Origin of the sequence: Alkalicaulis satelles (assembly GCF_008630495.1) — a bacterium.
In the GTDB taxonomy this organism is placed as follows: Bacteria; Pseudomonadota; Alphaproteobacteria; order Caulobacterales; family Maricaulaceae; genus Oceanicaulis; species Oceanicaulis satelles.
In genome coordinates this window covers 561,234-670,525 of record NZ_VWOJ01000001.1, presented here as the reverse complement: position 1 = coordinate 670,525, position 109,292 = coordinate 561,234, and the positions used below count along the sequence as shown (strand labels likewise).

The following is a 109,292-nucleotide window of genomic DNA, read 5'->3' as shown; positions in this document are numbered from 1 at the left end:
CAGGATGGCGGCCAGTGTAGCGGCAAGCAATGACTTTAGAGCGATCATATGAATTCCCCTTTCATATGGATGAGCGCATCAACACTGGCCTCATAGTTATCTGGATTGATAGAGATGGCAAGTCAGGAGCGGCCTCTCCCAAAAGCATGAAAAGGCCCGCCCCCTGGCGGGGGCGGGCCGGATCTTTCCTGTATTGCTCCATGTCCGGGGCGGAGAGCTGCTTTTCTAGCGCACGCTCACCTGCACCGCGCCGTCTGCCCCGTCACGGCTGCGCAGGAAGGCGCCCAGCCAGACCGCGTAGGTTCCCGGTTCGGGATCGCTGATCGCCAGTACGGCCTGGGTGCCCCGGCCGCTGTCATCATCGCAATACCAGGTTCCGTCCGGGGCGAGCACGGCCAGGGTGGTGTCGAAATCGCCTTCGGCGGTGAACACCAGATCGCCTTGCGCCCGCCCGCTGATCTCGGCAGTGAGATCGGGCGCCTGGCCCGAATGGCCGCGGCAGCGCCGGTCTCCGGCCTCGCCCACAGTGACGGAGGCCAGCTCAGAACCCAGCCCGTGGGTGGCGTTGATGCGCGTATTGATGGTGTGCGCCCGGGCGGCGAGATCATTGAAGCTGGCGCTCAGGGCGCCGCCGCGCGGCGGCAGGCTGGCGTCCAGCGCGGATTCGTCCTGCGCGTCATCGTACAGGCCGGACAGGGCGCGCATGATGTCACCGAAGGAGGAGGAATCGCCCGGCGCCTGTGCGTCGGGGTCATGCCAGCCGGAACCGAGGTCGTCTTCATCGGCCGTGGCGCCGATCTCGCTGATGGCCAGGGCCGCCTGACCGCTCTGCGACAACACGCGACGCCCGAACCAGATCTCGTAGGCGCCGCTCTGCGGATCGTCAAACACGAGCTGGGCGCCGGGCTCATCTGACGTGCCTTGCGCGCAGAACAACGCCCCGTCAGGCGCGCGCACCAGCAGGGCGGTGTTGAGATTGCCCACCGGGCTCAAGGTCAGGAAGAGCGGGAAGAAGCCGCTGGTCTCGTATTCCAGCCGCACGGTGGGTGTGTCCGTCACATGTCCGGTGAGGCAGCGCTGGGCCTCCTGGCCAGTGCGCGCCAACACGTCAGAGCCGGTCAGGCGCCGGGCGGTTCGCGAGCCGCCGGCCTCGGCTTCGATGACATGAGGGTCGGGCGTAAAGCCTTCGGTCAATTGGACGATCTGCGTTTCAGCCTGGTCCGGGCCAGACGCCGGCTCACCATTGCCACGGCTTGGCGGGCTCGGGCGGTTGCTTCCGGCGATCTGGCCGCGCAGCTCGCTCAGGGACAGCGTCGATTCACGCCCCCGATTGCTGCGTCCGAACACGCCGGCCCAGATTTCATACGTGCCTGTACGCGGGCTTTCGAGCACCAGCTGGGCGTCCAGGCCTTCGCCGCTGTCGTCATCGCAATACCAGGTCCCGTCCGGCCCGCGCACCACCAGCGTGGTGTCGAAGTCCGCGCGATGGGTGATGATAAGGGGCATTCTTCCGTGCGTCGTATAGTCCATGCGCACAGTGGGCGCCTGGCTGACGCTGCCCCGGCAATGGCCGTCGCCCGCATCGCCCATGCGCGCCCCGCCCACGCCGCGCGTGCGGCTGACCAGATCGGACGCGCTCATGGATCCGCCCGCGCTCACCGTGAGCCCCAGCGGATCGGGCATGAAGCCAGAGCGCAGGCTGATTTCGTGCTCTGTCTCCTGGGCGCCAACGCTGGCGGCTGCCAGAACAGCGCACGCGGCCCCTGCGGCGAAGACACGGATTTTCATGGCATTCTCCCCTTGCTGAAGGGGAGCCTGCCAAACCTGATCTCTGACATCAAGTCATGACAAGGCCGCGATTGCGGGGCAATGCGCGTGTATATTCCAGCTCAGACTGTGCGCAGGTTGAAATCCATACAGCTCGATTGTTCGAACACGCTGGAGGCGCAACAGGACATTTTTTTGGCGTTTCGCGCCTGCACCGCCCACTGACCAGTCGCGCCCTGCGTGCGCGGTAATCAATTTGCGCCCGTTAGGCGGGTGTTAACTCCCAGCGCCTAGCCATTGATCGTCTGCAGTGAAATAATTCACTTAACATGTTCAATAGGTGCTGGTCATGCTGATGGTCGCTGACAGGTCGCGCTTCGCCTTGAAGGAGCCTGCTGCTCTGGAGGCGTTGTTGCTCTATGATTGGCGCATGCGCGGCGTGCTGACCGATGATGAGGTGCTGAGCACCGCAGTCTCCCATCCTGTGACCACCAGCGTTTTGCGCCATTTGCAACGTCAGGGACTGATCCGCGCGCTTCATGGCGTACGCGCCCAGGGCGGACGGATGCGGCTGTGGCTGCTGGCTGATGTGCTGCGTCTTCAGGCCGCGCTGGATCTGCGCGCCGCCACCGGCCTGCCGGCCAGCGTGTGCGTTGCGGCTCTGATATCGGGCGGGGCGGATGTGGATGAGGCCATAATGGACTGGCGCAGCCATGTGGGCGCGGCGCCGTGCCCGGACCAGACCCTGGCCTGCAACGCCTCCGTGCTGAGCGACCGCGAGGCGCTGAGCCGCCTGGTTGTGATGTCGGTGCGCGCCTTTGTCGCGCGCCATCAGTTCGACACGGTGGCCCAGCCTGCTTTCCTGATCTGAGCTCGGATGCCGGCCGGGATTGGCCCAGCCGCTCCGGGTCATTGCTTTTGACCCCAAAACCGGGTCGCATGCCGCCTGATGCAGATCAGGAGGCAAGATCCCATGAAGCCAATCCGCTTTGACGGCCAGGTGGCCATTGTGACCGGCGCGGGCGCCGGGCTGGGCCGCAGCCATGCGCTGGAGCTGGCGCGGCGCGGCGCGAAAGTCGTGGTCAATGATCTGGGCGGCGCGGTGGATGGCACGGGCGGATCGATCAGCGCGGCCCAGGCGGTGGCCGACGAGATCATCGCAGCCGGCGGCGAGGCGATGGCGCATGGCGCCAATGTCACCAGCCCTGAAGATGTCGCCGACATGGTCGAGACGGCGCGCCAGCGCTGGGGCAAGATCGACATCCTGATCAATAATGCCGGCATCTTGCGCGACAAGAGCTTCTCCAAGATGTCGCTGGAGGATTTCCGCACGGTGGTGGAGGTCCATCTGATGGGCTCGGTCACCTGCACCAAGGCGGTCTGGGAGGGCATGAAGGAGGCCGGTTACGGCCGCATCGTCATGACCAGCTCGTCCTCAGGGATTTACGGCAATTTCGGCCAGTCCAATTATGGCGCGGCCAAGATGGCGCTGGTGGGGCTGATGAACGTGCTCCACCTGGAAGGGCGCAAATACAATATCCGCGTCAACACCTTGTCGCCCACCGCCTATACCCGCATGACCGAAGGCCTGATCCCGCCCGAGGCCGGCCAGCTGATGACGCCCGAAAGCGTCACGGCCGGGCTGATCGCGCTGGTGGGCGAGGACGCGCCCGAGCGCACCATCCTGGCCGCCGGCGCGGGCGGGTATGCCGCGGCGAAAATCTACGAGACGCCGGGCGTCTACCTGCCGCCCGAGCAGCAGACCGGCGAGCACGTGGCCGCCGCGCTGGCGCGCATCACCGATCCGGCCGGCCAGGAGGAATATGAGGAAGGCGGACGCCAGACCCTGAAATTCCTCGGCCACGCCGCGGCGCATTTCGGAATCAAGATGGGCTGACGCCTGAGGCTAGCGGGTTTTGCGGTAATGGATGACGCCCCAGGCCAGCAGGCCCTGGTCGGCGGCGTTGACCCAGTGGGCCAGCCCTTCGAGCATGCGCGCCACATAGGCGTCCGACACCTCGCCCTTCAGCGCATCGCGGCGGTCCAGAAGCTCGGCGCGCACGCGCGCATAGTGATTGCGCAACTGGCCGGTCATGTCCTGGCTGCCTGCATCCTCCAGCCCCAGCGCTTGCAGCTGGGCGCGGTAGAAGGCGAATGAGCCCAGGCTCGACAGGTGGATGCGCTCATAGACGGGCTTCAGCGCCGCCGGATCGGCGACCGTGTCGGCCTGCATGGGATCGGTGAAGATGAGCTCTCCGCCGGGCCTGACCACCCGCGCTGCGCCCGCCAGCACGCGCTTGCGGTCAGCCGAATGCAAAAAGGCGTCCTGGGACCAGACGATGTCGAAGCTGGCGTCCGGATAGGCGAGGTCTTCGAACGCGCCGTGATCTACGGTGATGCGGTCCTCAAGCCCCTGCTCGCGCGTGAGCGTGCGGTTGCGGGCGTTCTCCACCTCCGACAGGTTCAGGCAGGTCACCTGCGCACCGTGTTCGCGGGCCAGATAGCGCGCCGCCCCGCCATAGCCTGCGCCCAGATCGAGCACCCGCGCGCCAGGCGTGAGGCCGGACAGGCGCGAGGCCATGTGCGCCACGGTCCGGCGGCTGGCTGTGGCGATCGGCTCATCGGGATGCTCGTACAGCCCGACATGAATATCCTCGCCGCCCCAGATAATGGCGTAGAAGCTGTCGGCGTCATGGCTGTCATAATAAGCCTCGGCCGTTTCAACGGCTTTGGCGGCGGCCCGGGCTTCACCCGCCATAGGTCTTCTCCGCCACATGGATGAAGAAGTCGGGATCGTGGTCGTTATAGGTGTCCTGGAAATCGCCATAGGTGCGCACTTTCTGAAACCCGGTCTGGGTCATCAGATTGCGCACATAGTTCTTGCGCAGCGGGAACATGTTGAGGTGGTAGACCGAGTTGTCCGGGAATTCATAGCGGAAGCGCGCCAGCGTCTCGTCGACATATTCGGGCGCCGCCGTGACCTGGTCGCCGCAATAATAATATTTGTGCTGGCTGTCGAAGCCCACATCCAGAATGGCGTCGTAATTGCGCTGGTCCATGATCAGAATGCCGTCATGTTTCAGCGCGGCGTAGAATTCGGCCAGCGCCCGGCGCCGGTCGGCTTCATCGTGCAGATGGGTGAAGGAATTGCCCAGGCAGATCACGGCGTCATAGCGCCCGTGAATATCCCGGTTCAGCGCGCGCCAGTCGGCCAGCGCCGTGTGCAGGACCAGCCCGCGCTGGCGGGCGTTCTCGAAGGCCTTGCCCAGCATTTCGGCGGATCCGTCCACGCTGGTGACCTGAAAACCGGCCTTGAGCAGCTGGACGGAGTGGAAGCCGGTGCCGGTGGCGACGTCGAGCACATCGGTCTTGCCGCGCGCGCGCAGCATGTCGATGAAGAACTGACCCTCGCTCTCGGCGCGGGCGTCCCAGTCGATCAGCTCGTCCCACTTCTCCACAAAGCTTTTGACGTATTCCTGGCGGTATAGTCCCGATTCGCGCAATGCGGTCGGGTCATCCCCGTAGTCTTGGGCGGTGCTGGCAGGGCCTGCGTCCCTTTGGACGCACGTTTCAGCAGGGCCGGTCATGGACTGGCTCCTCGGCATGGCTGTGCCCCTCTTCGAAGATGAAGATCGCGCGAGGGGCGGAACGGTTGTTGAGCGCATGCAACATACGCAAAGCGGACCTGAGATGTAACCCCTCTCTTGGAAAAGCTTTGAACGCGCGGCCTCACGGTCTAAGACGGGGCAGCTGCCCGGCCAGCCGGTCCGGCGCATCATTTCAGGGAGATACCCCCATGCGTGACGCTCTTATCGTCTCCACCGCACGCACCCCGATCGGCAAGGCCTATCGCGGCGCGTTCAACGACACCCAGGCCCAGGCGCTGGGCGCCCATGCCATCAGCCATGCGGTGCAGCGCGCCGGAATCGATCCGGCCGAGATCGAGGACGTGGTGATCGGCGCGGCCATGCAGCAGGGTTCCACCTTCCAGAACGTGGCCCGCCAGGCCGCGATCCGGGCCGGGCTCCCGACGTCCGTCTCAGGCATGAGCGTGGACCGCCAGTGCGCCAGCGGCATGATGGCCATCGCCATCGCCGCCAAGCAGATCATCTCCGACGGCATGAAAGTGACCGTGGGCGGCGGGCTTGAGTCCATCTCGCTGGTCCAGAACGAGCACATGAACATCCACAAGGCGTTCGATCCCTGGATCAATGAGCACCGCCCGGACCTCTATATGAGCATGCTGGAGACCGCCGAGATCGTGGCCGAGCGCTATGGCGTCAGCCGCGACGTGCAGGACGCCTATGCCGTCCAGTCCCAGACGCGCACCGCCGAGGCCCAGGCCGCCGGGCGCTTTGACGCCGAGATCGTGCCCATGACCACGCAGATGCTGGTCAAGGACAAGGCCACCGGCGAAATCTCCAGCCAGGAAGTGACCCTGTCGAAAGACGAGGGCAACCGCCCGGGCACCACCATCGAGAATCTGCAGAGCCTCAACCCGGTCTTCGCAGGCGGCCAGAAGATCAAGGAAGGCAAGTTCATCACCGCGGGCAACGCCTCCCAGCTGTCGGACGGCGCCTCTGCGGCGGTGCTGATGGAAGGCAAGGAAGCCGAGCGCCGCGGCCTGACCCCGCTGGGGCGCTATGTGGGCATTGCGGTCGCAGGCCTCGATCCCGACGAGATGGGCATCGGGCCGGTCCACGCCGTGCCGAAACTGCTCAAGGCCAATGGCCTGAAAATGGATGATATCGGCCTGTGGGAGCTCAATGAGGCGTTCGCAGTGCAGGTGCTCTATTGCCGCGACAAGCTGGGCATTCCCGACGAGCTGCTCAATGTGAATGGCGGCGCCATCTCCATCGGCCACCCCTATGGCATGAGCGGCGCGCGCATGACCGGCCACGCCCTGATCGAGGGCAAGCGCCGCGGCGCGAAGTACGTCGTGTGCACCATGTGCGTCGGCGGCGGCATGGGCGCAGCGGGCTTGTTCGAGGTGCTGTAGGGTTGCGTCAGTTCCCCTGACGGGCGGGCCCTGATAAGGTCGGTCCGACCCCGTCAGTGGACGTGAGATGGCGACATGATGGCTCCGGTTCGACGCATCGAGGCTGCGCAAGCAGACCCGGTGCGCGGGATAGTGCGTTTTGACCTTTCCAAGGCGCTCTGGAACGGTGGGGCGATTGCGCTGGCCGCCGCCGCCCCGTTTGCGTTCAGCTGGACGGCGTTCATTCTGGCGGTTGTCCTGACCTATCTGACGATGCTGCTGGGCCACAGCATCGGCATGCACCGCATGATGATCCATCGCACCTTCCGGGCGCGCCCGTGGCTCGCCCGGGTGCTGATCTATCTCGGGGTGATCGTGGGCATGGGCGGGCCGAGCCGGATTATCGCCACGCATGACCTGCGCGATTGGGCTCAAAGGCAGCCGGCCTGCCATGACTTCTTCGCTCATCGCCGCGGCTATCTGATTGATATCGCCTGGCAGCTGTTTTGCCGGTTTGAATTCGAGCATCCTCCCAAACTGGTGATCGAGCCCGAGCTGCAAGACGATCCGTTCTATCGCTTCCTGGACCGGACATGGCGCTGGCATCAGATCCCGGTCGCGGCGCTGTTATTCCTCGCTGCAGGTTGGCCGGGCGTCGTCTGGGGGATCGGCGTGCGGCTGGCGATCAGCGTCATCGGTCACTGGACGATCACCTATGTCTGCCACAATCCCGGCCCGGCGCGCTGGCATGTTCGCGGCGCTGCGGTGCAGGCTTCAGACCTTCCGGGGATGGCATTTCTGACCCATGGCGAATGCTGGCACAGCAACCATCACGCATTCCCCGAATCGGCCCGGATCGGACTGGAGCCCGGGCAAATGGACCCGGCCTGGACGGTGATTTGCGGGTTCGAGCGATTGGGGTGGGTGTATGATGTGCAAGGCCCAAGGGCGCCCTTGGCGCGCGAGGACCTGTATGAGGCCCATTCCCAACCCGTCTCCCCGCTTGTCTCCAGGCGTTAAGCACCGGCGGGTTGAGCCCGCCCGCTTTTTCAAGTCTTCAGCTTAGAGGCTGTCTGGCTAGCCGATATAGAGACTCACCGCTTCGTCACCCTGCACATCAGCCTCGGTGAACAGGTCCTCCAGCACCTCGCCGGTGCGGGTGATGTCCTGGCCGACGCCCTGGATGGTGTTGCATGCCGGCAGGGCCAGCGCGGCGGCGAGAAGAAGGGCCGTAGCGAGCGGTTTCATGGCGGGCTCCCGGTGCGAATCAAGGCTGTGACAGAATACTGCGCGGGCGTGCTTGTGCGCAGCCGTTTTCGCTTCAGTCCAGCAGGCCCGCCAGCGGCGCGTACCAGTCTTCGGGCAGGTTGGCGCGGTCACGAGCGGGGATATTGAAGGGCGGTTTGAGCGCGCCGCGAAAATACTGGCGCACCAGGGTCTGGAAGCGGTCGCGCGGATCATGGCCCTCGGCCGCGACCACCGCATCGAACCAGCGCCGCCCGGCGGCCACATGGGCGACTTCCTCGGTATAGATGATCTCAAGGGCGTCTGCGCTCTCGTCGTCTCCGGCCGCGCGCAGGCGCTCGATCATCACCGGGGTGACGTCGAGACCGCGCGCTTCGAGCACCATGGGCGCGATGGCAAGGCGCGCAGGCAGATCGTCTTTGGTGGCTTCAGCTGCGCTCCACAGCCCGTCATGGGCGGGCAAATCGCCATAGGCGCCGCCCAGCGCGGCCAGGCGCTCGCCCAGAAGCCTGAAATGGCGCGCCTCGTCATCGCCGACGGTGATCCAGTCGGAGATGAAGTCCGCACGGTCCTCATCAGAAATGCGCGCATCCCCGCCAAAGCGCGCGACCATGTCGAAGGCCAGATCAATGGCGTTGAACTCGATATGAGCCACCGCATGCAGGAGGGCGAAGCGCCCGGCGCGCGAGCCGAGCTTGCGCTTGGGCACGCCGGAGGGCGGCGCCAGCACCGGGCGGTCAGGCCGGGCCGGGCGGCCCGGCGCCATCCCCGGCGCGCCGCGTTCAGGCAGGGCGAGGGCGCCCGCGCGCCAGTCCGCCGCCACGCGCCGGGCGCAGGCGGCCTTTTCGTCAGGTCCGGCGCTCATCAGCACGTCGAGCGCGGCGGTCTGGACGCTGAGGGCAGGGGCGGTGAGGGGAGCTGTCATGTCGCGGGGCATGCCATGGCGGCGGGCCGATGGGCAAGACCGGGCGCCGCGCGCCCTTTCCCTTCGGCCCCGCCCGGCCTATACGGCGCCCCGGAGCCGGACGGCGCAAAAGGAGACGGGCGATGGGATTCAAGTGCGGCATTGTGGGCCTGCCGAATGTGGGCAAATCCACCCTGTTCAACGCCCTGACCCAGACCGCTGCGGCGCAGGCGGCCAACTATCCCTTCTGCACCATCGAGCCCAATGTGGGCGAGGTGGCGGTGCCCGAGCCGCGCCTGGTGAAGCTGGCGCAGATCGCCGGTTCGGCCAATGTCATCCCCGCGCGCATGAGCTTTGTCGATATTGCGGGCCTGGTGAAGGGCGCCAGCCAGGGCGAGGGGCTGGGCAACCAGTTCCTGGCCAATATCCGCGAGGTGGACGCGGTGGTGTATGTGCTGCGCTGTTTTGAGGATGACGACGTCACCCACGTGGCCGGCAAGGTCGATCCCATGGCCGATTTCGAGACCGTGGAGACCGAGCTGATGCTCGCCGATCTCGACAGCCTGGAAAAGCGCCGCGCCAATCTGGAGAAGAAGGCCAAGACCGGCGACAAGGAGGCCAAGGAAAGCCTCGTCCTCATCGATCTGGCGTTGGCTGAGCTGCGCGAGGGCCGCCCGGCAAGAAAGGCCGAGGTGCCCGCCGACCAGATGCGCCCCTGGCGCATGCTGCAGCTTTTGACCTCCAAGCCGGTGCTGTTCGTGGCCAATGTGGATGAAGACAGCGCCGCCGCCGGCAACGCCCACTCGCGCGCGGTGGAAGCGCGCGCGGCGCAGGAGGGGGCGGCCTGTGTGGTGATCTCGGCGCGCATCGAGTCCGAACTGGCGATGCTGGACGCTGACGAGCGCGGCGAATATCTCGCCGAGCTGGGGCTGGAGGAGCCGGGGCTGAACCGTCTGATCCATGCCGGCTATCAGCTTCTGGATCTGCGCACCTATTTCACCGCCGGTCCGAAAGAGGCCCGCGCCTGGACCATCCGCTCAGGCTGGACCGCGCCGCGCGCGGCGGGCGTCATCCACGGCGATTTCGAGCGCGGCTTCATCCGGGCCGAGACCATCGCCTTTGACGATTATGTCGCCCATGGCGGCGAGAGCGGCGCGCGCGAGGCGGGCAAGCTGCGTCAGGAAGGCAAGGACTACGTCGTCCAGGACGGCGACGTGCTCTTGTTCAAGTTCAACGTCTAACCCGGGTCACGGCGCGCCTTCATAGACCCGCGCCGGGCGCAGGCCGAGGCCGGTGAGAAGCTCATAGGGCAGGGCGCCGGCCAGCTTAGCCGTCTCGGTGAGGTCTTCGCCCAGGAACACCGCCGGCGCGCCCGCGCGGGCCTCGGCCTCGCAATCGCTCACGTCCAGCACCACCAGATCCATGGAGACGCGCCCCAGAATGGGCGCGCGCCTGTCTGCTATGCGCGCAAAGCCCTTGCCGGACAGGGCGCGGGGCAGGCCGTCGCCATAGCCCACGGCGGCTGTGGCCACGGTCATGGGACGCCCGGCGGTGAAGCTGGCGCCATAGCCCACGCTATCGCCGGGCTGGAGCTGGCGCAGCTGCACCAGCGGCGCCTCCAGCCGCGCCACCGGCTCGAACGGGTGCGGTTCGGCTAGCGAGGCGCTGGCGCCATAGAGCCCGATGCCGGGGCGCGCGAGATCGAAGTGATACGCCTCGCCCAGCATCACCCCGCCGGTATTGGCCAGGCTCAAGCGCGCCTTGGGCAGGCGTCCGGCGAGGGCGGTGAAGCGCTCACGCTGGGCGGCGTTCATGGGGTTGGACGGCTCTTCCGAGCACGCCAAATGGCTCATGATCACGCGCAGATCGAGATCTTCCAGCACGCCCGGTGCGGCGATGAGGTCTTCAGTCTCCTGAGGCGAAAAGCCCAGCCGGTTCATCCCGGTGTCCAGATGCAGGGCGCACGGGCCGGCAGGTTCATCGGCGAAGTCCGCCAGCTCGCATGCCTGATTGAGCACCGCGCCCAGCCTTTGTTCCACATAGACGGCGCGCTGGGCGCGGTCATAGCCGTTGAGCACCCAGATATCGGCTTCGCCCCCGCCCAGCGACCGGCGCAGCTCGGCGCCTTCCTCGGGCGTGGCGGTGAAGAATGTCCGGCAGCCCTCGCGCGCCAGGCGCGGCGCCAGCGCGGCGGCGCCCAGCCCGTAGGCGTCAGCCTTGATGGAGGCGCCGGTCTCGGCGCCGCGGGCCATGGCCTGCAGGCGCTGGAAATTACGCGCCAGCGCGTCGCGGTCGATGATCAGGCGCGCGCTCAGGCCATGCGCCGCTGCGGGCGCATCGGGGTGGGTCTCGTCCATGAAGAATTACTCGAAATCACGCCGGCCGGTGGTGTCCAGATCGGAGAATTTAGTGCGGTCGGGATCGAAATGCACCTTCACCGAGCCGATCGGGCCGTGGCGCTGCTTGGCGATGATGACGTCGGCCTCGTTGCGCACTTGGCGCATCTCGTCTTCCCAGGCCAGATGCTGCTCGGTGCCCTCCTTGGGCTCCATGCGCTCCAGATAATAGGATTCACGATAGACGAACATGACCACGTCGGCGTCCTGCTCGATGGAGCCGGATTCGCGCAGGTCCGAGAGCTGGGGCTTCTTGTCGTCACGCTGCTCGACCTGGCGTGACAGCTGGGACAGGGCGATGACCGGCACGTTGAGCTCCTTGGCCAGCGCCTTGAGCGCCTGGGTCACTTCGGAGACCTCCTGCACCCGGTTGTCGCCGCGGCTGTTGGAGCCGGCCACCAGCTGGAGATAGTCGACGATGACGCAATCCAGCCCGATCTGGGGATTGCGCTTGAGGCGGCGCGCGCGGGCGGCCAGGGCGCCGATGGAGAGCCCGCCCGTATCGTCGATATAGAGCGGGATGGAATTGATGGCGGCCACCGCGTCGCGCAAATCCTCGAACTGGGCCGCGTCGATCTTGCCCTGACGGATATGATAGCCGGATATGCCGGTATAGTCGGCCAGCAGACGCGTGGCGAGCTGTTCGCTGGACATCTCCAGCGAGAAGAACGCCACCACCCCGCCTTCAGTGGTCTTGCGCACATTATCGCTGCCGGTCTCGGTGCGGTGGGCGCGCGACATGGAAAACGCGATATTGAGCGCCAGCGAGGATTTGCCCATGGAGGGCCGGCCCGCCAGGATGATCAGGTCGGAGCGGTGCATGCCGCCCAGCTTGGCGTCCAGCGTCTTCAGGCCGGAGGAAATCCCCGACAGCCCGCCGCCGCGCTGATAGGCGGCCTGGGCCATGGCCATGGACTGGGCCAGCGCCTCGGAGAAGGGTTGCAGGGTGCGCGAGGCGCCGCCGCTTTCGGCCAGGCGGAACAGGGATTGTTCGGCGGTTTCCAGAAGCGAGGTCGCTGACAGGCTTTCGCTGGGCCGGCTGGCGTCATAGGCCACCGTCGAGCCGAACTCGATCAGGGCGCGCCGGATCGCCAGATCATAGATCACGCGGGCGTATTCCGGCGCCGAGGCGGCGTCGGGCGCCTCGCTCATCAGCCGGGCGAGATAGCTCACCCCGCCCACCGAGGCCATGCCCGGATCACCCTCGAAATGGCTGCGCAGCGTGACCGCATCGGCCAGCGAACCGGCATTGATCATCTGGGCGGCGCGCCGGAAGACGGCGGCGTGAAGCGGATCATGGAAATGCTCCGCGCGCAGCCAGTCGCTGACCCGGTTATAGACCTCGTTGTCATAGAGCACCGCGCCCAGAAAGGCCTGCTCGGCCTCGATATTGCGCGGCGGACCGCTCGAGTCGGTCTCGGCAGGCAGGGCGTATGCGGGGGCGTCGGCGGCGTCAGCTGTCATGGGGGCATGCTAGCGGGGCGCAGCGCGTGCGTCATGGGCGGTTTGCGGATTTCAACGGTCTTGAGCCGCTTCTGTGGATAAGTCAGCGCATCAGGCGGCGCTGTTTCCCCCCCTTGATGGGGATGGTGGGCCGGGCCTTTCTTTCCTCCCCCGCTCGCGGGGGACGAAAGGTTATGGCGCGGCTTTGCCCTTTCCCATATGCCAAACAGCCAGCAGCAGAGTTCGCGGTCTTCCAGAGGCGCTCTTGTGCGGAAAAACGGCGCGCCGGATTGAACCCGATGGCGGCGCAGGCGCACCCTTCCCATACAATCGCGTTGCTGAAGAGGCGCATTTCATGGCCGTCACCCGGGCCGACCGCACACTGGACGCGTATCTGGCCGCCGCCGCGCGCGCCGGCGAGCCGCGCGCCCGTGACGCGCTGGCCCGGCGCTGGCAACCGCGCCTGATCGCCCACGCCTGGCGGCTGACGGGCGATCACGATCTGGCGCGCGAGGCGGTGCAGGACGCCTGGGTGGAGATCATCACCGGGCTTTACCGCCTGCGTGAGGACCGCGCCTTCGCGCTATGGGCCTGGCGCATCACCACGCGGCGCTGCGCGCGGCTGATTTCAGGCCGCCAGGCCCGGCGGCGCTTGCAGGCGAAAGCCCTGGCCGAGCCAGCCCCGGCGCCCGGACCTGACCCGGACCGCGGCGCGGACGCGGCGCGCATCGCCCAGGCGATGCAATCCCTGCCGCCGCCCCAGCGCGCGGCCATGTGGCTGTTTCACATCGAAGATCTGAGCGTTGCGGAGATCGCCGTGGCGCTGGACGTTCCCGCGGGCACGGTCAAGACCCGCCTCATGCACGCGCGGCGCACGCTGCGCGTCACGCTCACAGGAGAAGACGATGTCTGACATCGACCGTCTGATCAATGAAACACTGGACGATGAAGACCGTGTCCTTCGCGAGGCGCTGGGCAAGGAACCGGGCGTTCTTGGCGGCTTCTGGCCACTCTTGATCGGCCCGAGGGCTTGGGCCAACTGGGTCATGCTGGTCAGCCAGGGCGTGATGTTCTGTGTTGGCGTGTGGCTCGCCTGGGAGTTTTTCCGCGCTGAGGATGTGCTGGAGGCGTTGCGCTATGGTTTGCCTGCGGTGACCTTGTTTGTCATGGCGATCGTCATCAAGACGAGCATGACGGCCTATATCAGCGAGAACCGCCTGCTCATCGAGATCCGCAGGCTTGAGCTGCGGATCGAGCGGATGCGCCAGGAAAAAGGAGACGCCTGATGCGCATTCTCCTTGTCATTCTGGGCGTGATTGCATCGATAGGCGCAGCAGGCGATCTGCTTGTCAGCTTGCATGTTCACCTGTTCATGGAAGGCCGGCAGTTGAGCGTCGCGGGCTATCTGGCGGATGTGTCCTCGGGGCTTGAGTGGATAAGGCAGGCCATCATCCTCGTTGCGGGCGAAGAATTCACAGCCCCTTTCATGCAGTATCCGGCGGCCTGGTATTTTCCCGTGCGTGCGGGTTTGGCGCTTGTCATCGCCATCCTGCTATTTGCGGCGGCGCGCGCTATGGAGCAAAAGACCGAAACCCGGTGAGCGCCTTCATGTCGCCGGCCGCAGCTTGTGCTGGAAATCAGGCGCCTGGAGCTGCGGATCGAGCGGATGCGCCAGGCCGGTCAGGACTGAGCGTCGGACTGGATGCGCGCGACCATGGAGGCCAGGCCGTTGGAGCGCTGGGGCGAGAGGTGCTCGGACAGGCCGATGCGCGCCAGCACGTCCCGGGGGTCGATGGCGCGCGCTTCCTCAGGCGAGCGTCCGTCATAGAGCCGGGTCAGCAGCGCCACCAGGCCCTTGACGATATGGGCGTCTGAATCGCCGCGCAGGCGCAGCCGGCCGTCTGCACCGCGCTCCAGCACCAGCCAGACCTGGCTGACGCAGCCCTTCACCTTGGTCTGCTCATTGCGCTCATGGGGCGCCAGCGCGGGCAGGGCCTGGCCCAGCTCGATGAGATAGCGGTATCGCTCCTCCCAGTCCCCCAGGAAGTCGAATTCCTCGACCAGCGCCTCGATGTCTTCGGTCACGCTCATGGGATGGGATGTAGTCCATGGCGCCGTGATGGCGATAGGCCCGCGATGCAGCGGGGGGCGGTGAGAGTCCGGGTGAGATTTCCCGTGAGAATGAGCCAACAGTCACTCCTGCCACAGCCCTTCCACGCCGCGCCTTGCCGCTCTTGCGGGTCCTGTTGGCGCTTGAGGTCAGGGCTTGATGATGCGTCATGGCGCCTGAAGTTTATGCTCTCACAGGGCAGGAGCGGATAGGCGCTTCAAGCACTTTGCGTTTTCCCGGCGGACGCCGGGACCCAGAAACACCGGTGCAACTGGACCCCGGCTTGCGCCGGGGAAACGCGGGGTGAGGGGGCGAGAACGATCAAACCCACCACCCGAACAGGGGGGTGAACGCGATCGCGATCAGGCTTATCGTGCGGCCAGATTGTCTTTTGAGACCGGGAGTAAGCTGATGCGCATGACCATTTCCACCCGCCCGCACACGCTGCTTGCAAACGCGTTTCGTCAGGGGCGGTTTGGCCGGCGCCTCGCCATGGCGGGCGCTGCGCTGGCGGCGGCGTTTGGGCTGGCTGCTGGGACGGCCTTCGCCGACTGGACCGGAGATTCGGATTTCGATGCGGGCTGGGCCTGGACCCATGACAGGACCGGCGCGGCGACGCTGGAGCTTACGTGCGACGGGAGCCTGTGGCTTGGCGTGGAGACCGCGCGGGCGTGGGATGACACGATCGCGGCTTCTGGCGCCTTGCGTGTGGTGATCGACGGATCCGCCAACAGCCATGTCCATACTGTGCGCTTCCACCGCCTGGCCAGCACCGGGACCCTCGCGGCCCAGACCCTGATCACCGACCCCCAGATCACCGCTCTGGCCCAGGCCCTGGCCGGTGCGCGCGACACCATCTCGGTCAGCTTTCTGGACCAGAGCTTCATCTTCCCCGCAGCGCGCGCCGGACAGGCGCTGAACGATTACGTCCTGCCGTGCTGATGGGGTCTGCGCTATGATCGTGCAGTGCTCGCTGACGCTGCGGGCGGGCGTTCGCCCTTGCGGTCCTCCTGGGCCCCGTCTTTTGACGGGGAAACCCTGGGGGAGGGGGCTGAGTTCAGATGGCCGCCCGGCCCCGCGAAAAAACCCCGGCGCGTCGCCGCGCCGGGGTCTTTCAGTTTCAGCATTCAGAACGAAGACCTACGCCGCCTGCTTGGGGGCGAACCGGCCATAGAAGCTCTCGTTCTTGGCCGCCATGTCGCGCAGCAATTGCGGGACCTCGAACGGCTTGCCGTATTTGGCTTTGAGTTCATCGGCGCGCTTGACGAAGCGGGCGGCGCCCACCGTGTCGATGAAGGACAAAACGCCGCCGGTATAGGGCGCGAAGCCCCAGCCCAGGATCGAGCCCACATCGGCCTCGCGCGGGTCGGAGACGATGTTTTCCTCCATGGTGCGGGCCGCCTCCAGCGCCTGGGCGTAGAGGATGCGGTCCTTGATCTCGGCCACTGAGGGCTGCTGATCATCGGCGAGGAGCTTGCCGCCGGGCGCGAACTGGCCGAGCTCGTCCCACAGCCGCTTGGACTTGCCCTCATAGACATAGAAGCCCTTGGCGTTCTTGCGGCCATACCGGCCCAGCTCGTACATCTTTTCGATGACAGCGGCGTTGGGGGTGTCCTCGAAGGCGTCGCCCAGATCCTTCTTGGTCTGTTGCAGCACCTTGTAGCCCAGATCAATGGCCACCTCGTCCTGCAGCGAGAGCGGGCCGACCGGCATGCCGGCCATTTTCGCGCCGTTCTCGATCAGGGCCGGTTTCACGCCCTCGGTGAGCATGTACATGCCCTGCTCGATATAACGCATCACGCAGCGATTGGCGTAGAAGCCGCGCGTGTCGGCGACCACGATGGGAGTCTTCCTGATCTTGCCGACAAAATCGATGGCGCGCGACACGGCCGCGTCGCCGGTCTTCTCGCCCACGATCAGTTCGACCAGCATCATCTTCTCGACCGGCGAGAAGAAGTGGATGCCGATGAAGTTTTCCGGCCGGGCCGAGGCCTTGGCCAGCGAGGTGATCGGGATGGTGGAGGTGTTCGACCCGAAGATGGCGTCCTTGGGCAGGTGCTCTTCGGCCTTCTTGGTGATTTCGGCCTTGAGCTCGGAGTTCTCGAACACCGCCTCGACCACCAGGTCCACGTCTTTCAGGAGCGAATAATCGGTGGTCGCGGTGACCAGATCGCCCATGGCCTTGGCCTTGTCCTCGCTCAGCTTGCCGCGCTGGACGCCCTTGGCGAAGTGATCGAGCACGTGCTGCTTGCCCTTGTCGGCGCCTTCCTGGTCACGGTCGATCAGCACCACTTCAATACCGGCCTGGGCCGACACGGTGGCCACGCCCGCGCCCATGAAGCCCGCGCCGATCACCGCGATCTTGCGCACGTCGGATTTCGACTGGCCCGCCGGACGGCGTCCGCCCTTTTCCAGCGCCTGCTTGGACAGGAAGAGCGAGCGGATCATGTTGCGGCTCTCGGGGCGCATCAGCAGCTTGGTGAAATACCGGCTCTCGATGCGCAGGGCCGCGTCCATGGGCAGCTGAAGCCCTTCATAGACGCATGACAGGATATAGCGCTGGGCGGGATAATTGCCGTAGGTCTCTTTCAGCAGCATCGGCGAGGCGCCGCCGAAAATCTGCATGCCGGCGGGGTGGTAGGGGCCGCCGCCGGGGATTTTGAACTTGTCCTGGTCCCAGGGCTGTTTGGAGCCCAGCGGATTGGCCTTCACCAGGTCCTTGGCCTTGGCGACGATCTCGGCCACCGGCGCGATCTCGTGCACCACGCCTTGCGCCTTGGCGGTGTCGGCGTCGAACTGCTTGCCCTGCAGCATGATCGGAGCGGCGTTCATCACGCCGATCAGGCGCGGCAGGCGCTGGGTGCCGCCGCCGCCGGGCAGCACGCCCACCAGGCTTTCAGGCAGGCCCAGCTTGGCGCCGGTATCGCTGGCCATGACACGGTAATGGCACGCCAGCGTCACCTCGAACCCGCCGCCCAGCGCCAGGCCGTTGATCGCGGCGGCCACAGGCTTGCCGCAGGTCTCCAGCGCGCGCAGCGAGGCGTTGAGGCGGTAGGCGATGTCGAACAGTTTCTGCTTGGCCTCGTCCTCGGGCAGGCCCTTGAGATCGGCCATGCCGGAGCCCAGCTCGGACAGGTCCGCGCCCGCGCAGAAGGCTTTCTTGCCCGAGGTGATGACTGCGCCGGTGATGGCGTCCTCGCCCTGGAGGCGCTCGATGATCTGGCCCAGCTCGGCCATCACGCCGGCGGACAGAACGTTCATCGACACATTGGGGCTGTCGAAGGTGATCAGGGCGATCCCGTCGCCGTCGACCTCGAATTTGAAATGGGTGTAGCTCATTGTTTCGTCTCCTGGTCAGGCGCGCCGTCACCGGCTGCGCCGTCCTTGTGCTTGTTGGAAGCAGATTTCATGACCGATCCGAAGGCCGGAGCGAGCGCGATCCCGATGGCGATGCCGAACGCGATGCCCACGCCGGTATTGCCAAAGGCAGGCCCGAACGCCAGGCCGATCCCGGCGCCCAGCGCCATGGCGATGGGCAGGCCGGACAGAAAGCCGCCGCCTTCATCCTTGGCTTCATCGTTCTTGCGCTTGGTTTCCGGCGTCTCGCTCATGGCGTGATCAGATCCGCTCGATGATGGTGGCTGTGCCCATGCCGCCGCCAACGCAGAGCGTGGCCAGCGCCGTGCCCTTGCCGGTGCGCTCCAGCTCGTCGAGCAGGGTGCCCAGGATCATGGCCCCGGTGGCGCCCAGCGGGTGGCCCAGCGCAATGGCGCCGCCATTGACATTGACCTTGTCGTGGGGGACGCCGAGATCTTCCATGAAGCGCAGAACGACCGCGGCGAAGGCCTCGTTCATCTCGTAGAGATCGATGTCCTCGGGGCTCATGCCGGCCTTCTTCAGCGCCTTGCGCGCGGACGGGGCCGGGCCGGTGAGCATGATGGTGGGTTCAGACCCGACCGAGGCCATGGCGCGGATGCGCGCGCGGGGTTTCAGGCCCAGGCGCTCGCCCATCTCCTTGGTGCCTACCAGGATGGCCGAGGCGCCGTCCACGATGCCCGACGAATTGCCCGCATGGTGGACGAAATTGATCTTCTCCACGTCCGGGTATTTCTGGATCGCCACCTTGTCCAGGCCCACAAAGGCCGCCAGATCGGCGAAGGCGGGTTTCAGGCTGGCCAGCGACTGCATGTCGGTGCCCGGGCGCATGTATTCGTCATGGTCAAGCTGGGTCAGGCCCAGCTGGTTCTTCACCGGCACCACGCCCTTCTTGAAGCGGCCCTCTTTCCAGGCTTTTTCCGCGCGCTTCTGGCTCTCCACCGCGTAGGCGTCCACGTCATCGCGCGAATAGCCGTATTTGGACGCGATCAGGTCGGCCGATACGCCCTGGGGCACGAAATAATGGTCGAACGCCATTTCGGGATCGACCACCATGGCGCCGCCATCGGAACCCATGGGCACGCGGCTCATGGCTTCCACGCCGCCGCCAATGGCCAGATCGGCCTCGCCGGACATGACTTTCGCGGCGGCCAGATTGACCGCTTCCAGCCCCGAGGCGCAGAAGCGGTTGACCTGAAAGCCCGACGCCGTCTCGGCATAGCCCGCGTTCAGGGCCGCTGCGCGCGCGATATTGGCGCCCTGCTCGCCCACCGGCGACACGCAGCCCAGCACCACATCGTCCACCAGCGAGGTGTCGAGATTATTGCGCTGCGCGATCGCCTGAAGCTGCTGGGTGGCCAGCTGCAGCGCCGTGATCTCGTGCAGCGTGCCGTTCTTCTTGCCCTTGCCGCGCGGCGTGCGGCAGGCGTCATAGATATAAGCGTCGGTCATGAGGGGTGTCTCCCGTTGGAATTTTTCAATGCTGCGTCAGTTTTCCTCCCCCGTTTACGGGGGAGGTGTCCCGGAGCCTGCTCCGGGACGGAGGGGGGAAGCGCGGCGGTGATCGCATCCAGAACTCCATCCAGATTGTCGTAAACATCATTGTTCCAGACACGCAGTTCGTGAAAGCCGCGGGCACGAATGAAAGCCGAGCGCCGCCTGTCATGGGCGATCTCGGCGGCGCGCCAGTGGGTTTCACCATCGACTTCGATGGTGAGCCTGGCGGGCACGCAGGCGAAATCCGCCACATAGGGGCCAATCGGATGCTGGCGGCGGAAGCGCCATCCGTTGAGGCGGCCTGACTTGAGGCGCGACCAGAGGATGGTCTCGGCATTGGTCAGGCGTTGGCGCAATTGACGCGCAAACGGACGCGACCGGGCCTCTCCTTCACGCATGGCGCCCTCCGATCATAGGGTGCATCCCCCCTCCGTCCGCTGCGCGGCCACCTCCCCCGCAGGCGGGGGAGGAAAGAGGGGCGTTGAGATGCCAGCATCCACCACCATCAAAGCGTCCTCGCGATCAGCACTTTCATGATCTCGTTGGTGCCGCCATAGATGCGCTGGACGCGCGCGTCGCGCCACATGCGCGCGATAGGGTATTCGTTCATGAAGCCGTAGCCGCCATGGAGCTGGACGCATTCGTCGATCAGCTCGCACTGGATGTCGGTGACCCAGTATTTGGCCATGGAGGCCGTGGCCGCATCCAGCTTGCCCTGGATCAATAGGTCCGAGCAGTGCTGGCAGAACACCTCGGCGATGGTGGCCTTGGTTTTCAGCTCGGCGAGCTTGAACTGGGTGTTCTGGAAATCGATCACCGCCTTGCCGAAGGCCTTGCGCTCCTTGACGTATGTGATGGTCTCGGCCAGCGCGCGCTTCATCATGCCCACGCCCTGCACCGCGATCTGCAGGCGCTCCTGGGGCAGCTGGTCCATCAGCTGGAAGAAGCCCTTGCCCTCGTCCTGACCGAGCAAGGCCTCGGCGGGCACCCACATGTCCTCGAAGAACAGCTCGGCGGTGTCCTGGGCCTTCAGGCCCACCTTGTCGAGATTGCGACCGCGCCGGAAGCCTTCCAGCCCGTCGGTCTCGATGAGGAAAAGCGAGGTGCCCTTGGCGCCGGCCTTGGGGTCGGTCTTGGCCACCACCACGATCAGATTGGCCGTGCCGCCATTGGTGATGAAGGTCTTCGAGCCGTTGATGCGGTAGCCATTGCCGTCGCGCACCGCTGTGGTCTTGACCCCTTGCAGGTCCGAGCCCGCGCCCGGTTCGGTCATGGCGATGGCGCCGACATATTCGCCGGAGATCATCTTGGGCAGGATGCGCTTTTTCTGCTCCTCGCTGCCATAGTGCCAGACATAGGGCGCCACGATGGAGTTGTGCAGCGACGAGCCCCAGCCATCCACGCCCAGCTCGGCCACCGCCATGTGGAAGGCGTAGTCATGGCGCCAGTCGCCGCCCGCCCCGCCATACTCTTCCGGGCAGGACGGAACCAGCAGCCCGGCCTCGCCCGCCTTGGTCCAGACCTCGCGGTCGACCTGGCCTTCCTTTTCCCACCGGTCGCCATGGGGCAGGCATTCCTTCTCCAGGAAGGCGCGCACCGAGGCTTCGAACAGATTGACGTCTTCCTGGTCGAGCCAGGCGGGACGGGGGGTGTTGAGGATTTGCGCGGTCATGATCGTGTCTCCTGATTGGCCGGGCCTCAGAACGCCTCGGCGGACAGGGCCATCAGCGTGTCTGCGCCGCTCTCGATGCGCGCCAGATGGGCGTCCGCATCGGGCAGCCAGCGCTCGGCGAAGTATTGCGCGCTGACCAGCTTGGACTTGTAGATCGGATCGCTGTCGCCCGTGGCGATGCGGGCGGCGGCCACTTTGGCCATCTGCGCCCATTTCCAGGCGAAACAGGTCAGGCCGAACAGGTGGAGATAATCGGTCGAGGCCGCGCCGGCATTGTCGAAATTCTCCAGCCCCTTCTCCACCAGCCAGTTGGTGGCGCGCTTGAGTTTGGCGGTGACCGCTTCCAGCCCTTCCACGGACGGCGCGATGGTCTTGTCGGCCTTGTTGTCGGCCACGAAGGCGTCCAGCTCGGCGAAGAAGTTGTTGATCGGCGCCATGCCCTTCATGGCCAGCTTGCGGCCCACCAGGTCCAGCGCCTGGATGCCGTTGGTGCCTTCATAGATCAGGGTGATGCGCGCATCGCGCAGGAGCTGGGACATGCCCCACTCCTCGGTGAAGCCCGAACCGCCATGGATCTGCAGGCCCTTGGACACGCTGTCATAGCCCTTGTCGGTGAGATAGGCTTTGATCACCGGGGTGAGCAGGGCCATGTAGTCGCCCGCGCGCTCGCGGGTCTCCTCGTCCTGGCCCTTGTGCTCCAGATCGCCCTGCAGCGCGGTCCAGTAGGCGAGCGCGCGCGCACCCTCCACGAACACTTTCTGATCCATCAGCATGCGCCGCACGTCGGGATGCACGATGATCGGGTCAGCCGGGCCGTCGGCGTTTTTCGGACCCGTCAGGGCGCGGCCCTGGAGGCGGTCCTTGGCGAAGGCCAGCGAGAACTGATAGGCGGTCTCGGCCAGGCCCAGCCCCTGCAGGCCCACGCCCAGGCGCGCCTCGTTCATCATGACGAACATGATGCGCAGGCCCTTGTTCTCCTCGCCCACGAGCCAGCCGGTGGCCTCGTCGTAATTCATGACGCAGGTGGCGTTGCCGTGAATGCCCATCTTCTCTTCCAGCCCGCCGCACTGCAGCGTGTTGCGCTGGCCGGGCGCGCCGTTTTCATCGGGAATGAATTTGGGCACCACGAAGAGCGAGATGCCCTTGACGCCCGCGGGCGCGCCCTCGATGCGGGCCAGCACCAGGTGGACGATATTGTTCGACAGGTCATGCTCGCCCGCCGAGATCCAGATCTTCTGGCCGGTGATCTTGTAGCTGCCATCGCCATTGGGCACGGCCTTGGTGCGCAACAGGCCCAGATCGGTGCCGCAATGGGGCTCGGTCAGGTTCATGGTGCCCGACCATTCGCCGGAAATCATCTTGGGCAGGTAGAGCTGTTTCTGCTCGTCCGAACCGCCCACCACCAGCGCATGCACCGCCCCGCCGGTGAGGCCGGGATACATGCCGAACGCCATATTGGCGCTGGTCACCATCTCGTTGAAGGCGAGATTGAGATAATGGGGCAGGCCCTGGCCGCCATATTGCGGATCGGCCGACAGCGCCGTCCAGCCGCCCTCGGTCATCTGGGCATAGGCGTCCTTGAAGCCCTCGGGCGCGGTCACCTCGCCGTTTTTCAGCGTGCAGCCCTGCACGTCGCCGGTCTTGTTGAGCGGCGCCAGCACGTTCTCGCACAGCTTGGCGCCTTCCTCCAGGATGGCGTCGACAATGTCGGCGCTGGCGTCGCTGAAACCGTCGAGATCGCTGTATTGCTGGACGTTCAGAAGATCGTTGAGAACGAATTTCTGATCGCGGAGCGGGGCTTTGTACTGGGGCATGGATCGTCTCCGAAGGGCTGGCCGGGCAGAAAGCTCCGGCGAAGGGCGAGGGGGCGGCGCCGCCCCGTCAGATCAGGCGTCAGTCAGGCGGGCTGGCGGCCCACTGGGTCAGGCGCGCCGCGGCCAGCGCCTCGAAGGCGCGTGCGCGGCGTTTGATGTCTTCAGGCGGTTCGCGGTCGGCCAGGCGTTCCTCCAGCCAGCGGCAGCCGGCATGCAATTCCGACAGGGCTGAATCGATATCGTCTCGCTGGCGCTCCAGCACGCTGACGCGCTCGCGCATGCGCTCCAGCGCCAGCTCCATATGCGCGCGCGAGCCGTGATCGAGCTGTTCGATCTCCAGCATCTCACGGATGTCTTCCAGCGAAAAACCGACGCGGCGGCCGCGCAGGATCAGCTCCAGCCGGGCCCGGTCGGCGGCGGTGTACAGGCGCGTCGCGCCCCGGCGGGCGGGTTTGAGAAGCCCCTTCTGCTCATAGAAACGCAGCGTGCGCGCCGTCACGCCGAAGCGTTCGGCCAGCTCGCGGATCGAGCACAGATCATCTTTCGCCGGAATGGTCATGGAGCGGCACTCTCCACCAAGTTTACGTGCACGTCAACGTCAATTCATGCCCGGCCGCCGCCCTTCTGGTCCGCCCCTGCGACTCGGGGCACACAGACATCATGATCCGCATGTCCGCCCTTGCCCTGACCGGTCTGGCCGCCAGCCTTGTTGCGCCTGCCGAAGCCCAATTGCGCGACGTCATGGCGGCGGACCGCGACGGCGCGGCCCATCTCTGGCTGGCTTTCGGGACCCAGCCGCGCAGCGCCGTGCTTGAGGGCGGCGCGTTGCATGTGACAGGCGTCAGCGACGCCGCGCGCGCCATCACGCCTGCCGGGCCGGCGCCGTTCAGCGCCCTGTCCGTCACGCCTGACGCGGACGGGCTGCGCCTGGAGCTGTCCGGGGCGGGATGGATCCGCGCTGAAGTGCGCCAGGGCGGGGTGTGGGTGCAGCTGGATGCGCCAGCCGGCTACAGCGCGCCCGCGCCGCACCTGACCGCCCGCGCGCCCGATCCGGCGTCCGGCCCGTCGCCAGCTGAGCGGGAGGAAGCGCATGCGTCCATCCCCGATCCATCCGCCCGGACAGACCCGGCCCTGCCCGATCCCTCGGCCCAGCCCCCGGCGTCAACGCCAGCCGTCCCGCCGTCCCGCACAGCGCTGGCGGCTGCGACGGCCTGCGCGGCCAGTGCGCAGGCGCTGGAGGATGCGCCCTGGGACATGGATATGATGATCGCCCATGGCGCGTGTCTGGCCGAAGCCGGCGACGGATCTGGCGGGGCGGAATTGTTCGAGCGCGTGCTGGCCTTCGAGCCTGATCACGCCAGCGCGGCGCTGGGCCTGGCCCGGATCAAGGAGGCGCGCGGCGAGCATGCCCGCGCCGCCGAGCTGTATGAGGCCGCGGCGCGCGGGTCACGCACCGATGGCGAGGCGCTGGCCGCCATGGCCGCCGCCCAGCGCCTGCGCGAACGCGCCGGCGATTAGGCATCCTGTTTCAAGTCTCCGGCGTGAAGCGCGGCGCGCGCTTTTCGAGGAAGGCCCGGTAGCCCTCCTGGAAGTCCGCGCTCTGGAAGGCGTCCAGAAACAGCTGGCGGGTGGCGTCATCATCGCGGTCCTGACCGGCCTCGATGCGCGCGATGATTTGCTTGGTGATGCGCGCCGACTGGGCCGAGGTGCGTGACAGCGCCTGTGCGAACGCCTCGCCTTCGCCGGCCAGCGCCTCGCGCGCTGCCAGCCGGTCGATCAGCCCCAGGCGCAAGGCCTCGTCCGCCTCCAGAATCCGTCCGGTAAACAAGATGTCCTTGGCTGCGCTCATCCCCACTGCGTTGATCAGGCGGCGCGTGTCGTTGAGGGTGTAGGCCAGCCCCAGCTTGCCCGGCGTGATGCCGAATTTGGAGCCTTCCGCGGCAAAGCGCAGATCGCACGCCAGCGCCAGCCCGCAGCCCCCGCCCACGCACGCCCCGTCAATCAGCGCCAGGGTCGGCTTGGGGCTGTCCGCCAGCGCATCGAGGGCCTGTGCGATGGCGCGCGAATAGGCCGCCGCGCTGTCGGGCGTGGCGTAGACCTGTTCGAACTCGGAGATATCGGCGCCCGCCGCAAAGGCGCCGCCGGCGCCGCGCACCACGATCAGGCGCACGCCCGCGTCGGCTTCAGCCTCGGCCAGCAGGCCGGGTATGGCCGCCCACATGGCGCCATTGAGCGCATTGCGCTTGGCGGGCTGGTTCAGCACCAGATGGGCCGCCGCGCCCTGGCGCTCGAGATAGACCGGATCAAGGCTCATGCAGTTCATCCTTCCAGAAAGGCTGGGCGCAGGCTGATATCGCCTTATGATTTGTCCGGACCAATGCCGTCAACTCGGGCGGCGCATTCAATCATGATCCGCACCGGAGGTAAGCCCGTCATGAAACTGATCCGCTGGCGCATGCCGGTCCTGGCCCGTCACGCAGGCGAGTGGCGCGGCGTCTATTCCCATGTCAGCGCCGATGGCGAGCTGATCGACGAACACCGCTCGCATCTGATCTGCCTGTTCCCGGATGAAGGCGAGTGGGATTACCACCAGACCAATCGCTACAGCTGGGCGGACGGGCGTGAGGAAACCCATGTCTTCCCGGCCCGCTATGCCGAGGGGCGCATCTGGTGGGACACCGAGCGCATTGAAGGCTGCGCCTGGGAGATTGATCAACGCACGGTGTGCCTGACCTGGAGCCGCAAGGACATGCCCGGCGAGTATCTCTACGAGATGATCCAGATCAGCGCGTGCAATTCCAAGCGCGGGCGCACCTGGCACTGGTTCCGCGAAGACGAGCTCTATCAGCGCACCCTGATCAAGGAAGAGCGGGTGGGGTGAGGGGGCGCGTCCCCGTCTTTTCCGCCCTGGCAAAAGACTGCATCCATTCGCCATCTCAATGCGCGGGCAGGGGATGACTATCTGTCCCTCCAACAGGCGCGTGATTTTCACGCGCCGCCAAGCGACGATGGAGGCCGTCATGATTGACGTGAGACCGTTCGACAGCCTGGGCAAGGCTGACCACGGCTGGCTGAAGGCCAGCCACCATTTCTCCTTCGGGTCCTATTACGACCCCGCCCGCATGGGCTGGGGGGCCTTGAGGGTCTGGAACGATGACGCCATTGCGCCGCGTTCGGGCTTCCCGCCCCACCCCCATGCCGACATGGAGATCATCACCTATGTGCGCGATGGCGCGATCAGCCACGAGGACTCCCTTGGCAATAAGGGCCGCACCGTGGCGGGCGACGTGCAGGTTATGAGCGCCGGGTCGGGCATCCGTCACTCGGAGTTCAATCTGGAAAACGAGCCCACGCGCATCTTCCAGATATGGATCCTGCCGGACGAGAAAGGCGGCGAGCCGTACTGGAATGCGCGCGAGTTTCCCAAGGACACCCGCGACGGCCAGTTCGCCGTGCTGGCGTCAGGCCGCAAGGGTGATGACGCCCTGCCCATCCGCGCCGATGCGCGGGTGCTGGGCGCCACGCTGAGCCAGGGCGGGCGCGCGCGTTATGATCTGGAGCCGGGCCGTCACGCCTATCTGGCGCCGGCCAAGGGCCGCATCCGGGTCAATGGCGTGGACGTGAACCCGCGCGACGGCGCGGCCATCAGGGACGTGGCGCAGATCGAGGTCGAGGCGCTCGAAGACGCCGAGATCGTTCTGGTGGACAGCCGCTAACACGGCTTTCACATCTGTATGACGAGGATCAGGGGCGGCGCATGCAGTGCGCCGCCCCTGTTCATTTATTCAGTCAGAGACAGACCCATGCCGCGCATCATCCTGCTCGCCGCCGTGCTCGCCGCGCCGTGCCTGACGTCCGGATGCATCGCCATCGCCGCCGCTGATCTTGCCGCCGGGGCCGCCGTGGGCACGGTGCGCGTCGCAGGCGATGTGGCCGAAGGCGCCGTCAATCTGGTCACGCCCGATAGCGATGACGAGGATGAAGGCAAAGAGCGCGACCGCGAGCGCCGCCGCAACTAGGCCCGCCAGATCAGGCTGGAATCCCCGTAGGAGAAGAAGCGATAGCCCTGCGCGATGGCGTGGGCGTAAGCGATCTGCATCACATCCAGACCCGCCAGCGCGCTGACCAGCATGAACAGCGTGGATTTGGGCAGATGGAAATTGGTCATCAGCCCGTCCACCACCCGGAAGCGATAGCCCGGCGTGATGAAGATATCGGTCTCGCGCGATCCGGCCTGCACCGCGCCGTCAGGACCAGCCGCGCTTTCCAGCGTGCGCAGGGCCGTGGTGCCCACCGCGATGATGCGCGCGCCGTCAGTTTTCGCGGCGTTGATGGCGGCGGCGGCCTCTTCGCTCACCTCAAACCATTCGCCATGCATGCGGTGCTCGGCCACGTCTTCGGTTTTCACCGGCAGGAAAGTGCCTGCGCCCACATGCAGGGTCACATGGGTCCGGCGCACCCCGCGCGTGTCCAGCGCCGCGAACAGGCGCTCGGTGAAATGCAGCCCCGCCGTGGGCGCGGCCACCGATCCGGTCTTGTCCGGCGCGGCGTAGAGCGTCTGGTAATCGCTGCGGTCGGCCGCATCGGCGGCGCGTTTCGACGCGATATAGGGCGGCAAAGGCGGCGCGCCGGCGGCCTCGATGACCGCGTCCAGCGCTGCGCCGGAGCGGTCAAACTTCAGGCTCACCTCGCCGCCTGCGCCCTTGTGCGTCACCCCGGCGCTGAACCCGCCTTCGAAATCGAGCCGGTCGCCGGTGCGCAGCCGCTTGGCCGGGCGCACGAAGGCGCGCCACACATCGTCTCCCTCGCGGTGATGCAGATTGATCTCGATGCGCGCCGGCCCGCCGCCGCCATGCTCGCGCGCCGGGCGCGAGGCGGTGAGCGCGGCGGGCAGGACGCGGGTGTCGTTGAACACCATCAGATCGCCTGGCTGCAGCAGATCTGGAAGGTCCAGCACGCCGCGGTCCTCCAGCGCTCCGCCAGGCCGGACATGCAAAAGCCGCGCGCTGTCGCGCGGCCGCGCCGGACGCAGGGCGATGCGGTCCTCGGGCAGGTGGAAATCGAAGTCTGAGAGCTTCATGGGGGCGGTGTAGCGCCGCATGCAAAAATCGCAAGGCGGACCAGCGCTGACCCCGGGGTGGACAGAGGCGCTGGCCGCTATCCGGTCAGGCGCGCGGCGGTCTCGGCGGCGATATCGGCGTCGAGCCGGTCCAGGCAGTAGTCCAGCTCCGCCACTGGCGCGCCCTGGAACTGGGTGAACACCCGCTCCATCAGGCGCTGGCGGAAGCGGATCAGGTCTCGCGTTCCGTCCGGGCCGACCTCCAGCGAGTGCCAGGCCGACAGGGCGGCGCGCACGGCCGGCAGGATGCGTTCGGGCAGCCCGGCCTTCTTGAACACCGCGTCCAGCCCCAGCGGGCCGGCGTCATGGATCAAGACCCAGGCGCGGGCGTGTTCGACGCCGGCCAGTTCGGCCACGGCATGCTCGAAGAAGGTGATATGCCCGCGCAGCAGCGCGCGCAGCATGAGCGAGGGCGTCAGGCGCGCATTGAGCTGCAATTGCTGGACGAAGCGGCGCGGGTCGGAAGACAGGCCGGCCTGGTCGACCAGATCCACCGTGGCGCGTTCGCGCGCGCCCTCGGCCAGTTCCACCGCCAGCTGGGGCGGCAGGGCGTGGCGCGCCACCAGGCGCTGCAGCGCGGCGTCGGAGATGCGCGCCACCAGCTTTTCGGTCACCTCCAGCGGCAGGGAGGGGCGCTCGATAAAGCGCTCCAGAATGTGCGGGCTGTGGGCGAAGCGGTTGAAGACGCTGGCATAGGCTGCGGTATTGAACGCCGCGCCGGAATTGGCCGCCAGCACCGACACCGCCTCGCTCACGCCATGCTCGGCGATCTCGGCGGTGAGCGGTTCGGACAGGGTTTCGCGCGCCGCCACTGCGGTCTGGCGGCGTGGGCCGCCCGAGCGCACGATGGCGATCAGGTCTTCGTCTGAGAGCACAGGCGAGCCTGCAATAATGGGCAGGGCGATGGAATCAATATCGCCCATGAGCTGCCGGGCCACATCCTCAGGCAGATAGGGCGAGCGCTGGAGGGTGACCGAAAGCGCCCGGCGCACCAGCTCGGCGGCGTCCTGGGCCAGCACGCGCACGATTTCGGCGCCCAGCTCGCGCTCTTCATCAGTCAGGCCCGGCCCGGCATAGCGCGCGCAGACCTTGCGGGCGGCAAGGGCGCGTTCTTCCTCGTCGCTATGGGTGAGACGGGCGATGTCCTCGCGGGTCAGGCGGGCGCGCAGGGTATGAACACTCATGGCTCAGGCCTCCTGATGACCGGTCCAGCGTGCGCGCCAAATCTTAACGCGTCCTTGAAAGAGGGGGTAAACAGGCAACTTACCCTTTACGTTTGCGCCCGCGTGGCGCGTCCATGGAGGCCAGAAGCTCCACCAGGCCCGGGGTCAGCACGCCGCCCGCGCGTCCCATGGCGGCCAGGCCGCCAAACCCGCCGCGGGGGCGGTCATCGCCCACGCCCAGGGCGGACGCTGCGCGCGTCGCCGGGCTCTCGCCCGAGGCCGGGCGCGGCGCGGTGGAGCCGGTGCGCCAGGCGGCGGGCGCTTCGGCGCGGCTGTCTCCGGTCAGGCGCGACAGCACTTCGCTGACGCTGCGCGGGCGGCCCTTGTCGAAAAAGATCGGCCGGTTGGCCGCGGCCGCCTCGGGAAACACCTGGTCGGCGCGCTGGGCGGGATTGTCGGCGGCTGTCGCGATCAGCCGGGCCGCGCCGCCCGCGCCGAGGAAATGGGCGGCGTAAAGCTCCCCGCTGGTCGGCTCGCGGCCCGTGGCGGCGCGCAGGATGGAGGCGTTTTCCGCCGCCAGCTCGCCAGCCATCACGCTGGCCGCGCGCGCATCAAAGCGCAGGTTCAAGACCGCCTCGCGCCGGGCGGGATCATCGACCTGATAGCGGCCATTGGCGCCGCGGGTGACGGCCTGCGCCAGTTCGCCATAGCCGTGGCGCTCGCCATGGCGGGCCATCATGGACAGCCAGGTCTGCTCGATGAACTGGAACAGGCCCGCCGCGCTGGACGTGCGCGCGCGCGCCTCAGGGTCGAAATTGCTTTCGCGCTGGGCGGTGCGCACCAGAAAATCGAAATCGGCCCCGGTCTCGCGCGCAGCATCCGCGATCAGGCGCCGGGGCGAGGCGAGAAGATCACTCAGCGGGTTCAGCGGATCAGACATGGCGGCTCCGGCGAAAAACAGCGGCGAGGGGGCGAATCGCCCGTTTGCCCGCCAGTGTCCATTTGCGCGCGCTAAGCCTTGGTTAACCCTGAAGGCCGGGTCTCAGCGCGGTGAAGGGCGCAGCCCAGTCCGGCAGGGCGCCGCTATTGGCCAGAATGGCCGCCGCCTCGGCCATGGCCGGCGCCAGAAGCACGCCATTGCGATAGCCGCCGCCCAGTATGATCAGGCCCGGCGCGGCCTCGCCGATCACCGGCATGGCGTCTTTGGCGCGCGGCCTCAGCCCGGCCCAGGCTTCATCCGGCTTGCGCCCGCTGAGCGACGGGACCAGCGCGCCCGCCCGCGAGGCCAGGCCGGCCAGCGCGTCTGCATCGGTGTCCAGCGTGCTCACGCCCGCCTCGCTGGTGGCGCCGGCGATGATCCGCCCGTCCGGCTTGGCGGCGAGATAGATGTCGGGATGGCGCACCACATGGCGCAGGGCGCAGGGCGCAGGCGGTCCCCAGGCGATCATCTGGCCTTTCACCGGAACCATGTGCGCGGCCTCGGGCGCGCCTGCGATCCGGCCGGTTCCTGCCGCCAGCACGATCAGATCGGCCTCCACCCGGCGCCCGTCTTCGGTCACCAGCGCCATGGCCCGTCCGCCATGACAGGACAGCGCCGCCACCGGGGCTTCGGTTTCCAGCACCGCGCCTGCGGCCTGGGCCGCCGCGATCAGCACCGGGCCCAAAGCGCGATTGTCCAGCTGACCGTCGCCAGGGATCACCAGCGCGCCCTTCACATCGCCAAGCGCCGGTTCGGCGGCGCGCGCCGCGTCCGCGCCCAGCCGCGTCACGGCGATGTCCAGCGCATCAGCGCGCGCCAGCACGGCCTCAGCCCGGTCGAGATCGTGCTCACTGACCAGCGGGACCATGACGCCGGGGCGGGCATGGCCGATCGCGCGCGCCGACAGGGCCGGCGCCCATAGCCCCCACAAACGGGCCGAGCGGGCGGCCAGGGCCGCGAACGCGCCGGCCAGAGGGTGGGCCGGATCGGTTTCGAACAGGGTTTCAAAGCCTGGCGCCAGCATGCCGCCCGAGGCCCGGGCCGCGCCGCGCCCGGCCTCACCGGCCTCCATGACGCGCACCGACCAGCCCGCCCGCGCCAGCGTCAGGGCGCAAGCCAGCCCCGCCGCGCCCGCGCCCGCGATCACGGCGCGCGCTTTCGCGCCAGAGGGTGTGCGGGAGCGGGGTGTCATCTCGCCAAATCGCCTCAATCAGGCCAAACTGGACATGTAGTCAGGAATCACGGGCGCCTCAACGCGCCTCTACGGCTTCCTGCGGCCTTGCAAGGAGGGCACGCCATGTCCGCATCGCTTTATCTCACCGGCTTCACCGGCGCCCTGGCGGGCGCGCTGCTGGCGTTTGCGCCTGCAGCCCTGGCTGACGAGCCGCCGCCCGCGCAAGCCGGCGTCGCGCAAGAGGTTCTGGATGAGGATGACGATCTCGATCCGGCGCGCTGCGTGCGCATCCGCACCATCTCGGGCTATACCGTGATTGATGACCGCCACATGCTGATCCAGGGCGGGCCGAGCCGGCATTACCTGGTCACCACCCGCCAGCGCTGCTCCGGCCTGCGCTTCGGCTCGCGGGTGGGCGTCAGCTTTGGCGCCAATGAGCGCATCTGCCGCCCCTTCATGGAATACATTATCCCCGAGGACGGCTGGCGCTGCATGATCGACACGATTGAAGAGGTCGACAGCCCCGATCACGCCCGCGACCTCATCGCCCGCCGCGCCGAGCGGGGGTAGGGGGCGGCGCGCCGCAAAGGCGCGGCGGGGAGAGGCTGGCGAAAGGACATGAAGCGCCCCTCATGGCGCAGGCGTCTACGCATCGAACCAACCTCTGCCCTCCACAGTCTCCATGCGATGTTTTCGCTCTCAGCCGGGAGCCGTAGCCATGACGGTGCTTGTTATTGCCAGCGCGCTGACTTTGGCCTTTGCAGAACAAGATGATGCACGTGATCTGGAGCTCCAGCCCGGCGTGACCTCTTGGTATGAGCCATGCGGGCCGGTGTGCGGGCCGGAGCGCAACCCTGTTCTTACACCCAGCGAGGGGCGGAGAGTCCCGGTTCCGGGAACCCTGGTGAGCCTGATCAATGACTGTCACACCCTGATCACCCGCATGGCGGACGACGAGATCGCCGATATCGGCGACTACGACATTCATGTGATGGAATGGGGCGCTGATCAGCCCGCCACCCTTGGCTCGTCAGGCCGCCAGCCAGATGGAGCCGCCTATAAAATAGTGTTCATGCAGCGTATGATAGCCCGGCAATATCTGGACACAGGCAATCCCGACGGACCGTTCTATGTCGGTTTCGGCGGCAGCGGCGCTGGGGTGATGCTGATATGCCGGGCCGAGTGGGGCGATAACAGCTGGGTGATTTCCGACGCCCGCACCCAGAGAAGCAGTTTTTGGCCATCGCCCAATCTGGTCATTGAAGCGCCGCAGGAATAGCCCAGAGGGACCTATACTACCGTACGATTGCATCTGGGCCCCGGCTTTCGCCGGGGAAACGCGGGTTGCGAGGTGCAGGCGAGGTGATCGTCCGCGCCCCCTCACCTTTATCCTCTCCCCCATGTCCATGGGGGAGAGGGGGCTTCTGGCGCAGCGCTTTATCCTTTGGGCTTGGGACCTGGCATTTCCGAACAGAACGCAGCGTCAAAGCCCCCTCTCCCCTCCCAGAGGGGAGAGGGTAGGGTGAGGGGTGAGAGCGCCTTCGTCTGAAATTCCCCCTCCATCTGCCCATGCGTTTTCCCGGCGAAAGCCGGGACCCAGGGCGGCGGCGCATCTGGGCCCCGGCTTTCGCCGGGGAAACGCGGGGCGGGAAGGCTGGCGGGGCGATACGCCCGCCTCACGCTGCGGCGCGGGCGTGGCGGCGGGTGAGCCAGGTGAAGATCTGGGGCCAGAACACGCTGGCCATGGGCTCACGCAACAGGCCGTCATGGCCGATGCGGCCGCGGCCCAGATCGGCGCGGCGCACGATTTTCATGTCGCTGGGCGCGCGCTCATAGCGCTCCAGAAGCCAGCGCACGCCCTCGGGCGTGGCGATGGGGTCGTCATCAGGCGTCCAGGCGCGCACCGGGGCCGAGAAGGCGCGCCAGCGCGCGTCCAGCCCGTGCTCGGCGAACAGGTCGCGGAACCCGTCCCGGCTCACCCCGCACTGGCGCCAGTCGCGCCACACGCCTGGCGGCAGGGGCGCGCCCTTCCACATCGCGCCGCGCGGCACATAGCCCCGCACCGTCAGGGCCGCCGGGCCGTAAAACCGCCAGAAGCCCCATGTCAGCGCCCGCATGGACGGCGCATGCAGGCCCCAATAGGGCCCGGCGCTGGAGATCAGGGCCAGGGCGCGCACCCGGACCCGGGGGGCGATCAGTCCGGCGAACTGCCCGCCCGCCCCGTGGCCGGCCACATCCAGGGGCAGGCCGGGATGCAGGGCGCAGATATGGGCTGCGGCGGCGGGAATGTCATGGCGCGCCCAGTCGAGCATGCGGGCCGGATCGCGCGCAGGCGGCCGGTCCGCCGATCCGCCTTGGCCGCGATAATCATAGATCAGCGCCGCCCAGCCGCGCGCGGCGGCGGCCCGGGCGAAGGGGCGGTAGAAGCCTTGCGTGTAGCCCATGGCCGGGTTGATCACCATCACCGCATGGGGCGCGCGGGCGGACGTGAAGACATGGCCTGCGAGCGTGCGCCCGTCGCGGGTGCGGATCGCGGTTTTGCGTTCGGTGAGGGCTAGGCGGGCCATGCGCGCCCCGTCATCTGGCGCTGCCCGGCGGCTCCGGGCGCTTGCGTCATGACCATGCCGCGCAGGGGCGGGCGCTGCAACCCGTGCGATGATTGCAATACTGTCAGGAACCGGCCTAACTGGCCTGGCGCCAGCAGTGATCAGGAGATGCAAGACGTGAACGCCGTGGAATCCCGCCTCACCGCCCTGGGCCTGACCCTGCCTGAACCCGCCGCGCCCGTGGCCAATTACGTGCCCTTCGTGCGCTCGGGCGATCAGGTTCATATCTCCGGCCAGATCTCGCTGGGCCCGGACGGGCTGGTGGCCGGGCGCCTGGGCGCGGGACTGGATCTGGAGGCGGGACAGGCGGCGGCCCGGCTGTGCGCCATCAATCTCATCGCCCAGTTCAAGGCGGCCTGCGCCGGTGATCTCACCCGCCTGCGCCGGGTGGTGAAGCTGGGCGGTTTCGTCAACGCCGATCCGGGTTTCACTGACATCCCCAAAGTGATCAACGGCGCCTCGGACCTGATGGTGGCCGTGTTCGGCGAGGCCGGACGCCATGCCCGCTCGGCCGTCGGCGTCGCGGTGCTGCCGCTGGGCGCGGCGGTGGAGGTGGACGCCGTGATCGAGGTCAGCTGAGCCGGGTCGCACTTGTCGCGCGCGGCGCTATATCCTCCGCTTCAGGCCCCGCCCGGACGCAAACCCTTGTCATGACCGCCTTGCGCTTCTCCTTGATCGACGCCATGGCCAGCGTCCCCCCGGACGCCTGGGACGGGCTTTGCGCTGCGCACGCCCCTGGTCCTGAAGCGCCGGAAGGGGGCGAGGCCGCAGCGCAGAGCGGGGGAGGGCAGGCGGGAGCGGACCCCTTTCTGACATGGGGATTTCTTCAGGCGCTGGAGGCCGCCGGCTGTGTCGGGCCCGGCACGGGCTGGACGCCGCGACACCTCATCGCCGAGGACGAAGAGGGCCGGCTTGCGGGCGCCATGCCGCTGTATCTCAAGGACCATTCCTATGGCGAATATGTCTTCGACCATGCCTGGGCCCATGCGCTGGAAAGCGCCGGGGGGCGCTATTATCCCAAGCTGATCGGCGCCGTCCCGTTCACCCCGGTCACCGGGCCGCGCCTGCTAACCCATTGCCCTGAAACGAAAACCGGCCTGATGCGCGCGGCGTGTTCGGCCGCGGCCCAGCTGGGCGTCTCGTCCCTGCACGTCTTGTTTCCCCACGAGGCGGACCGCGCCGCGCTGGACGGGGAAGGCTTTCTGGCGCGCCAGGACATACAATTCATATTCACCTCAGAGGGTTATCGCGATTATGCCGATTTCCTCGACGCCCTGTCCTCACGCAAGCGCAAGGCGCTGAAAAAAGAGCGCGAGACCGCCCAAGCCGGCGTCTCCATTGAGCTTTTGACCGGATCAGACATCACCGAAGCCCATTGGGACGTATTCTATGCCTGCTATCTCGACACCGGCGCGCGCAAATGGGGCTCGCCCTATCTCAACCGCACCTTCTTCTCCCTGATCGGCGAACGCATGGCCGACAGATTGCTGCTGGTGATGGCGCGCACCGGTGATCGCTATATCGCCAGCGCCCTGAATTTCATCGGCGAAGAGGCGCTCTACGGGCGCTATTGGGGGGCGCTGGAAGGCCGCGACAGCCTGCATTTCGAGCTCTGCTACCATCAGGCCATCGACTATGCCCTGGCCCATGGCCTGACCCGGGTGGAAGCCGGCGCCCAGGGCGCCCACAAGCTGGCGCGCGGCTACCGGCCAAGACTCGTCCACTCCGCCCATCATATTGAACATGAAGGCCTTCGCGCCGCCGTCGCCCGCTTCCTGCGCGCCGAACGCCCCGCCGTCGCCGCCGAAGCCGAAGCGCTGGACCGGGAAGGGCCGTTCAAAGCCAGCGTCTGATCTGGCGTGACTGGATGGGGCTCGTTAGGTTTGGGCGATACTGGCTGACCGGAGACCGCCATGAGCCTGCACGGGTCCTATGATGACGAGAATATCTTCGCCAAGATCCTGCGCGGGGAGGCGCAGGCGGCCAGGGTTTATGAGGACGAGCATGTGCTTGCGATCATGGACCTGTTTCCTCAGAGCGAAGGCCATATGCTGGTCATCCCCAAGGCGCGGGCGCGCAATCTCCTGGACCTGCCCGCAGACGCGGCGGCCCGGGCGATCGAGCGTGTCCAGACTCTGACGCGTGCGGTGGAGGCGGTGCTGAAACCCGATGGCGTCATGGTCGCGCAATTCAATGGCGCACCCGCCGGCCAGACCGTGTTTCACATCCATTTTCACATCATTCCGCGCTGGGCAGACCGTAATATCGCGGGCCATGGCCAGGCCGGTCAGGCCGACCCGGACGCCCTCAAGGCGCTGGCGGCGCGTATCGCCGCGGCGATCGAGGCCTGACGCGGCCCGTCCTGGCGTTAAGCGTCCGGGGCGACAGTGAAGCAGGCTTCGCCGCGCGCCTGCAGCCGGGCGCAGGCGGCGCGGGCGGCGTCCACGTCCAGGCCGGCGAAGCGCGCCCGCCACAGCCGCGTGGCGCCGCGCTCCAGCGGCTCGGGCGCATAGCGGGCGCCGGAGATCAGATCCTCAAGCCCCATGGCGGACACGGTTTCCAGCCGTGCGCGCGCGGCGGCTTCCGAGCCATAGGCGCCCACCTGGATCGACCAGCCGCGCGGCAGGCTCAGAACAGAGATTTCAGGCGCCGGCGCGGCGGGTGCAGCCAGTGAATCGGCGTCCGCCAGCTCCACGCGCACCGGCGGCGCGCTGCGGGCCGAGCCCTGTTCGGTGCGCCCGGGCAGGCCGGCGAGCTCGGCGGTGAGCAATTCCTGTTCGCGGATCGGATTGAGGCGCGGCACGTCCAGTCTGGCCAGCAGGCGGCCCTGATCGCGCGCATCCAGCGTAGCGAAGGCCGCTTCCAGAAGCTCGCGCGCATGGGCGTCACGCACGGCCGGCGAGGCGCCGCCCATGATAATGGCCACCAGCCGGCGCTCATGGCGCCCGGCGGTCAGCGCCACATTGAAGCCGGACGCGCGGATATAGCCGGTCTTCAGCCCGTCCACCCCGCGCATATTGCCCACCAGCGTGTTGTGGCTGGGAATCGAGCGTCCGTTCCAGGCAAAGCGGGTCTCGGCGAAATAATGGTAGCGCTCGGGAAAATCGCGCTGCAGGGCATAGGCCAGCCGGGCCATGTCGCGCGCCGTTGTGCGTTGCAGCGGATCGGGCAGGCCCGAAGCGTTGCGGAAGGTGGTGGCGGTCAGGCCCAGGCGCCGGGCGCGCTCGGTCATGGCTTCGGCAAAGGCGGTTTCGGTCCCGCCCAGATGCTCGGCCACCACCACCGCCACATCATTGGCGCTGGCGATGATCAGGGCGCGCACCGCGTCCTCGGCGCGGATCTCGGCGCCTTCAGCAAGGCCCAGGCGCGAGGCCGGGCGCGAGGCGGCCTCGGCGGAGACCGGCAGCATGTCGTCCAGCGTGATGCGCCCGTCGCGTTCAGCCTCGAACAGCATATAAAGCGTCATCATCTTGGTCAGGGAGGCGGGAAAGCGCGGCGCGTCGGCCCGGCGCGCATGGAGCACCTCGCCGGTCTCCATGTCCGCCACAAAGACGGCGTAGCGCTCGGCCTGCGCCAAGGCGGTCCCGCTGGCGAAGGCCAGCGCGGTGAGGGCCAGAACAAGGATCGCAATGCGTGAAGCCGCCATGGCCGCGCATGCTGCCAGCGAGCTATTGCCGGGCCGTTAACCGCATGGGCCTGCGAAGTTTTTGTGCGGCGCAACATTTTTCTTGACTCCAGGGGCGGCTTTGGCGATATTTGCTGCATCTGCGAACAAGCAGAACGACACGTTTGAAGAGGATTGTCATGGCCAGCGAAACCGCCACCCCCGAACAGACCGCTGACAGCGCTCCGGCGCCGTCCGTGACGTCTGACGCGGAGACGGCGGCTGCCGGGCAATCTCCTGCCTCTAGCGCAGCCAAACCGGCGAAGCGCGCCAAACCGGCCGGCAAGACCGCCCGCAAGCCTTCGCCGCCCCGCAAGTTTACTGGAGAGACCAAGATGGCCGCCGCCAAAAAAGACCCCGCCAAGGAAGCCTTTGAAACCGTGACTCTGGCCTCCAACGAGGCGTTCAAGGAAGGCTTCGAGAAGTCCGTCGCCGCGATGAACGACTTCACCGCGTTCCACAAGGAAACCGTGGACGCCATGATCGCCTCGGCCACCACCACGGCCAAGTCGCTCGAAGACATAAACGCCGCCGCGGTCGCTTACGCGAAAAAGTCGATGGAAGACTCTGTTTCCGCCGCCAAGACGTTTGCCAGCGCCAAGTCGGTCCAGGAGCTGATCGAAGCCCAGGCCGATTACACCAAATCGGCCATGGACGCCTATCTGGCCGAAGTGAACAAGCAGGCCGACCTGATGTCGGCTCTGGTCAAGGACAGCTTCAAACCGCTCAACGACCGCGCTTCCGCGGCTGTCGAGCTGATGCAGTCCCAGCGCTAACAGCGCTTCAAGGAATTGGCGTGCGCGTCAACACCGCGCACGCCTCCGTATCCTCCCTGACTGGTCCGGCGTCACAAGCGCCGGACTTTTTTTGTCCACACTTCAGGGCTGTCTTATGATGCGATGGCTGAAGGGGGGGCTTTCCAGCCGCCCCGGGATTCATATCTAATCAGGACATGATGACTCACGCAGCGCTGAAAACAGGCATCGCGGCATGACCGAACGGCGCAAGGATGATGACGACGCCGGACGCGGCGCAGGCGTGGCGCTGGAGACGCGCACGCGCACCAAGCGCCCGTCCATGTACAAGGTGTTGCTTCTCAACGACGATTATACGCCGATGGAATTCGTCGTGGGCGTGCTCATGACGATTTTTCACAAGAACGCAGAGGAAGCGACTCGCATCATGCTCCATGTGCACCAACATGGAGTGGGTGTGTGCGGCGTGTTCACCTATGAGGTGGCCGAGACCAAGGTCGCCCAGGTGATGGACGCCGCACGCCGTTCGCAGCATCCTTTGCAGTGCACCATGGAAAAGGATTAGGCATTTGCCCTCTTTCTCGCCCGCCCTCGAGCACAGCCTGCACCGCGCCCTGGCCGCCGCCAATGAGCGCAAGCACGAATACGCGACGCTGGAGCACCTGCTCCTGTCGCTGTGCGAGGACGAAGACGCCAGCGCGGTGATGCGCGCGTGCGACGTGGATGTGGACGAGCTGCGCGAGGCGCTGCTGGACTATGTCGAGCGCGAGCTGGCCAGCCTCGTGGTGGAGAATGGAGAGGACGCCAAGCCCACCGCCGGCTTCCAGCGCGTCATCCAGCGCGCCGTCATCCATGTGCAGAATTCCGGCCGTGACGAGGTCACCGGCGCCAATGTGCTGGTGGCCCTGTTCGCCGAGCGCGAAAGCCATGCCGCCTATTTCCTCGCCGAGCGGGACATGACCCGCTATGACGCGGTCAACTTCATCTCCCACGGCATCGCCAAGCGTCCCGGCGCGGCGGAAATCCGCCCGGCGCGCGGCGCCGACGATGATGATGACGACGATACGCCTCCCCCTTCCGGCGAGGACAAGGACAAGGACGATGCGCTCGCCGCCTATTGCGTCGATCTCAACGCCAAGGCCCGCGCCGGCGATGTGGACCCGCTGATCGGGCGCGATCACGAGGTGGAGCGCTGCATCCAGGTGCTGTGCCGCCGGCGCAAGAACAATCCGCTGCTGGTGGGCGATCCGGGTGTGGGCAAGACCGCCATCGCTGAAGGCCTGGCGCGCAAGATCGTCGAGGGCGATGTGCCCGAAGTGCTCGATGAAGCGGTGATCTTCTCGCTGGACATGGGCGCGCTGCTGGCCGGCACGCGCTATCGCGGCGATTTCGAGGAGCGGGTCAAGCAGGTGGTCAAGGCGCTCGAACAACGCCCCCACGCCATCTTGTTCATCGACGAGATTCACACCGTGATCGGCGCCGGGGCCACGTCAGGCGGGGCGATGGATGCGTCCAACCTCTTGAAGCCCGCCCTGCAGTCAGGATCGCTGCGCTGCATGGGCTCGACCACCTACAAGGAATATCGCCAGCATTTCGAGAAGGACCGCGCCCTGGCGCGCCGCTTCCAGAAGATCGACGTGGTCGAGCCGTCCGTGCCGGACTCCATCAAGATCCTGCAGGGGCTCAAGCCCTATTTCGAGGATTTCCACGATATCCGCTTCACCAATGAGGCGCTCAAATCAGCCGTGGAGCTGTCCGACCGCTATATCGGCGACCGCAAATTGCCCGACAAGGCGATTGACGTGATCGACGAGGCGGGCGCCTCCATGCGCCTGCTGCCCCAGTCACGCCGCAAGAAGACCATCGGGGTCAAGGAAGTCGAGGCGGTGGTCGCCAAGATCGCGCGCATCCCGCCCAAATCGGTGTCCAAGTCCGACGAGACCGTGCTCAAGGATCTCGAAGGCACGCTCAAGCGCGTGGTGTTCGGCCAGGACGACGCCATCACCAAGCTGTCCAGCGCCATCAAGCTGGCGCGCGCCGGCCTGCGCGAGCCCAACAAGCCCATCGGCTGCTATCTGTTCTCCGGCCCCACAGGCGTGGGCAAGACCGAGGTGGCCCGCCAGCTCTCCGCCTCGCTGGGCGTGGAGCTGCTGCGCTTTGACATGAGCGAATACATGGAGCGCCACACGGTCAGCCGCCTTCTGGGCGCGCCTCCGGGCTATGTGGGCTATGACCAGGGCGGCCAGCTCACCGACGCCATCGACCAGCATCCCCATTCGGTGCTGCTGCTCGACGAGATCGAGAAAGCCCATCCGGACATCTTCAACATCCTGTTGCAGGTGATGGATAACGGCCAGCTCACCGACGCCAACGGCAAGAAGATCGATTGCCGCAATGTCATCCTGATCATGACCACCAATGCCGGCGCCTCGGACGCGGCCAAGGAATCCATCGGCTTCGGACGCGGCAAGCGCGAGGGCGAGGACATGGCCGCCATCGAGCGCCTGTTCACGCCGGAATTCCGCAACCGTCTGGACGCGGTGATCGCCTTCTCCGGCCTGAAGCCCGAAGTGGTGGGGCGCGTGGTGGAGAAATTCGTGCTCCAGCTGGAAGCCCAGCTCACCGAGCGCGGCGTCACGTTCGAGCTCACCGAGGCGGCCACGCTCTGGCTGGCGCGCAAGGGCTATGACGAGAATTTCGGCGCCCGCCCGCTGGGCCGCGTCATCCAGGAGCACATCAAGAAACCGCTCGCCGACGAGATCCTGTTCGGCCAGCTGCGCAAGGGCGGGGTGGTGAAGGTGGATGTGGACCCGGCCGACCAAGAGCGGCTGGACTTCGAGATCATCCCCGGCGACCGGCTCAAGCCCGCCCGCAAACGCGCGGCGAAACCGCAGCCTGAAGAGGCGCAGGTGGAGTGAGCAGGGGGGTCTCATGGCTTGTGGCTTGGGGGCTGTTCTGTCTTGCCTTCGCCCCGGCGTTAGCTGACGGCGCCGATGAGAACCCTTACCGGACGGACGCCCGGGCCCTTCTGGACCTGATTTCGCACAATTACGCCTATCTGGACCGCTTTGAGGGGGCCAACCCGGCGCTGACGGCGCAGGGCGTCAACCTGGATGAGGTCACAGACGCCGCTTCGCTGCTGGATTTTGCAGAGTGCGCCCTGTTTGCGCTCAAGGACCATCACGCCATCATGGGCGTGAACGCGGCCCGGTCCTATGGCCTGACGCCCAGCCATGCAGATCTGTGGGTCGAGGACATTGACGGGCGCCTGGTCATCACCGATGTCCGGCGCGGCTCGCCCGCAGCAGCAGCAGGCGTGCAGCCGGGCTCCGAATTGCTGGAGATTGAAGGCCTGCCGGCAGAAGACGCCATAGGGCGGCTTTGCGGCGGGCCGTATGCCACATCCCAGGACAGAGGCTTTGCAGCCCGGGTGCTGGCGGCCGGGCGGCGCGACCGCCCGCGCCAGCTGGTCATCCTGGATGCTCACGGCGTACAGGCCAGTGTGGAGCTGGCGCCTTTCAGCGCGCCGCAAGGACGCGAACCGATAGACGCATGGCGGGCCGGGACGGGGGCGCTGGTGCTCCGGTTCAATGACTCACTGGGCGCGGATGGCCTTGCCGGACACATTGATGACGCGCTTGAACACGCCGATGCGGCGGGCGTGATCCTTGACCTGCGCGACACGCCCGGGGGCGGCAATAGTCTTAACGCCCGCGCCTTGCTGGGCCGGTTCCTGTCAGAAACGCGGCCCTATCAGCGCCATGAACTGGTTCGCGAGGCGCGCGAGACCGGCATTGTCCGCCTCTGGGTGGAAGAGGCCGCTCCGCGCGCTCCGGCCCTCGCTCATGTGCCGGTTGTGGTGCTCGTGGGCCGCTGGACCGGGTCCATGGGGGAGGGGATCGCGATCGGGTTCGACCATGCGGCGGGCGCGCCAGTCATGGGGTCGCGCATGGCGGGTCTGAGGGGGGCTGTGTACGACTTCGTCCTGCCGCATACGGGCTGGGCCGTGAAACTGCCGGCCGAGCGCCTGAGCCATGTTGATGGCGCGCCGCGCGAGGCCTATGCGCCCTCAATACAGCTGGACACGTCTGAAACGCTGGACGGGCAGGGCGAAGACATCGCCCTCAACAGGGCGCTGGAGGTGCTGTCGGCCATGCAAGGCCGCGCGCCGTGAAGCGGCGCGATCAGCTGCGCTCGCCCACCAGGGCGACCACGCGCGCCTCCAGTTCCTCGGCCAGCGCCTTGCCGACAGGGTCCTTGTCATCGCGCACATTCTGGATGATCGCCGCCCTGATGGCGCCCACATGGGCGTCGATGAGCGCGAGCGGAGCGCTGGCGCGCTGTTCAGGCGTCTCGATCAGTTTGGACAGGGAGGCCGCCAGGCGGGTGATGATCGGAAACTCGTACGTGCTGCCCAAGCCGCGCAAATCGTGAGCGCAGGTGAACAGGGCCTCGCCCGCTTCGCCCTGCATCCCCTCGGTCTTCACCGTACGCATCAGGCCTTCCAGCTTGGTGACTTCCTCGCCCAGCCAGTCATTGAAATTCTGGCGCAGCCCGTCGAGCGCGGCTTCGGCGCGTTTCATCAGCGCGTCATCGGCCGCAGGCAGGGGACCGCCCAGCTTCGCTTTGAGCATGTTGGGCGGGTTGATGATTTCGATCGGGCGTTCGCGCTGGGCCATGGCGTGGCGTCTCCGCTAGAGGTTCAGGGCGTCAGGACAGGGGCGCGGCGTCGTCACGCCGCTCCGGCCCCTGATAACCGGTCGCCAGACGGCGGCGATCAGGGCCGAAAAACATTTTGGTGCGCACAAAGGGGCGCGGGCGATTCACGATAGTCTGCATGCGTTTGTACAAGTCTTCGGCGGCGAAGGGCTTGACCAGAAACTCGGTGACGCCCGCGTCTCGCGCTTCCTTGACCTTTGAGGGTTCGGCATAGGCGGTGAGCATGATGATGGGGATCAGGGGGCAGGGGCTTTTGTCCGGATCGCGCAGGGTGCGCACCAGGGTCAGCCCGTCCACAGGCTTCATTTTCCAATCGCAGATCAGCATATCGATACGTTCGGCACGCAAAATCTCCAGTGCGGAAGGCCCGTCAGCGGCTTCATAAACCGCCACAATCCCGAATGCCGATAGCACCGATCGCACAATGCCGCGCATGGCGGCGTTATCATCCACCACGGCGATGCGCAGCTTGGCGAGCCTTGAATCAGGCTGGTGGCTAGCGGTCATGTCATGCGCCCCCTGAACGCGCGACACCAAGTCGCGCCCATCATGGGCCGGATTTGCTTAATGGCGCGCTAAGCGGCTCAGTCGGATGCAAATTGTTCGGTCAGGATGCGCTCGCCCAACGCCATGCCCTCGTCGAACAGCAAGGTCAGCGTCAGCGAGCGCGCCTCGTTGACGGTGACGCTGAGCGCGTCGCGGAATTCCTTGTTGTCGGCCACCACCGAGACCGGGCGCTTCTCGGGGTCCAGAATGTCAAAGCGCACCTGGCTGCCATGGCGCAGCAGCGCGCCGCGCCAGCGCCGGGGCCGGAAGGCGCTGATGGGCGTCAGCGCCAGCAGCTGGGCGTCCAGCGGCAGGATGGGGCCATGGGCCGAGAGGTTATAGGCGGTCGAGCCGGCCGGGGTGGCCACCAATACGCCATCGGCGGCCAGCTCATCGAGACGCACGCGCCCGTCCACGCTGATGCGGATCTTGGCGGTCTGGCGGGTTTCGCGCAGCAGCGAGACCTCATTGATGGCGAGCGCCTCGAACGTGCCGCCATCGGCCTGGCGGCCAATGGCCCGCAAGGGATGGATCAGCGCGCGCTCGGCTGCGGCCAGGCGCTCGGGCAGGCCGTCTTCGCGCGGTTCGTTCATCAAAAAGCCGACCGACCCGAAATTCATGCCGTAGACAGGGATGGACCGGCCCATCACCGCGTGCAGCGCATCCAGCATGGCGCCGTCCCCGCCCAGAGCGATCAGGCAGTCAGCTTCTTCCAGCGCGACCTCGCCATAGCGTTCAGCCAGGCGCTGGCGTGCGGCCTGGGCGTCGGCGCGGTTGGCGGCGTGATAGGCAAAACGCATGGAATGTCCGATGTCAGACGAGAGCTAGTGGATTGAACCGCCCGCGCCCATCCGGTGCAAGGCCCGGCGCGCATCATCGCGCGAGAAGGCGGCGTAGATGTCGGCGCACGCGCGTGTCAGCGAATCGGGCTCCATCGCATGGGCGCGTCCCGATGCGGCCATGGCGCTGTAGAGATCGGCGGCCTGGCCTGGCGCCATGGCCATGGCCCTGGCGGCCAGAAGGCAAGCCCGGAGCGGCGAACGGCGCAGGGCCTGTCGCCAGTCGGCCGCCTCTATCCCGGTCAGGCGCGCAATGGCGTGGTCAGCAATCTCGGCGCGGCCATTGCGCGCGGCGCGCAGGACATCGGACGTGGACAGGGCCCGGTCCGACTGCAGCTGGCTGGCCACGGTCTCTGCATGGCGGTCGACGTCAGGATCAATCTCAAAGCCGGCGCCCTTGTCAGCCGGGAAGGCCAGATCGGCCAGATCGGGATATTGCCCGGCCAGCCTGGCGCGCACATGCGAGGCGGCGACGGCGTGGAGCGCGCGCACAAAGCCCTCGCTGAGATCGCCGCGCCCGGCCAGGGCTTCCTGCAAACTCTCATGGGCGCGGGCGATGGCGGCGAAATCGCCGGCCGAGGCTTCGCTGATCAGTGCGCCTTCATGGTTCGCCAGCGCCATCAGGCAGTCGCGTTCACGGTGGCGGGCCATGGCCAGAGTGACGGGCGCGCTCAAATGAATGCGCGCAATCAGCGCCATGCGATGGGCGTGGCTGAGATCGGCGAGCGCAATGAGATCGGTTTCATCCAGCACCATGGAGCGCTCGATCACCGGCCGGGCGATGTCCAGCGGTTCGAAAGCCAGCAGGCGCACCGCCTCGCGCGGCGCCCAGTCGCATCGCGCCAGCCGGGCCGCCGCCTGGGCGCGCACGCCCGCTTCGGCGCGCTGCAACAGCTCGGTCAAAACCGGATCCAGCTCGCAGATCACGCTTGGCGGCAGGGGGCGGATCGTGCACAGCTGTGTGAGCTGCACAGCCTTGCGGCCCGCCGCTTCAGGCGAGTGCGCAGTCAATGTCCGGCCCGGGGTCGGCGCCATGGCGAGCATCCGTCAGGTGTTTCTGGATGATCAGACTGCCTGCGCTAAAGTTAGGAATGCGTTAGCTTAATGGGGAGATCGGCTGTGGCGAAGGATATGGCCCAGAGCTCTGGCGAGACATTGCGCGCCCGGTACGAAGCGGTGCGCGCGCGCATCATGGCCCTGGCCGCGCCCCTGTCAGCGGAGGATTTGTGCGTCCAGGCCATGGAGGACGCCTCTCCGGGCAAATGGCATCTGGGCCATACCAGCTGGTTCTGGGAAACCTTTCTGCTCAAACCGCATCATCCCGGCTATCAAGCGTATGACGCCCGCTTCAACTTCCTGTTCAATTCCTATTACGAGGCCGTAGGCGCGCGGCAGGCGCGTCCCGAGCGCGGGCTGATCACCCGGCCGGGGCTGGAGGCGGTGCTGGCCTATCGCGCCCATGTGGACGCGGCCGTGAGCGCTTGGTTTGACCAGGCCGATGAGCGTCAGCTGGAAGCTTTGGGCCGGGTGATCGCGACCGGGCTGGCCCATGAGGAGCAGCATCAGGAATTATTCCTGACCGATTTGAAATATCTGTTTTCGCGCAGCGCCTTCGCCGAAGCGGCCTATCCCTCTCCACACGCTGCGCCCGCCCCGGCCAGCCCGCCGGCGCTGGACTGGATGGCGTTCGAGGGCGGGGTTTTTCCCTTCGGCCATGACGGCCAGGACTTCGCCTTTGACAATGAAGGCCCGGCGCATGAGGCCGTGCTGACGCCATTTGCGCTCGCTTCACGAGCGGTCACCAATGGCGAATATCTCGAATTCATCGAAGATGGCGGCTATCGCCAGCCAGGGCTTTGGCTGGCTGACGGGTGGGCCCTGGTGCAACAGGCAGAGCGCTCGGCGCCGCTCTACTGGCGCAAGACGGATGCGGGCTGGCGCGAATTCACCCTGCATGGCGAGCGCGCTCTCGATCCATCGGCCCCGGTTTGCCATATCGATTATTTCGAGGCTTCCGCTTACGCCGCCTGGGCCGGCGCCCGTCTTCCCGAAGAACGCGAATGGGAGCACGCCGCCCGCCATGACGGCCGGGACGATGCGCGCTGGATGGATCCCGATGGCTGGCTGCACCCCGCCGTTCAAGGCCAGGCCGGGATGTTCGGCGAGGTATGGCAATGGACGCGTTCAGCCTATGGCGCCTATCCCGGCTACCGCGCGCCGCAGGGCGCTATCGGCGAGTATAATGGCAAGTTCATGTGCGGGCAGTTCGTGCTCAAGGGCGGCTCGGCCTTGACCCCGCCGGAGCATGTGCGCGCCAGCTACCGCAATTTCTTCCCGCCCGCCGCACAGTGGCAGATGACCGGCTTGCGCCTGGCGAGGGACAGTTAGGCACTTCGCCATGATCACCGATATCGAGCACTATTTCACCAAAGGATGCGGGCGTTGCGAGCGGTTTGCGACGCCAGATTGCTCGACACGGCGATGGGCGGGCGGGCTGGATGCGCTGCGCAGCGTGTGCCGCGAGGCAGGTCTCACCGAAACGGTAAAATGGGGCCATCCCTGCTACATACATGCGGGCCGCAATATCGCGATTATCGGGGCGTTCCGGGGTGATTTCCGGCTGAGCTTCTTCAACGCGGCCCTGATGAAGGATCCCGAGGGCGTGCTGGAGAAGCAAGGGCAGAACACCCGTCATAACGACATGATCCGCTTTCGTGACAACGCGCAGGTTGAGCAGATGCAGCCGGTCATCCGGTCCTATCTGGCTGAAGCGATGGGCTATGCCGAGGCTGGGGTCAAACCGCCCAAGGAAGACCACGCGCTTGAACTGCCAGACGAGCTGGCCGAAGCGCTGGACCACGACCCTGAGCTCGCCGAAGCCTTCCACCAGCTCACGCCGGGGCGCCAGAAGAGCTATGTGATCAATATCGGCTCGGCGAAGGCGTCTGCGACCCGCTTTGCCCGCATCGAGAAATTCCGTCCGAAAATCCTCGCGGGCAAGGGCGCGCTGGATCGATAACATCCCGAGTTGATTTGACGCGGAGGCGTCGGGGCGCGATCCTTGATACAACGCTCAGCCAATAGCGTGCCCCAAGGCACCGTACGAAACGGGAGAGGCAATCATGGACGATCAGGCCAGTGTTTCGGTGAAGGATCAGGTCTCGGCCGAAGAGTGGAAGGCGCGCTGCGACCTTGCCGCGCTCTACCGGCTGATTTTCATGCATGGCTGGGATGATCTGTTCTTCACCCACATCTCCATGCGCGTGCCGGGGCCGGACGAGCATTTCCTGCTCAACCCGTTCGGGCTTTTGTTCGAGGATGTGACCGCCTCCAACCTGGTCAAGGTGGATATCGAGGGCAATGTGCTGCCGCCCAGCCAGTACGGCATCAATCCGGCCGGCTTCACCATCCACTCTGCCATTCATCACGCCCGGCCCGATGTGAAGGTGATCATGCACCTGCACACCGATCAGGGTGTGGCGGTCTCGGCCCAGAAGCGCGGCCTGCTGCCCATCTCCCAGAGCGCCATGACGGTGATGAAGGATGTGGTCTATCACGGCTATGAAGGCATCGCGCTGGAAGAGGACGAGAAAGAGCGCCTGGTCGCCGATCTCGGCGCGCACAATCTGATGATCCTGAATAATCACGGCACCCTGACCTGCGGGGATCATCCCTTCTCCTGCTACGTGCGCATGTACATGCTCGAGCGCGCCTGCAAGATGCAGGTCATGGCCCAGGGCGCCGAGCTGGTGGAATGGGACAAGGCCATGCAGGACCGGGTCTACGGCCAGGGCGAGCAGGCCTTCACCAATGAATTCTTCAAGGAAATCGGCTGGGCCGCCATCCGCTCGCGCGTCGACCGGCAATGCCCCGGCTATGATGTCTGATCGCGCCTGAGGCGAAAACGGTCTGGACTTCTCTCCTCTGGCGAGTCCTTAATGCGCGCTCCGGGAACGCGGAGGCGCGCACATGGCGCGATGGGCGGGCGTCATGGCCGGTCTGGCGGGTCTGGCTTCAGCGGGCGCAGCCGCGCCAGCCGAGGCAAGCGCTTGGACCCGTGCGCGCGGCGAAACGCTTCTGATATCCACCCAGACCTGGCAACGTCTGGACGGCGGGCCGGGCGGCGTCGTGCAATCCAAGACCGAGGGCGCGGTCTATGCCGAATATGGCTGGCGCGATCATATAACCCTTGTGGGCCGGGCCGCCGTGCAATCGATCGACCGCTCCTATCTTGAGCCCTGGCAGGGCATTGGCGGGGTTGAGGGCGGCGTGCGCCTGCGGCTTTACCGCCAGGGACCCTGGGCGGCCTCAACGCAATTCTCCGCCAGCGTGCGCACGCCGGGCGAGAACCGCTTCAACGCCGCGCTGGGCGAGGGGGGCGGCGATCTTGAACTGCGTGTGCTGGGCGGGCGCTCCATCGGGCGCAGCACTTTTATCGACGCCCAGGCCGCCTGGCGGCGCCGGCCCGGCGGCACGGCGGACGAACTGCGCTTCGACCTGACGGCGGGCACCCATATCTGGCGGGGATTGCGGGTGATGGGCCAGAGTTTTTCGGTCTGGTCGACGGGCGGGCCGGCGCATCAGAGAGCTTATGCCTGCCACCGCATGCAAGTCTCCGCCATCTGGCCGCTGAGCAGCCGCACGCGCATGCAGATCGGCGTTCTGGGCACGGTAAGCCGCCAGAATACAGGCATGGAGCGCAGCGCTTTTTTGTCCTTGTGGCGCAGGTTCTGAGCCCGGCTAACCAATTTGTGACCGCCAGCCGCTTTGATTTTATCGCAATACGGCGCATATCCCCTCGCATCCCGCTTGGAGTCCGCCATGAAGCGCGCCGCCTTTCTGATTGTTGTCGCCTGTGTTTTCGTCTTGATGGCAGGCGCTGTTCTGACCCGTGGGCTGCTCACAGGCAGCGCGGGACCAGAAGCCATGTCGCCGGGCCGGGCCATGCCGGTCGCCGTGACGGCCGCCGAGCCGCGTGAATTCGCCGAGGTGGTCGAGGCGCTGGGCACCGCCAATGCGAATGAATCGGTGGTCGTGACCGCTACGGTTTCCGACCGCATCTCCCGCATCGCGTTTGAATCGGGCGACCAGATGCGCGCGGGCTCCATTCTGGTTGAACTGGCTGACGCTGAAGCGGCAGCGGACCTGACCGAAGCGCGCGCGGCCCTGCGTGAAGCCAATCGCGAGCTGGAGCGCACCCGGGAGCTGGCCGAGCGGGGCATCGCGTCGCGCGCCCGGCTTGACGAACTGACCTCCTCCACCGAACGCGCCCGCGCCCGCGTCACGGCTCTGGAAGCGCGCGTGGCCGAGCGCATCATCCGCGCGCCCTTCGACGGCGTGGTGGGCTTGCGCAATGTCAGCCTGGGCCAGCTGGTGCGTCCGGGCGATGTGGTGGCCCAGCTGGACGATGTCAGCATCATCAAGCTGGATTTCACCCTGCCCGAGCGTTTCCTGTCCGTGATCGAAGCGGGCATGGAGGTGCATGCGCGCACCGCCGCCTTCTCCAGCGAGGTCTTTGCCGGGCGTATCGAACATATCAGCAGCCGGGTCGATCCGGTGGTGCGCACCGTGACGGTGCGCGCCAGCATCGATAATGCCGACAATCGTTTGCGGCCCGGCATGCTGATGACGGTGCAGCTGCGCCGCGATGTGCGCGAGCGCCTGGCTGCGCCCGAAACCGCCATCACCCGCACTGGCGATCGCGTCACCCTGTTTGTGGTTCAGGAAGCGGACGGGCGCGCCAGCGTGGCTCAGCGCACGGTTCAGCTGGGCCAGCGTCAGGCGGGATATTTTGAGATCCTGGACGGCCTTGAGCCGGGTGATCTGGTGGTGGTTCACGGTGTGCACAGACTGCGCGACGGCATGCCGGTGCGTATCCAGAATGGACCTGAAGCAGCCGGTCCGCGCGTGGCGGCGGCGGCACGGAGCGTTGCGTCATGACCCTTTCGGATATCGCCGTACGCCGTCCCATGATCGCCTTCGTGGCGAGCGCGCTGATCGTTGTGTTCGGGGTGCTGGGCCTGCGCGATCTGCCCTTGCGCGAATTGCCTGACGTGGACCGGCCCATTGTCTCCATCAGCGCGGATTTTCCCGGCGCCAACGCCGAGGTGGTCGAGAACCGCGTGACCGAACCGCTCGAGGCCCAGCTGTCGGGCATTGACGGCATTGAGGAGATCACCTCGCGCTCCCAGGACGGGCGTTCGCGCATTACCGTCACCTTCACGCTGGCGCGTGATCTGGAGGCCGCGGCCAATGATGTGCGCGATGCGGTCAGCCAGGCGCGCCGTTTCCTGCCGCCCGATGTGGAGGAAGTTCAGGTCAACAAGCAGGATTCCGACGCGCGGCCCTTCATGTGGTATAATCTCATGTCGGAGTCGATGACGGCGGAAGAGCTGACCGACTACGCCAACCGCTTCCTTCTGGACCGCCTGACCATTATTGACGGCGTCACCAATGTGCGCATTGGCGGCAATCGCCGCTATGCCATGCGCATCTGGCTCGACCCGCAGGCCATGGCCGCCCGCCAGGTCACCGCCGCCGACATCGAAAACGCCATCCGCGCCGAGAATGTGGAAGTGCCCGGCGGCTCGCTGGAGACATCCGGTTCCCAGATCGCCGTGCGTGTGGAGCGTCTGTTCTCTGATCCTGAAGGCTTTGCGCGCCTGCCGGTGCGCGTCACATCGGACGGTCAGGTGATCCGCCTGGCCGAAGTGGCCGATGTGGAGCTCTCCGCCGAGGAGCCGCGCGCCCTGTTCCGGGGCAATCAGCAGAACATGATCGGGCTCGGCTTCATCCGCCAGAGCCAGTCCAACGCGGTCGAGGTGGCCCAGTCCATCCATGACGAAATGGACCGCATCCGCGCCCAGCTGCCCGAGGGCATGGACCTGATCGTGGCCAATGACGAGACGGTGTTCATCCGCGAATCCATCCGGGAGGTCTGGCTGACGCTGGGCGTGGCGGCGACGCTTGTGGTTCTGGTCATCTATCTGTTTCTGGGCAGTTTCCGCTCGGCCATTGTCCCGGCCGCAGTGGTGCCGGTGTGTCTGATCGGCACGTTTGCGGTGCTGTCAGCCTTCGGCTTCTCGCTCAATATCCTCACGCTTCTGGCGCTGGTGCTGGCGATTGGCCTGGTGGTGGACGATTCCATCGTGGTGATCGAGAACATCCAGCGGCGGGTGGATCTGGGAGAACCGCGCATCACCGCGGCGCTCAATGGCGGACGCCAGGTCTTTTTCGCCGTGATCGCCACCACCGCAACGCTGGTGGCCGTGTTCGTGCCGCTGATCTTCCTGCCCGGACTGATCGGACGCATTTTCACAGAGCTTGCCGTGGCGATCGCCGGCGCGGTGATCCTGTCGAGCTTCGTGGCGCTGACCCTGTCGCCCATGATGGCCTCCAAGCTGGCCAAGCCGAGCGTCAATGCCCGCGGTCCCGCCCGCTGGGTCGATCAGGCGACAGCCAGGGCGCGCAAGAGCTATCTCGCCTCGCTGGAGCTGGTGTTGAAAGCGCCCTGGATCGTCGCGCCGCTGGTGGTGCTGGCGGTGGCCGGATCGGCCTTCATGTTCGACCGGTTGCCCAATGAGCTGACGCCGGACGAGGACCGGGGCAGTTTCTTTGGCCGTTTCTCCGCCCATGAGGGCGCCAGCTTCGAGTTCACCTCCGAGCAGGCTCTCAAGGCGGAAGAGACGCTGATGGATTATGTCGACGCTGGCGAGCTTCGCCGCCTGCTGGTGGTGGTGCCCGGCTTTGGCGGCGGGGGCGGCGATTTCGCCAGCGGCATGGTGGTGGGCACCATGGTTCCCCATGGCGAACGCCGCCCGGGCCAGGACATCGTCAACGAGATCAATGGCCGTCTTGGCGAGCTGACGGGCGTGCGCGCCTTCGTCACCATGCGCGGCGGTCTTGGCGGCGGGGGCGGCGGGGACGACGTGTCCTTTGTCATCCTGGGCCCGGAATTTGACCAGATCGACGCGGAGGCCGACGCCCTCATCGAGGCGATCCAGGCCGAGAACCCCAATCTCCAGCGTCCGCGCAAGAATTACGAGCCCAACGCCCCGCGTCTGGTGGTGGAGGTGGACCGCGAGCGCGCGGCTGCGCTCGGCGTGCCGGTGGCCGAAGTGGGCCGCACGCTCCAGACCCATCTGGGCGCGCGCCGGGTCGGTCAGTTCATCGACCGGGGCGAAACCTATAATGTAATCATGGAGAACCGGGCCGCCCAAAGGGCGGGCGGGGGCGATCTGGAAACCCTGTTCGTGCGCGCGCGCGGCGGCGATCTCGTGCCGCTGTCCAACCTGGTCTCCATGCGTGAAACCGGCGAAGCCTCCACCCGTAACCGGTTGAACCGCCAGCGCGCCATCACCATCTCGGCCACGCTTGCGGACGGGTACACATTGGGCCAGGCGGTGGAGTGGCTCGACAGCTACGCCTCGCGCAATCTGCCCCCTGACATGAGCACGCAGTATACCGGCTCGGCGCGGGACTTCCTGGAGTCCAGCACCGCGATCTATTTCGCCTTCGCCATGGCGCTGCTGATCGTGTTTCTGGTGCTGGCCGCCCAGTTCGAGAGCTTCATCCAGCCCACCGTGATCATGCTGACCGTGCCGCTGGCGGTGGCGGGCGGATTATTCGGCCTTTACATGGCCGGGTCCTCGCTCAATATCTACTCCCAGATCGGATTGATCATCCTCATTGGCCTGGCGGCCAAGAACGGCATTCTGATCGTGGAATTCGCCAATCAGGTCCGCGAAGAGGGCAAGGACGTGCTCGAAGCCACGCTCGAGGCTGCCGGCACGCGCTTCCGTCCGATCCTGATGACGGGGATCTCCACCGCCATCGGCGCCTTGCCGCTGGTGCTGGCCAGCGGGCCGGGCTCGGAGAACCGGGTCACCATCGGCGTGGTGATCTTCACCGGCGTGATGGTGGCGACCCTGTTCACCCTGTTCGTGGTGCCCGCGGTCTATGCCAGCGTCGGGCGCTTCACCAAAACCCCCAACTGGGTCTCGCGCCAGCTCGTCAAGGAACAGGACAAGGCCCTGGCCAAAGGCGCCGCCGCCCCGGCGGAGTGATCCGCCAGGGCGGGGCAGGCCATCTTATTCGGCGGCCTGTTGCTGAGCGTCCTTGCGGGCGCGGTGCTCGCTGGCGAAGACCGCGTTCATGACGTGGAACACGGCGGTGTTGTCGACATAATTGCCGTCCCAGCCATAGGGCTCGCCCCACAGCGTGGCGGCGAAGTCGTCATGGCGCTCGAACTGGGTGAACAGGTGGGAGCCTGCCCCCAGCGCCCAGAGCGGAACCAGATCATTGGTGTGATTGCCAGAGGCGAACTGGTGGCCCGGAATTTCGCCTGCGCCCCGGTCCTGCACCGCGCGAAATTCAACGAAACGGTCGCGTTCGGGATCAAACCGGGTCTGGTTGAGGATGTCCTGGTCGAGCGTGATCTGCTGGGGCAGGCCTGAAGCGGGCTCGAACGTGCCTTCGCCCCAGATGCCGCCGGTTTCATGGTCCGAAGTCACGATCAGCAGGGTTTCATCCCAGCTGGAGTGCGCTTCCACCCAGTCGATCACCGCCGCCACGGCGGCGTTGAAATCCATCTGCTCTTCGATGAAGCGCGGCATGTTGTTGGCGTGGCCCATCCAGTCCACGGCGCCGCCCTCGATCATGATGAAGAAGCCGTCGGGGTTCTGATTGAGCACGTTGAGCGAGGCCAGGCTCATGGTGGCCAGATCCGGCACATCGGGGTTGAAGGCCATGCCTGACGGATTGGACGGGTCTTCGGGATAGTCCATGCGCAGCGCCTGGGTGGCGGCGTTGGAGCGCACAATGCCGACCAGGCTTCCGGGCAGTTCGCCGCGGCCCTCGGCCAGCGCCTCGAACTCCTCGCGCGCCTCGATATAGGCGTAGCCGTTCAGGCCAGTCTCTCCAGTGAGCGCCTCCCAGGTCTGGCGCCCGCCCACAAAGCGGAAATCGCGGTCTTCAGGCTCGGCGACGGGGCGCCCGCCGCCGTCAAAGAAGGGATGGCCTGCGCCCATCATGACATCCAGGCGGCCATCGGCCATTTGCCGGAAAATCTCGGCATACATCCCGCGATGCTCAACTTGCGCCCAGGTGGAGGCGGGGGTGGCGTGGGAGACCTGCACCGTGGCGATGGCGCCGGTGGCGCGGCCCTGCTCATGGGCGATATGGGCGATGGTTTCCAGCGTCTGCGCGCCGTCCCAGTTCATGTTCAGCCGCCCGGGCGAGGTCTTGCGCCCTGAATGCAGCGCCGTGCCGGCCGCGCCGGAGTCGGTGTAGGAGGTGTAGGCGATCGAGACATCGCCGAAATCATTGTAGAAAGCGCCCTCCAGCCGGGTCCAGCGGTCGCGCGGATCGTAATATTGCTCCTCCACGCCGCGCGCAGCATCGATCTGGTCATTGGCCAGCACCGCGCCGTCGCCATCGATCAGGCGCAGCGCATAATGGGCCGAGGCGCCGATATAGGGCGCCGTGCCGTCGGGGCGGGTCACCTGATAGGGCTGGGCGCCGGCGCGGCCTTCGTAATAATCGGCGGCGAGCCAGCCATTAAAGCCGATCCCGTCAGAGATCATCAGGATCACATTGCGCGCCTGGGGCGCCTCGGCGGCCAGCGCCGGAGCCGGCGCCAGCGCCAGGGCGGCGATAAAGGTGAGCATACGATACCGGGACATGGCGCCGGTCTCCTTCGTGTCTGCGAAACAACGTGTTTGATGCCTGCAGGCTAGCGGGGTTTTGTCTCGTGTCCATGACATGTCCGGCGCCCCTTGGCTTGCCCGCCAGGGCCAAGCTGGTCCACGCTGGCGCTGTGAAACAAGAGCGGGGGCAAGGCGTATGGCGCGTGAAGAAGGCCTGATCCGGCAGATCACGCCCTGGGGCATCTGGGTGCTGGCGGTCAATGGCATGATCGGGGCGGGCATTTTCGCCGTTCCGGCGGGCGCGGCGGCGGCCATGGGCGGCTGGAGCCCGCTGATCTATCTGGTCTGCGCAGCGCTTCTGGGCGTCATCATCGCCTGCTTCGCCGAGATCGCGACCCGCTTTCGCGAGACCGGCGGACCGGTGCTCTATGTCAGCACCGCCTTTGGCCGGTTCGCCGGCTATCAGACCGGCATGGCGGTCTACGCCACCCGGGTGACCGCGTTTGGCGCCAATGTGAACCTGCTGGTCGCCACGTTCGGTTTTTTCTGGGCGGACGCCGCCGAGGGGCCGGTGCGCATCGTGCTGATCGCACTGGTGGTCGGCGCGCTGGCGCTTCTGAACATCTCCGGCGCCCGCCCGGCCATGCAGGCCATGGGCGCGCTGACCTTGCTGAAATTCCTGCCTTTGCTGGCGCTGGCGGGCGTGGGGCTATTCTTCATCGATCCGGGCCTGTTCCCGCAGGCGGGCGACCAGTTCGCCCTGCCGGCCTTCAGCGCCTGGGGCGCGGCGGCCCTTCTGGTGATCTACGCGTTTGTGGGCTGGGAATCGGCCCTGATCCCGGCGGGCGAGACCAAAAATCCCGCCCGCGCCATGCCTTTGGGCCTGTTCTGGGCGCTGGGCGTGGTGGCGGTCCTCTATGTGGTGATCCAGACCGTGGCGGTGGGCGTGCTGCCCGATCTGGCCACATCGGAGCGCGCGCTGGTGGATGTGGCCGCCGTGCTGTTCGGTCCGGTTGGCGCGCTGTTCCTGACCGCAGGCGTGATCGTGTCGGTGGGCGGCAATATCGCCGGCACCATGGTGACCGCGCCGCGCCTGACCTACGCCATGGCGCGCGAGCAGACCCTGCCGGCCTGGTTCGGCAAGGTGGATGAAAAGCGCCACACGCCGTCCCATTCCATCGTGTTCTTCGCAGGTCTGGGCTTTGTGCTGGCGGTGTTCGGCTCGTTTGTCTGGCTGGCCATGATCAGCGCGTTTGTGCGGGTGCTGGTGTATCTGGCCTGCATCGCGGCCATGCCGCGCCTGCGCCGGATCGCGCCCCAGGCCGAGGGCGGTTTTGTCGTGCCCTGGGGCTGGACCATTCCGCTGCTGGCGGTGGGCGGCTCGCTGGTCCTGCTCAGCCAGGTCGGCTGGCAGTCCATCGCCTATACCGGACTGTATCTCGCAGGCGCTGCAGCGCTGTACGCCATGATGGGCTGGCTCAAGGCGCGTTAGGCGGTTTCTTCTTCGGCTTCGGGTTTGGGCTCGACCAGCTTCACCGCCAGGATGGACAGGCCATAGAGCCCGAACATGGCCGCGCCCAGGAAGATCTGGCTGATCGGGTCGGGCGGGGTGACGAAGGCGGCGAAGGCGGCGATGCCCACCACCGCGTATTTCCACGACTTGATCAGGGTCTGGCTGGTGATCAGCCCGGCCTTGCCCAGAAGCGAGAGCAGCACCGGCAGCTGGAAGCTGATCCCGAAAGCCAGCGTCAGCGTTGTGACCAGATTGAGGTATTCCGACACCCGGGTGAGCAGCTGGATGCTGGCGCGCCCGTCGCTGGGCGCCTGTTCCTGACCCAGGGCGAAGCTCATCACGAAGGGCAGGATGAAATAATAGACCAGCGCCATCCCGGCCACGAACAATACCGGCGCGGCCACCAGGAAAGGCGCAAATGCCAGGCGCTCATTCTTGTAGAGGCCTGGGCGCACGAAGGCCCAGACCTGATAGGCCAGGATCGGGAAGGTTACAATCACCGCCCCGAACAGGGCCAGCTTCAGCTTGACGAAGAAAAATTCCAGCGGCGCGGTGAAGATCAGCTGCAGCTGCAAATCCTCGCCGCGCACCTGGCGGGCGGCGGTCTCGAACGGGACCAGCAGGAAATTATAGATCGCCTCGGCGGCGAGAAAGCAGAGCACAAAACCGGCCGCCAGCGCGCCCAGCGTCACGATCAGGCGCGAGCGCAGCTCCTCGAGATGCGCCATCAGCGGCGCGCGCGAGGCTTCGACCTCGTCTTCCTCTTTGCGCGGCCCGCCCATCGCGTCAGTCCGTCTGCCGGGGTTCAGGCGTGCTGGCCGAAGCGCCGCGCGCGCGGCCGGCCAGGCGCGGATGCTCGCGGATTTCGGCCGGGCGCGGCTCGGCCTCGCCGGGCTCTTCAGCCATGGCTTCGGCCTCGGCCTTTTTCAGCTCGGCGCGCACTTCATCGACGGGATTGGCTTTTTTCAGCGCATTGATCTCCTGGCGCAGCTCGTCCAGCTCCGCCTGGCGGCCCAGATCGTCAAAGCTGCGCTGGAAGTCGCGGGCCATGGCGCGCATTTTGCCCATGAAGCGTCCGGCCTTGCGCACCATCAGGGGCAGGTCCTTGGGACCCACCACCACAAGGGCGATGATGACAAGGATCAGCAGCTCAGGCGCGCCGATGCCCGGGTTCATGGCCTAGCTCCCGGCGCGCTCGTCCTCGCGGCGCGGTTCGGACGGCGCCGCGCCGTCAGACCCGATGGCGCCGGACGCGCCGGAATCCTTGCCGGAGCCGTCCTCGTCCTTGCCGTCATCCTTGAGGCCCTTGCGGAAGGCCGTAATGCCCTTGGCCATATCGCCCATCAGGGCGGAAATCTTGCCGCGCCCTCCGAACAGGACGAGCAGCAAGAGCGCCACGATCAGAATGCCGGTCCAGTGCGGACTCATTGGGACGCCTCCATCACCTGATCCGCGCGCCTGCCGCGCGCGCCCTCATCCCTAGAGGATAATCGCCATCCGGTCCAATGGCGCGGGCGCCGTTCAGGCGTTGCGTGCAGCCCCGTCAGCACCGATGCTGGGTCTGATATTCCCTTCCATCAAGGACCGCCCATGACCTGGACCAGCTTCGCCGTGACGCAAGACGGCCCCATCGCCCGCCTGACCCTCAACCGCCCGGACAAGCGCAACACCATGACGCCCGCCTTCTGGCGCGAATTGCCGCAGGCGGTCATGGCGCTGTCGGATGCGGGCGCCACGCGCGTGCTGATCTTGGACGCCGAAGGCCCGGTGTTCAGCGCAGGCATGGACATCTCGGTGTTCACCGATCCGGGCGCGCTGAACACGGCGTCGCCCGATGCGCGCGAAGCCTTCATGACCGCCGCGACCGCGCTGCAGGAGGCGTTCACCGCGTTCGAGCGTGCCCGCTTCCCGGTGATCGCGGCGGTGCAGGGGCCGTGCGTGGGCGGGGCGGTGGACATGATCACCGCCTGCGATCTGCGCTACGGAACGCATGAGGCCTGGCTGCGCATCGAGGAGACCAATATCGCCATGTTCGCCGATGTGGGCACGCTCCAGCGCCTGCCCCGGTTGATCCCGGAGGGCGTGGCGCGCGAGCTGGCCTATACCGGCGCGCGCCTGGAGGCGGACCGCGCCGAGCGGCTGGGCCTCTATAACGGCGTGCTCGACAGCCCCGAGGCCCTGCGCGCCCATGTGGACGCCGTGGCGGCCGAGATCGCGTCCAAGGCGCCGCTGACCATCAGCGGCACCAAGCGCTCCTTCCTCTACGCCCGCGACCATGGGGTGGAGGACGCGCTCGCCCACGCCATGGTGCTGCAGGCGAGCCTGTGGAATCCCGATGACATCATGGAGGCCATCACCGCGCGCGGCGAAAAACGTCCGGGCGATTTCAAACCGCTGGCGCGGGTGCGGCGCATGGGCGGGGGGTCCTAGCGCCGCCTCAGCTCGTCGGACAATCCTCGGTCGGCTCGGGCGGGGCGCCAGTGTCGGCGTCGCCGGGCAGGGGGATCCATTCGCTTTCGCCCGGCGGCAGGGCAAAGGGCGTGTCCCTGAAACCGCCGGCGATGCTGGCGCGCCAGTCGGCGCGGGCCTGTTCCAGCCTGGCCTTGCTGGAGGCGACGAAATTCCAGTCCAGATAGCGCTCGCCGATATTGGCGCCGCCCAGGATCATGATGCGGCTGTCGGCGCGCACGCGCAGCACGGGCGCCTCGCCGGTGGCGAACACGGCCATATGGCCGGAGCTCACCGGCTCGCCATCGGCCTCGATGGCGCCGGAAACCACATAGGCGGCCAGCTCGCCATGCCCGCGCGGCAGATCAATGGCCGCGCCCGCGGGCGCCTCGGCGTGGATATAGACGATGGGCGAATAGGCTTTGACCGGCGAGCGGTGCTCATAGGCCGTGCCCAGGATCAGGCGCAGGCGCGCCCCGCCGCGTTCAAATTCGGGCAGCTCGCCGGCTGCGTGATGATGGAAGGCCGGCTCGATCTCTTCAGCGTCGCCAGGCAGGGCGATCCAGATCTGGATGCCGTGCAGGTGCTGGCCGGCTTTGCGGGCGGCGGGGCCGGTGCGCTCTGAATGGGTGATGCCGCGCCCGGCGGTCATCAGATTGACCTCGCCCGGGCGGATGGTCTGGTGCACGCCCAGGGAATCGGCGTGGTCCATTTCGCCCTCAAACAGATAGGTGACCGTGGCCAGGCACACATGGGGGTGCGGGCGCACGTCAATGCCCTTGCCCGGCGCGAAGTCCGCCGGCCCCATCTCGTCGAAAAACACGAACGGCCCCACCCGGCGGCGCTTGGCCACCGGCAGGATGCGGGCTACGGCAAACCCGCCCAGATCCTTCTTGCGGCCGGGAATGATGAGATCGATCTGGGACATGGCTGGCTTCCTTCGAGGGTGTCAGGCGGGGTGAAGTATATGGTGGCGGCGCGTGGTTTTGACGATGGAGTAGCCGCGCCCGCGCGCCAGGCCGACAGCGTCCGGACCCTGTGCATCAGGGCGAAGCGCGCGTCTCAGGATCAGCAGTTCAGGCCAGCGCGCCGCGCCGGTTTCAGCGAAAAACGCGCCGAGCACGGCCGCTTCCGCGCCGCCTGAGTCCAGCCGCAGGGCGTGAACCCTGTCCACGCGCATGGCGTCCATCAGGCCGGGCAGGGTGGTGACGCGCACCGCTTCCCCGCCTGTACTGGGCGCGCCGGTCACAATGCGCTGGACGCGCTCGCCCTCGTAATCGGCCAGGGCAAGGCCCGTGATCTCGATGCGTGACAACGCGTTCTGGAGGGCATTGAAGGCCAGGCGCTGGCGGTGTTCCCGGCGCGGCTCCACCGCGATCACCCGGCAGGCCGGCCCGCCCGCCCTGGCCGCCACCAGGGCATACAGCCCGGCTTCGGCGCCTGCATCGATGAAGGTCTTGCCAGCACCCATCACCTCGCGCAGCGCATCCAGCTCATGGGGATCAAAGCATTGCGGGGTCAGGAAGGCGCGCTTTTCGCTGAGGCTGGCGCGCGGATAGAGCCGCAGGGCGAGGCCGAAGGCCTGCACATCCACCGCCTGATCCTTGTGAGCGGCCAGCGCTGCAGGCGCCAGCGCGCCCGCCAGGCGCAGACCCGCCTCGCCCTGGGGCAGGGCGCGCGCAACGGAGCGTGCGGTGCGCGTCACCCAGCCGGGCGCAAAACGGCCATAGCCCGGCTCGCGCTCGCCGGGAACCGGCGCCTGGCGCTGGCGCGCATGGCGGACCCGCGGCCCGGGCGGTGCAGGGTCTGGCAGGGCGGGGGGCGCGCCTTCATCAGGATTCAGGGCGTCAGGGGGCGTGTCGGTCATGGCGCGGTTATAACCCGCGCCGCACAGCCCGCCTACCGGGCTTGGGTTTGCACGGCCGCGCCAAGCGCCTAGCATGGCGTAAGCACAATCAGGGGAGTGAGCATGATGCGTCTGGCGGTAGCGGCGGCGGCGGCCGTGTTGGCGGGTTCGGGGGTTCAGGCGCAGGAGCTGAGCGAGGATGCGCGCGCCCATGCGCGTTCTCTGGCCGATGTGGCGCTGGAGAGCGATCTGGCCTACCGGCTGACCGAATCGCTGACCACCGAGATCGGCCCGCGCCTGGCGGGCACGCCCCAGGAAGCGCGCGCACGCGACTGGGCGGTGGAGATGTTCACCGAGCTCGGCTTTGAGAATGTGCGCGTGGAATACTTCCCCATGGATTTGTGGACGCGCGGCCATTCCATTTTCGAGGAAGTGGCCATCACCCATCCCTATCCCCAGGAGCTCTACGCCACCTCGCTGGGTGGCGCGGCGGCCACGCCCGAAGGCGGGCTGGAGGCCGAGATCGTCTTCTTCGACAGCTTTGATGACCTCCTGGAGTTTGACGGCGCGGAGGACGCGCTGGAAGGCAAGCTGGTCTTCGTCAATGACCGCATGACCGCCACGCGCACCGGCGAGGGTTATGGCTGGGCCAATCGCAAGCGCACCCAAGGCTGGGTGCAGGCGGAAAACCGCGGCGCGGCCGGGCTGCTGATCCGGTCTGTGGGCACCTCGTCCCACCGCTTCGCCCATACCGGCATGATGAGCTTTCCCGCCCAGCGCCTGCCGGACATTCCTGCGCTGGCGGTCTCCGCCCCGGACGCCGACCAGATCGAGCGCATCCATGCGTCGGGCGAGACCATGCGCGTGGCGCTGCGCACCTATGCCGGCTGGCGCGGCGAGGTGGCCAGCGGCAATGTGATCGCCGAAATCACCGGCGCCGGGGCGCCTGAGGAAATCGTCATCATCGGGGCGCACCTGGACAGCTGGGACACCGGCACCGGCGCGCTGGACGACGGGGCGGGCGTGGGCATCGTCACGGCGGCGGCGCGCCTGATCATGGAGGCGGGCGTGCGCCCGCGCCGCACCATCCGCGTGGTGCTGTTCGGGGCCGAGGAAGTCGGCCTTGTCGGCGCGCGCGCCTATGCCTCGGCGCGTCAGGAAGACGGCACGCTGGACCAGCACATCATCGGCTCGGAATCCGATTTCGGCGCGCGCAAGGTGTGGCGGCTGTCTTCGGGCGTGGGCGAGCATGCCGTGGGCTTTTTCGACGCCATGCAGGAGGAGATGGAATTCCTTGGCATCGAGCGCGGCGGCAATAGTTCGGGCGGCGGACCGGACATGATCCCGCTGGCCGCCATGGGCGTGCCCATGGCGCGCCTGGACCAGGACGGGACGGACTATTTCGAGTTCCACCATACGCCCAATGACACGTTCGACAAGATCGTGCCCGAGGAGCTGGCCCAGAACGTGGCGGCCTGGGCGATGTTCACCTGGTTCCTGGCCGACACCGATGTGGACTTCCGCGCCCGCCCGGAGACGGAGGCGGAAGACGCCGCAGAGGGCGAACCGGCGCGATAGTTTCCAACTTGGAAATCCGGTCGTTCGCAAAGCCTTCCTTATTGGCGGGCGCAGCGCCCCCATCTCTCGCCCTGACCGGCCCCGACCGGGCCAGACAGGGAGAGCTTAGAGATGGTCAAAATTCTGCATGTCGCCTCCAGCGCGCGCCTTGAAGATTCTGTCAGCCGCGAGCTGGGCGGGCGCCTGGCCGCTGCGCTGGCGGGGGCTGAGGGCGAGATTGTTCTGCGCGATCTGGCGCGGGATCCGGCCGGCGTTGTGGACAGCGCCTGGGTGGCGGCCAATTTCACCGCGCCCGAAGCGCGTACCGACAGCCACGCCGCATTGCTGGCGGGTTCCGACGTGCTGGTGGCCGAGCTCAAGCACGCCGATCACATCGTCATTGGCGCGCCCATGTATAATTTCTCCATCCCCGCTCCGCTGAAAGCCTGGATCGACCAGGTGGCGCGCGCCAGAGAGACCTTCCGCTATAGCGAGGCCGGGCCGGAGGGGCTGTTGAAAGGCAAGACGGCCTGGCTGGTGGTGGCCAGCGGCGGCGTGCCTGTGGACGGGGAGGCGGACTTTGTCACGCCTTACTTGCGTCATGTGCTGGGCTTTATGGGCATTAACGATGTGCGCGTGATCGACGCCTCGCGCTGGATGTTCCGCACCGAAGCCGAGCGCGCGCAAGTGCTGGACAGCGCGGGCGCCGTGGGCGCGCGCGCGGCGGCTTGAGGCCGGCTCAGGCGGGGCCGGGCCGCCGGTCCCGCTGCGCCAGCGCATCGCGAAGCGCGGTGCGCGTGGTGTCCCAGGCGATGAGTTCGAGGGCGTCTTCGTACGGGACGAAGCGCGCGTCCAGCGCATCATCGCCCGCGCGCGGCGCGCCGCTGATCCAGCGCGCGGCGTAGTCGACCATGACATAGTGCCAGTCAGCCCCAAGGGATTCATACACGCCGATCAGCCCGGTCAGGGCGATCTCCACCCCGGTCTCCTCGCGCACCTCGCGTATCAGGGCCTCCTCCAGCCGTTCGCCGAACTCCACCTTGCCGCCGGGTATGGACCACTCGCCCTGGAAGGGCGGCTTGCCGCGCCGGATCAGCAGCACCTCGCCGCCGCGCCAGATAATGGCGCCGGTGCTGACCACAGGGCGCGCCTTGACGCTCATGTGCGGCGGGCTTTCAGTGCGGGGGCGAGGGAGAGCGCGATGTGCGGGCGGTATGTCATCACCCTGACTGTGGACCAGTTGCGCGCTTTGTTCGAGTGCCAAGACCGGCCCAATCTGCAGCCCAGCTGGAACGCCGCCCCGACCCAGGACCTGCCCGTGGTGCGCCGGGGCGCCGGCGGCCGGGCGCGCCTGACCTGCATACGCTGGGGGCTCGTGCCGCACTGGTCCAGGACCGGGCCGGCGGGCGCCAGGCCCCTGATCAATGCGCGCAGCGAGACCGCAGCGGACAAGCCCACATTCCGCGCCGCGCTCAAACGGCGCCGGGCGCTGATCCCGGCGGACGGGTTTTACGAATGGCGCAGCCTGCCCGGCGGCAAGCAGCCCTGGTACATCACCCGCACCGACGGCGCGCCCCTGGTGTTCGCCGGGCTCTGGGAACGCTGGGGCGAGGGGGCGGACCGCATCGACAGCTTCGCCATCCTGACCCGCCAGGCCGGGCCGGACACCGCCTGGCTGCATGACCGGGTTCCGGTGATGCTGGCGCCCGACGCGTTCCAAACCTGGCTGGATCCGGACACGGACCCCGAACCCTTCTTCGCCCCGCTGGACGAGGGCGCCCTGAGCGCCCGTCCGGTGAGCCGGCGGGTCAATGCGGTGCGCGCCAATGATGCCGGGCTGATCGAGGCCGGGGGCGAAGGGGACGAGTGAGAGTTTTTCGATAACGGGCCGGCATCGAGTCTTATCATCATTATCACCATCCCCCTCCCGGCGCGGCCCGGGCCGCTTTCGGGCCGCCGGATGCTTGCGGGACGGGATGCGCGATGAGCCATGGCGAGGGGCAGTGTACGCGCTGGGATCGCAGGGGCGGATAAGGGGGGCGGGCGATCACCTGAACTCACCCCCACTCCTTGCGCCGGGGAAACGCTAGGGGGAGATGATGCAGATAAACCTTCAAACGCCGCTCACCCCTCACCCTACCCTCTCCCCTCAGGGAGGGGAGAGGAGGCTTGGACGCCGAGTTCTATTCGGAAAGTGCTTGATCCCTGGCTCAAAGGATAAAGCGCGGCGCCAGAAGCCCCCTCTCCCCCATGACCATGGGGGCTGAGCTCACAAAGATTGATCCGGGGGATCAATCGACTGTGCGAAGGATAAAGGTGAGGGGGCGCGGGTCAGTCCGGGCTCGCCTGTTCCCACTGAAACGCCCGAATGCGCGTCAGGGCGGTCTCGATGATCTGGTCGGCGGCCATCAGCGGCGCCTCGTCCAGGGTCAGGTTCCAGAAGCGCATGACCTGCCAGCCGTTCGCTTCCAGAACCGCGGTGCGCCGGGCGTCGGCGGCTTGCTGATCGGCGTGCTGGCCGCCATCGAGCTCAATGATCAGGCGCGCCTCCACACAAGCGAAGTCGGCGATGAAGCCGCAGGCGGGATGCTGGCGGCGAAATTTAAGTCCCTCGGGCCGCTGGCGCAGGAGCGACCACAAGCGCCGCTCGAACCGGGTCATGTCGCGCCGCAGGCGGCGGGCGTTGGCGATGGGCTTGGGGCGGGCCATAAGGCCAGTGTGGCATTGTCTCCTGTGCGGAGAAACACCCCTCACCTCACCTCTCCCCTCTGAAGAGGGGAGAGGAGGCTTCGACGCCGGGTTCTATTCGGAAAAAGCTTGCCCCCTGGCTCTAAGGTGAGGGGGCGCGGGCGATCCCCTGAACTCACCCCCACTCCTTGCGTTTCCCCGGCGTAAGCCGGGGTCTAGGAGAACCGCGGGTCTGGATCCCGACTTGCGCCGGGAAAACGCTGGGGGGATGATGGAGATAAACCTTCAGACGCTGGCGCTCTCACCCCTCACCCTATCCTCTCCCCTCAGGGAGGGGAGAGGGGGCTTGGGCGTTGAGTTTATTTCGAAAATGCAAGCGCCTGGCCCAACCGGATAATGTGCAGCGCCTGAAGCCTCCTCTCCCCCATTCATGGGGGAGAGGTAAGGTGAGGGGGGCGGTCCGTCCGGGCGCCGCCTTCGCCCGTCACGGCGCCGGCTGCACTTCCGGCGCGGTTTCGATCACGTCGGAGGCGTCGGTGGTGAGGTCTTCGAGGACTTCGCCGGTGCGGGTGACGTCGCGGCCGATCCCCTGGATGGTGTTGCAGGCGCTCAGCGCCAGGAACGAACCGGCCAGCAGCGTGGCGGCGGCGATGCGTAAAGCGCAGGTCATGGCGTGTCTTTTCCGTGTTGAATGATTCCCGCCTGGCACAGTAGCGCGAGGCGGTGACGGTTTCATCCGTAATGCGGCGCTTCAGTCGCGATAGTCCTCAGGCGCGCGCAGGTCGAACACCGGCTGGTCATTGAAGAACGCGGCGTCTTCAGCCTCGTGGCAGGACTGGCAGCTGTAATGGGCGCGTTCGAAACCCGCCCAGGCGCTGGCCAGCGTGCGCTCTTCAAGCAGCTCGCGCACTTCGCCATGCTCTGAATCCAGGAACATCGCCCGGGCGTTGGCGGCGCGGCCGGGGCGGCGCTCGATCCCGCGCGCGGTGGCGTCGCCAATCTTGTCCCAGTGATAGAGCGCCAGCTCGAAATTCTCCCGGCTGATGGCCTCGTGCATGCGCTCATAGCGCTCGCCCACCTCCCACATGGACTGGCTGAAGCCGCCAAGCTGGGACTGCAGGCGCGCGAAGCGTTCGGTGTCGCCAGCCTGATTGTGCAGCCAGTCATTCGGGCCGGTTTCGGCCGGCGGCTCGGTTCCAGTCTCGTTGCAGGCGGCGATGAGCAAGAGGCTGGCGGTGAGGGCGGTCAGGCGCAAATGGGTCATGAAGATCTCTGGATGGCTGGGTGACAAGGGTTTGATTTCAAGGCGTCCAGCCTAGCGTGTTCGCCGCCCCGAATGCAAAAAGGCCCGGCGCAGGGGCCGGGCCTTCTCACCGTGTTCAGGCGATCGGTCTACCAGATGCGCACGCGCTGGTCGCTGGGGATGTAGAGCTCGTGCTCCTCGGTGATGCCGAACGCGTCGTACCAGGCGTCCAGATTGCGCACCACGCCATTGACCCGGTACATGCCCGGCGAGTGCGGCCCGCGGGCCAGCTGGGCGCGCAGGGCGTCCTCGCGGAACAGGGTGCGCCACACCTGCGCCCAAGCCAGGAAGAAGCGCTGATCGCCGGTAAAGCCGTTGATCACCGGCGGCTCGCCATCGGGATAATTGGCGGCGGCGTAGTTGCGATAGGCCTCATAGGCCATCTGCATGCCGCCCAGATCGCCGATATTCTCGCCCAGGGCCACCCGGCCGTTCACGCAGGCGTCCTCGAACGGGCAGAACTCATTATACTGCTCCACCAGGCGGTCCGAGCGCTCCACGAAGCGCTCATTGGTCTCTGCCGTCCACCAGTCGCGGATGCGCCCCTCGGCGTCGAAGCGGCGGCCATTATCGTCAAAGCCGTGGCCGATCTCGTGGCCGATCACCGCGCCGATGGCGCCGTAATTCATCGCCGCATCGGCATGCATGTCGAAGAAGGGCGCCTGCAGGATGCCGGCGGGGAAGGTGATCTGGTTCATCAACGGGCTATAGCTGGCGTTGACGATTTGCGGCGGCCATCCCCAGCGGCGCCGGTCCACCGGATCGGGGAAGCGGCGCAGCTGTTCGTCCCAGGCGAAATCGCTCATGCGCATGCGATTGCCGAAATAGTCGCCCGCGCGCAGCTCCAGCCCGTCAAATTCGTTCCAGACTTCGGGATAGCCGATGCGCGGCTCGAAGGCGGACAGCTTGGTCAGCGCTTCTTCGCGGGTCTCGTCATCCATCCAGTCCAGACGCTCGAGACGGCCGCGGAAGCCCTCGGTCAGATTGGTGATGAGCTCGTCCATCTGGCGGCTGGCTTCGGGCGGATAATAGCGCTCCACATAGACCTGGCCGACCAGATGGCCGAGCGCGCCATTGACCAGCTGCACGCCGCGCAGCTCGCGCTCGCGCTGCTCTTCCACGCCCGACAGGGTGCGCGAGAAGAAGTCGAAATTGGCCTGGTCGAATGCGGCGGGGAGCCAGCTGGCGCGGTCTGACAGGAAGTGGAAGCTCAGCCAGGCTTTGAGCGTTTCCACATCGGTGCTGGCGATCACCTCGCCTGCGCCGGTGATGGCGCTGGGCTGGGCGACGATGATCTCGCCGTCCGCCGGCAGGCCGCGCGCCTCCAGCGCCCGGTCCAGATGGAGGCCCGGCGCCAGTTCGAAGAACTCCGCCGTGCTCATGCGGTTATTGGTCAGCGAGACGTCGCGCGAATCCTCGCGGGTCCAGTGCGCCTCGGCCAGTGCGGTCTCCAGCGCCAGGATGGCCTGGGCCATGTCCGGCCCGCCGGGCAGGCCGGCCAGTTCGAAAATCTGTCCGATATAGGCCAGATAGGCCTCGCGGTAATCGGGGAAGCGGCCGGTGTCGAGCAGGTAATAGTCGCGGGTGGGCAGGCCCAGCCCGGACTGGCCCGAGCGCATGATATAACGGCTGGGATCTTCCGGGTCGGCGCTGATGAAGACCGAGTAGGGCGCATGGTATGGCCGCTGGGCCATCAGGGCGGCGGCGTCCTCATGGCTGGAGATCGCCGCAATCGCGTTGAGATAGGGCAGGGCGGGGGCCAGGCCCGCCTCTTCGATCGCTTCGGCATCCATCCAGCTGGCGAACAGATCGGCGATCATCTGCTCGTTGGAGCCCTCCGGCCCGCCATGCTCGGCGGCGTCCAGGATGATGGAGCGCACCTGCTGCTCGACTTCCAGCGAGAGCATGTCGAACACGCCATAGCGCGCCCGGTCGGACGGGATTTCGGTGCGTTCGTCCCAGGCGCCGTTGGCGAAGGCGTAGAAATCGTCACCCGGATGCACCGACCGGTCCATGCCGGTCTCGTCAAAACCGAAATCGCCAAATCGCGGCGCGTCGGCGAAGGCCGCGCTGCTGGCGCCCAGCGCCAGACCGGCGGCGCCGGCCATAAGCCACTTGATCATATCGTCCTCCCATCGAGCGCGCGCCGGCTGGCGCTTGCAAAGTCTGACAGCGTGACGCTACAGCGCGGGTCTCGCGGGCGGAACCGGCTGCAGCGATCACGGATGCGTCATTCGGCGGGCTGTGGCGCGGTATCGCCGCCGGGACGCTGGCGCGCGCCAGCCTCACCGGGACCGCCGGCCACATCAATACCCTGTGCATCCAGACCGTCCCAGTCCGAGCCGATGCCCGGCACCCGCTCACCGCGCCAAAGGCTCAGCACGCCGCGCTTGATGTCCACGCCCATGGCGTAGAGCGCGGGCACGAAGAACAGGGTCAGGAACAGGGCGAAGACAACGCCGAACCCGATCGCCACCACCATGGGCTTGAGGAACTGGGCCTGGGTGGAGCGCTCGGCCATCATGGGCAGAATGCCCAGGAAGGTGGTCAGCGTGGTCAGAAGGATCGGGCGGAAGCGCTGCACGCCGGTTTCCACCAGCGACTGGAAGGCGCCCACGCCGCGCTCCCTGAGCCGGTTCACGAAGTCGACCATGACCAGATTATTGTTGATCACCACGCCCGCCGCAGCGCCCACCCCGAAGAAGGAGAACAGGGCGATGGGCATGTTGAAGGCCAGGTGTCCGAACACCGCCCCGGCGAAGGCGAAGGGTATCGCCGTCATGATCAGCAGGGGCTGGGCGTAAGAGCGGAAGGCGATGGCCAGCAGCACATACATGGAGCCCATCACCAGGATCTGCAGGATCAGGATTTCCTGCATGAACTGGGCCTGGCCCTCCACATCGCCCAGCGCGCCTTCGGTGACGCCAGGGTGGCGCTCCTTCCATTCGGGGAAGAAATTCTCCCGCAGGTCGCGGCGGATATCGCCTGCTGCGTCCGGATCGGACAGCTGGGCGCTGACGGTGACGGTGCGCTGGCGTTCACGCCGGTTGATGCGGCTGATGCCGGGGGCGAACTCCACCTCGGCCACCGAGGCCAGCGGGATTTCGCGTCCATCGGGGGTGCGGATGCGCAGATCGCGCACCGCATCCAGGCTGTCGCGCAGCTCGCGCGGATAGCGCACCATGACGCGCACATCCTCGCCTCCGCGCGGCAGGCGCTGGACCTCGACGCCATAGAAGGCCTGGCGCACCTGACTGGTCACGTCCGCCAGCGTCAGTCCCAGCGCCCGGGCGTCGGGGCGCAGGCTGAAGCGCATTTCCTCGGCCGAGGTCTGCAGATTGTCCACGATGTCATAGGTGGCCGAATAGGTGTGCAGATGCGCCTTCAGGTCGGCCGCCGCCTCGCGCAGCACGTCCAGATCAGGATGATTGACCGCGAACTGGACGCCGGTGATGTTTTCCGAAATCGTGAAGTCGAAATCGATTTCCTCGGCGTCCGGCACGGGCCCCATGGCTTCGCGCAGGGTCTGGGCGATCTCGGACATGGGGATGGGCTGGGGCCGGTCCTCCGGACTGGTTATCTGGATCCAGGCGCGCACCGAAGACTGGTTGGCGATCACCGCGGCGCCCTGCACCATGTCAAAGCCCGGGAAACGCTCGGCGTAATGGTCATTGAGCTGAACGGCGGCGCGCTCCAGCTGGGTGCGCACGTCCTCAAGCCGGCTCCAGGGCGCGCCTTCGGGCAGGGTGATGTTCACCTGCACCAGCTCGTTCTCCACTTCGGGCATGAAGCGGAAGGGCACATAGCCGGTATTCATCAGCATGATGGCCAGGGTGAACATCATGACGAAGGCCAGCACGGTGAAGTATCGCATCCGGATGGCCAGCGCCAGCACCGGGGCGTAGACCCGGCGCGCAAAGGTCACCAGTCCCTCCGAAATGGCGCGCTGCGTGCGCAGCAGCGGGCCGAAAGCGCCGTCCAGGCGCTGCGGTTTCAGGTGTGACAGGTGAGAGGGCAGGATCAGCAGAGCCTCGATCAGGGAGAAGGTCAGCGCCGCAATCACCACCAGCGAGATCTGGCGGGTGAACTGCACTTCGGGACCGCTCAGCAGCATCCAGGGCGCAAACGCCATCATGGTGGTGATGACCGCGAACAGGACGGGCTTGGCCACCATCTGCACGCCCACCACGGCCGCGGTCAGGCCGCGCTCGCCGCGTTCAACCCGGGTATGGATATTCTCCCCCACGATAATCGCGTCATCGACCACCACCCCGATCACGATCAGGAAGGCGAACAGGGAGAGCATGTTCAGCGTCACGCCCAGCATGGGCAGCAGGAGCAGCCCGCCGGCGAAGGCTGTGGCGATGCCCACCGTGACCCAGAAAGCCACGATGGGGCGCAGGAACAGCACCAGCACGATCAGCACCAGGGTCAGGCCGATCATCGCCGAGTTGGAGATGGAGTCCATGCGCGAGTGGTAGGCATCGGACATGTCGAACCAGTTCGACAGGGTCACGCTGGACGGCAGTTCGCCGCGCTTGCGCTCGACATAGCGCTCCATCTGGGCGGACAGCCGCACCACATCGATCTCGCCGGTGGTGCGCACATCGATCAGCACCATGGTCTGGCCGTTGAACGTGCCGGAGAAATCCACATCCACCAGCCCGTCCGTCACCCGCGCCACGTCGCGCACCCGGATGGTCGAGCCGTCGGGCGTCTGGCGGATGATGATATCGCCGAACTGCTCGGCGGTGTCGGCCAGCTGGCGCGAGGTGAGCTGGATGCGCCCCTGGGCCGTGCGCACCGCTCCGGCCGAGGCGTTGAGCGAGGAGGCGCGGATCGCCTGGGCGACCTCGGAGAAGGTCAGGCCATAGCGGCGCAGGGCGTCTTCAGACACCTCGATGGCCACTTCCTCGGGCAGATAGGCCATGGTGTTGACGATCGAGGCCTCGCCCACCTGGGAGCCGATCTCGTCGCGGATTTCGCGCGCCAGGCGCTGAAGTTCGCGCCGGTCCACATCGCCGTGCAGGGCGACCATGTACATTTGCTGCTGGCTCTCCCAGCGCTGCACCACCGGCCTGAACGCGTCTGCGGGCAGGTTGTTGATGGAGTCCACGCGCAGCTTGATCTCGTTGACGAACTCGTTGGCGTCGAGATTGCGCCGGCCCTCGATATTGACGACGCCGCGGCCTTCAAAAGCGGTGGCGGTGATGCGGTTTACGCCCGGCAGATTGGCCACCGCCTCCTCGATGCGCAGGATGATCTGCTCCTCGACCTCCTGGGGCGCGGCGCCGGGCCAGGCCACGGAAACCGAAGCGCCGTTGAACACGCCGGAGGGGAAGACCTCGCGCTGCAGCTGGAGGAAGCCGATAATCCCGCCCACGAAGGCGATGATCATCAGAAGATTGGCGGCGACCGAATTGCGCGCCCACCAGGCCAGTATGCCTTTATGAACGCTCTCGCCGGGACGTTGCACCATGATCTGTCTCCTTCGCGTTCGCGCGTTACTGGCCGGCGGCGGCCACGGGGGACGCCTCTTCATTCGCCGGCGGGGCGGCGTCTGGCTCATCGGCGGGCAAGGGCTCGCCATCGGGGTCCAGAGCGGTCACCGCCATGCCCTGGGAGGCGGCGCGCACGGTGGATGTGATAACCCGGTCTCCAGACTCGATGCCGGAGGCCACCACAACGCGTTCCGGTGTGGAATCGATGACCTGGACGGTGCGGATATCCAGCGTGCCGTCACGCTCGGCCACGAAAATCTGATTGTTTCCACGCAGCGCGCTGCGCGGCAGCACGATCGCATCAGCGATCTCGCGGCCGCGGATCATCGCGTCCACGAACATGCCCACCGCCAGCGGCGCGCCTGCGGCTTCAGCGGCGGCGCCGTAAGGATCGCGCACCTCGACAAAGACGCCCAGCGTGCGGGTCTGGGGATTGATCGCCGCATCGGTGCGCACCACCTGGCCGCGCCATTCGCGCATCACCCCGCCGGACTGGGCGGTGAGCGTCACCTCCGGCGCCGGGCTGGACTCGCTGGCCTGGAAGGCGGTGGGCATGTTCAGCAGGGCGATCTCGCGGTCGCTCAGGGGCAGGCGCACCTGAACGGCGTCGGTTGCGAACACCCGGCCCAGGCGCGCGCCCGGCCCCACGAACTGGCCCAGATCGACCATTTTCTCGCGCACCCGGCCGGCGAAGGGCGCGGAAATGCGCGTGCGCGACAGGTTCAGGCGCGCTTCGGCCAGGCTCGCCTCGGCGGCGGCCAGCTGGGCGCGCGCATCGGCCAGTTGCGGCTCGCGCAAGGTCAGCGGCGTGGCTTCGCCCCGGCCGATGGCCTCCCATTCCTGGCGGGCCAGTTCGGATTCGGCCTGCTCGCGGATCAGGGCCTGGCGGCGCTGGGCCACCTGGGCCTCGGCGCGGGTGACGGCCAGGCGGTAATCCTGGTCTTCGAGCCGCACCAGCACCTCGCCGGCCTCGAAGAAGCCGCCCTGGATGAAGTTGGGGTTCACATACTCCACCCGCCCGCTCACCTGGGCGGTCAGGTCGATCTCGATCAGCGCGGCCACTTCGCCTTGCGTGCGCACATTCAGATTGACCGCGCGGGCTTCGGCCTCGGTGACGAACACCGCAGCCGGGCGCACGTCCTGTTCGGCGCGCTCCGCGCGCGGCGCAAGCATGATCAGCATGGTGAACACGAACAGGGAAATCACGATCAGCAAAATGATCGGAACCCCGAACAGTATGAAACGTCCAACGACCTTACTCATGACCAACCTCGTTTTTTTCGTTTGGACGCGAGCGTCCCCCTGGCCTCTGTCGCGGGCCTGTCTTGCGTATCTACAGTTCGCCCGCCTGGCCGCCCTGTGCGGCGAAGCCGCCGGCTGTGGCCAGATACAGGGCGATGCGGTTATCGACCCGCTCGCGGCGGGCTGTGATCAGCTGACCCTGGGCCTGGGTGGCCCGGGTCTGGGCGTCAATCAGTTCAAAGATCGTGGCCACGCCAGAGGCATACTGGCGCTCCACCAGCTCCAGCGCGGCGTCGGCCTCGGCGGACGCCGCAGCCAGCGCTTCCACGCGCCGCGCCAGGCGCCCATCGGCGCTGAGGGCGTTTTCCACTTCGCGCAGGGCCGTCAGCACGGTTTCGACAAGCCGTGCGGAGGCCTGTTCGGCCAGGGCGGCCTGGCGGTCGCGCTCGGCGCGCAGCTGGCCGCCGCGGAAGACCGGCGCGAGAACGCTGGCCGAGACGATGCGCGTGAGGTTCTGCGCATCGAAGATATCTCCCGGCGAGGCGCCGGTATCGCGCAGTTCCGCCCGCAGGGTCAGACCCGGATAGAGCGCCTTGCGCGCCGCGTCCGCCGAGAAGCCGGCCGCCTGCATGCGCGCTTCGGCGGCGACGATGTCGGGCCGGCGCTGCAACAGGGCTTCGGGCGAACCGGGATCGCCCACAGCGCCCAGCGCCGGCAATCCGCCGTCAATCGCCAGCGCATTGGCCGGGTAGCGGCCCAGCTGGATTTCCAGCGCCCGGGCGGCGGTGTCCACCGCGCGCTCGCGCAGGGCCAACACCGCCTCGCTGGAGGCCAGGGCCGAGCGCGCCGTGCGCAGATCGGACGAGCGCGCCACGCCGCGCTGGAAGCGGCGCTCGACGATATCGGTCTGGCGGGTGCGCGTTTCCACATCCGCCAGGGCCAGGTCGCGCTGCTCGCGCGCCTCGATCAGGCCATACCAGGCTTGCGCGACCCCCGCGGCCACGCTGAGCCGCGCGCCGCGCCAGTCGGCATGCACGGCTTCAGCGGTCAAGGCGCTGGCGCGGGCCTGATCGCTGAGCCGGCCCCACACATCTGCGGTCCAGCTCGCCTCCAGGCCGAGGGAATAGCTCGTGCCGGACTGAGCCGGCGCATCCTGGTCGGTGACCCCGATACGGCCGTCCAGCGAGGGCAGGCGCGCTCCGCCGGCGCCGCGCGCTGCGGCGCGGGCTGCGATCACCCCGGCCCGGGCCGCCGACAGCGAGGGATTGGCCTGCATGGCTTCGTCCACCAGCGCGCTCAGCACCGGGTCCTCGAAGGCGGCGATCCAGTCCTGGGGCGCAGCCGTCACCGTTTCGGGCAGGGCCGCGAAGCGTCCGGGCGCGCCGTCAGGCAGCGCAGCGGCGCCCATGGGCTGGCTGGCGCAAGCCGTTACGGTCAGGGCGGCAAGAAGGGGGGTGGTGCAGCGGATCAAGGTGCAAGGCTCACATCAATGGATTTCAAACCGATGGAGCCTTCCTACCGGCCCCCTCATGAAAGTCAATCAAAATTTATCGAAAAACGAGCAAAATTACTCGAATTACGAAAAATTCATGCCGGTGACAGGCCGGGTTCATTTTGGCGGCCCGCGCCATCCGCCATGATCGGTCATGGCGGTGTTTCGCACCCGTCACACAGGCATGATACCAATTGGCATGGTTGAAGAGCGCACGAATCGCAGACCCTTGAAGTCGCCCGACCGTCCGCGGCGGCGCGATATCGCGCTGACTGCGGGGCTGGGTGTTTTCATCATGGCGGTGCTGGCCCTGTCGGGCGAGATGGAGGCCGGGGTGTTCCTGGCCGGCTCGCTGGCCCTGGCCGGTCTGGCGGCAGTCTACTATCTCACCGCCCTGACCGCTGCCGAGCCCAGCGCGCGCCCGGCCGAGGCCGGCGCCTCATTGCGGCCTGTGGAGATCGATGCCTGCGAGGCGATGCTGGAGCGTTTACCGATCCCGGTTTTGCTGATCGGGCCGGGCGGGCGGATCGAGCGGGCCAATCCGTCTGCGCGCGCCTTTCTGGGGCTGGGGGCGGAGCGGGGGCTGTTGTCCACCGCCCTGCGCCAGCCGCGCGTGCTCGAAGCGGTGAGCGCGGCGCTGCGCGGCGAACGCGGCGCGGCGGTGGAATATTCCACCCTGGCGCCGCTGGAGAGCCATGTGCGCGCCTTTGTGGAGCCGATCCGGCTGGACGTGCCCGGCCCCATGCCGTTCCGGGCCATGCTGGTGCTGGCCGACGACACCTCGTCCAAGCGCGCCGAGCGCATGCGGGCCGACTTCCTGGCCAATGCCAGCCATGAGCTGCGCACGCCGCTGGCCTCGCTCTCGGGCTTTCTCGAGACGCTGCAGGGCCCGGCCCATGACGACGAGGAGGCGCGCGACCGCTTCCTGGCGATCATGAAGGAGCAGACCGAGCGCATGCGCCGCCTCATCGACGACCTGTTGTCGCTCAGCCGGGTGGAGATGAACGAGCATGTGGCGCCCACCGGATCGGTGGAGCTCAATGATCTGGCGCGCGATGTGACCGAGGCGCTGCGCCTGGTGGCCGAGCGCCGGGCGATCACGCTGGAGCTGACGCTGGCCGATACGCCCGCGCAGGTGCGCGGCGATCACGATCAGATCTACGAGGTGGTGGAGAATCTGGTGGAGAACGCCATCAAGTATTCTCCCGACGGCTCGCAGGTGCGGATATGGGTTGAGGCCCCGCGCACGCGCGACGGCGCCGAGCACATGCCCGAGCGCATGGATCCCCAGTCCGGGCGGCTGACGCTGAGCGCCCCGCCGCTGGACCCGGATGCGCGCTTCGCCGTGGTGCGGGTGCGTGATAACGGGCCGGGCATAGAGCGGCGCTATCTGCCGCGCCTGGCCGAGCGGTTTTTCCGGGTGGACGGCCAGAAGAGCGGCCCCACCGCGGGCACGGGTCTGGGCCTGGCCATCGTCAAGCATATCGTCAGCCGTCATCGCGGCGGCTTCACGGTGGAGAGCGCCCCGGGCGCGGGATCGGTGTTTTCCGCCTTCTTCATGCTGGCGCCGGCCCAGGCCACGGCGCCGCCCGCGCCCCCTTCCGGGACCGGTCCTGTGGAACAAACCGCTGGCGCTGTCACAAAAGTGTAGTGCGAGTGTCATAATCGGGTGACCGAGACCGCGCATGGTCCGCCGCTAATGGCGGCAAGGGCGCCGGGCGGGCTGGCCGGGACAGGCTGGCGGCCCCGGCGCCGGAAAAGATCATGCAGATTTCTGTCCTTGTGGCGCTGACGCTTCTTGTGCTGATCGCCTTCGGTTTCCTGACCGGGCGGCGCCGGGCCCTGTCCGTGCGCGCCCAGGGCGGGCCGCGCCTGCATTCGCTGCCCAATTATTACGGGTATTACATCGCCCTGTGGACCGGCGGGCCGGCGCTGGTGCTGCTGGCGGCCTATGGCGCGTTCGGGTCAGGCCTGGTCAACACGCTGGCCATGAGCCAGCTGGAGCGCGAGGCCGCGCCCCTGATCGCCGAGTTTGAGCGCCAGCTGGATGCGGACGCGCAGATTATCGCGCTGCTCGAAGAAGCCGCCGAGGCGGATGCGGACGCCATGGAGGCGCGCGAGGCGATCACCCGCGCGCGCGATTCCGGGCTGGATCCGCAAGCCTTTCAGGGCGCGCTGGCCGGACACACCACCCGCCTGACCGAGATCGGCGCGCGCCTGGACCAGCGCCGCGGCGAGATCGCCCGCTCGGTCGCCGCCCGCGCCCCGTCCAGTGATGCAGGCATCCGCGCGCGCTCAGGGTTCGAGTTCTGGAACAGTCCGCGCGAGCGCCGCGAGCTGTTCCTGGCCGATGCGCGCGCCATTGCGTTCGGGGAAGGGCTGGCCAGCCGCAACACGCCCGAACTGCGCGCCGCCGCACTGGCGATGCGCCCGGTGGAGGATATTTTCCGCTGGTCGGTGGCCGCCCTGGTGCTGTCCATGGCCGTGGGCGGGCTGGCCTGGGGGCGGTCACGGGTGAAAGCCTCGTTCCGTGCCCGCAACCGGGTGGAGGCGGCGATCAGCGGGCTTTTGATGTTCGCCTCGATCATCGCCATCCTGACCACGCTGGGCATCGTGTTCTCGCTTTTGTTTGAATCGCTGCGTTTCTTCGCCTCCATCGGCTGGCGGGTGGGCGATTTCCTGTTCGGCCTGCAGTGGAGCCCGCAAATCGCCATCCGCGCCGACCAGATCGGCCAGTCGGGCGCGTTCGGCGCGGCGCCGCTGTTCGCCGGCACGGCGCTGATCACGGTCATCGCCATGTCGGTGGCGGTGCCGGTGGGGCTGTTTTCCGCCATCTACATGTCCGAATACGCCAGCAAGCGCGTGCGCGCGGTGGCCAAGCCGATCCTGGAAGTGCTCGCCGGCGTGCCCACCGTGGTCTACGGCTTCTTCGCGCTGCTCACAGTGGGCCCGTTCCTGCGCGATTTCGCCCTGTTCCTGGGCTATGAGGACGCGGTCACCCAGAGCGCCCTGTCGGCGGGCCTGGTGATGGGGGTGATGATCATCCCCTTCGTGTCGTCTTTGTCGGACGATGTGATCAACGCCGTGCCCCAGTCCCTGCGCGACGGCGCCTACGCCATGGGGGCCACCAAGTCCGAAACCATCCGCCATGTGGTGCTGCCCGCCGCCCTGCCAGGGATTGTCGGCGCGGTGCTGCTGGGCGTGTCGCGCGCCATTGGCGAGACCATGATCGTGGTGATGGCCGCCGGGCAGGGCGCCAATCTCACCGCCAACCCGCTGGAATCGGTGACCACCATCACCGTGCAGATCGTCACCCTGCTCACCGGCGACCAGGAGTTCGACAGCTCCAAGACGCTGGCCGCCTTCGCGCTGGGTCTGGTGCTGTTCGTCCTCACCCTCATGCTCAACATCATCGCGCTGCGCGTGGTGCAACGGTTCCGGGAACGCTATGAATAGACCGGCATCCATCCGCACCGCCGTGGAGGCGCGCCTGGCGCGCCGGCACCGGGCCGAGCGCCGCTTCCAGTTCTATGGCGCCGCTGCGATCTGCCTGGCGGTGGCGTTCCTGGCGCTTCTGATCGGCTCGATCCTGATCCAGTCGGTTCCGGCCATGACCACCTGGCGCATGACGCTTCAGGTGGAGCTGGACCGCGCCGCCATCGATCCGCGCGGGGATATGAGCGAGGCCTCGCTGCGCCGGGGCGGGTACAATGCCGCCATCCAGCAGGCCCTGCGCGACCAGTTCCCGGACGTGGAGGACCGCGCCGAGCTGCGCGAGCTGTTCGGTCTGTATTCCTCGGTCAATGCTGCGCGCCTGCTCAACCGGGTGGTCCAGGACCCGTCCCTGGTGGGCGGGACCGTGAGCTTCACCTTCCCCATCGATGATGACGCCGATCTTTATCTCAAGGGCGTGTCGGTGCGTGAAAGCCGCGCGCCCGGCCCGGCGCCGGTGCGCATCCAGGCGGGCGAGGGGCGGGCGGTCACCTTGAGCGCTGAGGCGCGGGTGTTCGACGCCTTCGTCGATGATGTGCGCGAGGCGGCGCGCGAGCGCGCCCGCATCCTGGAGCAACGCGCCGAGCGGGCCGAGGCTGCGCTCGCCGACGCCATCGACCGCGATATCCGCGCCATTTACGAGGCCGAGGCCCGGCGCGCGCGCGCCCAGGCCGAGCGCCTGCGCGACCGGCTGGACGAGGGCGCGCCGGTGGTGATCGGCCCGCAAATCCCCAGCCTGCTGGTGCAGGTCGATGGCGCGGTGATCCGCGTCAGCGATGTCAGCGCCGACCGGCGCAGCGCCCGGGGCGAAATGGTGATCAGCGCGCCGCTGGGCGAAGCCGCCCATTCAGACTGGACGTTGTGGACCATCGAGACGCCCCAGGCCGGACGCCTGATCAGCGACCGCCAGATCGCCTGGGTTGATGCGCTGCGCGAGCGCGGCATGACCCGCAGCGGCTTCAATACCGAGCTGTTCACCTATGCCGACAGCCGCGAGCCGGAGCTGGCGGGTGTTCTGGGCGCGCTGATCGGCTCGGTGCTGACCATGTTCGTGACCATGCTGCTGGCGGTGCCCATCGGGGTGGGGGCGGCGATCTATCTGGAAGAGTTTGCGCCGAAAAACCGCATCACCCAGCTGATCGAGGTCAATATCAATAATCTGGCCGCCGTGCCCTCCATCGTGTTCGGCCTTCTGGGCCTGGCGGTGTTCATCAACACGTTCGGCCTGCCGCGATCGGCGCCGCTGGTGGGCGGCATCGTGCTGGCGCTGATGACCCTGCCCACCGTGATCATTTCGTCGCGCGCCGCGCTGAAGGCCGTGCCGCCCTCCATCCGCGAGGCGGCGCTGGGCGTGGGCGCTTCAAAAACCCAGGCGGTGTTCCATCATGTCCTGCCGCTGGCCGCGCCGGGCATTCTGACCGGCTCCATCATCGGCCTGGCCCAGGCGCTGGGCGAGACCGCGCCGCTTTTGATGATCGGCATGGTGGCCTTCATCGCCGATGCGCCGTCGCTGGGCCTGGCCGGCTTTACCGAGCCGTCCACCGTGATGCCGGTGCAGATCTTCCTCTGGTCGTCTGCGGCCGAACGCGCCTTCGAGGCGCGCACCGCGGCGGCGATCCTTGTCCTGCTTACCTTGATGGTGAGCCTCAATGCGGCTGCGATCTATCTGCGCCGCCGGTTTGAACGCAGGTGGTGACCATGGCCTATGACGCCCAACCCGCACCGGCCACGGTGTATCATCCCGCCCCTGCGGGCATGAATATCAAGGTCGCCGCCAGCGATCTGTCGGTGCGCTATGGCGGCGCGCTGGCGCTGGACCGTGTCGCGATGGACATCCCCGACCGGTCGGTGACCGCCTGCATCGGCCCGTCGGGTTGCGGCAAGTCCACCTTCCTGCGCTGCATCAACCGGATGAACGACACCATCGAAACGGCGCGCGTGTCCGGCTCCATCAGGATTGACGGAGAGGAGGTCAATGACCGCTCCATCGATCCGGTGCTGCTGCGCGCGCGGGTGGGCATGGTGTTCCAGAAGCCCAACCCGTTCCCCAAATCCATCTATGAAAACGTGGCTTACGGTCCGCGCATCCACGGCCTGGCCGCCAGCAAGGACGAGCTGGACGCCATTGTGGAGACCAGCCTGACCAAGGCGGGGCTGTGGAAAGAGGTGGCCGACCGGCTGCACCAGCCGGGCACCTCGCTCTCGGGCGGCCAGCAGCAGCGCCTGGTCATCGCGCGCGCCATTGCGGTCAATCCCGAAGTCATCCTGATGGACGAGCCGTGCTCGGCGCTGGACCCCATCGCCACGGCGCGCATCGAGGAGCTGATCGACGAGCTGCGCGAGAACTACGCCCTGATCATCGTCACCCACTCCATGGCCCAGGCCGCGCGGGTGTCGCAGATGACCGCCTTCTTCCATCTCGGCGCGCTCGTGGAATACGGGCCGACCGAGGAGATATTCACCAATCCGCGCGACCAGCGCACCCAGGATTACATCACCGGGCGCTTCGGCTAGGCCGTTCGAAGCGCAGCTAACCGGTCACCGCCGGCCGTTTGAAAGGCACCGCTCATGACCAATCAGGTCAAGGCGCCGCATATCGTCAAAGCGTTTTCCGAAGAGCTCGAGCAGCTCTCAGCGGACGTGGCCGCCATGGGCGGTCTGGCCGAGAGTCTGGTCAGCGACGCGCTGGAAGCGGCCGCCACCCGGGACGGCGATCTGGCCGCCGGGGTGGTGGCGCGCGACGCCCAGGTCGACGCCATGCAGCGCGATATCGAAAAGAAGATCATCCGGCTTCTGGCCCTGCGCCATCCCATCGCCCAGGATCTGCGCGTGTGCATCGCGGCGCTGAAGATCGTCACCGATCTGGAACGCGTGGGCGATCTGGCCAAGTCCATCGCCCGGCGCGTGCCCGCCCTCAATGACAGCGAACCCACCGCCTTCGCCGCCTCGGTGGACCGGATGGGCAAGCTGGTGCTCAGCCATATGCATGAAGTGCTCGACGCCTATGTCACCGGCGAGACGGCCCGCGCCGTCGCGGTATGGGAGCGTGATGACGATGTGGACGAGCATTACAATGCGCTGTTCCGCGAGCTGGTGCGCGCCATGCGCGATGATCACGTCATGATCGGTCCGGGCGCGCATTTGCTGTTCATCGCCAAGAATCTGGAGCGTATCGGCGATCACGCCACCAATATCGCCGAGGTGATCCACTATCTGGTGACAGGCCGGGAGCTGGCGTCCGAGCGCCCGCGCGGGCCGCGTCCCGAACAGTCAGCCTGAGGGGGCCTGATATGCAGCCGCATGTTCTGATCGTCGAGGATGAGGACGCCCTGTCCGAGCTTCTCCAGTACAATCTGAAAAAAGAAGGCTTCCGCGTCTCGGTCGCCGCCGATGGCGAGGAGGCGCTGATGCTGGTGGAGGAACGCCAGCCCGACGTGGTGCTGCTGGACTGGATGCTGCCGAAAATCTCCGGCATCGAGGTGTGCCGGCGCCTGCGCGGGCGTCAGGAAAGCCGCAATCTGCCGATCATCATGCTCACCGCGCGCGGCGAGGAAGCCGACCGCATCCGGGGGCTCGACACCGGCGCGGATGATTACATCGTCAAGCCCTTCCTGATGAAGGAGCTGTTTGCGCGGGTGCGCGCGGTGCTGCGCCGCATCCGTCCGGGCCTGGCCGAGGACACCGTGCAGTCTGGCGACATCGTCATGGACCGCGTGGCCCACAAGGTGGTGCGGGGCGGTCAGGAGATCCATCTGGGCCCCACCGAATTCCGCCTGCTCGATTACTTCATGCAGCATCCCGGACGGGTGTTCTCGCGCGAGCAATTGCTCGACGCGGTCTGGGGTTCGGACGTGTATGTGGAGACCCGCACCGTGGACGTGCATATCGGCCGGCTGCGCAAGGCGCTCAACAAGGTGGGCGGGACCGATCCCATCCGCACGGTGCGCTCGGCAGGCTATGCGCTCAATCCTGAGGGCTGACACGGCGCGCCCGGGGTGATACCCGCTTGTCCTGAAAGGCCGCGCCGCACGCGGCCTGCAGGAGAACCGCCTTGGACGCTGACGCCGCCTTTCTGACCGGCCTTTGGTATTTCGCCATGCCCGCCCGCGAGCTCAAGCGCGGCGCCATGGTCACGCGCCAGATTGCAGGCCATCCGGTGGTGTTCTGGCGCGACGAGACAGGCCGGGCCTGCGCCATTCGCGATCTGTGCCCGCATCGCGGCGTGCCGCTGTCATGCGGGCGCCTGGAAGGCGGCGGGCGCGAGGTGGAGTGCCCCTATCATGGCTGGCGCTTCGGCGCCGACGGGGCGTGCACCGCCATTCCCTCCCTGACCGAAGACCAGACAGTCGATACCGGCAAGATCCGCGTGCGCCGCTATCCGGTGGCCGAACAGCAGGGCCTGATCTGGCTGTGGCTGTCGGATGCGCCTGTCGAGGGCCCGGCGCTGAACCCGGACGAGACCCCGGCGTTCGAGGCGCCGCTGGCGCCGGCCGCCGCGCCGGACGCCCGGCCCAGACTGGTTTTCTCCATGGATTTCGACTGCCATGTCGATCACGCCGTGATCGGTCTGATGGACCCGGCGCACGGGCCGTATGTGCATGGCTCGTGGTGGTGGCGCACGCGCAAATCCATGCACGAGAAGGCCAAGCGCTTCGGCCCGGTGGAGCGCGGCTTCTCCATGCTGGAGCATGCGCCTTCGAAGAATTCGTCCATCTACCGCCTGCTGGGCGGCCAGCCCACCACCGAGATCACCTTCACCCTGCCGGGCATCCGCACCGAGCTGATCCGCATCGGCGAGCGCCATGTGTGCGGCCTGACCGCCGTCACCCCCATGGACGCCAACACCACGCGCGTGACCCAGATCTTCTGGTGGGACTTGCCGGTGATGAGCGTGCTCAAGCCGTTCCTCATGCCCTTTGCGCGCGCCTTCCTCAAGCAGGACCGCGACATGGTCGAGCTGCAGCGCGAGGGACTCAAACACAATCCGCGCCTGATGCTGATCAATGACTCCGACACCCAGGCCAAATGGTATTTCCGCCTCAAACAGGCCTGGGCCGAGCAGGGCGCGGGTGGGCAATTCCGCCATCCGCTGACCAAGGAAGTCACGCTGCGCTGGCGCAGTTGAGCGGTTGCGTTGCACGCGCCCGGCTGGAAGGCTGGGGCGCATGACCCGTATTCTGCATATCAGCGATTTGCATTTCGGGGCGGAAGACCCGGCCCTGACCGATGCGCTGCTGGAAATCGCCGCGCACCTGAAGCCCGACGTCACAGCCGCGGCCGGTGACTTCACTCAATACGGCCGCCGGCGCGAGTTCGCCGCCGCAGCGGCGTTTTTCGACGCGCTGCCGGGCCCTGTGGTGGCCGCGCCGGGCAATCATGACACGCCCTATCTCGATGTGGTGGCGCGCGCCGTGCGGCCCTGGCGGCGCTTTGAAGCGGCGCTGGGCGGCGCGGTCCAGCCGGGCTGGCGCAATGAGGGCGTGGGGCTGGAGGCGCTGCACACCGCGCGCGGGCTGCAGGCGCGGCTGGACTGGTCGCTGGGCAAGGCCCGCACCAGCCATGTGCGTGAAGCGGCGCGCCGGCTCACCGATGTGGACGGGGTGCGCGTGGTGGCCTGTCACCATCCGCTGATTGCGCCCGGCGGCCCCAAGGGCCGCGCGCGCACCACAGGCGGCGCACGCGCTGCGCATCTGCTGGCTGAAAGCGGGGTGGATCTGGTGCTCACCGGCCATCTCCATCAGGTTTTCGCCTTGCCGCTGGAGCGTGAGGATGGCCGAGTCAGCTGGTTCATCGGCGCAGGCACGGCCCTGTCGCGCCGGGTGCGCGGCGAGCCTGCGGGATTCAACGTCATCGATATCGATCAGGACCGCGCCGTAATGCGCGCCTACGCGGCCGAGGGCGGCCGGTTCATTGAGAGCGACGTGCGCGAGCTCGGCTTCAGCCTTGCAGATACTCGGCCTTGAGATCGACGCTGGAGCGCTTTCCCACCGCATCAGAGCACTGATTGAGCCAGTGCGAGGCCGTCTCCCGGCCCAGATCGCGCAGCCGGGTGAGAAAGGACCAGCTGGTGTCGTATTTGGTCGAGGCCGGCCAGGCCTTGAGCGCCTCGTCAGCCTTGATGGAATGCACATTGATGGCCCGCAGGCGTTTGCGCTGCTCGCCGGTCACCGCCCCGGTTCCCAGCAGCTCCTGCACGAAGGCGATGGCGCGCAGCTCGGCCAGCAGGCTGGTGTTGAAGGTGATCTCGTTGACCCGGTCCATGATCTCTTCGGCCGAGCGCGGTGTGCCGGGCCGGTCCAGCGGATTGATATGGACGATCAGCAGATCGGCGGGCGTATCCTGGTAGAACAGCGGCCACAGGGCCGGATTGCCGGTGAAGCCGCCATCCCAGTAGGGCGCGCCGTCAATCTCCACTGCATGATGCAGGAAGGGCAGGGCGGCCGAGGCGCGCACCGCGTCCAGCGTGACCTCATCGCCTGAAAACACCCGCGCACGGCCCGTGATGACGCAAGTGGCGCACAGATAGAGCTTCAGGTCCGGGCAGGCGCGCACCGCCTCGAAATCGATCTGGCGTTTGAGGATATCGCCCAGCGGGTCATAGCCGAACGGGTTGAGATCATAGGGGCTGGTCAGCCGGGTGAAGGCGTCGATCCAGGGAAAGAAGCGGCCCCAGCCTGGCGCGCGGAACGGCGCTCCGGCGCGGCTGACCGCGTCCCAGAAACGCTCCAGCGCCTGGCGCGCGCCGTCCGCGCCGCCTTGCGTGCGGCCCATGGCCAAAGCGCAGGCATTCATGGCGCCGGCGCTGGTGGCGGTGATGGCGCGCGGCTCGATGCGCCCGTCTTCCAGCAGCCGGTCCAGAACGCCCCAGGTGAAGGCGCCATGGGCGCCGCCGCCCTGCAGGGCCAGCGACACCGGACGGGGAGCGGGAGAGGGTGAGGTCATGGCGCTATTTCGCCAGCCAGCCGCCTTCGACGGAGATGGAGGTGCCATTGGCGTTGGCGCCGTCATCGGAGACCAGATAGAGCAGCGCGCCCAGAAGCTGGTTGTATTCCACGAATTTCTTGGTGGGCTGGGCGTGGAGCATGACGTCGCGCACCACCTCCTCCTCGCTCATGCCGCGCTCGCGGGCGGTGTCGGCGATCTGGCTTTCCACCAGCGGGGTGCGCACATAGCCCGGATTGATGGCGTTGCAGGTCACGCCGTGCTCGGCGGTTTCCAGCGCGATGGTCTTGGTCAGGCCGATCACGCCGTGCTTGGCGGCCACATAGGCCGATTTATACGGCGAGGCGGCCAGCCCGTGGGCCGAGGCGATATTGACGATGCGCCCGCGCCCCTGCGCCTTCATCAGCGGCACGGCGTGGCGGCAGGCGTGGAACACGCTTGAAAGATTGATCGCCAGGATCGCGTCCCATTTCTCCGCCGGGAAATCCTCGATTTTCGCCACATGCTGGATGCCGGCATTGTTCACGAGGATGTCGAGGCGGCCCAGCTCGCGGTGCGCAAAGGCGATCAGATCGGCGATCTCGCCGGGCTTGAGCATGTTGGCGGAGTGGTAGAGCGCGCGCACATTGTAAGTGCTCTCAAGGCGTTTGCGCAGCGCCTCGATCTCGCTTGGCTTACCCAGCCCGTTGAGCACGATGTCGCAGCCATTGGCCGCCAGGCCTTCAGCCAGCGCTGCGCCGATTCCCGAGCTCGAGCCGGTGATGACGGCGGCCTGGCCGCTCAGATCAACGCGCACGGACGTCATGAAGGAGTCCTTCGGGAGCTGGATGGGATTGCTGCACTGCAAGACCATGCGGCGGCTGCAAGGTCAAGACCGGGCGCCGCCAGGCCGGCACAAACAGCGGGCGGCCCCATGGGAGCCGCCCGCCATTGTCTGCGATCCGGTCAGAAGGGCGGGCAGGGCTTACGCCTTGTCCGCGTCCTCGTCTTCGCTGGCCGGTTCGGCCTCCGGCCGGTCATCGTCCTGACCTTCCACACCCGATTCCAGAAGGGCGGCGGCCTGGGCTTCAGCCAGGGCGCGGTCCTCTTCGGCGGCCGCGGCGATCACGTCCTCACCCTTGGCCTGACGCTCGGCCTCGTCCTCGGTGCGCGCCACGTTGATGGTGACGCTCACGGTGACTTCGGCGTGCAGGACCAGACGCACATCGTGCAGGCCCAGCGTCTTGATCGGGGTGTTCAGGTCCACCATGCCGCGCGTCACGGTCAGCGCCTCGGACGAGACCGCATCGGCGATGTCGCGGGTGGAGACCGAGCCGTAGAGCTGGCCGCTCTCGGACGCCTGGCGGATCAGCACAAAGCTGGCGCCGTCCAGGTGAGAGCCGCTTTCGCGGGCCTTTTCGGCGCGCTCGGCGTTGAGTTTCTCCAGCACTTCGCGCTCACGCTCGAAGCGCTCCAGATTGGCGGCGGTGGCGCGCAGCGCCTTGCCCTGGGGCAGGAGGAAATTGCGCGCAAAGCCCGGCTTCACGGCGACCACGTCACCGATGGCGCCCAGCTTTTCAACACGCTCGAGAAGAACGACTTGCATGATCCTCGCCCTCCCTTAATCGACAGCGTAGGGCAGCAGGGCCAGCACGCGGGCGCGCTTGATCGCCCGGGCCAGTTCACGCTGCTTCTTGGCGGATACGGCGGTGATGCGCGCAGGCACGATCTTGCCGCGCTCGGACATGTAGCGCTGAAGCAGCTTCACGTCCTTGTAGTCTATCTTCGGCGCCGCTTCGCCGGAGAACGGGCACACCTTGCGGCGGCGCTGGAAGGCGCGGCGCGCAGGCACGTTGGAAACGGTCATGTCGGTCATGTCTGGTCCTCCTAGCGCCGGTCGCCGCGGTCACTGCGCTCGCCGCGCCCGCCGCCGTCACGGTCGCGGCGCTTGCGGTCATCGCCCTTGCGCAGAACGGCGCTGGGCTCGGCGTTGAGCTCGTCGACCTTCACGGTCATGTGGCGCATCACGTCGTCGGCATAGCGCTGGCGGTAATCGAGGGCTTCAAGCACCTCATTGCCCGCTTCCATGTCCAGATAGCCGTAATGACCCTTGCGGTTCTTGTTCAGGCGGTAGGCCAGCGTGCGCAGGCCCCAGTACTCGGTCTTGTTGACCTTGCCGCCCTTTTCCTCGACCAGGGCCTTGAGCTCCTCGATCGCGGATTCCACCTGCGCCGGCGACACGTCCGGACGCGCGATGAACACGTGTTCGTATTTCTGCATAAGACTTTCGTCCCTTCTGATGGGCTGCGGCGCGAGCGCGGTCCGAAGGGCCGGACCGTCCCGCGTCGGCTCCCGCTGACCCCGCCTCGCCACAAAGGGCAAGCCGGGCCATGGTCAGGGGACCGCAGCCGGTGAAGCGGGGCGTATACGGGAAAGCGGGTTGGGGAGCAAGCGGGAAAGGCGTCAGCGCCGCGTGTTCAGGCCAGCCCGATCTGCTCAGGGCTTGCCGGTTTTTTCACGGATCTGGGCGAACACCTCTTCATGACTAAAGGTTCGCCCCGCTTCAAAGTCGGCGATGCCGCGATCAATTTTGGCGCGCAGGCGTGCGAAAAACTCTTCCCCATCGACCACATTACCTTGCCGGACGTCTTCTTCGGCCTGTCTGATCTTGTCGCGCAGGAGCGCATCGTAAGCTCCAGCAGGAAGGTTCTGGGACGGGCCATTCGATGACATGAACATCCTCGCAATATCCGGCTGGCCTATCTCATAAGCCCATTCTAACACGCCCTGCGCCCCCCGCCCATCACTGACCCGCCTTGCCAGCGTCACGCCGCCCGGTCTATGCCGCTGGCTAACCATAATGCTGCAAGGGAGGACGCCGCTGATGGCGCTTGCATTCATATTTCCAGGACAGGGCAGCCAGGCTGTGGGCATGGGCCAGGCGCTCAGGGACGCCTTCCCGGCCGCCCGCGCCGTGTTCGAGGCGGTGGACGAGGCGCTGGGCCAGAACCTGTCCGGGCTGATGGCCGAAGGGCCGATGGAGACGCTGACCCTGACCGAGAACGCCCAGCCGGCGATCATGGCGGTGTCGGTGGCGGCCATGCGCGCCCTGAAGGCGGAGTTCGGCGTGGATGTCAGCGCGGCGCGCTTCGTGGCCGGTCACAGCCTGGGCGAATACTCCGCCCTGTGCGCAGCGGGCGCCCTGTCGCTGGAGGACGCGGCGCGGCTGCTCAAACTGCGCGGCCAGGCGATGCAGAAGGCCGTGCCGGTGGGCGAGGGGGCCATGGCCGCCCTCCTGGGCGCTGAACACGCCCAGGCCGAAGCTGCGGTCGCGGCGGGCGCTGCGGCGGGCGTGGTGACCATCGCCAATGACAACGCGCCCGGCCAGATCGTGATCTCCGGCGCCAAGGCGGCGGTGGAGGCCGCTCTTGAGGCGGCCAAGGCCGAGGGCGTGCGCAAGGCGATGCTGCTGCCGGTGTCGGCGCCGTTCCACTGCCCCCTGATGCAGCCCGCGGCCGATGCTATGGCCGAGGCGCTGAAGGACGCGCGCATCGCCGCGCCGTCGGTTCCGGTGGTGACCAATGTGTCGGCCGGACCGGTCAGCGATCCTGAAACCATCCGCGCCCAGCTGGTCGAGCAGGTCACCGGGCGGGTGCGCTGGCGCGAGAGCGTGGATGTCATGCATGGCCAGGGCGTCACGCGCTTTGCTGAAGCGGGCGCCAAGGTGCTGGTCACCATGCTGCGCCGTCACATAGCCGAGGCCGAGGGCGCCGCCCTGACCGGCCCGGCCGAGCTGGAGGCCTTCGCCGCCTCCCTGAAAGGATAGGCTGATGTTTGATCTCACAGGCAAGAACGCGCTGGTCACCGGCGCCACCGGCGGGCTGGGCTCTGAAATCGCCCGCGCCCTGCATGGCGCCGGCGCTGTAGTGACCCTGTCGGGCACGCGCGAAGAGAAATTGCAGGACCTGGCCGCCGAACTGGGTGAGCGCGTGCATGTGCAGGCGTGCAATCTCTCCGACGCCGAGGCGGTGGACGCCCTGCCCAAGCAGGCCGGCGAGGCCATGGGCTCGCTCGATATCCTGGTCTCCAACGCCGGGGTGACCCGCGACCAGCTGCTGATGCGCATGAAGGACGAGGACTGGGATACGGTCATCAAGGTCAATCTGGAGGCCCATTTCCGCCTGTGCCGCGCGGCGCTGCGGGGCATGATGAAACAGCGCTGGGGCCGCATTATCGGCATCACCTCGGTGGTGGGCGTGACCGGCAATGCCGGCCAGACCAATTACGCCGCCTCCAAGGCGGGCATGATCGGCTTCACCAAATCGCTGGCCATGGAAGTCGCCTCGCGCGGCGTGACGGCCAATTGCGTGGCGCCGGGCTTCATCGAATCGCCGATGACCGATGCGCTCACCGACGCCCAGAAAGAGGCGATCCTGACCACCATTCCCGCCGGCCAGCTGGGCAAGGGCGCCGATATCGCGGCGGCGTGCGTCTATCTCGCCAGCGCCCAAGCGGCCTATGTCACAGGCCAGACGCTGCATGTGAACGGCGGCATGGCGATGATCTGACGCCTGTTGGCGGGGCGCACGGGCGGCTTGCCATCGCGCCCCCCTCTGGCGTAGGTCAGATGAGGCGTGCTATGGCCACGCCTCTGCCGGACGGTCCCGACACCGGGTCCGGTCCGGCGCAAGGCATCACTTGGTGCGGGACCCGCCGGGTCGCCCGCAGGATTACAAAAAGGGTCCGACATGTCTGACGTTTTTGAACGCGTTAAGAAAATCGTGGTCGAGCATCTCGACGTTGAAGAAGACAAGGTCGTTGAGAAAGCGGCCTTCATCGATGATCTTGGCGCGGACTCTCTCGACAATGTCGAGCTCGTGATGGCGTTCGAGGAAGAGTTCGACGTGGAGATTCCCGACGACGCCGCCGAAACCATCCAGACGGTGGGCGACGCGGTGAAGTTCATCTCCGAAAAGCTCGGCAAATAGGCCGGACCGGCTCTCGCGAATGTCCAGGCGCCGCGTTGTCGTCACAGGTCTCGGCCTCGTAACTCCTCTGGGTTGCGGGGTCGGGCATGTCTGGTCCCGGCTGACAGCCGGGCATTCGGGCCTGGCCCGGATCGGGCACTTTGACGTGTCCGATCTGTCCAGCCAGGTGGCCGGGATCGTGCCGCGCGCCGATGGCCGTGCGGGCGGATCGCCGGACATGGCCGGCGTGTTTGATCCCGATGCGGTGCTGCCCGCCCGCGAACAGAAGCGCATTGACGACTTCATCCTCTACGGCATCGCCGCAGCGGACGAAGCGCTCAAATCCTCCGGCTGGGAGCCCGCCGATGACGCCGCGCGCGAACGCGCTGGCGTGCTGATCGGGTCGGGAATTGGCGGTCTGGAGACCATTTACGAGGCCTCCATCACCCTGCACGAGCGCGGGCCGCGCAAGCTCTCGCCGTTCGTGATCCCGGCCATGCTGATCAATCTGGTCTCCGGCCATGTCTCGATCCGCAACGGCCTCAAAGGCCCCAACCATGCCGTGGTCACCGCCTGCTCCACCGGCGCCCACGCCATTGGCGACGCGGCCCGGCTGATCGCCTATGGCGATGCGGACATGATGGTGGCCGGCGGCGCCGAAAGCGCGATCACGCGCCTGGGTTATGCCGGTTTCGGCGCGGCGCGCGCCCTGTCCACCGGCTTCAACGACACGCCCCAGAAAGCGTCCCGTCCCTGGGACAAGGACCGCGACGGCTTCGTCATGGGCGAAGGCGCCGGGGTGGTCGTCCTGGAAGAATACGAGGCGGCCAAGGCCCGCGGCGCGACGATCTACGCCGAAGTGGCCGGCTATGGCCTGTCGGGCGACGCCTATCACATCACCGCCCCGTCCGAGGACGGCGATGGCGGTTTCCGCGCCATGCGCGCGGCGCTGGCCAGCGCCGGCATGGCGCCGGGTGATATCGGCTATGTGAACGCCCACGGCACCTCCACGCCCAAGGGCGACGAGATCGAGCTGGGCGCGGTGGAGCGCCTGTTCGGCCCGGCCGCCAGTGATCTGGTGATGAGCTCGACCAAATCGTCGGTGGGGCACCTGCTGGGCGCGGCGGGCGCGGTGGAGGCGATCTTCTCCATCCTGGCCATGCGTGACGGGATTTGCCCGCCCACGCTCAATCTCGACAATCCTTCGGTGGACAGCGTGATCAATCTCGCCCCCCACAAGGCGGTCAGCAAATCGCTCGACGCCGTGCTGTCCAATTCCTTTGGGTTTGGCGGCACCAACGCCTCGGTCGTGTTCAAGCGGGCCTGACGGCTCCTGGAGGCCGGCTCATGGGCAAGGCGCCCACACGTTCAGACAAGCCCCGGTCCGGCCTTGTGGCGCGCCTGCTGCTATGGCTCGCCGCCGGGCTTGTGGCCGCCGCCCTGATCGCGGCGGGGGCGGGCTATGCCGGCTGGGTCTGGCTCAATCAGCAATTCACCGCCGCCGGACCCGCCGCCGAGGACACGGTGGTGATGCTGCCGCGCGGTTCGGGCCTGATCGCCATCGCCAGCCAGCTGGAACGCGAGGGCGTGATCGAGGATGCGCGCCTGTTCCGCGTCATGGTGCAGATCGACCAGGGCGAGCGGTCCTTGCGGGCGGGCGAGTACCGCATCCCGCAGGCCGCCTCCATGCAGGACATCTACGCCCTCTTGCGCTCGGGCCGCACGCTCATGCACGCCGTCACCGCCGCTGAAGGGCTGACCACCGCCATGATCGTGCGCGTGGTGGAGGCCTCTGACGTGCTCACCGGCGAGATCACCCGCATTCCGGCTGAAGGCGCGCTTCTGCCCGAGACCTATATGGTTGACCGGGGCACGCCGCGTCAGGAGGTCATCGACCGGATGGAGGCCGCCCAGCGCAGCTTGCTGGAACAGGCCTGGCCCAACCGGGCGGACGATCTGCCGTTCTCCACGCCGGAAGAAGCGATCATCATCGCCTCCATCGTGGAGAAGGAGACCGGTGTGGCCGAGGAGCGCCCGCTGGTGGCCTCGGTGTTCGTCAACCGGCTGCGCCGGGGCATGCGCCTGCAGAGCGATCCCACGATCATTTACGGGATCACCCAGGGCGAACCGCTGGGCCGGGGCATCAGGCGGTCCGAGCTCGATAACGCCAACAACCCGTACAACACCTATCAGATCAACGGGCTGACCCCGACGCCCATCGCCAATCCGGGCCGCGCGTCCATCCTGGCCGTGCTCAATCCGCCCGACACCAATTATCTGTTCTTCGTGGCTGACGGCACGGGCGGGCACGCCTTCTCGGCCACCTATGCCGAGCACAACCGCCATGTGGCGGTATGGCGGCGCATCGAGCGCGAGCGCGCCCAGGGCGGACGGCGATGAGCGCGAAACCCCTGTCGGGCATGACCGGCTTTGGCCGCGGCGCCAGTGAAGGCGTTTTCGGATCGGTCATCGCCGAGGCGCGCTCGGTCAATGGCAAGGGGCTGGATGTCCGCCTGCGCCTGCCGGCGGGACTGGATGCGCTGGAAATCCCCTTGCGCGAGGCGGTCCGGGCGCGCTTCCAGCGCGGCTCGGTGACGTTGACCCTGACCTGGAACCGCGAGGCGGCTGAAGCCGCCGTGCGCATCGATGAAGCGCGCCTTGACGCCTATGCCCGCGCCGCCCGCGTGCTGAGCGATCAGGGCCTGGCCGCTCAGGCCAGCGCCGGCGAGCTGATGGCGCTCAAGGGCGTGATCCTGTCTGACGACGCCGAGACCGTGTCTGACGAGACGCTTGAAGCGCTCAATGCGGCGGCGCTGGCCGCCGCTGACGCGGCGCTCGCCGCTCTGCAGGGCGCGCGTGAAGCCGAGGGCGCCGCCATGGGCGCGGTGCTGAGCGGCCATCTCGACGAGATCGGGACACTCACCCGGGACGCCGCCGGGCTGGACGCCGCCTCGCCTGAAGCGATCAAGGCGCGCCTGGAAGCCAAGTTCAACGAGCTTCTGCCCTCCGGCCTCGAGCCCGAGCGCCTGGCCCAGGAAGCGGCGATGATGGCGGTGAAGGCCGATATCCGCGAGGAGCTGGACCGGCTGGCCGCCCATGTGACCGAGGCGCGCACGCTCCTCAAAGCGGGCAGCCCGTGCGGGCGCAAGCTCGATTTCCTGTCCCAGGAGTTCAACCGCGAAGCCAATACGCTGTGCTCTAAATCGTCAGATCCGGCGCTGACGCGCATCGGGCTGGCGCTCAAGGCCGCCGTGGACCGCCTGCGCGAGCAGGTGCAGAATGTGGAGTAGGCCATGAGCGGCGATCACCTGTCCGGACCGGCCTTCCGCGGCCAGCGGCGCGGGCTGATGCTGGTCTTGTCCAGCCCCTCGGGCGCGGGCAAGACCACGCTGTCCCAGCGCCTGATCGCCCAGAACCCCGATCTGGTGCTGTCAGTCTCGGCCACCACCCGCACGCCCCGCCCCGGCGAGCAGGACGGGCGCGATTACTTCTTCACCCAAGAAGAGCGCTTTCTCGAACAGGCCTTCGACGGCCAGTTCTATGAGTGGGCCAAGGTGTTCGACCATTATTACGGCACCCCCAAGGGGCCGGTGGAAGAAGCCCTGGACGAGGGCCGCGACGTGGTCTTCGACATTGACTGGCAGGGCGCGCGCAAGCTCACCGAGCAGGCGCCCGACGACGTGGTGCGCGTGTTCATCCTGCCGCCCTCGCTCAAGCTCTTGCGCGACCGGCTGAAAAAGCGCGCCCAGGACACTGACGAGATCATCAATGGCCGCATGGAGCGCGCCAAATCGGAAATCGCTCACTGGGGCGAGTACGATTATGTGGTGGTCAATGACGACTTCGCCCTGGCGCTGGAAAAGCTCAACCAGATCCTCCACGCCGAACGCCTGCGCCGCACCCGCCATCCCTGGCTGGACGGTTTCGTCGACGCCCTGATGGAAGAGTAGGGGCTGTCTCTTTCCGGCCCCGTTTACTGGACAGGTGGAGGACGCGAAGCGTCACACGGAAGCCCAAGCTTCGTTTCAAACCCTTGCGCCGGGCCTGGCTGCCGCATCCCCCTTTTATCGTGAAATCCGGGCGTCACCCCAGGATTCCCTCGCGCGCTGCGATTTGCGCCACCCAGGCGCTGGCGCCCGCCGGGTTTTCCATGGGGGCCAGATGGCTGACGCCCTCAAGCGTCTCCAGCCGGGCGCCGCGCTGTTTGAGCCCTGACGGATTAAGGACTGTGGAGCCGTTGGCCGCCTGCAGCACGTGAAGGCGCTGCCCGGCCTTGCGCGCGGCGGCCATCAGGTTATGGCGGTTGGCTTCGAAATTGGCGCCCTCCCAGGCCGGATCGCAGGCCAGGCGCACGCCGTCTGGCGTGTCGACGAGCCCGTCCTGGAGATAATCCTCCAGCACGCCCGGCGCCCAGCTCTCGAAGGGTGGTTTGGCGCGGTAGCGGTCCATGACCGCCTTCCGGTCCGGCCAGCCATTGCTGCGCCGGCGTGCGCGTTCGCCCAGGCCCACACGGCGACGGAAGAGCGGCCAGAGGGGCGAATAGGCGGCCAGATACACCGCTGGAGGAAGCACGACCGGCTCGATCAGGGCGAGCGGCGGGGGATTGTCCATGGCGCCAGCGGCCAGAAGCAGGCTCGCAGCGCCCATGGAATGGCCGGCGAGCAGATCCGGCTTGCGGTCGAGGGCGCCCATCAGCGCGGTCAGGTCGCGCGCGAAAATAGTCCAGCCATGATGGCTGGCCGGGTCTGTGGGCAGTGTGGTGCGGCCATGGCCGCGCAAATCCGCCGCCACGATGTCGAACCGGCCGGCCAGCGGCGTCAGCATGGCTTTCAGGCTCATGGCGTTAAAGCCATTGCCGTGGGCGGCCAGCAGGCGCGGGCGCCCGGGCGCTGGCCAGGTCAGAAGCGCGATGTCGCCCTGGGTCAGGGCGATGGTCTGGCGCACGGGATCGGTCATGGCGTTTGGCGGGCTTTCTGGCGTGCGGGAGATCACAAACTGGCGAGTTTGCGGCTCAGGGCAAGGCCGGCGCGCGGCTGCGCCCTATGTTTATGTGCACATGAACAGACACACAGGAGCCCCCCATGCGCCTGATCGCCGTCTTGATGGCCCTTATCCTGTCCGGCGCCGCCATGGCTGAGGATGATCTGCACGCGCCCTGGGACCGGCTTCTGGACGCCTATGTGACGCCCGGCGCCGACGGGGTGGACCGGTTTGATTATGACGCCCTGCGAGGCGATGAGGCCGGCAGGGCGGCGCTGGAGGCCTATATCGCCGCGCTGGAGGCCCAGCCGGTTGGTTCGCTCGCGCGCGATGAGCAATTTGCGCTGTGGGCCAATCTCTACAACGCCGTGACCGTGCGCCTGATCGTAGAGGAGAGCCCGTCGCGCTCCATCCTGCAGATTCGCCCCACCCTGTTCTCCATCGGCCCGTGGCGGGCCGAACGCGTGACGGTGGAGGGCCGCGCGCTGTCGCTCGATGATATCGAGCACGGCATTATGCGTCCGCAATTCGAGGCGGCGCTGGTGCATTACGCGGTCAATTGCGCCTCTATCGGATGCCCCAATATCCGCAACCGGGCCTGGCGGGCGGACACGCTGGCGCAGGATCTGGACGCCGCGGCGCGCGCCTATGTCAATCATCCGCGCGGGGTCAGCGTAACGCAGCGCGGCCTGGTCATTTCACGGATCTACAAATGGTATGAAGAGGATTTCGGCGGTGATGACGCAGGCGTCATCGCGCACCTGCTTCGTTACGCCGAGCCGGAGCTGGCCGAGGCGATCTCGGCCAGGCCCCGCATCGTGCGCCACGCCTATGACTGGTCGCTCAACCGGCCGGACTGAGCCTCACCGCGTCAGAACGCGGTGAGGTCGAAGGCGATGGCGAAAGCGGTCAGCGCCACGGCGCTGAGGCCCATCAGGCCCAGCCCGGTCAGCGAGCCGATGCGCACCCGCTCGCCCGAGAGCTTTGTGCGGATCAGCAGAGCAAGGCTCGCAAGCCCCAGCAAACCCGTCAGCACAAGCAGCCAAAGCCCTGCGCCGGCGGGCTGGGCGAGCCCGGCGATAAGGGCTGTATCGGCATCCTCAACCAGCCGGCTGACGCCTGCGCCGATCAGCGCCGCGCCGGTCAGCGCGCTGAGCGCGGCGAGCCAGGCGGTCAGGCGCGCCCCGCCGGTGAGGGCGGCGATGTCTGCGGCCGGGCGCTTGTCGATCACCCGCGCCAGCAGCGCGGCGGGGATCATCAGGAAGCCCAGGAGCAGGATCAGCGAGGGCAGGCCCGCCCAGATCAGGGGCAGGGTGAAGGAGGCGGGCGCATCCGGCGTCAGCGCCAGCATTTTGAACAGGGCGGTGGTCCAGACCAGGTCCTCGTATTCCGGCGCGCCCGGACCTTCCTCAAGGCAGGAGGCGTCAAGGCCGTCCAGATCACGCGTGTCGAAGAAATCGCGCATCACCTGGCCGCCGCATTCGGGCATGGAGCGGGTGGGACCGTGGCCCGCATAGGGCGTTTCCACATAGCGCGAGCCGGGCATGGCCTCATGGATATAGACCGCCAGCCAGGGCGGGGTGATCGGATCCCAGGCGCCATTGACGATCAGGGTGGGGACCTCGCTCTGGACCAGCGCGTACTGATCGCGCGGACGCGGGAACAGGCCGGCCTCCTCGCACACCTGCGCCGCGCGCCGCGCGCCGGCCGGCGAGATCACGAGCCCGGCCCAGCGGCTATCGGCATTGGCCTCGGCGGTATCCGCCTCGCCATGGACATAGCCGTCATTGCACTGGACCGCCGCGGACATGCCTGGCGACATGCTGAAGCCCCCGCCCGGTCCCATATCGGACGACAGCGCTACCGCCAGCCCGTCCAGCACGCGTTGATCGCGCCGTTGAAGGGCGTCGGCGAGATTGGAAATCACCGCCGGAATAAAGGGATAGGTGGCTTCCTCATAGGCCATGGAGAAGGGCAGATAGGCCAGAAGGGCCGGCGGCAGCCACACTTCGCCGCCCGGAACCAGCTCGCTGTCAGCGGCCGGCAGATAGATCGGATCGTCCCTCAGGCTTTCCATGGCCGCAAACATGCGCGCTTCCAGATCGCGGCAGGCGCGCGCGCCCGAGCAGTCCTGGTCGAAATTGGCCACCAGCGTGTCGAACAGCCGGGCGAAATCGAACAGGCCTTCCACGTCATTGGGCACGATGGCGTCCAGCACCAGGGCGCGCACGCCGTCCGGGTCCTCGCGCAGCAGCATCTGGCCCAGATGGGAGCCGTAGGAAATGCCCCAGACATTCCATTGCTCATAGCCCAGCGCCTGGCGCAGGGCGCGCACGTCGCGCGCGTTCTCCACCGTGTTGTAGCCGGAAAGATCAATGCCCTGCGCCGCCGCTTCGCGGAAGCACAGCGCGGTGCGTTCGGCGTTGGCGATCATCATCTTGTCGAGATCGCGTGCGTTGTTGAGAGCCGGGTCCAGGCGGTTGAAGTGGGGGCAGAAAGAGGTGCTGGCGCCGATGCCGCGCTGTTCGAGGATGTAGAGATCGCGGGTCTTGGCGATGTCATGATCTTTCAGGCGCGCCACATAGCCGTCCACGCCCACGCCCGGTCCGCCGGTGAGATAGATCACCGGGTCTTCGCGGTAGGCCTCCTCGTCCTCGTCCTGCCCGGTGGCGGCGATGCGCACATAATGCAGCTGGATCAGGCGCGAGCCGTCGCGCTCGCGGTTTTCCGGCACGGTGATCACGCCGCAGCTGATGTCGCCGGGCTCGTAGTCGATGGCGCCCTTGAACGGGCAGACCATGGGGGTGGGACCGATATCGGCGCCATCATTGAGCGTGGGCGCGGGGCGCTCGCCTTCCACATCGGCGTCCAGACCTGCATCATTGAGCGGCTGGGCGATCAGGCCCTCATCTTCGGGCTGATCGGCCCATGCGAGCGCGCCTGCAGCCAGCAGGGCGGCGGCGGCCGATATGATACGGATCATGACTGGAGCTCCCCTCGAAACCGCCGCCAGCAGAAAGCAGGGGCGATGATCCGTCAAGGCGCATGAGAGCGCTGGCGCGGCGGGCGCGATTGCGCTAGGTCCGCGCCTTATGAGCCTTCGTCTTGCTTTCATGGGAACGCCCGGGTTCGCCGCCGCCTCGCTGGCCGAGATCGCCGGGGCGGGCCACGAGATCGCCGCGGTCTACACCCAGCCCGAACGCCCGCGCGGGCGCGGCCAGGCGAGCGTGAAAACGCCGGTGCATCAGCTCGCCGGCCAGCTCGGCCTGCCGGTGTTCACGCCGGAAAGTTTCAGGGATGAGGATGTTCTGGCCGCGTTCGAGGCGCTGGAGCTGGATGCGGCCTGCGTGGTGGCCTATGGCCAGATATTGCCGCAACGCGCACTGGACGCGCCGCGCCTGGGCTGTCTCAACCTGCACGCCTCGCTTCTGCCGCGCTGGCGCGGGGCCGCGCCCATCCAGCGCGCCATCATGGCCGGCGACGAGATCACCGGCGTGCAGATCATGCAGATGGAGGCGGGGCTGGACACCGGCCCGGTGCTGATGAGCGAGACGGTTCCCATCCACGATACGGACACCGCCGGATCGCTGCATGACAGGTTGATGGTCACCGGCGCCCAGCTCTGGCCGCGCACGCTGGCGGCGCTGGAGCGCGGATCGCTGAGCGCCCGGCCCCAGGCCGAAGAGGGCGTCACCTATGCCCGCAAGATCACCCGCGAGGAGGCGCGCATCGACTGGACGCGCCCGGCGGGCGAGGTGGCGGACGCCATTCGCGGGCTGTCGCCCTTTCCCGGCGCCTGGTTTGAACTGCAAGCGCCCAGGGGCCCGGTGCGGGTGAAGGTGCATTTCGCAGCGCCCGAACGCGGCGAGGGGACGCCGGGCGAGGTGCTGGATGAGCGCCTGCTGATCGCCTGCGGGCGCGGCGCGGTGCGCCTGACCCGCCTGCAGCGCGAGGGCCGCGGCGTGATGGAGGCGGAAGAATTCCTGCGCGGGACGCCGGTTCCCCCAGGCCTCCAGCTGGGCTGAGCCATGCCGCGCTATCACCTCACCATCGAGTATGACGGCCGGCCCTTCGTGGGCTGGCAGCGTCAGGATAATGGCCCGTCGGTGCAGGCGGCGCTGGAGCGCGCAGCCGCCGCGCTGGATGGGGCCCCGCGCGATGTCTATGGCGCAGGGCGCACGGATTCGGGCGTGCATGCGCTGGCCCAGTCGGCCCATGTGGATCTGGTCAAGAATCTGCCCGAAGACACCGTGCGCGATGCGCTCAATCACCATCTGCGCCCGGACCCGGTGGCGGTGCTCTCGGTGCGCCGGGTGGATGAGGGCTTTCACGCCCGCTTCTCGGCGGTCAAACGCGGCTATGTCTACCGCATGATCGCCCGGCGCGCGCCGCTGGCGCTGGATGCGGGGCTGGCCTGGCGCGTGCCGCGCCCGCTGGACGCTGCGGCCATGCACGCTGCGGCCCAGGCGCTGGTGGGAACCCATGATTTCACGACGTTTCGCGACGCCCAGTGCCAGGCGGACTCGCCGGTCAAATCCATCGACGCCATTACCGTGCGCGAGGTAGGGGGCGAGGTCAGGCTCACCGTGGAGGCGATCAGCTTCCTGCACCGTCAGGTGCGCTCCATCACCGGCTCGCTGGTGGAGGTGGGCTCGGGCAAGTGGACGCCGGGTGATTTCGCCGATGCGTTGAAGGCCGCAGACCGCACGCGCTGCGGGCCGGTGGCCCCGCCGGACGGTCTCTATCTGGCCTTCGTGCGCTATCCGTAAGCCAGCGCCGCCAGCACGATGGCCTCGATCACCAGCGGGATCGCGGCGGCCGCGCCCGCCATCACGGGCGGCAGGCCGAGAGCGCCATGGGCCACGCGCCAGTGCACGTAATACCGGGCCAGGCCATACAGCCCCATCAAAGCCTGAAGGGCCGCAGCATTGGCCAGCCCGGCCAGATACAGCGTCCAGATCAGGGCCTGGATGTGCAACAGCACGAACACCGCCCAGTTGTGCACCGCCACCCAGGCGCCCAGGCGCTCTGAGAGGCCCATCACCCTGACGGTGAGCCAGGCGGCCAGCGGAAACAGCGCCCAGATGCGCAGCCAGGCCAGCGCCGCCTCGCCAAAACCGGTGCGCGCGTCAGGGCTGTAAAGGGCGGGATTGTCCGCCACCAGCATATTGGCGCCCACCACGATCATGTAAAACGCCGGCAGGGCCAGCAGAACGCCGTTGAACGAGCGGCCCACGCCAACAGGGGTGATGTCGAAACAGCCCCGCCATCCGGGGCGGAAGGCCAGCATGGCGAAGACGCCGCGCACGCGCAGCCGGGTGTCGGCCAGCATGGCGCGCATCAGGCGAAGGCCACGAAATAGCGTTCCAGAATGCGGGTATAGATGGCGGCCAGCTGGCGGATATCACCTACAGGCACGCGCTCGTCGATCTGGTGCATGGTGGCGCCGACCAGGCCGAACTCGGCCACCGGACAATAATCCTTGATGAAGCGGGCATCCGAGGTGCCCCCGCCCGTGGTCAGGGCCGGCGCCTTGCCGGTGACCTCGATGACGGCGGTTCTGAGAAGATCGGTGAAGGCGGGCTGGTCGGTGAGGAAGGCCTCGCCGGTGACGGTGAGATCCAGCGCGATGCGGCCATTGAACCCGGCGCGCACGGCGGCGGCCTCATCCTCGATCCATTGCTTCAGATCACCGCCCTGGTGGGCGATGTTGAAGCGGATATTGAATTTCGCTGCCGCCTGCTCCGGAATGACATTGTGGGGCGCATTGCCCACATCAATGCTGGTCACTTCCAGATTGGAGGGCTGGAAATGGGGCGCGCCGTCATCGAGCGTGCGCGCGGTCAGCCGGCCCAGCAGCGCCAGCAGGGGCGGGATGGGATTATCGGCGCGCTCGGGATAGGCCACATGGCCCTGGCGGCCTGTCACCGTGATGACGCCGTTGAGCGAGCCGCGCCGGCCCACCTTGATGGTGTCGCCCACAGAAGCCGGATTGGTGGGCTCGCCCACCAGACAATGGTCCAGCCGCTCGCCGCGCGCATGGATGGCTTCCAGCAGCTTCTTCGTGCCGTTGACCGCCGGCCCTTCCTCGTCGCCGGTGATGAGGAAGGCGATGGAGCCCCTGGGCTGGCCGTGGCGGGCGAGATAGGCCTCCACCGCCGCGACCATGGACGCTATGGCGCCTTTCATATCGGCCGCGCCGCGGCCCCAGAGCAGGTCCTGGTCGATCTCGGCCCCGAAGGGCGGGTGGGTCCAGGCGGTCTCGGCCCCGGGCGGCACCACATCGGTATGGCCGGCGAAACAGAAGACGGGCGCGGCATCGCCCAGCCGGGCATAGAGATTGTCCACCTCGCCAAACGGATAGCGCGTGCAGGAGAATCCCAGCGCGCTGAGCGCCTCCTCCAGCACGTCCAGCGCGCCCGCGTCGGCAGGCGTCACCGACGGCGCCTGGATCAGGCGGCGGGCCAGCGGGATCGGATCGGGCAGGGCGGGTGTGTCGGGCATGGTGCAGATTTAGGGCGAAACGCGTCATGGCGCCATGGGGCTTGCGCGCCTGGCCTGCGGCGTTCTGGGCGCGCAGGTTCAGGAATGCAGTCTTGGGCCTGTCCAGGAACCCGGGCCGTGCAAACCCCGCTTCACGCTTGCATTGTTTTTTGGCGGTGCTGAAGTCTGGGGCGCATTCTTTGAAATAAAGTACAGTTAAATAAAAATTATCTATAGGTTTCACAAAATAACAATAAATGCTTTTACGATTGACACGCACTCGAACGGCATAATAAAGTTTATTTAAGGGCCGTGCGCGGCCTTAAGGGGGCCTTGAGGCAGAGGGAGAAGCGCCATTTTTGCTCACAGGTTATTGTGCGTAACCAGCGCAGTTTTCGTGTCGTTTGCAGCAGCAGCTTGGGCCGATCCTGAATCCGCCGGCCGTGATCAGGAGCGCGGCGGACAAGCGATTGGGCTGCAGAGCGTTCAGCAACAGGCGATGCGCCCGGCGCCGCAGATTCAACGCCCGGCCTTGCAGCCATTGGAGAGGCCCGTCTTCCAGCGTGAGGATTGTCTGCCAGTGCGCCCCGATCAGTTGGAGGTGGCGCGCCGCGATGGACGCTGGAAGATTGTGGATGGGGATCAGTGGCTATGGGATCTGGGTGCGAGGGGGCAGGCCCGGGCGAACCGCACGCTGGACATTGTTCAGCACTATGGTTTCACGCAGGCCTGCTATATCGGCAGGCCCAATCCGCCCATGACGTATCATCTGGTGGGCCAGGAAGCCCCGGAGGGGCAGTTGAGAGGCGAGTACTGCCTGGCCTTCAGCGCTGAAACCGCTGCAGTCCGGCGATCTGGCGGCGGATGGCAACTGGTTCTGGGAAACCCGACCCCGCCATTCGGCAGCACAAGGCGCATCAACGAGAACACACGCCGGATTGATTTTGGCGATAATGAATCCGGCGCCCGGCAGGCGCTGGCCGTGCTCCAGCGTTACGGGTTCTCGCAAAGATGCTTTGTCGGCCTGAGGGGCGACAATTTCGAGTATTTCCGGCGCTAGGGGTTAAGGGGGCTTGCGGCCCGCCTCAATCGCGCAGCAGGGCGTTGATGCTCGTCTTTGACCGGGTCTGGGCGTCCACGCGCTTGACGATGACGGCGCAATAGAGCGACGGGCCGCCCTTGGGATCGGGCAGGGCGCCGGGCACCACCACGGCGTAGGGCGGCACCTCGCCGCGGAACACCTCGCCGGTGGCGCGGTCCACGATCTTGGTGGAGGCGCCGATATAGACGCCCATGGACAGGACCGCGCCTTCGCGCACGATCACGCCTTCGGCCACTTCGGCGCGCGCGCCGATGAAGCAATTATCCTCGATGATCACCGGCGCGGCCTGGACCGGTTCGAGCACGCCGCCAATCCCGGCGCCGCCGGACAGGTGCACATTCTTGCCGATCTGGGCGCAGGAGCCCACCGTGGCCCAGGTGTCGATCATCGCGCCTTCGTCCACATAGGCGCCGATATTGACGTAGGAGGGCATCAGCACGGCGTTGCGCGCGATATAGGCGCCCCGGCGCACGGCGGCGGGCGGCACGGCGCGAAAGCCCGCGGCGGCGAATTCCGCCTCGCCCCAGCCTTCGAACTTGGAGGGGACCTTGTCCCACCAGGGGCCTTCGCCGGGACCGCCGGAGATGAGCGTATTGGCGTTGAGGCGGAAGGACAGCAGCACGGCTTTCTTGAGCCATTCATGCACCGTCCAGCCGCCCTGGCCGTCAGGCGACGCCACGCGCGCCGCGCCGCTGTCGAGCAGGGCCAGCGCGGTTTCCACCGCCTCGCGCACCGGACCCCGGCTCTCAGGGGTGAGGGCGGCGCGATCGTCCCAGGCGGCGTCGATGGCGTCTTTGAGGGCGGCGTCGGTCATGGGTCAGGCCTTGAGGCTGGAGAGGCGGAGCTGGCCGAGAAATCCGGTCAGGCAGTCCGCTGCATAGTGGACATGGGGCGGATGGACGCCGGGCCCGGCGGTATGGCCGTCCGGGTCGTCGGCTTGCGCGCGGATCAGCACCGTGGTGAAGCCCATCTGCGCGGCGGTTTCAAGATTGGCCGGCGAATCCTCGAACATCACCGCGCTGCGCGGCGTGATGGAGAAATGGCGCGTGAAGCGCTCGAAGCTTTCAAGATGCGGCTTGGGCAGGAAGCGTCCGGCTTCGATATCGTAGAGATCGTCAAACAGCCCGTTGAGGCCTAGCCGGTCGATCACCTTCTCGGCGTGCTTGCGCGAGCCATTGGTGAAGACGATGCGCTTGCCTTCGAGCGCGGCCACATGGCCGGCCAGTTCGGCATTGGGCGTGATCACCGAGTGATCGACGTCATGCACGAAGTCCAGGAACTCGGCCAGATCGACATCGTGATTGCTCATCAGGCCGTTGAGCGTGGTGCCATAATCGCGCCAGTAGCGTTTCTGCACCGAACGGGCCGTATCGCGGTCCACATCGAGAAGCCGCATGACGAATTCGGTCATGCGCTGGTCGACCTGGCTCATCACCGCCGTGTCGGCGGGATAGAGCGTGTTGTCCAGATCAAACACCCAGGCGTCCTTGGGGCCGAGCGCGGGCTGGCGCGGCGCGCTCATGCGTCAGCCTCCTCGAAATCGGGACCGGACAGCCGCACGGTGACGCCGCCGGTCTCCGGATCCGGGGCGGGAACAGGGCGGAAGCCCGCCAGCTGAAAGCCCAGCCGGTCACAGCGCTCGGGATTGTCATTGCTGAAGCGGCCCGGCGCTATGCAGAACTGTTGCGAAACGCCGCTCAGAAGCCGCTCGCTGCGCGGATCCAGGAGCCGGACATGGATATAGGTCCCGTCCGCGTCCAGGCGTTCGGAGATCAAGCGTGCGCAGGCGCCCGGTTCGATGCGCCACCAGCCCCGCACCTGCACGGCGCCGTCCTGACGGCGCGCAAAGGCGGCGGCCATGGGTGCGCTCTCGTCATTGCACACGCGAAGGCCTGTACGGTTATTGCGCTCCAGGGCGAGCGCGTGAAGGGCCTCGATCAGCGCAGGTTTGTCGTCGCCGAAAGTCTGCCCGGCATCGGCTTCGAACGCGCTGATCTGGCGCCGGGTGCGCCGCCCGGCGAAGCCGTCGATCAGGCGTATGTCATAGCCATTGGCCTGCAACAGGCGCTGCAAGCCGGCCTCTTCGGCGCGCTCGCCGAAATCATCGAGCTCCACCAGCACAGCGCGGCTGCGTTCGGCTTCGTTGAGGCGGCGGAACTGACGGCTCTGCAGGCCCAGCGCCGCGCAATCGGCCACGCCTTCAAACGCGAAATCGGTCTCGTCGACGCACACATCCAGTCCGCCGCGCCATTCGCGCACGCCGCCGGGATAGGCCGGGGTGGAGCGCGCATAGAGAAACTGGTCGCTTTCCGCGCCCGGGCCGATGGACGCACAGGCGCCCGGCGCGATGCGCGTCCAGCCTTCCACCGACAGGCCCGCGCCGGTGCGCCAGGCCTTGGCGACGTCGACCATGAAGCTGGTCTCGTTGCACACCTCGCCTGCCGCGGCCGGCGCGGCCAGGGCGCCCGCCAGCGCCAGGACGGCCAGGGCGCGCCTCATGGCCGCGTCTCCAGGGCCAGGGCGGCCAGTTCGGCGCGCAGTTCGGCTATGCCGTCCTGTTTGGCGCTGGAGGTCATCGCCACGAAGGGATGGGCGGCGGGGCGGCGCTCCACGCGCTTCAGGGTCTCGGCCTGGCGCGCCTCGGCCTCGGCGGGCTTGAGCTTGTCAGCCTTGGTCAGCACGATCTGATAGATCACGGCGGCCATATCGAGCGCTTTCATCACGCCTTCATCCACCGGCTTGATGCCGTGACGCGCGTCGATGAGCAAGAGCACGCGCTTGAGATTGACCCGTCCGCGCAGATAATCCTGGGTCAGGGCGGTCCAGCGCTCCACCACCGGCTTGGGCGCCTTGGCGAAACCATAGCCGGGCAGGTCAACAATGCGCATGCGCCCGCCCAGATCGAAGAAATTGAGCTCGCGCGTGCGCCCGGGCTCATTGGAGGCGCGCGCCAGGGATTTGCGGCCGGTGAGCGCATTGATCAGCGAGGACTTGCCCACATTGGAGCGGCCTGCAAAGGCGATCTCGGGCCGGTCTGGCGGGGGCAGCACGTCCAGCGCGGTGACGCCCAGCATGAAATCGCACGGTCCGGCGAACAGAAGCCGCCCCGCCTCCAGGCGCGCAGCTTCATCCGCCTCAGGGCTGGCGTCAGGGGCGTGCGGACCGGTCAGCGCTTGCCCCCCGGCTTGCGCCGCGCAGCGCCGGAACGCTTTTTCTTGGCGGCGGGGTTGGAGCGGGTGCGCGTTCCGGCCGGTTTGGCCGGGGCGGGTTTGGCGTCTTCCCCGGCATCGTCCTCATCGGGCGCTTGCGTCTCGGCGGGACGGGCGGCCTTGAGCGTGGCGGAGGTCGCGGCGGCGGCCTTTTCCTCCAGCGTTGCGCCCGGCTTGGCGTCCTTGGCGGTGTCGGAGAAGTCCGGCTCGGGCTCGCCTTTCATGCGCGCGCGCAGACGGGCGATGGCCTTGTCCAGCTCGGTCTGGACGCCCTGACGGCGCATGATGATGTATTGCTGGGCGATGGTCAGCGTGTTGTTCCAGGCCCAGTAGATCACCAGAGCGGCGGCGAACGGCGCCAGCACGAAGGTGAACACCACCGGCAGGAAGGCGAAGATCTGGCGCTGGATCTTGTCGGGCGGAGGCGGGTTCAGGCTCATCTGCGCCCACATGGTCACGCCCATGATGATCGGCCACACGCCGATGGCCAGATACGGGTTGGAGATGATCGGCACGCCAGACGGATCGTAGGGCAGCAGGCCGAACAGGTTCCAGATCGTGGTCGGATCGGGCGCCGACATGTCCTGGATCCAGCCGAAGAAGGGTGCGTGGCGCGCATCCAGCGAGATGAACACGGTCTTGTAGACCGCAAAGAAGATCGGGATTTGCGGCAGGATCGGCAGGCAGCCGGCCAGCGGATTGATCTTCTCGCGCTTGTAGAGCTCCAGCATGGCCTGCTGCTGGGCTTGCGGATTGTCCTTGTGACGCTCGCGGATCTCGGTCATGCGCGGCGCCACCGCGCGCATCTTGGCCATGGAGGCGAAGGCGCGGTTATTGAGCGGGAAGAGCGGGATCTTGATGAGCAGCACGAACAGCATCAGGGCCAGGCCGTAATTGCCGATCAGGCCGTAGAAATAATGGATGACCGCAAAGAAGGGCCGGGTCAGGAACCAGAACATGCCCCAGTCGATGGCCTGGGACAGGCGCGGTATCCCCGCCTCGCGCTCATAGCGCGACAGCAGCGAGGAGGACTTGGCCCCGGCGAACATCATGCTGGTGTCGGTCAGGGTCTGGCCCGGCGCCAGCGCCACGGGTTCGCCCAGATAATTGGCCTCGAACACCGGCGGGCCGGGCCGGTCGAGCACGCGGAACTGGCCGCGAATGTCCGGCAGGCCTTCCGGCGCGGTCGCCGCCAGCCAGTATTTGGAGGTAAAGCCCATCCAGCCGCCCTGGCCGGTGCGCTCGATCATCCGGTCGTTCTGGAGATTGTTGAATTTGCGGTCGACCAGCCGGTCGCCCACCACGCCCACGGCGCCTTCATGCAGGATGAAGAAGTTGAGAAGGCCGGGCGGGATGTTTTCCTGGCGCACCACGCCGAAGCGGCGCAGCGAGACCGTGCCGGCGCCGGTATTGGTGACGGTGTCGGTGAAGGAGAACAGATAGTTTTCGTCCACCGAGACGGTGCGGCGGAACACCAGATCACCCGTCTGGTATTCCAGCACGACGGGCGAATCCGGGGTCAGCTCATTGCCCTCCACCAGACGCCAGCGCGTGTTGAGCGCAGGCAGGCCGCTGGGCGCGTCGGAACCGCCGATCCAGCCGGTGAACATGAAATGGCCGTTGGGCGAGCCTTCGGGGTTGAGAAGCGTCACCGGCACGCCGCTATTGACCTCGGTGTCATAGCGCAGCAGTTGCAGGTCATCGAGCCGGGCGCCGGTCAGCGCCATCGTGCCCGACAGGGCCGGGGTGCGGATATTGATGCGCTCCGAGCGCGCCAGGGCGCTTTCACGGGTCAGGTCCACGGCCGGACCGGACGGCGCGCGTTCGGTGGCGAAATCGCCGTCCGGCGCCTGGGGCGCATCGTCGCTGGGGGCGGGGGTTTGCTGTTCGCTGACCTGAGCGGCCTCGCGCGCGGCGCGTTCGCGTGATCCGGGCTGCAGGACGAACAGGTCGTAAATCACCATTACGGCGACGACCAGGACGACGAACAGGATCAGATTGCGCGTATTGTTCGGGTCACCCATGGGCGCGGACATCCTTTTACAGGCCAGTATGCGCCTCAGGCCGGATCGGGGTTCCGGCCGGCCCGCACGCGCGGGGCGAGGCTTATCAACGCGCTTTCGACATCGTCAAGCAATGACGGCCAGGCCCGGTCAGGCGTAGCAGCGCGCGCGATGAACACATAGTCGGTTCCCGGCGCGCCGTGGAGGGGCAGAAGCAGCCGGGCCGCCTCGCGCAGACGGCGCTTGGCGCGGTTGCGCACCACCGCCGGTCCGATCTTGCGCGTGGCGGTGAAGCCGGCGCGCGCCGGGCCGTGCGGATCGGCGCTGCGGGGCAGGGCCTGGATCACGACGCCGGGCCGCGCGGCGCGAACCCCGTCGCGCGCACGTAAAAAATCGCGCCGCACGGTGATCCGCGCGGCGCGATCTGGATAGGCTGGTGCGCCGGTCAGGGCGATCAGGCGGACAGCCGCTTGCGCCCTTTGGCGCGGCGGCGCGCAATGACCAGACGGCCCGATTTGGTGGCCATGCGGGCGCGGAAACCGTGACGGCGCGCGCGCACCAGTTTGGAAGGCTGGAATGTACGTTTCACGGGTCCTGCTCCGTATCGGGGACGCCTGTTCTGTGACGGCGTCCAAATGCGAGCCGCGGTTGATACGGGCGTGCGCCGCCCAAGTCAAGCGGGCCTGCGTCAGTGGCGTCACAAGCGTCTGTACCCCTCACGGATTAGCGTTTAAATTGCACCAAAGACGCCTGATATGACTTTGACGGTTCAGCTGCGACAAGCGGAGCGCGGAGCCAGCCCGCGCCAGCCGGTGGAGATGGGCGCCCCGGCCTCTGGCGAAGAGCCTTCGCTGCTGAAGGGAGTGAAGCTGATGTGGTTTTTACCTGTTAGCTTCTCTCTGGACATGAAAAAGACCCGGACGAGCTGGCGAGTTCGGATCCGGGTCTTCGTCATGATCTAGAGAAACGGGGGTCGGGCGAGAGCCCGATCCCCACTCCCTCAATATACGGCTGTTACAGTTGAATGTGAAGGGGCGCAGCGATGCGGCGTCCGGGCATGTATCGCAAACGCCAGTGCGCCGTATCGCGCGGCTGCGCTATATGCCAGTTTCACCGCTTCTCACATTCGGCCAG

111 protein-coding genes (1 of these 111 only partly in view) are annotated in these 109,292 nt (G+C 67.1%); 53 read left to right on the top strand and 58 right to left on the bottom strand.

The window, feature by feature from the left end:
• Positions 1-48 carry the 5' portion of a hypothetical protein gene (locus F1654_RS03285; protein WP_150022064.1) on the bottom strand. 366 nt of this gene lie to the left of the window's left edge, so the window shows 48 of its 414 coding nt (coding positions 1-48); the start codon lies at positions 46-48; the stop codon falls past the left edge of the window.
• Between the two features lie 177 nt (positions 49-225).
• Positions 226-1,788 carry a hypothetical protein gene (locus F1654_RS03280; protein WP_150022063.1) on the bottom strand — a complete coding sequence of 521 codons (1,563 nt, stop codon included), beginning with the start codon at positions 1,786-1,788 and terminating at the stop codon, positions 226-228.
• Positions 1,789-2,116: 328 nt separating this feature from the next.
• Here F1654_RS03280 and F1654_RS03275 point away from each other — a divergent pair, with 328 nt between their 5' ends.
• Positions 2,117-2,638, top strand: coding sequence for a MerR family transcriptional regulator (locus F1654_RS03275; protein WP_150022062.1), 522 nt, complete (start codon positions 2,117-2,119; stop codon positions 2,636-2,638).
• A gap of 102 nt (positions 2,639-2,740) precedes the next feature.
• Complete coding sequence (locus tag F1654_RS03270; RefSeq protein ID WP_150022061.1) at positions 2,741-3,664, top strand: SDR family NAD(P)-dependent oxidoreductase; 924 nt, start codon at positions 2,741-2,743, stop codon at positions 3,662-3,664.
• Positions 3,665-3,673: 9 nt separating this feature from the next.
• On the opposite strand, the gene F1654_RS13995 is transcribed toward F1654_RS03270, so the two are convergent.
• Both F1654_RS13995 and F1654_RS13990 read right to left on the bottom strand, forming a co-directional pair.
• The gene (locus F1654_RS13995) at positions 3,674-4,525 is read right to left on the bottom strand and encodes a methyltransferase domain-containing protein (RefSeq protein ID WP_233205091.1); all 852 of its coding nucleotides are present in this window, start codon (positions 4,523-4,525) and stop codon (positions 3,674-3,676) included.
• Positions 4,515-5,354: a glycine/sarcosine N-methyltransferase gene (locus tag F1654_RS13990; protein ID WP_233205090.1), complete on the bottom strand. Its 840-nt coding sequence runs from the start codon at positions 5,352-5,354 to the stop codon at positions 4,515-4,517. The genes F1654_RS13995 and F1654_RS13990 overlap by 11 nt, the downstream gene beginning before the upstream one ends.
• A gap of 209 nt (positions 5,355-5,563) precedes the next feature.
• Here F1654_RS13990 and F1654_RS03260 point away from each other — a divergent pair, with 209 nt between their 5' ends.
• Positions 5,564-6,766 (top strand): acetyl-CoA C-acyltransferase, encoded by a 1,203-nt coding sequence (locus F1654_RS03260; protein ID WP_150022060.1) that lies wholly within the window; start codon positions 5,564-5,566, stop codon positions 6,764-6,766.
• Between the two features lie 75 nt (positions 6,767-6,841).
• On the top strand, positions 6,842-7,765 hold the full coding sequence (locus F1654_RS03255) for an acyl-CoA desaturase (protein ID WP_150022059.1): 924 nt from the start codon (positions 6,842-6,844) through the stop codon (positions 7,763-7,765).
• A gap of 57 nt (positions 7,766-7,822) precedes the next feature.
• Here the strand turns inward: F1654_RS03255 and F1654_RS03250 are convergent, their stop codons facing one another.
• Positions 7,823-7,993 (bottom strand): Entericidin EcnAB, encoded by a 171-nt coding sequence (locus F1654_RS03250; RefSeq protein WP_150022058.1) that lies wholly within the window; start codon positions 7,991-7,993, stop codon positions 7,823-7,825.
• A gap of 73 nt (positions 7,994-8,066) precedes the next feature.
• Complete coding sequence (locus F1654_RS03245) at positions 8,067-8,915, bottom strand: ferritin-like domain-containing protein (protein ID WP_150022057.1); 849 nt, start codon at positions 8,913-8,915, stop codon at positions 8,067-8,069.
• Between the two features lie 122 nt (positions 8,916-9,037).
• Between F1654_RS03245 and ychF the strand changes: the two genes are divergently transcribed.
• A complete protein-coding gene (gene ychF / locus F1654_RS03240) occupies positions 9,038-10,135 on the top strand; it encodes a redox-regulated ATPase YchF (RefSeq protein WP_150022056.1) in 1,098 nt (365 codons plus the stop codon).
• Positions 10,136-10,141: 6 nt separating this feature from the next.
• Here ychF and alr read toward each other — a convergent pair whose 3' ends face one another.
• A complete protein-coding gene (gene alr, locus F1654_RS03235) occupies positions 10,142-11,251 on the bottom strand; it encodes an alanine racemase (protein WP_150022055.1) in 1,110 nt (369 codons plus the stop codon).
• 6 nt (positions 11,252-11,257) lie between these two features.
• The gene (locus F1654_RS03230; protein WP_150022054.1) at positions 11,258-12,754 is read right to left on the bottom strand and encodes a replicative DNA helicase; all 1,497 of its coding nucleotides are present in this window, start codon (positions 12,752-12,754) and stop codon (positions 11,258-11,260) included.
• Between the two features lie 334 nt (positions 12,755-13,088).
• Between F1654_RS03230 and F1654_RS03225 the strand changes: the two genes are divergently transcribed.
• Genes F1654_RS03225 through F1654_RS03215 form a run of 3 tightly spaced genes read left to right on the top strand, consistent with a single transcriptional unit; the run spans position 13,089 to position 14,333 of the window.
• Entirely contained in the window at positions 13,089-13,646 is a 558-nt protein-coding gene (locus F1654_RS03225; protein WP_150022053.1) for an RNA polymerase sigma factor, read from the top strand.
• A complete protein-coding gene (locus F1654_RS03220) occupies positions 13,639-14,019 on the top strand; it encodes a DUF6768 family protein (RefSeq protein WP_150022052.1) in 381 nt (126 codons plus the stop codon). Before F1654_RS03225 ends, F1654_RS03220 begins: the two co-directional genes overlap by 8 nt.
• Positions 14,019-14,333: a hypothetical protein gene (locus F1654_RS03215; protein WP_150022051.1), complete on the top strand. Its 315-nt coding sequence runs from the start codon at positions 14,019-14,021 to the stop codon at positions 14,331-14,333. The genes F1654_RS03220 and F1654_RS03215 overlap by 1 nt, the downstream gene beginning before the upstream one ends.
• An 80-nt stretch (positions 14,334-14,413) precedes the next feature.
• Here F1654_RS03215 and F1654_RS03210 read toward each other — a convergent pair whose 3' ends face one another.
• The gene (locus F1654_RS03210; RefSeq protein ID WP_150022050.1) at positions 14,414-14,824 is read right to left on the bottom strand and encodes a SufE family protein; all 411 of its coding nucleotides are present in this window, start codon (positions 14,822-14,824) and stop codon (positions 14,414-14,416) included.
• Between the two features lie 430 nt (positions 14,825-15,254).
• Here F1654_RS03210 and F1654_RS03205 point away from each other — a divergent pair, with 430 nt between their 5' ends.
• The gene (locus F1654_RS03205; protein WP_150022049.1) at positions 15,255-15,785 is read left to right on the top strand and encodes a hypothetical protein; all 531 of its coding nucleotides are present in this window, start codon (positions 15,255-15,257) and stop codon (positions 15,783-15,785) included.
• Positions 15,786-15,983: 198 nt separating this feature from the next.
• Here F1654_RS03205 and F1654_RS03200 read toward each other — a convergent pair whose 3' ends face one another.
• The 7 genes from F1654_RS03200 to F1654_RS03170 form a co-directional block, all read right to left on the bottom strand.
• A complete protein-coding gene (locus tag F1654_RS03200; protein WP_150022048.1) occupies positions 15,984-18,182 on the bottom strand; it encodes a 3-hydroxyacyl-CoA dehydrogenase NAD-binding domain-containing protein in 2,199 nt (732 codons plus the stop codon).
• Positions 18,179-18,454 (bottom strand): glycine zipper family protein, encoded by a 276-nt coding sequence (locus F1654_RS03195; protein ID WP_150022047.1) that lies wholly within the window; start codon positions 18,452-18,454, stop codon positions 18,179-18,181. Before F1654_RS03195 ends, F1654_RS03200 begins: the two co-directional genes overlap by 4 nt.
• A 7-nt stretch (positions 18,455-18,461) precedes the next feature.
• Positions 18,462-19,670, bottom strand: a complete 1,209-nt coding sequence (locus F1654_RS03190) for an acetyl-CoA C-acetyltransferase (protein WP_150022046.1) — start codon at positions 19,668-19,670, stop codon at positions 18,462-18,464.
• Complete coding sequence (locus tag F1654_RS03185; protein WP_150022045.1) at positions 19,667-20,113, bottom strand: endonuclease domain-containing protein; 447 nt, start codon at positions 20,111-20,113, stop codon at positions 19,667-19,669. Before F1654_RS03185 ends, F1654_RS03190 begins: the two co-directional genes overlap by 4 nt.
• A 107-nt stretch (positions 20,114-20,220) precedes the next feature.
• The gene (locus F1654_RS03180) at positions 20,221-21,387 is read right to left on the bottom strand and encodes an acyl-CoA dehydrogenase family protein (RefSeq protein ID WP_150022044.1); all 1,167 of its coding nucleotides are present in this window, start codon (positions 21,385-21,387) and stop codon (positions 20,221-20,223) included.
• A gap of 26 nt (positions 21,388-21,413) precedes the next feature.
• Positions 21,414-23,201, bottom strand: a complete 1,788-nt coding sequence (locus tag F1654_RS03175) for an acyl-CoA dehydrogenase C-terminal domain-containing protein (RefSeq protein WP_150022043.1) — start codon at positions 23,199-23,201, stop codon at positions 21,414-21,416.
• Between the two features lie 79 nt (positions 23,202-23,280).
• Positions 23,281-23,760, bottom strand: coding sequence for a MerR family transcriptional regulator (locus F1654_RS03170; protein WP_150022042.1), 480 nt, complete (start codon positions 23,758-23,760; stop codon positions 23,281-23,283).
• 101 nt (positions 23,761-23,861) lie between these two features.
• Between F1654_RS03170 and F1654_RS03165 the strand changes: the two genes are divergently transcribed.
• Complete coding sequence (locus F1654_RS03165) at positions 23,862-24,719, top strand: tetratricopeptide repeat protein (protein WP_150022041.1); 858 nt, start codon at positions 23,862-23,864, stop codon at positions 24,717-24,719.
• A gap of 10 nt (positions 24,720-24,729) precedes the next feature.
• On the opposite strand, the gene F1654_RS03160 is transcribed toward F1654_RS03165, so the two are convergent.
• Positions 24,730-25,515 carry an enoyl-CoA hydratase-related protein gene (locus F1654_RS03160; RefSeq protein ID WP_150022040.1) on the bottom strand — a complete coding sequence of 262 codons (786 nt, stop codon included), beginning with the start codon at positions 25,513-25,515 and terminating at the stop codon, positions 24,730-24,732.
• Positions 25,516-25,635: 120 nt separating this feature from the next.
• Here F1654_RS03160 and F1654_RS03155 point away from each other — a divergent pair, with 120 nt between their 5' ends.
• The 3 genes from F1654_RS03155 to F1654_RS03145 all read left to right on the top strand — a co-directional run bounded on the left by F1654_RS03155 (position 25,636) and on the right by F1654_RS03145 (position 27,220).
• Positions 25,636-26,082, top strand: coding sequence for a DUF3598 family protein (locus F1654_RS03155; protein ID WP_150022039.1), 447 nt, complete (start codon positions 25,636-25,638; stop codon positions 26,080-26,082).
• A 139-nt stretch (positions 26,083-26,221) separates the two neighbouring features.
• The gene (locus F1654_RS03150) at positions 26,222-26,917 is read left to right on the top strand and encodes a pirin family protein (protein WP_150022038.1); all 696 of its coding nucleotides are present in this window, start codon (positions 26,222-26,224) and stop codon (positions 26,915-26,917) included.
• Positions 26,918-27,004: 87 nt separating this feature from the next.
• On the top strand, positions 27,005-27,220 hold the full coding sequence (locus F1654_RS03145; RefSeq protein WP_150022037.1) for a hypothetical protein: 216 nt from the start codon (positions 27,005-27,007) through the stop codon (positions 27,218-27,220).
• Here F1654_RS03145 and queA read toward each other — a convergent pair.
• The 4 genes from queA to F1654_RS03125 all read right to left on the bottom strand — a co-directional run bounded on the left by queA (position 27,217) and on the right by F1654_RS03125 (position 31,654).
• The gene (gene queA / locus F1654_RS03140) at positions 27,217-28,281 is read right to left on the bottom strand and encodes a tRNA preQ1(34) S-adenosylmethionine ribosyltransferase-isomerase QueA (RefSeq protein ID WP_150022036.1); all 1,065 of its coding nucleotides are present in this window, start codon (positions 28,279-28,281) and stop codon (positions 27,217-27,219) included. The genes F1654_RS03145 and queA overlap by 4 nt on opposite strands.
• A 77-nt stretch (positions 28,282-28,358) precedes the next feature.
• Positions 28,359-29,504: a DUF2336 domain-containing protein gene (locus tag F1654_RS03135; RefSeq protein ID WP_150022035.1), complete on the bottom strand. Its 1,146-nt coding sequence runs from the start codon at positions 29,502-29,504 to the stop codon at positions 28,359-28,361.
• A 79-nt stretch (positions 29,505-29,583) separates the two neighbouring features.
• Positions 29,584-30,423 carry a transglycosylase SLT domain-containing protein gene (locus F1654_RS03130; protein ID WP_150022034.1) on the bottom strand — a complete coding sequence of 280 codons (840 nt, stop codon included), beginning with the start codon at positions 30,421-30,423 and terminating at the stop codon, positions 29,584-29,586.
• Between the two features lie 82 nt (positions 30,424-30,505).
• Positions 30,506-31,654 carry an NAD(P)/FAD-dependent oxidoreductase gene (locus tag F1654_RS03125; RefSeq protein WP_150022033.1) on the bottom strand — a complete coding sequence of 383 codons (1,149 nt, stop codon included), beginning with the start codon at positions 31,652-31,654 and terminating at the stop codon, positions 30,506-30,508.
• Positions 31,655-31,759: 105 nt separating this feature from the next.
• Here F1654_RS03125 and F1654_RS03120 point away from each other — a divergent pair, with 105 nt between their 5' ends.
• Together F1654_RS03120 and F1654_RS03115 are read left to right on the top strand one after the other, a co-directional pair.
• Entirely contained in the window at positions 31,760-32,206 is a 447-nt protein-coding gene (locus tag F1654_RS03120) for a DUF6491 family protein (RefSeq protein ID WP_150022032.1), read from the top strand.
• Positions 32,207-32,354: 148 nt separating this feature from the next.
• Positions 32,355-32,915 carry a hypothetical protein gene (locus F1654_RS03115; protein WP_150022031.1) on the top strand — a complete coding sequence of 187 codons (561 nt, stop codon included), beginning with the start codon at positions 32,355-32,357 and terminating at the stop codon, positions 32,913-32,915.
• Between the two features lie 397 nt (positions 32,916-33,312).
• Here the strand turns inward: F1654_RS03115 and F1654_RS03110 are convergent, their stop codons facing one another.
• Positions 33,313-34,203, bottom strand: coding sequence for an alpha/beta hydrolase family protein (locus F1654_RS03110; protein WP_150022030.1), 891 nt, complete (start codon positions 34,201-34,203; stop codon positions 33,313-33,315).
• Positions 34,204-34,359: 156 nt separating this feature from the next.
• Here F1654_RS03110 and F1654_RS03105 point away from each other — a divergent pair, with 156 nt between their 5' ends.
• The 3 genes from F1654_RS03105 to F1654_RS03095 all read left to right on the top strand — a co-directional run bounded on the left by F1654_RS03105 (position 34,360) and on the right by F1654_RS03095 (position 36,593).
• Positions 34,360-34,821, top strand: coding sequence for a RidA family protein (locus F1654_RS03105; RefSeq protein ID WP_150022029.1), 462 nt, complete (start codon positions 34,360-34,362; stop codon positions 34,819-34,821).
• Positions 34,822-34,892: 71 nt separating this feature from the next.
• Positions 34,893-36,095 (top strand): GNAT family N-acetyltransferase, encoded by a 1,203-nt coding sequence (locus F1654_RS03100; protein ID WP_150022028.1) that lies wholly within the window; start codon positions 34,893-34,895, stop codon positions 36,093-36,095.
• Positions 36,096-36,155: 60 nt separating this feature from the next.
• The gene (locus F1654_RS03095) at positions 36,156-36,593 is read left to right on the top strand and encodes an HIT family protein (protein WP_150022027.1); all 438 of its coding nucleotides are present in this window, start codon (positions 36,156-36,158) and stop codon (positions 36,591-36,593) included.
• Between the two features lie 17 nt (positions 36,594-36,610).
• On the opposite strand, the gene F1654_RS03090 is transcribed toward F1654_RS03095, so the two are convergent.
• Positions 36,611-37,888, bottom strand: a complete 1,278-nt coding sequence (locus tag F1654_RS03090; protein WP_150022026.1) for a D-alanyl-D-alanine carboxypeptidase — start codon at positions 37,886-37,888, stop codon at positions 36,611-36,613.
• 158 nt (positions 37,889-38,046) lie between these two features.
• Here F1654_RS03090 and phaP point away from each other — a divergent pair, with 158 nt between their 5' ends.
• The 4 genes from phaP to F1654_RS03070 all read left to right on the top strand — a co-directional run bounded on the left by phaP (position 38,047) and on the right by F1654_RS03070 (position 42,835).
• Entirely contained in the window at positions 38,047-38,682 is a 636-nt protein-coding gene (phaP, locus tag F1654_RS03085; RefSeq protein ID WP_233205088.1) for a phasin family protein, read from the top strand.
• Positions 38,683-38,896: 214 nt separating this feature from the next.
• Entirely contained in the window at positions 38,897-39,226 is a 330-nt protein-coding gene (gene clpS, locus F1654_RS03080) for an ATP-dependent Clp protease adapter ClpS (protein ID WP_150022025.1), read from the top strand.
• 4 nt (positions 39,227-39,230) lie between these two features.
• Positions 39,231-41,579: an ATP-dependent Clp protease ATP-binding subunit ClpA gene (clpA, locus tag F1654_RS03075; RefSeq protein WP_150022024.1), complete on the top strand. Its 2,349-nt coding sequence runs from the start codon at positions 39,231-39,233 to the stop codon at positions 41,577-41,579.
• Positions 41,576-42,835 carry a S41 family peptidase gene (locus F1654_RS03070; protein ID WP_150022023.1) on the top strand — a complete coding sequence of 420 codons (1,260 nt, stop codon included), beginning with the start codon at positions 41,576-41,578 and terminating at the stop codon, positions 42,833-42,835. The genes clpA and F1654_RS03070 overlap by 4 nt, the downstream gene beginning before the upstream one ends.
• A 10-nt stretch (positions 42,836-42,845) precedes the next feature.
• Here F1654_RS03070 and F1654_RS03065 read toward each other — a convergent pair whose 3' ends face one another.
• The 4 genes from F1654_RS03065 to F1654_RS03050 all read right to left on the bottom strand — a co-directional run bounded on the left by F1654_RS03065 (position 42,846) and on the right by F1654_RS03050 (position 45,800).
• Positions 42,846-43,340, bottom strand: a complete 495-nt coding sequence (locus F1654_RS03065; RefSeq protein ID WP_150022022.1) for an Hpt domain-containing protein — start codon at positions 43,338-43,340, stop codon at positions 42,846-42,848.
• A 31-nt stretch (positions 43,341-43,371) separates the two neighbouring features.
• Entirely contained in the window at positions 43,372-43,887 is a 516-nt protein-coding gene (locus F1654_RS03060; RefSeq protein WP_150022021.1) for a response regulator, read from the bottom strand.
• Positions 43,888-43,964: 77 nt separating this feature from the next.
• Positions 43,965-44,726 carry an NAD kinase gene (locus tag F1654_RS03055; RefSeq protein ID WP_150022020.1) on the bottom strand — a complete coding sequence of 254 codons (762 nt, stop codon included), beginning with the start codon at positions 44,724-44,726 and terminating at the stop codon, positions 43,965-43,967.
• A 24-nt stretch (positions 44,727-44,750) separates the two neighbouring features.
• Complete coding sequence (locus F1654_RS03050; protein ID WP_199200434.1) at positions 44,751-45,800, bottom strand: DUF2336 domain-containing protein; 1,050 nt, start codon at positions 45,798-45,800, stop codon at positions 44,751-44,753.
• Between the two features lie 96 nt (positions 45,801-45,896).
• Here F1654_RS03050 and egtB point away from each other — a divergent pair, with 96 nt between their 5' ends.
• The 6 genes from egtB (at position 45,897) to F1654_RS03020 (ending at position 53,830) form a co-directional block, all read left to right on the top strand.
• On the top strand, positions 45,897-47,153 hold the full coding sequence (egtB, locus tag F1654_RS03045; RefSeq protein ID WP_150022018.1) for an ergothioneine biosynthesis protein EgtB: 1,257 nt from the start codon (positions 45,897-45,899) through the stop codon (positions 47,151-47,153).
• Between the two features lie 10 nt (positions 47,154-47,163).
• A complete protein-coding gene (locus tag F1654_RS03040) occupies positions 47,164-47,784 on the top strand; it encodes a YdeI/OmpD-associated family protein (protein ID WP_150022017.1) in 621 nt (206 codons plus the stop codon).
• 103 nt (positions 47,785-47,887) lie between these two features.
• Positions 47,888-48,652, top strand: a complete 765-nt coding sequence (locus tag F1654_RS03035) for a class II aldolase/adducin family protein (RefSeq protein ID WP_150022016.1) — start codon at positions 47,888-47,890, stop codon at positions 48,650-48,652.
• Between the two features lie 82 nt (positions 48,653-48,734).
• A complete protein-coding gene (locus F1654_RS03030) occupies positions 48,735-49,499 on the top strand; it encodes a hypothetical protein (protein ID WP_150022015.1) in 765 nt (254 codons plus the stop codon).
• 87 nt (positions 49,500-49,586) lie between these two features.
• The gene (locus F1654_RS03025) at positions 49,587-50,705 is read left to right on the top strand and encodes an efflux RND transporter periplasmic adaptor subunit (protein WP_150022014.1); all 1,119 of its coding nucleotides are present in this window, start codon (positions 49,587-49,589) and stop codon (positions 50,703-50,705) included.
• Positions 50,702-53,830 carry an efflux RND transporter permease subunit gene (locus F1654_RS03020; RefSeq protein ID WP_150022013.1) on the top strand — a complete coding sequence of 1,043 codons (3,129 nt, stop codon included), beginning with the start codon at positions 50,702-50,704 and terminating at the stop codon, positions 53,828-53,830. The genes F1654_RS03025 and F1654_RS03020 overlap by 4 nt, the downstream gene beginning before the upstream one ends.
• A 24-nt stretch (positions 53,831-53,854) precedes the next feature.
• Here the strand turns inward: F1654_RS03020 and F1654_RS03015 are convergent, their stop codons facing one another.
• On the bottom strand, positions 53,855-55,447 hold the full coding sequence (locus F1654_RS03015) for an alkaline phosphatase (protein WP_199200433.1): 1,593 nt from the start codon (positions 55,445-55,447) through the stop codon (positions 53,855-53,857).
• 160 nt (positions 55,448-55,607) lie between these two features.
• Here F1654_RS03015 and F1654_RS03010 point away from each other — a divergent pair, with 160 nt between their 5' ends.
• Positions 55,608-56,903 carry an APC family permease gene (locus tag F1654_RS03010; RefSeq protein ID WP_199200432.1) on the top strand — a complete coding sequence of 432 codons (1,296 nt, stop codon included), beginning with the start codon at positions 55,608-55,610 and terminating at the stop codon, positions 56,901-56,903.
• Here F1654_RS03010 and tatC read toward each other — a convergent pair.
• From tatC to F1654_RS02995, 3 genes are read right to left on the bottom strand one after another with little or no spacing between them, the layout of a single operon-like run.
• On the bottom strand, positions 56,900-57,706 hold the full coding sequence (gene tatC / locus F1654_RS03005) for a twin-arginine translocase subunit TatC (RefSeq protein ID WP_150022010.1): 807 nt from the start codon (positions 57,704-57,706) through the stop codon (positions 56,900-56,902). The two genes, F1654_RS03010 and tatC, sit on opposite strands and share 4 nt — an antisense overlap.
• 4 nt (positions 57,707-57,710) lie before the next feature.
• Positions 57,711-58,100, bottom strand: a complete 390-nt coding sequence (gene tatB, locus F1654_RS03000) for a Sec-independent protein translocase protein TatB (RefSeq protein WP_150022009.1) — start codon at positions 58,098-58,100, stop codon at positions 57,711-57,713.
• 3 nt (positions 58,101-58,103) lie between these two features.
• On the bottom strand, positions 58,104-58,352 hold the full coding sequence (locus tag F1654_RS02995) for a Sec-independent protein translocase family protein (RefSeq protein WP_150022008.1): 249 nt from the start codon (positions 58,350-58,352) through the stop codon (positions 58,104-58,106).
• Between the two features lie 162 nt (positions 58,353-58,514).
• Between F1654_RS02995 and F1654_RS02990 the strand changes: the two genes are divergently transcribed.
• The gene (locus F1654_RS02990) at positions 58,515-59,354 is read left to right on the top strand and encodes an enoyl-CoA hydratase-related protein (RefSeq protein ID WP_150022007.1); all 840 of its coding nucleotides are present in this window, start codon (positions 58,515-58,517) and stop codon (positions 59,352-59,354) included.
• A gap of 7 nt (positions 59,355-59,361) precedes the next feature.
• Here F1654_RS02990 and F1654_RS02985 read toward each other — a convergent pair whose 3' ends face one another.
• Together F1654_RS02985 and F1654_RS02980 are read right to left on the bottom strand one after the other, a co-directional pair.
• Positions 59,362-60,300: a pirin family protein gene (locus F1654_RS02985; protein WP_150022006.1), complete on the bottom strand. Its 939-nt coding sequence runs from the start codon at positions 60,298-60,300 to the stop codon at positions 59,362-59,364.
• 21 nt (positions 60,301-60,321) lie between these two features.
• Positions 60,322-61,239, bottom strand: a complete 918-nt coding sequence (locus tag F1654_RS02980; RefSeq protein ID WP_150022005.1) for an FkbM family methyltransferase — start codon at positions 61,237-61,239, stop codon at positions 60,322-60,324.
• A 102-nt stretch (positions 61,240-61,341) separates the two neighbouring features.
• Between F1654_RS02980 and F1654_RS02975 the strand changes: the two genes are divergently transcribed.
• Entirely contained in the window at positions 61,342-62,796 is a 1,455-nt protein-coding gene (locus F1654_RS02975) for a M20/M25/M40 family metallo-hydrolase (protein ID WP_150022004.1), read from the top strand.
• 111 nt (positions 62,797-62,907) lie between these two features.
• The gene (locus F1654_RS02970) at positions 62,908-63,507 is read left to right on the top strand and encodes an FMN-dependent NADH-azoreductase (RefSeq protein ID WP_150022003.1); all 600 of its coding nucleotides are present in this window, start codon (positions 62,908-62,910) and stop codon (positions 63,505-63,507) included.
• Between the two features lie 7 nt (positions 63,508-63,514).
• Here the strand turns inward: F1654_RS02970 and F1654_RS02965 are convergent, their stop codons facing one another.
• Positions 63,515-63,937, bottom strand: coding sequence for an NUDIX hydrolase (locus tag F1654_RS02965; RefSeq protein WP_150022002.1), 423 nt, complete (start codon positions 63,935-63,937; stop codon positions 63,515-63,517).
• 39 nt (positions 63,938-63,976) lie between these two features.
• Here F1654_RS02965 and F1654_RS02960 point away from each other — a divergent pair, with 39 nt between their 5' ends.
• Positions 63,977-64,645: an SOS response-associated peptidase gene (locus F1654_RS02960; RefSeq protein WP_150022001.1), complete on the top strand. Its 669-nt coding sequence runs from the start codon at positions 63,977-63,979 to the stop codon at positions 64,643-64,645.
• A gap of 461 nt (positions 64,646-65,106) precedes the next feature.
• On the opposite strand, the gene F1654_RS02955 is transcribed toward F1654_RS02960, so the two are convergent.
• From F1654_RS02955 to F1654_RS02925, 7 genes are all read right to left on the bottom strand, one after another.
• On the bottom strand, positions 65,107-65,484 hold the full coding sequence (locus F1654_RS02955; protein ID WP_150022000.1) for an endonuclease domain-containing protein: 378 nt from the start codon (positions 65,482-65,484) through the stop codon (positions 65,107-65,109).
• Positions 65,485-65,947: 463 nt separating this feature from the next.
• A complete protein-coding gene (locus tag F1654_RS02950) occupies positions 65,948-66,133 on the bottom strand; it encodes a hypothetical protein (RefSeq protein ID WP_150021999.1) in 186 nt (61 codons plus the stop codon).
• Positions 66,134-66,214: 81 nt separating this feature from the next.
• Positions 66,215-66,727 carry a hypothetical protein gene (locus tag F1654_RS02945; protein ID WP_150021998.1) on the bottom strand — a complete coding sequence of 171 codons (513 nt, stop codon included), beginning with the start codon at positions 66,725-66,727 and terminating at the stop codon, positions 66,215-66,217.
• A gap of 128 nt (positions 66,728-66,855) precedes the next feature.
• On the bottom strand, positions 66,856-68,889 hold the full coding sequence (locus tag F1654_RS02940; protein WP_233205086.1) for a M13 family metallopeptidase: 2,034 nt from the start codon (positions 68,887-68,889) through the stop codon (positions 66,856-66,858).
• A 107-nt stretch (positions 68,890-68,996) separates the two neighbouring features.
• On the bottom strand, positions 68,997-72,245 hold the full coding sequence (locus F1654_RS02935) for an efflux RND transporter permease subunit (RefSeq protein WP_150021997.1): 3,249 nt from the start codon (positions 72,243-72,245) through the stop codon (positions 68,997-68,999).
• A gap of 25 nt (positions 72,246-72,270) precedes the next feature.
• The gene (locus tag F1654_RS02930; protein ID WP_150021996.1) at positions 72,271-73,530 is read right to left on the bottom strand and encodes an efflux RND transporter periplasmic adaptor subunit; all 1,260 of its coding nucleotides are present in this window, start codon (positions 73,528-73,530) and stop codon (positions 72,271-72,273) included.
• Between the two features lie 70 nt (positions 73,531-73,600).
• Positions 73,601-74,980 (bottom strand): efflux transporter outer membrane subunit, encoded by a 1,380-nt coding sequence (locus tag F1654_RS02925; RefSeq protein WP_150021995.1) that lies wholly within the window; start codon positions 74,978-74,980, stop codon positions 73,601-73,603.
• A gap of 250 nt (positions 74,981-75,230) precedes the next feature.
• On the opposite strand from F1654_RS02925, the gene F1654_RS02920 reads away from it, so the two are divergent.
• The 8 genes from F1654_RS02920 to F1654_RS02885 all read left to right on the top strand — a co-directional run bounded on the left by F1654_RS02920 (position 75,231) and on the right by F1654_RS02885 (position 84,456).
• Positions 75,231-76,652, top strand: coding sequence for a sensor histidine kinase (locus F1654_RS02920; protein WP_233205085.1), 1,422 nt, complete (start codon positions 75,231-75,233; stop codon positions 76,650-76,652).
• 113 nt (positions 76,653-76,765) lie between these two features.
• Positions 76,766-78,457, top strand: a complete 1,692-nt coding sequence (gene pstC, locus F1654_RS02915; RefSeq protein ID WP_150021994.1) for a phosphate ABC transporter permease subunit PstC — start codon at positions 76,766-76,768, stop codon at positions 78,455-78,457.
• Positions 78,450-80,189: a phosphate ABC transporter permease PstA gene (pstA, locus tag F1654_RS02910; protein WP_150021993.1), complete on the top strand. Its 1,740-nt coding sequence runs from the start codon at positions 78,450-78,452 to the stop codon at positions 80,187-80,189. The genes pstC and pstA overlap by 8 nt, the downstream gene beginning before the upstream one ends.
• A 2-nt stretch (positions 80,190-80,191) precedes the next feature.
• Complete coding sequence (gene pstB, locus F1654_RS02905) at positions 80,192-81,007, top strand: phosphate ABC transporter ATP-binding protein PstB (RefSeq protein ID WP_150021992.1); 816 nt, start codon at positions 80,192-80,194, stop codon at positions 81,005-81,007.
• A 54-nt stretch (positions 81,008-81,061) separates the two neighbouring features.
• The gene (gene phoU, locus F1654_RS02900) at positions 81,062-81,772 is read left to right on the top strand and encodes a phosphate signaling complex protein PhoU (protein ID WP_150021991.1); all 711 of its coding nucleotides are present in this window, start codon (positions 81,062-81,064) and stop codon (positions 81,770-81,772) included.
• Between the two features lie 11 nt (positions 81,773-81,783).
• Positions 81,784-82,473: a phosphate regulon transcriptional regulator PhoB gene (phoB, locus tag F1654_RS02895; protein ID WP_150021990.1), complete on the top strand. Its 690-nt coding sequence runs from the start codon at positions 81,784-81,786 to the stop codon at positions 82,471-82,473.
• 71 nt (positions 82,474-82,544) lie between these two features.
• Positions 82,545-83,618 (top strand): aromatic ring-hydroxylating oxygenase subunit alpha, encoded by a 1,074-nt coding sequence (locus F1654_RS02890; protein ID WP_233205084.1) that lies wholly within the window; start codon positions 82,545-82,547, stop codon positions 83,616-83,618.
• Between the two features lie 40 nt (positions 83,619-83,658).
• Complete coding sequence (locus tag F1654_RS02885) at positions 83,659-84,456, top strand: metallophosphoesterase family protein (RefSeq protein ID WP_150021989.1); 798 nt, start codon at positions 83,659-83,661, stop codon at positions 84,454-84,456.
• Here F1654_RS02885 and F1654_RS02880 read toward each other — a convergent pair.
• From F1654_RS02880 to F1654_RS13985, 6 genes are all read right to left on the bottom strand, one after another.
• Positions 84,431-85,435, bottom strand: a complete 1,005-nt coding sequence (locus F1654_RS02880; protein ID WP_150021988.1) for a patatin-like phospholipase family protein — start codon at positions 85,433-85,435, stop codon at positions 84,431-84,433. The genes F1654_RS02885 and F1654_RS02880 overlap by 26 nt on opposite strands.
• Positions 85,436-85,439: 4 nt before the next feature.
• Positions 85,440-86,240: a 3-hydroxybutyrate dehydrogenase gene (locus F1654_RS02875; RefSeq protein ID WP_150021987.1), complete on the bottom strand. Its 801-nt coding sequence runs from the start codon at positions 86,238-86,240 to the stop codon at positions 85,440-85,442.
• A 159-nt stretch (positions 86,241-86,399) separates the two neighbouring features.
• Positions 86,400-87,020: a 50S ribosomal protein L9 gene (rplI, locus tag F1654_RS02870; RefSeq protein ID WP_150021986.1), complete on the bottom strand. Its 621-nt coding sequence runs from the start codon at positions 87,018-87,020 to the stop codon at positions 86,400-86,402.
• A 15-nt stretch (positions 87,021-87,035) separates the two neighbouring features.
• The gene (gene rpsR, locus F1654_RS02865; protein ID WP_408628080.1) at positions 87,036-87,281 is read right to left on the bottom strand and encodes a 30S ribosomal protein S18; all 246 of its coding nucleotides are present in this window, start codon (positions 87,279-87,281) and stop codon (positions 87,036-87,038) included.
• Positions 87,282-87,301: 20 nt separating this feature from the next.
• Positions 87,302-87,694, bottom strand: a complete 393-nt coding sequence (gene rpsF, locus F1654_RS02860; RefSeq protein WP_150021984.1) for a 30S ribosomal protein S6 — start codon at positions 87,692-87,694, stop codon at positions 87,302-87,304.
• A 216-nt stretch (positions 87,695-87,910) separates the two neighbouring features.
• Positions 87,911-88,153 carry a hypothetical protein gene (locus tag F1654_RS13985; protein WP_150021983.1) on the bottom strand — a complete coding sequence of 81 codons (243 nt, stop codon included), beginning with the start codon at positions 88,151-88,153 and terminating at the stop codon, positions 87,911-87,913.
• Between the two features lie 145 nt (positions 88,154-88,298).
• On the opposite strand from F1654_RS13985, the gene fabD reads away from it, so the two are divergent.
• From fabD to gmk, 7 genes are all read left to right on the top strand, one after another.
• Entirely contained in the window at positions 88,299-89,240 is a 942-nt protein-coding gene (gene fabD, locus F1654_RS02850; RefSeq protein WP_150021982.1) for an ACP S-malonyltransferase, read from the top strand.
• Between the two features lie 4 nt (positions 89,241-89,244).
• Positions 89,245-89,982 carry a 3-oxoacyl-[acyl-carrier-protein] reductase gene (gene fabG / locus F1654_RS02845; RefSeq protein ID WP_150021981.1) on the top strand — a complete coding sequence of 246 codons (738 nt, stop codon included), beginning with the start codon at positions 89,245-89,247 and terminating at the stop codon, positions 89,980-89,982.
• Positions 89,983-90,162: 180 nt separating this feature from the next.
• A complete protein-coding gene (locus F1654_RS02840; protein ID WP_150021980.1) occupies positions 90,163-90,402 on the top strand; it encodes an acyl carrier protein in 240 nt (79 codons plus the stop codon).
• Between the two features lie 19 nt (positions 90,403-90,421).
• On the top strand, positions 90,422-91,708 hold the full coding sequence (fabF, locus tag F1654_RS02835) for a beta-ketoacyl-ACP synthase II (RefSeq protein WP_150021979.1): 1,287 nt from the start codon (positions 90,422-90,424) through the stop codon (positions 91,706-91,708).
• Positions 91,709-91,728: 20 nt separating this feature from the next.
• Positions 91,729-92,781, top strand: coding sequence for an endolytic transglycosylase MltG (gene mltG, locus F1654_RS02830; protein ID WP_150021978.1), 1,053 nt, complete (start codon positions 91,729-91,731; stop codon positions 92,779-92,781).
• Positions 92,778-93,671: a YicC/YloC family endoribonuclease gene (locus F1654_RS02825; protein WP_150021977.1), complete on the top strand. Its 894-nt coding sequence runs from the start codon at positions 92,778-92,780 to the stop codon at positions 93,669-93,671. The genes mltG and F1654_RS02825 overlap by 4 nt, the downstream gene beginning before the upstream one ends.
• A 3-nt stretch (positions 93,672-93,674) precedes the next feature.
• A complete protein-coding gene (gmk, locus tag F1654_RS02820) occupies positions 93,675-94,331 on the top strand; it encodes a guanylate kinase (RefSeq protein ID WP_150021976.1) in 657 nt (218 codons plus the stop codon).
• Between the two features lie 133 nt (positions 94,332-94,464).
• Here gmk and F1654_RS02815 read toward each other — a convergent pair whose 3' ends face one another.
• A complete protein-coding gene (locus tag F1654_RS02815; protein ID WP_150021975.1) occupies positions 94,465-95,337 on the bottom strand; it encodes an alpha/beta fold hydrolase in 873 nt (290 codons plus the stop codon).
• A gap of 125 nt (positions 95,338-95,462) precedes the next feature.
• Here F1654_RS02815 and F1654_RS02810 point away from each other — a divergent pair, with 125 nt between their 5' ends.
• On the top strand, positions 95,463-96,221 hold the full coding sequence (locus F1654_RS02810; RefSeq protein ID WP_150021974.1) for a DUF547 domain-containing protein: 759 nt from the start codon (positions 95,463-95,465) through the stop codon (positions 96,219-96,221).
• An 11-nt stretch (positions 96,222-96,232) separates the two neighbouring features.
• Here F1654_RS02810 and F1654_RS02805 read toward each other — a convergent pair whose 3' ends face one another.
• Positions 96,233-98,344 (bottom strand): alpha/beta hydrolase, encoded by a 2,112-nt coding sequence (locus F1654_RS02805; protein ID WP_199200430.1) that lies wholly within the window; start codon positions 98,342-98,344, stop codon positions 96,233-96,235.
• Between the two features lie 109 nt (positions 98,345-98,453).
• Here F1654_RS02805 and fmt point away from each other — a divergent pair, with 109 nt between their 5' ends.
• Together fmt and truA are read left to right on the top strand one after the other, a co-directional pair.
• The gene (gene fmt / locus F1654_RS02800) at positions 98,454-99,386 is read left to right on the top strand and encodes a methionyl-tRNA formyltransferase (protein ID WP_150021972.1); all 933 of its coding nucleotides are present in this window, start codon (positions 98,454-98,456) and stop codon (positions 99,384-99,386) included.
• Positions 99,387-99,389: 3 nt separating this feature from the next.
• On the top strand, positions 99,390-100,130 hold the full coding sequence (truA, locus tag F1654_RS02795) for a tRNA pseudouridine(38-40) synthase TruA (RefSeq protein ID WP_150021971.1): 741 nt from the start codon (positions 99,390-99,392) through the stop codon (positions 100,128-100,130).
• Here the strand turns inward: truA and F1654_RS02790 are convergent.
• Entirely contained in the window at positions 100,121-100,693 is a 573-nt protein-coding gene (locus F1654_RS02790) for a hypothetical protein (RefSeq protein ID WP_150021970.1), read from the bottom strand. The genes truA and F1654_RS02790 overlap by 10 nt on opposite strands.
• An 8-nt stretch (positions 100,694-100,701) precedes the next feature.
• Entirely contained in the window at positions 100,702-101,865 is a 1,164-nt protein-coding gene (dapE, locus tag F1654_RS02785; protein WP_150021969.1) for a succinyl-diaminopimelate desuccinylase, read from the bottom strand.
• Positions 101,866-102,241: 376 nt separating this feature from the next.
• Between dapE and F1654_RS02780 the strand changes: the two genes are divergently transcribed.
• The gene (locus F1654_RS02780) at positions 102,242-102,904 is read left to right on the top strand and encodes a hypothetical protein (RefSeq protein WP_150021968.1); all 663 of its coding nucleotides are present in this window, start codon (positions 102,242-102,244) and stop codon (positions 102,902-102,904) included.
• Positions 102,905-102,929: 25 nt separating this feature from the next.
• Here the strand turns inward: F1654_RS02780 and dapD are convergent, their stop codons facing one another.
• The 7 genes from dapD to rpmH all read right to left on the bottom strand — a co-directional run bounded on the left by dapD (position 102,930) and on the right by rpmH (position 108,747).
• Complete coding sequence (dapD, locus tag F1654_RS02775; protein WP_150021967.1) at positions 102,930-103,760, bottom strand: 2,3,4,5-tetrahydropyridine-2,6-dicarboxylate N-succinyltransferase; 831 nt, start codon at positions 103,758-103,760, stop codon at positions 102,930-102,932.
• A 3-nt stretch (positions 103,761-103,763) separates the two neighbouring features.
• Positions 103,764-104,468: a pyrimidine 5'-nucleotidase gene (locus F1654_RS02770; protein WP_150021966.1), complete on the bottom strand. Its 705-nt coding sequence runs from the start codon at positions 104,466-104,468 to the stop codon at positions 103,764-103,766.
• Positions 104,465-105,445 (bottom strand): DUF1036 domain-containing protein, encoded by a 981-nt coding sequence (locus F1654_RS02765; RefSeq protein ID WP_150021965.1) that lies wholly within the window; start codon positions 105,443-105,445, stop codon positions 104,465-104,467. The genes F1654_RS02770 and F1654_RS02765 overlap by 4 nt, the downstream gene beginning before the upstream one ends.
• Positions 105,442-106,020: a ribosome biogenesis GTP-binding protein YihA/YsxC gene (gene yihA, locus F1654_RS02760; RefSeq protein ID WP_233205083.1), complete on the bottom strand. Its 579-nt coding sequence runs from the start codon at positions 106,018-106,020 to the stop codon at positions 105,442-105,444. Before yihA ends, F1654_RS02765 begins: the two co-directional genes overlap by 4 nt.
• 92 nt (positions 106,021-106,112) lie before the next feature.
• A complete protein-coding gene (gene yidC, locus F1654_RS02755) occupies positions 106,113-108,179 on the bottom strand; it encodes a membrane protein insertase YidC (protein ID WP_233205082.1) in 2,067 nt (688 codons plus the stop codon).
• A gap of 35 nt (positions 108,180-108,214) precedes the next feature.
• Positions 108,215-108,568, bottom strand: coding sequence for a ribonuclease P protein component (locus F1654_RS02750; protein ID WP_269844605.1), 354 nt, complete (start codon positions 108,566-108,568; stop codon positions 108,215-108,217).
• Positions 108,569-108,612: 44 nt separating this feature from the next.
• Positions 108,613-108,747, bottom strand: a complete 135-nt coding sequence (gene rpmH / locus F1654_RS02745) for a 50S ribosomal protein L34 (protein WP_150022534.1) — start codon at positions 108,745-108,747, stop codon at positions 108,613-108,615.
• A gap of 166 nt (positions 108,748-108,913) precedes the next feature.
• Between rpmH and F1654_RS02740 the strand changes: the two genes are divergently transcribed.
• Positions 108,914-109,120, top strand: coding sequence for a hypothetical protein (locus F1654_RS02740; protein ID WP_150021963.1), 207 nt, complete (start codon positions 108,914-108,916; stop codon positions 109,118-109,120).
• Positions 109,121-109,292 lie beyond the last annotated feature (172 nt).

What these genes read in the sequence shown, in the direction of transcription:
- F1654_RS03280 (WP_150022063.1), bottom strand. Translation starts at nt 1,788, where the DNA reads ATGAAAATCCGTGTCTTCGCCGCAGGGGCCGCGTGCGCTGTTCTGGCA.
- F1654_RS03275 (WP_150022062.1), top strand. Translation starts at nt 2,117, where the DNA reads ATGCTGATGGTCGCTGACAGGTCGCGCTTCGCCTTGAAGGAGCCTGCT.
- F1654_RS03270 (WP_150022061.1), top strand. Translation starts at nt 2,741, where the DNA reads ATGAAGCCAATCCGCTTTGACGGCCAGGTGGCCATTGTGACCGGCGCG.
- F1654_RS13995 (WP_233205091.1), bottom strand. Translation starts at nt 4,525, where the DNA reads ATGGCGGGTGAAGCCCGGGCCGCCGCCAAAGCCGTTGAAACGGCCGAG.
- F1654_RS13990 (WP_233205090.1), bottom strand. Translation starts at nt 5,354, where the DNA reads ATGACCGGCCCTGCTGAAACGTGCGTCCAAAGGGACGCAGGCCCTGCC.
- F1654_RS03260 (WP_150022060.1), top strand. Translation starts at nt 5,564, where the DNA reads ATGCGTGACGCTCTTATCGTCTCCACCGCACGCACCCCGATCGGCAAG.
- F1654_RS03255 (WP_150022059.1), top strand. Translation starts at nt 6,842, where the DNA reads ATGATGGCTCCGGTTCGACGCATCGAGGCTGCGCAAGCAGACCCGGTG.
- F1654_RS03250 (WP_150022058.1), bottom strand. Translation starts at nt 7,993, where the DNA reads ATGAAACCGCTCGCTACGGCCCTTCTTCTCGCCGCCGCGCTGGCCCTG.
- F1654_RS03245 (WP_150022057.1), bottom strand. Translation starts at nt 8,915, where the DNA reads ATGACAGCTCCCCTCACCGCCCCTGCCCTCAGCGTCCAGACCGCCGCG.
- ychF (WP_150022056.1), top strand. Translation starts at nt 9,038, where the DNA reads ATGGGATTCAAGTGCGGCATTGTGGGCCTGCCGAATGTGGGCAAATCC.
- alr (WP_150022055.1), bottom strand. Translation starts at nt 11,251, where the DNA reads ATGGACGAGACCCACCCCGATGCGCCCGCAGCGGCGCATGGCCTGAGC.
- F1654_RS03230 (WP_150022054.1), bottom strand. Translation starts at nt 12,754, where the DNA reads ATGACAGCTGACGCCGCCGACGCCCCCGCATACGCCCTGCCTGCCGAG.
- F1654_RS03225 (WP_150022053.1), top strand. Translation starts at nt 13,089, where the DNA reads ATGGCCGTCACCCGGGCCGACCGCACACTGGACGCGTATCTGGCCGCC.
- F1654_RS03220 (WP_150022052.1), top strand. Translation starts at nt 13,639, where the DNA reads ATGTCTGACATCGACCGTCTGATCAATGAAACACTGGACGATGAAGAC.
- F1654_RS03215 (WP_150022051.1), top strand. Translation starts at nt 14,019, where the DNA reads ATGCGCATTCTCCTTGTCATTCTGGGCGTGATTGCATCGATAGGCGCA.
- F1654_RS03210 (WP_150022050.1), bottom strand. Translation starts at nt 14,824, where the DNA reads ATGAGCGTGACCGAAGACATCGAGGCGCTGGTCGAGGAATTCGACTTC.
- F1654_RS03205 (WP_150022049.1), top strand. Translation starts at nt 15,255, where the DNA reads ATGCGCATGACCATTTCCACCCGCCCGCACACGCTGCTTGCAAACGCG.
- F1654_RS03200 (WP_150022048.1), bottom strand. Translation starts at nt 18,182, where the DNA reads ATGAGCTACACCCATTTCAAATTCGAGGTCGACGGCGACGGGATCGCC.
- F1654_RS03195 (WP_150022047.1), bottom strand. Translation starts at nt 18,454, where the DNA reads ATGAGCGAGACGCCGGAAACCAAGCGCAAGAACGATGAAGCCAAGGAT.
- F1654_RS03190 (WP_150022046.1), bottom strand. Translation starts at nt 19,670, where the DNA reads ATGACCGACGCTTATATCTATGACGCCTGCCGCACGCCGCGCGGCAAG.
- F1654_RS03185 (WP_150022045.1), bottom strand. Translation starts at nt 20,113, where the DNA reads ATGCGTGAAGGAGAGGCCCGGTCGCGTCCGTTTGCGCGTCAATTGCGC.
- F1654_RS03180 (WP_150022044.1), bottom strand. Translation starts at nt 21,387, where the DNA reads ATGACCGCGCAAATCCTCAACACCCCCCGTCCCGCCTGGCTCGACCAG.
- F1654_RS03175 (WP_150022043.1), bottom strand. Translation starts at nt 23,201, where the DNA reads ATGCCCCAGTACAAAGCCCCGCTCCGCGATCAGAAATTCGTTCTCAAC.
- F1654_RS03170 (WP_150022042.1), bottom strand. Translation starts at nt 23,760, where the DNA reads ATGACCATTCCGGCGAAAGATGATCTGTGCTCGATCCGCGAGCTGGCC.
- F1654_RS03165 (WP_150022041.1), top strand. Translation starts at nt 23,862, where the DNA reads ATGATCCGCATGTCCGCCCTTGCCCTGACCGGTCTGGCCGCCAGCCTT.
- F1654_RS03160 (WP_150022040.1), bottom strand. Translation starts at nt 25,515, where the DNA reads ATGAGCCTTGATCCGGTCTATCTCGAGCGCCAGGGCGCGGCGGCCCAT.
- F1654_RS03155 (WP_150022039.1), top strand. Translation starts at nt 25,636, where the DNA reads ATGAAACTGATCCGCTGGCGCATGCCGGTCCTGGCCCGTCACGCAGGC.
- F1654_RS03150 (WP_150022038.1), top strand. Translation starts at nt 26,222, where the DNA reads ATGATTGACGTGAGACCGTTCGACAGCCTGGGCAAGGCTGACCACGGC.
- F1654_RS03145 (WP_150022037.1), top strand. Translation starts at nt 27,005, where the DNA reads ATGCCGCGCATCATCCTGCTCGCCGCCGTGCTCGCCGCGCCGTGCCTG.
- queA (WP_150022036.1), bottom strand. Translation starts at nt 28,281, where the DNA reads ATGAAGCTCTCAGACTTCGATTTCCACCTGCCCGAGGACCGCATCGCC.
- F1654_RS03135 (WP_150022035.1), bottom strand. Translation starts at nt 29,504, where the DNA reads ATGAGTGTTCATACCCTGCGCGCCCGCCTGACCCGCGAGGACATCGCC.
- F1654_RS03130 (WP_150022034.1), bottom strand. Translation starts at nt 30,423, where the DNA reads ATGTCTGATCCGCTGAACCCGCTGAGTGATCTTCTCGCCTCGCCCCGG.
- F1654_RS03125 (WP_150022033.1), bottom strand. Translation starts at nt 31,654, where the DNA reads ATGACACCCCGCTCCCGCACACCCTCTGGCGCGAAAGCGCGCGCCGTG.
- F1654_RS03120 (WP_150022032.1), top strand. Translation starts at nt 31,760, where the DNA reads ATGTCCGCATCGCTTTATCTCACCGGCTTCACCGGCGCCCTGGCGGGC.
- F1654_RS03115 (WP_150022031.1), top strand. Translation starts at nt 32,355, where the DNA reads ATGACGGTGCTTGTTATTGCCAGCGCGCTGACTTTGGCCTTTGCAGAA.
- F1654_RS03110 (WP_150022030.1), bottom strand. Translation starts at nt 34,203, where the DNA reads ATGGCCCGCCTAGCCCTCACCGAACGCAAAACCGCGATCCGCACCCGC.
- F1654_RS03100 (WP_150022028.1), top strand. Translation starts at nt 34,893, where the DNA reads ATGACCGCCTTGCGCTTCTCCTTGATCGACGCCATGGCCAGCGTCCCC.
- F1654_RS03095 (WP_150022027.1), top strand. Translation starts at nt 36,156, where the DNA reads ATGAGCCTGCACGGGTCCTATGATGACGAGAATATCTTCGCCAAGATC.
- F1654_RS03090 (WP_150022026.1), bottom strand. Translation starts at nt 37,888, where the DNA reads ATGGCGGCTTCACGCATTGCGATCCTTGTTCTGGCCCTCACCGCGCTG.
- phaP (WP_233205088.1), top strand. Translation starts at nt 38,047, where the DNA reads ATGGCCAGCGAAACCGCCACCCCCGAACAGACCGCTGACAGCGCTCCG.
- clpS (WP_150022025.1), top strand. Translation starts at nt 38,897, where the DNA reads ATGACCGAACGGCGCAAGGATGATGACGACGCCGGACGCGGCGCAGGC.
- F1654_RS03065 (WP_150022022.1), bottom strand. Translation starts at nt 43,340, where the DNA reads ATGGCCCAGCGCGAACGCCCGATCGAAATCATCAACCCGCCCAACATG.
- F1654_RS03060 (WP_150022021.1), bottom strand. Translation starts at nt 43,887, where the DNA reads ATGACCGCTAGCCACCAGCCTGATTCAAGGCTCGCCAAGCTGCGCATC.
- F1654_RS03055 (WP_150022020.1), bottom strand. Translation starts at nt 44,726, where the DNA reads ATGCGTTTTGCCTATCACGCCGCCAACCGCGCCGACGCCCAGGCCGCA.
- F1654_RS03050 (WP_199200434.1), bottom strand. Translation starts at nt 45,800, where the DNA reads ATGGCGCCGACCCCGGGCCGGACATTGACTGCGCACTCGCCTGAAGCG.
- egtB (WP_150022018.1), top strand. Translation starts at nt 45,897, where the DNA reads ATGGCCCAGAGCTCTGGCGAGACATTGCGCGCCCGGTACGAAGCGGTG.
- F1654_RS03040 (WP_150022017.1), top strand. Translation starts at nt 47,164, where the DNA reads ATGATCACCGATATCGAGCACTATTTCACCAAAGGATGCGGGCGTTGC.
- F1654_RS03035 (WP_150022016.1), top strand. Translation starts at nt 47,888, where the DNA reads ATGGACGATCAGGCCAGTGTTTCGGTGAAGGATCAGGTCTCGGCCGAA.
- F1654_RS03030 (WP_150022015.1), top strand. Translation starts at nt 48,735, where the DNA reads ATGGCGCGATGGGCGGGCGTCATGGCCGGTCTGGCGGGTCTGGCTTCA.
- F1654_RS03025 (WP_150022014.1), top strand. Translation starts at nt 49,587, where the DNA reads ATGAAGCGCGCCGCCTTTCTGATTGTTGTCGCCTGTGTTTTCGTCTTG.
- F1654_RS03020 (WP_150022013.1), top strand. Translation starts at nt 50,702, where the DNA reads ATGACCCTTTCGGATATCGCCGTACGCCGTCCCATGATCGCCTTCGTG.
- F1654_RS03015 (WP_199200433.1), bottom strand. Translation starts at nt 55,447, where the DNA reads ATGTCCCGGTATCGTATGCTCACCTTTATCGCCGCCCTGGCGCTGGCG.
- F1654_RS03010 (WP_199200432.1), top strand. Translation starts at nt 55,608, where the DNA reads ATGGCGCGTGAAGAAGGCCTGATCCGGCAGATCACGCCCTGGGGCATC.
- tatC (WP_150022010.1), bottom strand. Translation starts at nt 57,706, where the DNA reads ATGGGCGGGCCGCGCAAAGAGGAAGACGAGGTCGAAGCCTCGCGCGCG.
- tatB (WP_150022009.1), bottom strand. Translation starts at nt 58,100, where the DNA reads ATGAACCCGGGCATCGGCGCGCCTGAGCTGCTGATCCTTGTCATCATC.
- F1654_RS02995 (WP_150022008.1), bottom strand. Translation starts at nt 58,352, where the DNA reads ATGAGTCCGCACTGGACCGGCATTCTGATCGTGGCGCTCTTGCTGCTC.
- F1654_RS02990 (WP_150022007.1), top strand. Translation starts at nt 58,515, where the DNA reads ATGACCTGGACCAGCTTCGCCGTGACGCAAGACGGCCCCATCGCCCGC.
- F1654_RS02985 (WP_150022006.1), bottom strand. Translation starts at nt 60,300, where the DNA reads ATGTCCCAGATCGATCTCATCATTCCCGGCCGCAAGAAGGATCTGGGC.
- F1654_RS02980 (WP_150022005.1), bottom strand. Translation starts at nt 61,239, where the DNA reads ATGACCGACACGCCCCCTGACGCCCTGAATCCTGATGAAGGCGCGCCC.
- F1654_RS02975 (WP_150022004.1), top strand. Translation starts at nt 61,342, where the DNA reads ATGATGCGTCTGGCGGTAGCGGCGGCGGCGGCCGTGTTGGCGGGTTCG.
- F1654_RS02970 (WP_150022003.1), top strand. Translation starts at nt 62,908, where the DNA reads ATGGTCAAAATTCTGCATGTCGCCTCCAGCGCGCGCCTTGAAGATTCT.
- F1654_RS02965 (WP_150022002.1), bottom strand. Translation starts at nt 63,937, where the DNA reads ATGAGCGTCAAGGCGCGCCCTGTGGTCAGCACCGGCGCCATTATCTGG.
- F1654_RS02960 (WP_150022001.1), top strand. Translation starts at nt 63,977, where the DNA reads ATGTGCGGGCGGTATGTCATCACCCTGACTGTGGACCAGTTGCGCGCT.
- F1654_RS02955 (WP_150022000.1), bottom strand. Translation starts at nt 65,484, where the DNA reads ATGGCCCGCCCCAAGCCCATCGCCAACGCCCGCCGCCTGCGGCGCGAC.
- F1654_RS02950 (WP_150021999.1), bottom strand. Translation starts at nt 66,133, where the DNA reads ATGACCTGCGCTTTACGCATCGCCGCCGCCACGCTGCTGGCCGGTTCG.
- F1654_RS02945 (WP_150021998.1), bottom strand. Translation starts at nt 66,727, where the DNA reads ATGACCCATTTGCGCCTGACCGCCCTCACCGCCAGCCTCTTGCTCATC.
- F1654_RS02940 (WP_233205086.1), bottom strand. Translation starts at nt 68,889, where the DNA reads ATGATCAAGTGGCTTATGGCCGGCGCCGCCGGTCTGGCGCTGGGCGCC.
- F1654_RS02935 (WP_150021997.1), bottom strand. Translation starts at nt 72,245, where the DNA reads ATGGTGCAACGTCCCGGCGAGAGCGTTCATAAAGGCATACTGGCCTGG.
- F1654_RS02930 (WP_150021996.1), bottom strand. Translation starts at nt 73,530, where the DNA reads ATGAGTAAGGTCGTTGGACGTTTCATACTGTTCGGGGTTCCGATCATT.
- pstC (WP_150021994.1), top strand. Translation starts at nt 76,766, where the DNA reads ATGCAGATTTCTGTCCTTGTGGCGCTGACGCTTCTTGTGCTGATCGCC.
- pstA (WP_150021993.1), top strand. Translation starts at nt 78,450, where the DNA reads ATGAATAGACCGGCATCCATCCGCACCGCCGTGGAGGCGCGCCTGGCG.
- pstB (WP_150021992.1), top strand. Translation starts at nt 80,192, where the DNA reads ATGGCCTATGACGCCCAACCCGCACCGGCCACGGTGTATCATCCCGCC.
- phoU (WP_150021991.1), top strand. Translation starts at nt 81,062, where the DNA reads ATGACCAATCAGGTCAAGGCGCCGCATATCGTCAAAGCGTTTTCCGAA.
- phoB (WP_150021990.1), top strand. Translation starts at nt 81,784, where the DNA reads ATGCAGCCGCATGTTCTGATCGTCGAGGATGAGGACGCCCTGTCCGAG.
- F1654_RS02885 (WP_150021989.1), top strand. Translation starts at nt 83,659, where the DNA reads ATGACCCGTATTCTGCATATCAGCGATTTGCATTTCGGGGCGGAAGAC.
- F1654_RS02880 (WP_150021988.1), bottom strand. Translation starts at nt 85,435, where the DNA reads ATGACCTCACCCTCTCCCGCTCCCCGTCCGGTGTCGCTGGCCCTGCAG.
- F1654_RS02875 (WP_150021987.1), bottom strand. Translation starts at nt 86,240, where the DNA reads ATGACGTCCGTGCGCGTTGATCTGAGCGGCCAGGCCGCCGTCATCACC.
- rplI (WP_150021986.1), bottom strand. Translation starts at nt 87,020, where the DNA reads ATGCAAGTCGTTCTTCTCGAGCGTGTTGAAAAGCTGGGCGCCATCGGT.
- rpsR (WP_408628080.1), bottom strand. Translation starts at nt 87,281, where the DNA reads ATGACCGTTTCCAACGTGCCTGCGCGCCGCGCCTTCCAGCGCCGCCGC.
- rpsF (WP_150021984.1), bottom strand. Translation starts at nt 87,694, where the DNA reads ATGCAGAAATACGAACACGTGTTCATCGCGCGTCCGGACGTGTCGCCG.
- F1654_RS13985 (WP_150021983.1), bottom strand. Translation starts at nt 88,153, where the DNA reads ATGTTCATGTCATCGAATGGCCCGTCCCAGAACCTTCCTGCTGGAGCT.
- fabD (WP_150021982.1), top strand. Translation starts at nt 88,299, where the DNA reads ATGGCGCTTGCATTCATATTTCCAGGACAGGGCAGCCAGGCTGTGGGC.
- fabG (WP_150021981.1), top strand. Translation starts at nt 89,245, where the DNA reads ATGTTTGATCTCACAGGCAAGAACGCGCTGGTCACCGGCGCCACCGGC.
- F1654_RS02840 (WP_150021980.1), top strand. Translation starts at nt 90,163, where the DNA reads ATGTCTGACGTTTTTGAACGCGTTAAGAAAATCGTGGTCGAGCATCTC.
- fabF (WP_150021979.1), top strand. Translation starts at nt 90,422, where the DNA reads ATGTCCAGGCGCCGCGTTGTCGTCACAGGTCTCGGCCTCGTAACTCCT.
- mltG (WP_150021978.1), top strand. Translation starts at nt 91,729, where the DNA reads ATGGGCAAGGCGCCCACACGTTCAGACAAGCCCCGGTCCGGCCTTGTG.
- F1654_RS02825 (WP_150021977.1), top strand. Translation starts at nt 92,778, where the DNA reads ATGAGCGCGAAACCCCTGTCGGGCATGACCGGCTTTGGCCGCGGCGCC.
- gmk (WP_150021976.1), top strand. Translation starts at nt 93,675, where the DNA reads ATGAGCGGCGATCACCTGTCCGGACCGGCCTTCCGCGGCCAGCGGCGC.
- F1654_RS02815 (WP_150021975.1), bottom strand. Translation starts at nt 95,337, where the DNA reads ATGACCGATCCCGTGCGCCAGACCATCGCCCTGACCCAGGGCGACATC.
- F1654_RS02810 (WP_150021974.1), top strand. Translation starts at nt 95,463, where the DNA reads ATGCGCCTGATCGCCGTCTTGATGGCCCTTATCCTGTCCGGCGCCGCC.
- F1654_RS02805 (WP_199200430.1), bottom strand. Translation starts at nt 98,344, where the DNA reads ATGATCCGTATCATATCGGCCGCCGCCGCCCTGCTGGCTGCAGGCGCG.
- fmt (WP_150021972.1), top strand. Translation starts at nt 98,454, where the DNA reads ATGAGCCTTCGTCTTGCTTTCATGGGAACGCCCGGGTTCGCCGCCGCC.
- truA (WP_150021971.1), top strand. Translation starts at nt 99,390, where the DNA reads ATGCCGCGCTATCACCTCACCATCGAGTATGACGGCCGGCCCTTCGTG.
- F1654_RS02790 (WP_150021970.1), bottom strand. Translation starts at nt 100,693, where the DNA reads ATGCTGGCCGACACCCGGCTGCGCGTGCGCGGCGTCTTCGCCATGCTG.
- dapE (WP_150021969.1), bottom strand. Translation starts at nt 101,865, where the DNA reads ATGCCCGACACACCCGCCCTGCCCGATCCGATCCCGCTGGCCCGCCGC.
- dapD (WP_150021967.1), bottom strand. Translation starts at nt 103,760, where the DNA reads ATGACCGACGCCGCCCTCAAAGACGCCATCGACGCCGCCTGGGACGAT.
- F1654_RS02770 (WP_150021966.1), bottom strand. Translation starts at nt 104,468, where the DNA reads ATGAGCGCGCCGCGCCAGCCCGCGCTCGGCCCCAAGGACGCCTGGGTG.
- F1654_RS02765 (WP_150021965.1), bottom strand. Translation starts at nt 105,445, where the DNA reads ATGAGGCGCGCCCTGGCCGTCCTGGCGCTGGCGGGCGCCCTGGCCGCG.
- yihA (WP_233205083.1), bottom strand. Translation starts at nt 106,020, where the DNA reads ATGCTGGGCGTCACCGCGCTGGACGTGCTGCCCCCGCCAGACCGGCCC.
- yidC (WP_233205082.1), bottom strand. Translation starts at nt 108,179, where the DNA reads ATGGGTGACCCGAACAATACGCGCAATCTGATCCTGTTCGTCGTCCTG.
- F1654_RS02740 (WP_150021963.1), top strand. Translation starts at nt 108,914, where the DNA reads ATGACTTTGACGGTTCAGCTGCGACAAGCGGAGCGCGGAGCCAGCCCG.